The organism is Citrobacter sp. Cu096 (genome assembly GCF_030332285.1).
GTDB lineage: Bacteria > Pseudomonadota > Gammaproteobacteria > Enterobacterales > Enterobacteriaceae > Citrobacter > Citrobacter meridianamericanus.
In genome coordinates, this window is the sequence record NZ_JAOWID010000030.1 from 979,316 (window position 1) to 1,094,658 (window position 115,343).

Sequence of the window (115,343 nt, forward strand, 5' to 3'; positions counted from 1 at the left end):
CGCTGCGCGCTTCGCCCTTCGGGTCGTTGCCTGCGGCAACGCTTTCTCGCTACGCTCGAATCGAACCTTAGTCGAAGCTTCTCATCCTTCCCTATTGGGCGGTTCATGGGGCACTACAGATGAATTCGGTGTTGGTGCTATATGAAATGATGGTGGTGGGGGAAGGATTCGAACCTTCGAAGTCGATGACGGCAGATTTACAGTCTGCTCCCTTTGGCCGCTCGGGAACCCCACCTGAGGTATACTGATTTTGTGAACTAGCTGAATAATGGTGGTGGGGGAAGGATTCGAACCTTCGAAGTCGATGACGGCAGATTTACAGTCTGCTCCCTTTGGCCGCTCGGGAACCCCACCACGGGGTAATGCTTTTACTGGCCTGCTTCCGTTGGAAGCGGGGCGCATCATATCAAATGATGCGCCGCTGTAAAGCATTCCTTTGCTTAACATGAACTGTTTGCGTACTTTTCATCCGTAACGCAGTAAAGCTAATCAATTCATATTATTGGTGATTACAGAATAATCGTTCGGTTACCGTAAACAAAGACGCGTTGAGCCAGAACCTGATACAGCGCGCGGCTTAATACATTTTTCTCAACGTCACGACCTGCGCGCATCATATCTTCTGCACTGTAGGTGTGATCCACATGAATCACGTCCTGCATAATAATTGGACCTTCATCGAGATTATCATTCACATAATGCGCCGTCGCACCGATGATCTTCACGCCGCGCTCATAGGCTTGATGGTAAGGGCGAGCACCAATAAACGCTGGCAGGAATGAATGGTGGATATTGATAATCTTATTCGGGAAGCGGGAAACAAATGTAGGTGTCAGAACGCGCATGTATTTTGCCAGCACGACATAGTCCGGTTGGTGCGCGTCGATAGCGTCGGCCATTTTCTGGTCATGCTCGTCACGCGTTAAACCTTCATGGCTGACCAGCTCAAACGGAATATCGAATCGCTCAACCAAGGAGCGCAGCGTCTCGTGGTTGCCGATCACCGCAGCGATTTCAACATCCAGTCCGCCATAATTGGCCTTCATTAACAGATCGCCCAAACAATGAGCTTCTTTAGTGACCAAAATGACGATGCGACGGCGGCCTGCTGGCGTTAATTCACGAATGGAGCCTTCGGGTAAGGCGCTATCCAGATCGGCAAGCAGCGTGACGTCGTTAAAAATACCCTCCAGTTCGGTACGCATAAAAAAGCGCCCGGTACGGTGGTCCACGAACTCATTGTTTTGCACGATATTCAGCTCGTGTTTGTAACAGATATTCGTAATGCGTGCGATCAGACCTTTTTGGTCCGGGCAAATAGTACGCAGTACTTTTCGTTGTAATGAATGCATTTGCAGCGGTGATCCTGTTGAGAATGTTTGCAAAATTGATACTGTCGGGCGTTGACTAGCCGCAGCACTTTTTAAATTTTTTACCGGAGCCACAAGGGCAGGTATCGTTTCGTCCAATTTGAGGGCGTGTACCGTCTATATAGTACCACTGACCGTTTTCTTTTAGAAAACGAGAGCGCTCGATAATTACGCCTGTTTTACCTTGTTCTGTAAACCGTGCGACAAAGCTGACATAGCCGGTATTTTCTGCGTCTGTCGTCTCTTGTTCAAAAACGGTCAGTCCGAGCCATTCGGTATGGCTAAATCCTGCGATAATGTCGTCGCGAAACGCGGTTGCATGACAGTCTGGATGCCAGGTTTTGATCAGGTAATCTGCGTCCTTCATCACAAAAGCGCAGTAGCGAGAACGCATGAGGTGTGACGGCGTAGGTGCTACTTGTTCGCCAGACACATAACGGTAGCAACATAGGCTATACTCGACAGCGCTACCACAGGGACAAACCTGAGACACAAAATACTCCCTGGAATAAAAAAACGGCGTAAAAACGCCACGGTGGCACTATGTTAACTGAGCCGTAGTGATGTTGCTACGTCTGCAAGCCAGGGGAAGTCTGTAGGTACAATGAGAAAAATAAAAATTGGGCTGGCGCTAGGTTCCGGCGCAGCGCGAGGCTGGTCGCATATTGGTGTGATTAAAGCCCTGAAACACATGGGCATTGATATTGATATCGTTGCGGGTTGTTCTATCGGCTCGTTGGTGGGCGCCGCTTATGCCTGCAATAAATTACCTGCCCTTGAGCAGTGGGTTTGCTCATTCAGCTATTGGGATGTTTTACGCCTGATGGATCTCTCGTGGCGTAGAGGTGGATTGCTGCGCGGTGAACGTGTATTCAATCAGTATCGTAATGTCATGCCGGTAGAAGCTATTGAACAATGCACACGTCGTTTCGCAACGGTTGCCACAAACCTGAGCACGGGTCGGGAGCTATGGTTCACCGAAGGTGATTTGCATCTCGCTGTCCGAGCCTCCTGCAGTATTCCCGGTCTGATGTCTCCCGTGGCGCATAATGGTTACTGGTTGGTCGATGGTGCAGTGGTGAATCCCGTACCTGTGTCCCTGACCCGCGCGCTGGGTGCTGACATCGTTATTGCCGTCGATCTGCAACACGATGCGCATCTTATGCAGCAAGATTTACTCTCCTTCAACGTCAGCAGTGATAGCGAATTGAGTGGTGACACTGACGAGCTTTCCTGGCGTGCCCGCCTGAAAGAGCGTTTGAGCAACATTACGGCCAGGCGTGCGGTCACCGCACCGACGGCGATGGAAATCATGACGACTTCTATTCAGGTTCTGGAAAACCGTCTGAAACGTAACCGCATGGCTGGCGACCCGCCGGATATTCTGATTCAGCCGTTTTGTCCGCAAATATCCACGTTGGATTTCCACCGCGCTAGCGCAGCAATTGCTGCCGGACAACTGGCGGTCGAGAAGAAAATGGATGAACTTCTACCCTTGGTGAAAACCAACGTCTAACGCATTTTTTATCAACACTTAAGCAAATTCTGACAGGCGTGAGTAGCAATAGCATGCCACTATTTACTAAAGCCAGTCAGGGGGGAGAATATGACGCAGCCATTGGTCGGAAAACAGATTCTTATCGTTGAGGATGAGCCGGTATTTCGCTCACTCATGGACTCATGGTTTTCCTCTTTGGGGGCGACAACAGCGGTAGCTGGCGATGGGCTTGAAGCTCTGGAATTACTCGGACACTTTAACCCAGATTTGATGATCTGCGATCTGGCTATGCCAAGAATGAACGGCCTCAAACTGGTGGAGTATCTGCGTAATCGTGGCGATCAGACCCCGATACTGGTGATCTCCGCAACGGAAAACATGTCCGACATCGCTAAGGCGCTGCGCTTGGGTGTGGATGATGTGCTACTGAAACCAGTAAAGGACCTTAACCGCCTACGTGAAACCGTCTTTGCGTGCTTGTATCCCAATATGTTTAATTCACGTGTGGAAGAAGAAGAACGGCTGTTTCGCGACTGGGATGCGATGGTCGGCGATCCGGCTGCTGCGGCAAAGCTGTTACAAGAATTACAGCCTCCGGTGTCACAAGTGATTTCACACTGTCGAATCAATTATCGCCAGTTAGTGGCCGCCGATCAGCCGGGGCTGGTACTGGATATTGCGCCGCTCTCGGACCATGACCTTGCGTTTTATTGCCTTGATGTGACAAGGGCAGGGGATAACGGTGTCCTGGCAGCATTATTACTGCGCGCGCTATTTAACGGTTTGTTGCAGGAACAGTTGGCACATCAAAATCAACGGTTACCGGAGCTCGGTGCGTTATTGAAGCAGGTAAACCATTTACTGCGCCAGGCTAATTTGCCTGGACAGTTTCCCTTGCTGGTGGGCTATTACCACAGCGAATTAAAAAACCTGATTTTGGTATCTGCAGGGCTGAATGCGACATTAAATACGGGTTCCCACAACGTACAAATCAGTAATGGCGTTCCGCTGGGCACTTTAGGTAATGCGTATCTTAATCAACTAAGTCAACGCTGCGAGTCCTGGCAATGCCAAATTTGGGGGGCTGGTGGTCGTTTGCGCCTGATGTTGTCTGCGGAATGAACAATTGACAGGTGTGGGAATCAAATTGGTTCACCTCTCTCATGCTGCGGGTGCTACTATCAGCGCCAGATTTATTCGTATTTATCTTAATTATACCGACGCGCGTCCTTTTCAGACCAGAAGCTTGTCGCTGTACTGATATACTGGGATGCGATACAGATTGATGAACACGTTCAATACATGAACAGTCCAGGAGAGTTTTAAATGGCTGCCCTTAATTCGAAAGTCAAAAAGGCCGTTATCCCGGTAGCGGGATTAGGAACCAGGATGTTACCGGCTACGAAAGCTATCCCGAAAGAGATGCTACCGTTGGTTGATAAGCCATTAATTCAGTACGTCGTAAACGAATGTATTGCTGCGGGCATCACTGAAATTGTGCTTGTTACTCACTCGTCTAAAAATTCGATTGAGAACCACTTTGATACCAGCTTTGAACTTGAAGCTATGCTGGAAAAACGTGTAAAACGTCAGCTTCTGGAAGAAGTGCAGTCTATTTGTCCGCCGCATGTCACTATTATGCAGGTGCGTCAGGGGCTGGCCAAAGGTCTGGGTCACGCGGTATTGTGCGCACATCCGGTAGTGGGTGATGAACCAGTTGCGGTTATCCTGCCGGACGTAATTCTTGATGAATACGAATCTGATTTATCACGCGACAACCTTGCCGAAATGATTCATCGTTTTGATGAAACAGGCAGTAGCCAGATTATGGTTGAGCCGGTAGAAGATGTTACCGCTTATGGTGTTGTTGATTGTAAGGGCGTTGAATTAGCTCCTGGCGAAAGCGTACCGATGGTTGGCGTTGTTGAAAAGCCGAAGGCCGATGTAGCGCCATCTAATTTGGCCGTTGTGGGGCGTTACGTGCTGAGCGCAGATATTTGGCCTCTGCTGGCTAAAACCCCTCCGGGAGCGGGTGATGAAATTCAGCTGACTGATGCTATTGATATGCTGATTGAAAAAGAAACGGTTGAAGCTTATCACATGAAGGGCAAAAGCCATGACTGTGGTAATAAGCTGGGTTATATGCAAGCGTTCGTAGAATATGGTATTCGCCATAATACACTGGGTGCTGAATTTAAAGCCTGGCTGGAAGAAGAGATGGGTATTAAGAAGTAACCTCCAGGTATTACCAGGTAAGAACGGCGCTGTTAACCCAGCGCCGTTTTTTTATACCTAATCCAGGTATGGATAGAGCGAAGTAGCGGCAAAAAAAATCCCGCCATTGGCGGGATTTTGAACAGCGTAATTCTGAATTATTCCTTGATCAGGAAGTCATCCAGTTGTTTACCTTGTTCTTCCATCGCTTTTTTGATCACAGCCGGTGTACGACCCTGGCCAGTCCAGGTTTTAGTTTCACCGTTTTCGTCAACATAGCTATATTTAGCCGGACGCGCAGCACGTTTAGCTTTGGTGCCAGATTTAACAGCAGCCATGCTATTCAGCAGTTCGTTCGGATCAATGCCGTCAGCGATCAGCATTTCACGATATTGTTGCAGTTTACGAGTACGTTCTTCAACTTCAGCAGCGGCAGCGCTTTCTTCTTCACGGCGCTCGCTAACTACAACTTCTAATTTTTCCAGCATTTCTTCAAGCGTTTCCAGAGTACATTCTCTTGCCTGCGCACGAAGAGTACGGATGTTGTTCAGAATTTTAAGTGCTTCGCTCATTGTAGTAATCTCAAACTTATATTGGGGGTGGTTTGTTGAGCTAATAATAGAGCGATAAATTCAGTTGTGCAATAGCCAGGAATGTAAGGAATTCAAAATTGCGCTTTATTTAGTATCAGAATTAATTCTTCTGTCATAAATTCCACGTGCTGTTGGGCATAAAAAAGGCTTATTGGTGAGGGGGCTTCTCAGCAGTTGAGAGTAAAAATTCAAGATTCAGGTCACATTTTATGGTGTACAAATAGTATCTCTTTGCAGTGATTTCAACCTTTTGTATTAGTTTTGCTTACGTGAATTCACTAATACATGGCGACTGTGGGTAGATTCAATAACAATAAGGAAAGGGTTTCTTTATTGCCACAGGATGAAAAACCGCATGGATAAATTTCATGAGCACTATTTGTGAAAGAGTATGTATATACACATCCAGTTTCAGGTTATCTGGGCTATGGCAGAGTGTACTCATGCTCTCATGTAACTTAAAAAACTGGTTATTAAGGCGACACTGAGCGAGCCTGTATGCGCATTTATACGCCTTTGGGAGCAACGCTACGCCGACACTTTCGTGAAATATGATACAATCCCGCCCATATTTATTTCCCCAGGTGAGGGCCTTCGGTCAATGGCACAGCTATATTTTTACTATTCTGCAATGAATGCCGGTAAGTCGACTGCATTGCTGCAATCTTCGTACAATTATCAGGAACGTGGGATGCGTGCTGTTGTATATACAGCGGAAATTGATGACCGTTTTGGCGCTGGAAAAGTAAGTTCACGTATAGGTCTGTCGTCACCTGCAAAATTGTTTAACCAAAATTCATCATTGTTCGAAGAGATTCGTGCTGAAAACGAGCTGCAAAGAATTCACTGTGTACTGGTTGATGAGTCGCAGTTTCTGACTCGGCAACAGGTTTATGAATTATCTGAAGTAGTCGATCGGCTGGATATTCCCGTGTTGTGCTATGGTTTACGCACAGATTTCCGTGGTGAATTATTTGGCGGCAGCGAATACCTGCTTGCATGGTCTGATAAGCTGGTTGAATTAAAAACAATTTGTTTCTGTGGGCGTAAGGCCAGTATGGTTTTACGTCTTGATCAGGCTGGAAGACCCTATAACGAGGGCGAGCAGGTCGTTATTGGCGGGAATGAACGTTATGTCTCGGTTTGTCGTAAACATTATAAACAAGCGCAGTCTGAGGGCTCTCTGACGGCGATACAAGAGCGACACAGCCACGATTAACCCTTAGCGCTTACGCGCGCTTAGTCACGCAGGGTAGGCCGCGACATTCGACAATGTTCTCTACCCTGTCAGGTTCTCTCTGACGCAATTCTTACACCGTACTGGCCCCACTCCAACAGAACCATCCTCTATACGCCTCTGAATTACGTATATGCCTGTTCCGATAGAGTAGGACATAAAAAAACGGCCCCAATGTGGGGCCGTTTAGAGTGAAACTAAAACTTATCTGGTCGAATTAAGCGGATTTCTTCGCTTTCTTCTCAGCTTTCGGTGCTGCTACTGTTTCAGCCTTAGCTGCGGCCTGGCCTTCGCTGTACTCACGACCGTAGTAGGTATCCAGCAGGATCTGTTTCAGTTCAGAAATCAGCGGGTAACGCGGGTTAGCACCAGTACACTGGTCATCAAACGCATCTTCAGACAGTTTGTCCACGTGTGCCAGGAAGTCAGCTTCCTGAACGCCAGCTTCACGGATAGACTTAGGAATACCCAGTTCAGCTTTGATTTCTTCAAGCCAGCCCAGCAGTTTCTGGATTTTCGCAGCAGTGCGGTCGCCCGGTGCGCTCAGACCCAGATGATCTGCGATTTCAGCATAGCGACGACGAGCTTGTGGGCGGTCATACTGGCTGAATGCAGTCTGTTTAGTCGGGTTGTCGTTGGCGTTATAACGAATAACGTTGCTGATCAGCAGGGCGTTCGCCAGACCGTGAGGAATGTGGAACTGAGAACCCAGCTTGTGCGCCATTGAGTGACATACACCCAGGAAGGCGTTAGCAAACGCGATACCGGCGATGGTTGCTGCACTGTGTACACGTTCACGAGCTACCGGGTTCTTAGAACCTTCATGGTAGGACGCCGGCAGGTTTTCTTTCAGCAGTTTCAGCGCCTGCAGAGCCTGACCGTCAGAGAACTCAGAAGCCAGTACGGAAACGTAAGCTTCCAAAGCGTGAGTTACGGCATCAAGACCACCGAACGCACACAGGGACTTCGGCATATCCATGACCAGGTTAGCATCAACAATCGCCATATCCGGAGTCAGCGCATAGTCTGCCAGCGGGTATTTCTGCCCGGTTGCATCGTCAGTAACAACAGCAAACGGAGTCACTTCAGAACCGGTACCGGAAGTGGTAGTAACGGCAACCATCTTCGCTTTGACGCCCATTTTCGGGAACTTGTAGATACGTTTACGGATGTCCATAAAACGCAGCGCCAGTTCTTCAAAGTGAGTTTCCGGATGCTCGTACATAACCCACATAATTTTCGCGGCGTCCATCGGGGAACCACCACCCAGCGCAATGATCACGTCTGGTTTGAAAGAGTTAGCCAGCTCAGCACCTTTGCGTACAACGGTCAGAGTTGGGTCAGCTTCGACTTCAAAGAACACTTCAGTTTCAACGCCAGCAGCTTTCAGCACGGAAGTGATTTGATCAGCATAACCGTTGTTAAACAGGAAGCGGTCGGTCACGATCAGCGCACGTTTGTGACCATCGGTAATCACTTCATCCAGTGCGATTGGCAGAGAGCCACGACGGAAGTAGATAGATTTCGGAAGTTTGTGCCACAACATGTTTTCAGCTCGCTTAGCAACGGTTTTCTTGTTGATCAGGTGCTTAGGACCAACGTTTTCAGAGATGGAGTTACCACCCCATGAACCACAACCCAGAGTCAGGGAAGGTGCGAGTTTGAAGTTGTACAGGTCACCGATACCACCCTGAGATGCAGGGGTGTTAATCAGGATACGTGCGGTTTTCATCATCTGGCCGAAGTAAGCAACGCGTTCTGGCTGGTTGTCCTGGTCGGTGTACAGGCATGAGGTATGACCGATACCGCCCATCGCAACCAGTTTTTCAGCTTTATTAACGGCGTCTTCAAAGTCTTTCGCACGGTACATCGCCAGCGTCGGAGACAGTTTTTCGTGAGCAAACGGTTCGCTTTCGTCAACAACCTTCACTTCGCCGATCAGAATCTTGGTGGTTTCTGGTACGGAGAAGCCTGCCAGTTCAGCAATTTTGTATGCCGGCTGACCAACGATGGCCGCGTTCAGCGCGCCATTTTTCAGGATAACGTCCTGAACAGCTTTCAGCTCTTTACCCTGCAGCATGTAGCCACCGTGAGTCGCGAAACGCTCACGTACTGCGTCATATACAGAGTCAACAACAACAACAGACTGTTCAGAAGCACAGATTACGCCGTTATCGAAGGTTTTAGACATCAGAACGGAGGCAACAGCACGCTTGATATCTGCGGTTTCATCGATGACAACCGGGGTGTTACCTGCGCCTACGCCGATAGCTGGTTTACCGGAGCTGTATGCAGCTTTCACCATGCCTGGACCACCAGTCGCAAGGATCAGGTTGATGTCCGGGTGGTGCATCAGCGCGTTAGACAGTTCTACGGAAGGTTGATCGATCCAGCCGATCAGATCTTTCGGCGCGCCAGCAGCGATGGCTGCCTGCAGAACGATATCAGCGGCTTTATTGGTCGCATCTTTAGCACGCGGATGCGGAGAGAAGATGATGGCGTTACGCGTCTTCAGGCTGATCAGCGATTTGAAGATGGCAGTAGAAGTTGGGTTAGTGGTTGGAACGATACCGCAGATAATACCAATCGGTTCAGCGATGGTAATGGTACCGAAAGTGTCGTCTTCAGACAGCACACCACAGGTCTTTTCATCTTTATATGCGTTATAGATGTATTCGGAAGCGAAGTGGTTTTTAATCACTTTATCTTCGACGATGCCCATGCCGGATTCGGCAACGGCCATTTTCGCGAGAGGGATTCGAGCGTCTGCGGCAGCCAGAGCGGCGGCACGGAAGATTTTGTCAACCTGTTCTTGAGTGAAACTGGCATATTCACGCTGGGCTTTTTTTACGCGCTCTACAAGTGCGTTAAGTTCAGCGACATTAGTAACAGCCATAATGCTCTCCTGATAATGTTAAACTTTTTTAGTAAATCATCTGCTCGATACGAGAGTATAGACAGATCGACGAAAATTTGTGTAACGTTTTGAAAATCAAACGGTTAATTAACGTCCGTTTTACCTTGATTTACTAAAAGAGCTTATGCGTTAGCGTCAGTTAACTCTAACGCGTTACCTCCAGGTGGCGTAAGCAAGATTACTCACTTCTGAGTAGTAATTGCGTGATCTGGATCAAGATTTCGCAAAGCTGACACCTTTCAGCAGGCCCTTTTAGCGTTTATCGGTAAGTGTTAATGAATTGATGTGATGAATTCCAATGACATTAGCATATTCAATACATATTAATAACACTCACTATTGGTAGCGTATTTACGTAGATAAACGCAGATAGAAGGTGAAGTATGCTGACAAAAAGCGTATCTTCAGCGCGGATTTTATCAATTTTTTTATGACTCATTTTATCCGGCTAACGCTTCGGAGCTAACCGTGATCCAAACGCTATTTGATTTTCCTGTCTATTTTAAATTTTTCATTGGGTTATTTGCGTTGGTCAACCCGGTGGGGATTATCCCTGTCTTTATCAGCATGACCAGCTACCAAACGGCTGCAGCGCGCAACAAAACCAACCTTACGGCAAACCTTTCGGTTGCCATCATCCTGTGGACTTCGCTGTTCCTTGGTGACGGTATTCTGCAACTTTTCGGTATCTCGATAGACTCGTTCAGGATCGCCGGCGGCATCCTGGTGGTGACTATTGCGATGTCGATGATTAGCGGAAAACTTGGCGAAGATAAGCAAAATAAACAGGAAAAATCAGAAACCGCTATTCGCGAAAGCATCGGTGTTGTGCCACTGGCCTTGCCTCTGATGGCGGGGCCGGGGGCGATAAGCTCAACTATCGTTTGGGGCACGCGGTATCATAGTGCGATTAACCTGTTTGGTTTTTTTGTGGCAATTGTGCTGTTTGCCCTGTGCTGTTGGGGGCTGTTCCGTATGGCGCCATGGTTAGTTCGCCTGCTGGGCCAAACGGGCATCAACGTCATTACGCGTATTATGGGATTGCTGTTAATGGCTCTGGGGATTGAGTTCATTGTTACTGGAATCAAGTCTATTTTCCCCGGTTTGCTTGCCTGATATCCCTCTTTTGCATCAACGGAGCCACTATAGGCTCCGTTTCCTTTCATTATCAGTAAAACTTCTCACTAAAGTTGAAAAGTAGCACAACAAAAATAATAAAAACTTATGTTTAGCTCTTTTGTTATTCATTGAATTTATAGATATAACTCTCAACAGTCCGCCTGTGGTGGCTAAGTGTCGCTGTTATTTTAGTAACATCATACTCTGGGGCTTGCTGTAGGATTATCGAAATGTTATTAGTTATTTCAGCGTTTTTTTTAGATGAATGTGCTAATTAATAACCAATTGTTAAATTAATGTGTATTTGAGTGCGGTGTTGATACCGGACAGGGTAGTTAACAATGCTTGATGTTCAACATTATGATTTTTAATAGTTTTTTGTGATAAATCTTCATTCGAAAGACTTTTCTACTGAGATTTATTTTCAATAAAAGAGAATTGGTTAACAAATTTGTAAAATGTATTGGCGGTTAAGAAACGCATTTGATACTTTCCGGCCAGGTATTTTGCAGAAGATTTCACGTTGATGAGAATCATTTTCAATTGATTTCTCTCAACAGAGTAACAGCGTGTTTCCGGCAGGGGAAACACGATCGATAATCGACGCAAGGCGGTCGTACGAATCGCCAGAATAAATAGAGTCGGTGATAGCAAGCAGTAAAACAATAAACCACCTGACGGCAGAAAATCTCCGATGCCGTACAGGGATCCTGACAGGATTAACAGTCTGGTTAAAAAGCCAGCCATAATAATGAGGGAGTACAAACACAATGACTAACATCACTAAAAAAAGTTTAGTAGCTGCGGGGATCCTAACTGCGCTAGTCGCTGGAAATGCTGCCACAGCAGCAGTTGTGCCAGCCGGTGTGCAGCTTGCTGAAAAGCAGACTCTGGTGCGTAATAACGGTTCGGAAGTTCAGTCGCTCGATCCACATAAAATCGAAGGTGTGCCTGAATCCAACATCAACCGTGACCTGTTTGAAGGTTTATTAATCAGTGATGTTGATGGCAAACCATCACCAGGCGTAGCTGAAAAATGGGAAAATAAAGACTTTAAAGTCTGGACATTCCATCTGCGTAAAGATGCAAAGTGGTCTGACGGTACGCCAGTCACCGCGCAAGATTTCGTGTATAGCTGGCAGCGCCTGGCTAACCCAAATACCGCGTCACCGTACGCCAGCTATTTGCAGTACGGCCACATCGTCAATATTGATGATATTATCGCCGGTAAAAAGCCGGTCACCGATCTCGGCGTTAAAGCTCTCGACGATCATACATTTGAAGTCACCCTGAGCGAGCCGGTTCCTTATTTCTACAAACTGCTTGTGCACTCATCCGTTTCACCGGTTCCTAAAGCCGCAGTTGAAAAATACGGTGAGAAGTGGACTCAGCCAGCTAACATCGTCACTAACGGTGCTTATAAACTGAAAGACTGGGTTGTCAACGAGCGCATTGTGCTTGAGCGTAATACTAACTACTGGGACAACGCGAAAACCGTTATAAACCAGGTTACCTATTTGCCAATTGCTTCTGAAGTGACTGACGTGAACCGCTATCGCAGCGGTGAAATCGACATGACCTATAACAACATGCCGATCGAGTTATTCCAGAAACTGAAAAAAGAGATCCCGAACGAAGTTCACGTTGACCCGTACCTGTGCACCTATTATTACGAAATCAACAATCAGAAAGCACCGTTCAACGATGTTCGCGTTCGTACTGCCCTGAAACTGGCGTTGGATCGTGACATTATCGTCAATAAAGTGAAAAACCAGGGCGACCTGCCTGCATATAGCTTTACTCCTCCTTACACCGATGGGGCAAAATTGGTTGAACCAGAGTGGTTCAAATGGTCTCAGGAAAAACGTAATGAAGAAGCGAAAAAACTGCTGGCTGAAGCAGGCTTCACCGCTGAAAAGCCGTTGACCTTTGACCTGCTGTATAACACCTCAGACCTGCATAAGAAGCTGGCCATCGCAGCGGCATCCATCTGGAAGAAAAATCTGGGTGCTAACGTGAAGCTGGAAAATCAGGAGTGGAAAACATTCCTCGATACGCGCCATCAGGGTAACTATGATGTTTCGCGTGCGGGTTGGTGTGCGGATTACAACGAACCAACATCCTTCCTGAACATGGTGCTGTCCGACAGCTCCAACAACACTGTGCACTATAAGAGCCCAGCGTTTGATAAGCTGATTGCCGATACCCTGAAAGTGACTGATGAAGCGCAGCGCAGCGAACTGTATTCAAAAGCGGAACAGCAATTGGATAAAGATTCTGCGATTGTACCGGTTTATTACTATGTTAACGCCCGTCTGGTGAAACCGTGGGTTGGCGGATACTCTGGTAAAGACCCGATGGATAATATCCACGTCAAAGACTTGTATATTATCAAGCATTAATGGCAAGACGTGGGGCATTTTTATTGCCCCACAGTGTCTTTTTTCTTCGAACTATTAATACCGCTTTACCTGAAGGTCGGGGTAGAAGGGGTATAAAGGCACACGCCAGAAGGTACGGGCAATGTTAAAATTCATACTACGTCGCTGTCTGGAAGCGATTCCGACGCTATTTATCCTTATTACGATTTCATTCTTTATGATGCGCCTTGCGCCGGGAAGCCCATTTACCGGGGAACGCGCGTTACCGCCAGAAGTACTGGCAAATATTGAAGCGAAATATCATCTTAACGATCCTATCTCAACGCAGTACTTCAGCTATCTGAAGCAGCTGGCACATGGCGATTTTGGGCCCTCCTTCAAATACAAAGACTACACGGTCAACGATCTCGTTGCCTCGAGCTTTCCGGTTTCAGCGAAGCTGGGTGCGGCAGCCTTTATTCTGGCGGTACTCGTCGGTGTAAGCGCTGGGGTGATAGCCGCGCTGAAGCAAAATACGCGCTGGGACTACACGGTGATGGGAGTAGCAATGACCGGGGTCGTTATCCCCAGCTTTGTAGTCGCTCCGTTGTTGGTCATGATATTTGCCATAACCTTGAAATGGTTGCCTGGCGGGGGCTGGAACGGCGGGGCGCTGAAATTTATGATCCTGCCGATGGTGGCGTTGTCACTGGCCTATATAGCCAGTATCGCCCGTATTACCCGTGGTTCGATGATTGAAGTGCTGCACTCTAACTTTATTCGCACTGCGCGCGCAAAAGGGCTGCCGATGCGGCGGATTATTTTCCGCCATGCGTTAAAGCCGGCGCTGTTGCCCGTCCTGTCCTATATGGGACCGGCATTTGTCGGCATTATCACCGGTTCAATGGTTATTGAGACCATTTACGGCTTGCCGGGCATTGGCCAGCTATTCGTCAATGGTGCCTTAAACCGCGACTATTCGCTGGTTCTGAGTCTGACCATTCTGGTGGGTACGCTGACCATCGTGTTTAACGCGATTGTCGACGTGCTGTATGCCGTTATCGACCCAAAAATTCGTTACTGATACTGGAGCTCGCTATGATGTTAAGTAAGAAAAACAGCGAAGCGCTGGAGAATTTCAGTGAAAAGCTGGAGGTCGAAGGCCGCAGTCTGTGGCAGGATGCGCGTCGACGCTTCATGCATAACCGCGCTGCGGTCGCAAGCCTGGTGGTGTTAGTGATTATTGCGCTGTTCGTGACGCTGGCACCAATGCTGTCGCAGTTTACCTACTTCGATACCGACTGGGGCATGATGTCCAGCGCGCCGGACACGGAATCAGGACACTATTTCGGCACCGATTCGTCGGGTCGCGACTTGTTGGTTCGCGTGGCGATTGGCGGACGTATCTCGCTGATGGTCGGTATTGCCGCAGCGCTGGTGGCGGTAGTCGTCGGTACACTATACGGCTCTTTGTCGGGCTATCTCGGCGGCAAAGTCGACTCGGTAATGATGCGTCTGCTGGAAATCCTCAACTCCTTCCCGTTCATGTTCTTCGTGATCCTGCTGGTTACCTTCTTTGGGCAAAACATCCTGCTGATTTTTGTTGCTATTGGGATGGTCTCCTGGCTGGATATGGCGCGTATCGTGCGTGGACAAACGCTGAGTCTCAAGCGCAAAGAGTTTATTGAAGCGGCGCAAGTGGGAGGGGTATCTACCGTGCGCATCGTTATCCGCCATATCGTGCCGAACGTACTGGGCGTGGTGGTGGTCTACGCTTCATTGCTGGTGCCCAGCATGATCCTGTTTGAATCCTTCCTGAGCTTCCTGGGATTAGGTACACAGGAGCCATTAAGTAGCTGGGGTGCACTGCTGAGTGATGGTGCCAACTCGATGGAAGTCTCGCCATGGCTGCTGCTGTTCCCGGCAGGTTTCCTGGTGGTAACTTTATTCTGTTTTAACTTTATTGGCGATGGCCTGCGTGACGCCCTCGACCCGAAAGACCGTTAAGGAGTGCAGCCATGAGCGTAATTGAAACCTCAACCGCACCGCTCGCGCAACAACAGGCTAACGCACTGCTGAATGTAAAAGATCTGCGCGTGACGTTTGCTACCCCCGATGGCGATGTGACCGCGGTTAACGATTTAAACTTTTCGCTTCGAGCAGGAGAAACGCTGGGTATTGTTGGGGAATCCGGTTCCGGTAAATCGCAAACAGCCTTTGCCCTGATGGGCCTGCTGGCGGCGAATGGCCGTATCGGGGGCTCTGCAACCTTCAACGGGCGTGAAATTCTGAATTTACCGGAACGCGAACTGAACAAACTACGTGCCGAGCAAATTTCGATGATTTTCCAGGATCCGATGACGTCTCTTAATCCGTACATGCGGGTCGGCGAGCAGTTGATGGAAGTTCTGATGCTGCATAAAGGCATGAGCAAAGCGGAAGCTTTTGAAGAATCGGTCAGAATGCTGGATGCGGTGAAGATGCCGGAAGCGCGTAAGCGTATGAAAATGTACCCGCATGAATTCTCAGGCGGGATGCGCCAGCGCGTCATGATCGCCATGGCGCTGCTGTGCAGGCCAAAACTACTGATAGCCGATGAGCCGACTACCGCGCTCGATGTGACGGTACAGGCGCAAATTATGACGCTACTGAATGAACTGAAAAGCGAATTCAACACGGCGATTATCATGATCACCCACGACCTTGGCGTTGTGGCTGGTATTTGCGATAAAGTTCTGGTGATGTACGCCGGACGTACCATGGAATATGGTAGTGCGCGGGATGTGTTTTATAAGCCCGTTCATCCGTATTCGATTGGGTTGCTGAACGCTGTACCTCGTCTGGATGCCGAAGGGGAAGAGATGCTGACTATCCCGGGCAACCCGCCGAACCTTCTGCGTTTGCCAAAAGGTTGTCCATTCCAGCCGCGTTGCCCGCATGCGATGGAAATCTGTAGCAATGCTCCGCCACTGGAGGAGTTTAGTCCGGGCCGCCTGCGCGCCTGTTTTAAACCGGTGGAGGAACTGGTATGACTGCGGTGACCGAACAACGAAAAGTGCTCCTTGAAATTGCCGATCTTAAAGTCCATTTCGACATTAAAGACGGCAAGCAGTGGTTCTGGCAGCCGGCTAAAACCCTGAAAGCAGTTGATGGCGTGACCCTACGGCTGTATGAAGGCGAAACCCTGGGCGTGGTCGGCGAATCAGGTTGTGGTAAATCGACCTTTGCCCGTGCGATTATCGGCCTGGTGAAAGCCACCGATGGAAAGGTTGCCTGGTTGGGTAAAGATTTGCTGGGCATGAAACCCGATGAATGGCGGGAAGTGCGTAGTGATATCCAGATGATTTTCCAGGATCCGCTGGCATCATTAAACCCGCGCATGACCATTGGTGAAATTATTGCCGAACCGCTGCGGACTTATCATCCGAATCTGCCTGGTCAGGAGGTCCGTGACCGTGTGAAGGCGATGATGATGAAAGTTGGCTTGCTACCGAATCTGATTAACCGCTACCCCCATGAGTTTTCCGGTGGTCAGTGTCAGCGTATTGGTATTGCCCGCGCGCTGATCCTTGAGCCTAAATTGATTATTTGCGATGAACCGGTTTCCGCGTTGGACGTATCAATTCAGGCTCAGGTGGTGAACCTGCTGCAACAGTTACAGCGTGAAATGGGATTATCGCTCATCTTCATTGCTCACGACCTGGCGGTGGTTAAACACATCTCCGACCGCGTGCTGGTCATGTATCTTGGACACGCGGTGGAATTAGGGACCTATGATGAGGTGTACCATAACCCGCTGCACCCTTATACCAAAGCCCTGATGTCTGCGGTACCCATTCCCGACCCTGACCAGGAAAGGAACAAGGTTATCCAACTACTGGAAGGCGAATTGCCGTCGCCTATTAATCCTCCTTCCGGCTGCGTGTTTCGTACGCGCTGTCCGATTGCCGGGCCGGAATGTGCAAAAACGCGCCCGGTTCTTGAAGGAAGTTTCCGACACGCTGTTTCCTGCCTGAAAGTAGACCCGCTATAATCCTGAGGGCTGACAAAGGTCAGCCCTTCTTTTTGGTGAGGTATTTGTGCCAGGTCTAGTCTCTTCTGTCCGCCGTGGGCTCTATCGCAAATTATTCGATTTAAACACCCGTTCGGGGCGTCGCTTTGAAGGTATGTGCGCGCTGTTCGCATTGCTTAGCGTTATTGTTATCTTCATTGAGTCCGGAGTAGGGACGCAATACCATTTAACGTATGATGAATGGCATATTTTTATCTGGCTGGAGGTCTTTATTACTCTGGTCTTTACCCTCGAATACTTTCTACGTTTATGCTGCTGGGCCAATCCCGCAAAGTATGTGTTTAGCTTCTGGGGAATAATCGATCTTGCCACCATTTTGCCGCTGTATGTAATGTGGTTGTGGCCTGAAATCAGTCTGAGTTATGTCTTCGCCTGGCGCGCGATGCGCGTTCTACGTGTGCTGCGTATTCTGAAGTTGCTGCGCTTTATGCCTTCCCTGCGAGTGTTCTGGAACGCCATCAAAAGCGCCCGCCATCAGCTCATACTGTTCTATTCCTTTATTGCCATTCTGATGATTGTTTTCGGTGCGTTGATGTACCTGATCGAAGGACCAAAATATGGTTTTACCACGCTAAATGCGTCGGTGTATTGGGCCATTGTCACGGTCACTACTGTTGGCTATGGCGATATCACACCACACACGCCATTGGGGCGCATGGTCGCGTCTTTGCTTATCCTGATTGGTTACTCTGTGATTGCGATACCGACTGGATTGATTACCACACATATGAGCAGCGCGTTTCAGAATCGCCAGAATTTACGTAAATGTCCGCAGTGTCAGCAAGGCCAGCATGAACATAGTGCGCAGTTTTGTAACCGCTGTGGAAGTAAACTGCCGGGTTAAAAATGAAAAAAGCTGCGAGAGCAGCTTTTTTGTTTGATTATTCGCGCCAGAGAATATGGCACAGCTTGTGATCTTTTTCGCGACACAATAAAACGCGCGCAAAAATATCGTTAATCTCGCCGTCTTCAGTATCTGCAAGACCAATCACCACTTCGGCAAAGAAATCAGGGTTCAGATCAAAATCAACGTGATCCTGCCAGTCTTCTGCCGGGTCGAATAACTCCGCACCGCCGCGTTCTTCAAACTGCAAATTGAACAGAATGATGTCGGCTGGATCCAGGTTGTCCGCAGCCAGTTCGAGAAAAATGTCGTAAGCCTGCTCAAGCGTTTCGTCTTCAGTCAGGCGATTGTTCAAATCCATATCCATAATGACTACCTGTTTACTGTCTGATGGGCACGTTTTACAGCAACGGACTAAAGAAGTAAAACAGTCGCTCTGCAATCCGCTGCCAGAGTGGTCGTTTTAACCACAAACGGGCATCAAGCAGGCGAGAACGCGAAATATAATCATCCTGCACTGCGGCGAGATCGCCGCCGAATCCTGCATCGTCAATCACCAGCGTAATTTCAAAATTCAGCCAAAGGCTACGCATATCCAGATTAACGGTACCGACGAGGCTCAGTTCGCCATCGACCAGTACGCTTTTGGTATGCAACAAACCGCCTTCGAACTGATAAATTTTAACGCCTGCCGCCAGCAACTCAGTGAAAAAGGCCCGGCTTGCCCAGCCAACCAGCAGGGAGTCATTCTTACGCGGAAGAATGATACTGACGTCGACCCCGCGCTGCGCCGCCGTACAGATCGCATGCAACAAATCGTCGCTGGGAACGAAGTAGGGCGTGGTCATAATTAAATATTCACGTGCGGAATAAGCTGCAGTTAACAGCGCCTGATGAATCAAATCTTCAGGGAAACCAGGACCCGAGGCGATAGTGTGAATGGTATGACCGCTGGCTTGCTCAAACGGCATGATATTAACGTCCGGCGGCGGGGGCAAAATGCGCTTGCCGGTCTCAATTTCCCAGTCGCAGGAATAGACAATACCCATCGCGGTAGCTACAGGGCCTTCCATTCTCGCCATTAAGTCAACCCATTGCCCGACGCCAGCATCTTGTTTGAAAAAGCGCGGATCGACCATATTCATGCTGCCGGTATATGCAATGTAGTTATCGATCATGATCATTTTGCGATGCTGGCGCAAATCCATACGGCGTAAAAACACACGCATCAGGTTCACTTTCAGCGCTTCAACAACCTCAATACCTGCGTTACGCATCATTGCCGCCCATGGACTGCGGAAGAACGCCACACTGCCCGCGGAGTCCAGCATCAGTCGGCAGTGAATCCCGCGTCTGGCGGCAGCCATTAATGACTCCGCGACCTGATCGGCCATACCACCCGGCTGCCAGATGTAGAACACCATCTCAATGTTGTGGCGCGCCAGTTGAATATCGCTGATTAATGCCTGCATTACGTCATCTGAGCTAGTGAGCAGTTGCAGTTGATTTCCCTTAACGCCAGCGATTCCCTGGCGACGCTCGCACAGCTTAAATAAGGATGAGGCGACGCTGCTGTTTTCTTGCGCAAAAATATGCTTACAGGCTTTAAGATCGTTCAGCCATTTGGCCGTTGACGGCCACATTGCCCGGGCGCGTTCGGCGCGACGTTTACCCAGATGGAGCTCACCGAAGGACAGATAAGCAATGATCCCTACTAATGGCAGAATATAGATGATCAAAAGCCAGGCCATTGCGGAGGGCACTGCGCGTCGTTTCATTAGAATGCGTAATGTTACGCCAGCAATGAGTACCCAGTAACCCAGAATGACCAGCCAACTCACCACGGTGTAGAAGGTTGTCATAAATTTAAAAATCCTTTTGAAAGCGTATTGTTAAGAGTTTACGCATCAGGATTCATCTGGCAAATAAAAACACGGGAAAACCACTGGTCTGCATGCGGTGTGGCGTTATAATGGCCGCTCAGTGACTGAAAGAGTAGTAAACATGAAGCGTAGTAGAACGGAAGTGGGACGCTGGCGGATGCTGCGTCAGGCGAGCCGTCGTAAAGCACGTTGGCTTGAAGGGCAATCGCGTCGTAATATGCGCATCCACACCATCAGAAAGTGCATCCTCAACCATCAACGTAACTCGTTGCTGTTTGCGATCCACAATATCTGATCTAAAAGGGCACCGCTGGCGGTGCCCAAAGTCTCAGCTTTTTGTTCTGTTTTTAAAATACTTTCTTATACGGTTTTACTGAAACCTGTGCATAAACGCCTGCCGCCACATACGGATCGGCTTCTGCCCACGCCTGTGCGGCTTCTAAAGATTCAAATTCAGCAATCACCGTCGAGCCGGTAAAGCCCGCAGCGCCTGGCTCATTACTGTCAACCGCTGGCATAGGACCTGCCGTGAGCAAACGGCCTTCATCATGAAGAAGTTGCAGACGGGCCAGATGAGCAGGGCGTACGGAAAGACGTTTTTCGAGAGAATCTGCGATATCTTGAGCGTAAATAACGTACAGCACGGGTAGAGCTCCTTGAACGGTAAAAGTCATATTTACGTTATTGGAAAGGCCCGGTAACTGCAACGGAAAGATTGCTGATATGTTAAGGCCACACTCCGAAAATGGTTATTTTTCATAAAATCGCGTTTTAAATCTGAGTTACCTTCACGGTCTTATTGAATATGATTGCTATTTGCATTTAAAATCGAGGCCTGGTTTTTTTACTGAAACGATTATGACTTCAATGACCCTTGATTTACCTCGTCGCTTTCCCTGGCCAACGTTACTTTCTGTCGGCATTCACGGTGCTGTAGTGGCAGGTTTGCTGTATACCTCGGTACATCAGGTTATTGAACTGCCTGCACCAGCGCAGCCTATTTCCGTTACGATGGTCGCGCCTGCCGATCTTGAACCGCCTCAGGCGGTTCAGCCACCGCCTGAACCCGTCGTCGAGCCAGAGCCGGAACCAGAGCCGATCCCGGAGCAGCCAAAAGAAGCACCGGTAGTGATTGAGAAACCGAAGCCCAAACCTAAGCCGAAGCCAAAACCGGTGAAAAAGGTTGAAGAGCAACCGAAACGCGATGTGAAGCCCGCAGAACCGCGTCCGTCGTCTCCGTTTGAAAATACGGCACCTGCGCGTCCAATGACCAGTGCTGCTCCGGCAACCACTAAGCCAGCGGTAAGCGCGCCTTCCGGGCCGCGCGCCTTAAGTCGTAATCAGCCACAGTATCCTGCGCGTGCCCAGGCGCTGCGTATTGAAGGTCGTGTTAAGGTCAAATTTGACGTGACCCCAGATGGTCGGGTCGAAAATGTGGAAGTTCTGTCCGCGCAGCCTGCAAATATGTTTGAACGTGAAGTGAAAAATGCGATGCGCAGATGGCGCTATGAGGCCGGTAAGCCAGGTTCTGGCCTGGTGGTGAATATCGTTTTCCGCCTGAACGGCACAACGCAGATCGAGTAAGCATCATGCCGGATTTGGTGGTACGCCGCCATCCGGCAGTGAGCGAAAGATTGAAATGCTACTGGATGGCGCTGCTAATGCGTACTGTCAGGACAAGGTTGGGATCGGACGCGGTTTACCGTCTTTATCAACAGCTACGTAGATAAACAGGGCTTCGGTAGCTTTATAGCGCTGGCCGATAGGTTCAGAAGCAACTTTCTTCACCCAGACTTCAATATTAATGCTGATCGAGGTCGTCCCGCGTTTTACGCAGCGCGCATAGCAACACACTACGTCGCCTACGGCAACCGGGCGCAAAAAGCTCATTCCTTCAACCCGCACTGTTACGACACGACCGTGTGCGATCTCTTTGGCCTGAATAGCGCCACCTATATCCATTTGTGACATCAGCCAGCCACCAAAAATATCGCCGTTCGCGTTGGTATCGGCAGGCATAGCCAGAGTGCGTAAAACCAGTTCGCCCTGGGGAGTGTTATTCGTTGTTGTCATTGTAGAACCGACTATAGAGAAAGATTACAGGCGCGATGCTACTAGAATTTACGTGCTGAGAACAGAGGGGATACGGCGTGCGCAGCGGATGTGAGCCGGGTTTATAGCAACAAGGAACGCGAGGGGATAAAAATTCGCCAGATCCGTAGATCTGGCGAACATTAATTACGATTTATCTTCCTGTGGAAGGTGGCGGTAAATATAAACTCCGCTCAGCAACGTAAAGAGTAAGGTCAGGGCGGTCAGGCCGAATACCTTGAAGTTGACCCAAATGTTCTGCGGCAGCCAAAACGCGATATAGATGTTTGCCAGACCGCACAGGATGAAGAAAACGGCCCAGGCTAAATTAAGCTTTGACCATACCGGCTGCGGCAGGGAAAGCTCTTTACCTAACATGCGCTGAATGAGCGGCTTTTTCATCACCCACTGGCTAACCAGCAGCGCACCGGCAAATAGCCCGTAAATCACCGTCACTTTCCATTTAATGAATTCATCATTGTGGAAGAAGATAGTCAGGCCACCGAACACGGCTACCAGAATAAAGGTGATTAATGCCATCTTCTCGACCTTACGATAGCGAACCCAACTGTAAATCAAAACCACAGCCGTCGCGACAATCAGTGCCGAGGTTGCCGCATAGATGTCGTAAAGCTTATAAAAAGCAAAAAAGACAACCAGCGGTAAAAAATCAAGAAACTGCTTCATTCTTCGATTCCGTCATCAAAAGCACCGGGTACAAGCCCGGTATGCGTTCAGGGTTTATTGGCGAATCAGCATATACAGGCGAAACAAATAGATCAGCAACACGGCGGAGATCATGTTGCTCAGCGTATTCGCCAAGACCGCGCCTACATTCGGCGTAAGTACCGCAAAACTTGGCGCAAAAAGCAACAGCAACGTTTTTGCCAGCAGCCAGCCAATCACCGCGGGCGCAACCAGACGCATATTTGACCACGCCAGACGCATACTGTTGCGCATAGCAGCAAAGACACCCATTTTGTCCTGTACCATCATCACCGGCGCGAGTGCCAGCAGGATGGCCAGCAAAATACCGGGTACAACGACCAGCATAATACCGATTTGCACCAGCAGAGTAGTCAGAAAAATCAGAATAAACAACTTAGGCAAAACTGGCGCGCTGGCACCAATGGCACGTAATGCGCTGACCCGATGCCCTGCTGAAATGAGCTGAATCATCAGGATGATACCTCCCGCGAGGATGGCATTACCAATCAGACCGGAAAACGTCGACGCAGCAGAAGCGCGTAGCAAAATTTGCTGTTGCTCCGGGGTCATGTTTTGCACCAGATCGAACAATCCCACACTGCTGGTTAACTGATCGCCTTCACTGAGTTGCGCAATTTGAGCGTCAGTGGGAGAAAAGGCATGCCCTAACACCACTGTGATAAACGCGCACAACAACGATACCAGCAAGATGGTAATGAATTGATTACGGAAAAAGTTTCCCGCGTCACGGTAAACGGATTTCGCCGTGATAGACATGCACTCTCCTTGAGTTTTGCAGGTGTTCATTTGCGGGCAATTGTACCCTGGATAACTCTACAGTGGCAGCATCACGCGATGTATGGAAAAGCATATCTTTGTAAAGCCCTGGTAATTTTCGACTATCCGTTCAGCATCATGCCAGAGCGCTGTGTGTTATTTGCGCATCGCGACCAAAAAACATCGTCTGAAAGGCAAAAATGCGAGGGGTATTTGCGAGGTGAAAATATATCAAAATTGATCTGAATTAATTTAACCAGGATTTTGAATGCAAGTTCTAACTTAATCTGGATCAATAAATGTTAAATTATCAAAGTCAATGTGATCCAGGTTTGATCACTTATTACTCCAATGTGGGTATATTCGTTCCGCTTTTATAACCATAACGATGGAGCGGACATGAAAAAATTAACAGTTGCAGCATTGGCTTTAACAACTCTTCTCTCTGGTAACGCATTTGCGCATGAAGCCGGAGAGTTCTTTATTCGTGCGGGTTCTGCCACCGTCAGACCGACGGAAGGCGCAGGTGGCACGCTGGGTAGTCTGGGTGGCTTCAATGTCAGCAATAACACCCAGTTGGGGCTGACATTTACCTATATGGCAACCGACAATATCGGTGTAGAACTCCTGGCCGCTACGCCGTTCCGCCATAAGATTGGCACTGCCGCAACAGGTGATATTGCGACCGTTCACCACTTACCGCCAACCTTAATGGCACAGTGGTATTTCGGTGATTCCAGCAGCAAACTGCGTCCTTACGTTGGTGTCGGGGTGAACTACACCACTTTCTTCGATGAAGGTTTTAACAATAACGGTAAAGAAATCGGTTTATCGGATCTGAGCCTGAAAGATTCCTGGGGTGCAGCAGGGCAAGTTGGTATGGATTATCTGATCAACCGCGACTGGTTGATTAATATGTCAGTCTGGTACATGGATATCGATACTACTGCGAAGTACAAATCTAATGGTGCTGTTCTGCCGCAAGCCCGTTATAGCGACAGTGTACGCCTCGATCCGTGGGTGTTTATGTTCTCTGCGGGTTATCGTTTTTAAGTTCCTCTGCAAAACTGGTCATCAAATGACCAGTTTTTTTTCCATTTTTTTACACGCGTGTCGTTGTAGCGATCGGTCATAACTTTACTGCTATGGCCCAACAAAATTTGTGTGTCGACATCTTGCTCCCTGAAGATACTCTGGATACCTTTCGCAAATCATTATAAAAAAAAAGGGGCTGCGATAAGACGCCCCAATGCTTGCATGTTATTCAACTTTTTATTGTTATTCAGGGAATTTACGGGTAGGTAAACTCCACAAATAACACTAAAAAAATGGGCCACACACAGCCCGAATATGAGTCAAAGCAATTATGATCCAATCAAGAAAGGCGTGTTTCACCAGGCTTAGCACCACTACTGTTCCTGATGCCCATTCTTTATGTCATGAGCAGGAGGGAACATATATGATAAATATCAATAATTCAGCCATGTATGACGGGGCTGCCTGCACTTTCAGATAATGCTAAAAGGCGGTGTAACCCGAACATCAGCATCGGGGAAGATCCGGTGAATCCTCTCAGTCAACTCGCCCAGAATGATATCTTTTGCATCTGGCAGACCATCAAAATTCTTTTTGTCATAAACCCGTTCCACGAACATTGCTTGTCGGGGAATTCAGGATCAAGCGATACCGAAATCGCCCTCAGCCCCACCTGTTATTTTAGTTAAAAATATTAGATATCAATCACAAAGATTTAATGACAACCGGCTTCGAAATGACTATAAATCTACCCACTCGCTACGGATATAGCGTATCCAATATGCACTGCTGTGTGATTACGGGTGTCTGTGGATGTCAGCAGGCACCCGGTTTTTCATCATCGACTACACACAGCAGCTACCATGTCTGGCAAATTCTGTATTTGGGCGGTGTTTCTCCCCATTATTTCCCCAGAGCTTCCCCACTTATAAAGATGCAACGCTGTCCTTAATCAAGGGAGACATTTGCAATGAAACGAAAAACTCACAGCCCAAAGCGGAGGTTTATGTTCTCTGCGGGTTATCGTTTCTAAGTTAGTGATTCAAAAGCTGAAAGGCTGATCGCTTCCTGGTAAGCTTTTTTATTGTCCGTTTTCACTCCCTGCCTTTCCTCAATTCGATGAGATGCTACTCTTTAAGCAAACTGGCTTTAAGGGGATTGACGATGAGGTTGACCCGTCACCAGCTGCAACACAAAATTTCCCTTCTGGAAGCATCCATAAACGATGATACGGCAGAGTTTGCCGTGTATGCTGCGCGCGAGTTATTGAAATACATGAACAAGGTTGAAATTCTAGAGAAGAGCCTTGCCGTAACGATCACGCTGCCTTACTGCAGCGCCAGTCCGGTTTGCGAGATTGAGGCGGGCTATGCCGCAGGCGTGAGCGACTGTCGTGAGGCCATTCGTCGTGCAGGGTATCCGATTGAAGGTGATGATTAGTTTGCATTTATGTTAACAAAAATGTTCTTTTATTGTATAAGCCTGTAACTTTCGTGCACGAGTGCGCTTACTATTTCAACTCATTAGTCTCTGGATAGTTAACATTTTTATCCAAGTACAACGCTGTTATGCAACAACATAAACGGGTAACCGGTTTGGTGATACTGTTAACTATCGGGGGGACTCGTGAAGATTGTGCAGGATAAGCTCCGAAACAGGCAGGCTCTGCTGGTATCTGGGCTCATTACGTTGGTTTTTACCTCGTTGTTTCTGTTTATCATTTATGAACAGCGTATGGCGGCCGCCAGTGAAGGCGTTAGCCGCCTGCAAGCTCACATGTTGGATATTTTTAACGATAATGAACTGATTGCCGATGCGATTGGCGAGCGTTACTACCACATCAAAACCGGCGAACAGTGTGGTGTTATGGCACAGTTTGTTCCACGAAATAAAGATGAATGGGGAATTAACGCCGACCCAAAGCGGGTTCATTCTGCAACAGGGACGATTATTGCTCAGCAACCCAGCCATAATGCGCTGTGTATGTATGCTGCAGCGGAGTTCATTCGTGGAATGGTTAATGAGCTAAATCCAGGCAGTTTCGATGCGCACCGTTACATTATCGCCAGCAATTCAGATTATTTTTACTGGTTTATGGCTTCCGACTCGCGCAATTTTAGTTTTTCTGACTCCGAAATGGCGATGGATATTACTCATTTTTTCTATCCTCCCGTCGATTTCTATACCCGGTTGTTGCAAAAAAACGTCAAAAATAAAGCCCTAAGTTCAACAAACTTCTATACCGATAAAATTACTGGTGAAAAAGCCTACAGCGTGGTGAGCTATATTTACGATCTTTCTGGTAAAGAGATATCAGATCAAATCGTGGCCTATCTGGTCTATGATCATTCGAAACCCGAGCTGGAGGAAGCGTTGGCAGAGGCGTTTGATAATCAAATTCTTCCCGGATTGAACGTTGAGTTGGTGAATCTGACCAACAAAGAGAGCCTCTGCTTATCCGGCAAATGTGCGGGACAATCCAGCTATTTGGTGCGCAATTTTTCAGAAAAATATGCGCTGCACTATTCGATATCATTAGGCCGTTTCATGGCGCGCGATACGCAAGCCGGTATTGTTATTCTGCTGGCGCCGTTCTTTTTCATCATCATTACTTTCTCGCTAAAATCATGGCTGAATGAAAGCGACCTGAAAGTTTATATTGATACGCTGACCGGCTGTTTTAATCGCCGAATTCTCGACATTATCAAACGCCGGGATTTATCACATTGCTCGGTAGTGTTACTGGATTGCAATAAGTTTAAGGCCGTCAATGATACCTGGGGGCACGCAGCAGGGGATCGTGCGCTGCAAATTATCGCCAACAGAATGTTGTCTAACACCCGTACCAGCCACGATCTTGTGATTCGCACCGGCGGAGATGAATTTATGATCCTGCTGTTTCGCTCTCAGGCCAGTGATGCGGTCGCAATTGCGGAGCGTATAAGTGGACAGGTGACCAGCCATGTATTTGTGGTGGAAGGCAATACTATACCCTTGTCAGTGTCGTGGGGGATTGCAGAGGTGAAGGGTGATCTGGATGCGGCAATCCAGAATGCGGATACGGCCATGTACAAAATGAAGCAGGCCAGGGAGTAAAACCGCCAGAAGCCTCTGGCGGTTTAATTAACTTACTGTAGGGTAGCGGCTTTCATCGCGCTGACAAACGCTTTCAGCTCAGCCAGCATCTGTTCTGGTGCCGCAACATTCTTCTCAATGATTTTCACAATCGCCGAGCCGGAAATCGCGCCAGCAGCGCCAGCTTCAATTGCACCGGCTACCTGTTCAGGCGCAGAAATACCGAAGCCTTGTAAAGAAGGCGGAGCATTATATTCTTTCAGCTTTTCGACTAAATGATGCAGGGGTAGTGCCGCACGGTTTTCTGCACCGGTCACTCCTGCTCGTGAAAGCAGGTAGGTATAACCTCGGCCATAAGAGGCAATCTGACGCAGTAGCTCTTCATCGGCATTCGGTGGGCAAATGAAAATGGGTGCGATGCTATGACGTAGTGCCGCCGTTCTGAATGGCGCGGACTCCTCAACCGGAACATCGGCCACTAATACAGAATCTACACCCACTTTTTCACACTGAGCGTAAAACTCGTCAATGCCCTTGCTAAACACCAGGTTGGCATACATCAGCAAGCCAATGGGAATCGTCGGGTGCTTCTGGCGAATCAGGGCCAGCATTTCAAAGCATTGTGACGGCGTAACGCCTGCGGCAAACGCACGCAGTGTAGCCTCCTGAATGGTTGGACCATCAGCCAGCGGATCGGAGAATGGAATGCCGAGCTCAAGTGCGTCGGCACCGGCTTCAATCAGCGTATCTATGATTTTCAGTGACTTTTCAACAGACGGATCGCCCAGGGTGACGAAGGGGACAAAAGCACCTTCCTTGCGGTCCTTCAGCTGTGCAAACAGGTTTTCGTAACGTTCCATCAGATTTCCCCTCGCGCTTTCAGAATATCGTGTACGGTGAAAATGTCTTTGTCGCCGCGACCGGAGAGATTAACCACCAGTAGCTGCTCTTTTTCAGGGGTTTCACGCATCATTTTCAACGCGTGCGCCAGGGCGTGAGAGGACTCTAGTGCCGGAATTATCCCCTCGTGCAGACACAGTGTTTTGAAGGCTTCCAGCGCTTCATCGTCGGTGATCGAAACATAATCGGCGCGACCAATGCTGTTCAGATACGCATGCTGTGGCCCGACCGATGGGAAGTCCAGCCCGGCGGAAATAGAGTAAGACTCTTCAATTTGTCCTTCTTCGGTTTGCATCATCGGGGACTTCATGCCGAAGTAAATCCCAACACGACCATGTTTCAACGGCGCGCCATGTTCCCCAGACTCAATCCCGTGACCGCCAGGCTCTACGCCGATCAGCCCGACGCTGGTTTCATTAATAAAGTCGGCGAACATACCGATAGCGTTAGAACCGCCGCCCACGCAGGCGATAACGGCATCCGGCAGGCGCCCCTCTTTTTCAAGGATTTGTGCTTTGGTTTCTTCACCGATCATGCGCTGGAATTCACGCACAATGGTCGGGAAGGGGTGCGGACCTGCCGCCGTCCCGAGCATATAGTGCGCAGTATCGTAGCTGCCAGACCAGTCGCGCAGCGCTTCATTACAGGCATCTTTCAGCGTTGCGGAACCGCTGTGAACCGGGATCACTTCAGCGCCCATCAGACGCATACGGAAAACGTTAGGCGACTGACGTTCAACGTCTTTCGCACCCATATAAATACGGCATTTCAGTCCCAACAGGGCGCTGGCAAGGGCAGACGCCACGCCGTGCTGACCCGCACCGGTTTCGGCGATGATCTCGGTTTTACCCATACGCTTCGCCAGCAACGCCTGACCCAGAACCTGGTTGGTTTTGTGCGCGCCGCCGTGCAGTAAATCTTCACGTTTAAGGTACAACGTGGTGTTGGTGCCTTGAGTAATGTTCTGGCATTTGGTCAGCGCCGTTGGGCGGCCGGCATAGTTTTTTAGCAGGTCTGTAAACTGCGCCTGAAATTCAGGATCCTTTTGTGCGCTAACAAAAGCTTCTTCCAGTTGGCGCAGGGCAGGCATCAGAATCTGTGGCACATACATACCGCCAAATTCACCAAAGTACGGATTGAGTAATGTTGTCATGTCCTTTTCCTTAATATGCGCGCAGCGTCTGAAATACCGAAGCCAAAAGACGTGCATCCTTGATGCCCGGCTGTGACTCTACGCCAGAATTGAAATCGAGACCGGCACAGCCGGCTTTTGCCGCGTCAACGCAGTTATCTGCGCCAAGTCCGCCAGCCAGTAATACGTTATCCAGCGATTGTCCGCCTAAGAGAGACCAGTCGAAGCGTTGTCCGCTGCCGCCCTGACCGTTGTCGAATACGTATTTATCGACATGCTGATAATCACGGGCTGGCAACGTCTCGCTGACGCTCAGCGCCTTCCAGATTTGTACCTGTGCGGGTAGCGCATTGTGTAGCGCGTCTACGTAGGCCTGGTCTTCACTACCATGCAGTTGCACTGCAGTGAGTCCCAGAGCAGCCGCTGTATCACGCACGTCGCTAATTTCTGTGTTGCGAAACACCCCGACGTATTGCAGCGGCGCGCCGGTCATGACCTCTCGCGCCTGATCAACGCTGACCGCGCGTGGCGATGTGGGTACAAAAATCAGTCCGCCATAAATCGCGCCGGATTTATACGCCGCGTTGGCATCCTGAGCCCGGGTTAAACCGCAGACTTTATTCTCGCCGAGCAGTACGCGACGCACGGCGGCATGCAGATCATCATGCGACATCAGCGCGGAGCCAATCAGAAAACCGTTAGCGAAGTGGCTGAGTTCGCGCACCTGTCCATAGGTATTGATGCCTGACTCGCTGATGACGGTAACGCCGTGGCCCAGGCGCGGCGCCAACTGGCGGGTACGATTCAGATCAATCGACAAGTCGCGTAAATCACGGTTATTGATGCCGACGACTTTGGCGCCCAGTGCGATAGCGCGCTCCAACTCTTCTTCGTTACTGACTTCGGTCAGTACGCCCATTTTCAGACTGTGGGCGACGGCGGCAAGTTGACGGTATTGCTCATCATCAAGTACCGACAACATCAGCAGACAGGCGTCCGCCTGGTTGAAACGCGCCAGGTAAATCTGGTAAGGATCGATAATAAAGTCCTTACACAGAATAGGTTGTGGCGCGATGCGGCTGACGATAGGCAGGAAATCAAAGCTGCCCTGGAAATATTTCTCATCGGTCAGCACGGAAATCGCGGAAGCATAATGTTTATATACGCCCGCAATCTGTGCCGGATCGAAGTCATCACGGATCACGCCTTTTGATGGCGATGCTTTTTTGCATTCCAGAATAAAGGCGGTGCGCGCACCTTGCAGCGCATCGTAGAAATCACGAGAGCTGGGTTGAACATCATTTTGAAAGCTGGCCAGCGGTTGTTGCTGTTTGCGGGCTTCTACCCAAATCGCCTTGTCTGCGACAATTTTCGCTAAAACGGTTTGCATCATTTACCCTCTTGCTGCCAGTGCAGTGACACGGTCATAGGCCGCACCGCTACGCAGTACATTAATCACGGTTTGCGCATTGGCTTTTAAATCTTCTTCACCGTGCAAGCGCATTAACATGGCGACATTCGCGGCCACAGCAGCTTCATGAGCGGCTTCACCTTTACCTTGTAACAAGCGACTAAGAATGTCACGGTTTTCTTCCGGCGTGCCGCCAGCCAGCTGTTCCTGGTGGTAAGGCGTCAGGCCAAAGTCTTCCGCCGTCAGTTGATAGCTCTTAATTTCGCCATCATGCAGCTCTGCCACAATGGTCGGCGCATGCAATGAAACTTCATCCATTCCACCGCTGTGCACCACGGCTGCTCGCTGATATCCGAGCACGCGTAGCGTTTCGGCAATCGGCAGCACCAGTTCCGGACTGTAAACGCCAATCAGCGCCAGCGGCGGATGCGCCGGGTTAATCAACGGGCCGAGTACGTTAAACAGCGTGCGGGTTTTCAACTGTTGGCGTACCGGCATGGCATGGCGAAAACCGGTGTGGTATTTCGGTGCAAACAGGAAACACACGCCGAGATCGTCAAGCGCCTGGCGGGATTTATCGGCGTTCATATCCAGATTGATGCCAAATGCCGCTAACAGATCCGAAGATCCCGATTTGCTGGAGACACTGCGGTTACCGTGTTTGGCCACTTTCAGCCCGCAAGCCGCTGCAACAAAGGCGCTGGCGGTGGAAATATTGATACTGTTGCTGCCGTCGCCGCCGGTACCGACAATATCGGCAAACAGATAATCAGGTCGTGGGAACGGGGCAGCATTTTCCAGCAGCGCGGTTGCCGCACCGGCAATTTCATGCGGATGCTCGCCACGAATTTTCATGCTCACCAGCGCCGCTGCCAGTTGTTCGGGTTTCAGTTCACCGCGGACCACGGCGGAGAACAGCTGGTGGCTTTCCTGCTGAGACAGCGTCTGCGCCTGATACAGTTTCTCCAGAATAGGTTGCAGCGTATTGGTCTGTTCAAGCTTCTGTTGCGCCCAGGCCAGCGTTTGCTCCAGCAGACGCGCACCCTGGGTGGTCAGAATGGACTCCGGATGGAACTGGAAGCCGCACACGCGATCGGTATCGTGACGCACCGCCATCACCATGCCGTTAAAATGGGCGTTGATGGTCAAACCGGCCGGAACGTTGCTACCAACCAGAGAGTGATAGCGTGCTACCGGTAGCGGATTTGCCAGACCGGCGAACATCGCCTGGCCGTCGTGTTCAATGCTGGACGCTTTGCCATGCAGAATTTCCCCAGCCTGGCCCACATAGCCGCCATAGGCCTCAACAATGGCCTGATGCCCCAGACAAATACCGATGATTGGCAGCTTGCCGCGCAGGCGGGTTAACAGCTCCGGCATGCAGCCCGCTTCGCTTGGCGCACCAGGACCTGGAGAGAGCATCAGCACCGGATTTTTCATAGTCGCTAAGCGGTCAATTAACGTCTGTGCCGGAATATGGTTACGATAAATCACCACGTTGTGACCGTTAGTCCGCAACTGATCTGCCAGGTTATAGGTAAAAGAGTCGATATTATCGAGCAGCAGAATGTCAGCCATCAGAAAGTCTCCTGTGCGTGGTGTGCGGTGGCGATAGCACGCAGAACCGCACGCGCTTTATTACGGGTTTCATCGGCTTCAGACTGCGGAACAGAATCCAGAACAATCCCGGCACCGGCTTGTACGGTGGCAATACCGTCTTCCACGAGGGCGGAACGAATCACAATGCAGGTATCCAGATCGCCATGGGCGGTGAAGTAACCTACGGCGCCGCCATAGCTGCCACGGCGTCGACCTTCTGCCTCGGCGATAAGTTGCATGGCGCGAACTTTCGGCGCGCCGCTTAGCGTGCCCATATTCATACAGGCGCGGTACGCATGCAGCACATCCAGATCGCTACGCAGTTCGCCGACAACGCGAGAAACCAGGTGCATCACGAAGGAGTACCGATCCACTTTGGTCAGATCAGCAACGTAGCGGCTGCCCGGCGTACAGATGCGCGCCAGATCGTTACGCGCCAGGTCAACCAACATCAGATGCTCTGAAAGCTCTTTATGATCGGTACGCATCTCCAGCTCAATACGACTGTCGAGATCGCGGTCAAGCGAACCGTCCGCCCGACGGCCGCGTGGGCGAGTCCCGGCAATGGGATAGATTTCAATCTGGCGGCTGGAGGCATCGTATTTCAACGAGCTTTCTGGTGAAGCACCAAACAGCGTGAACTCGTCGTCCTGCATGAAAAACATATACGGGCTGGGGTTACTTTTCTTCAGTACATAGTAGGCAGCCAGCGGCGAAGGGCAGGGTAGCGAGAAACGGCGGGATGGTACCACCTGGAAAATTTCACCCGCGCGAATGGCCTTTTGCATCCCACGGACCACTGCACCAAACTCTTCATCACTCTGATTGCATTCGCAGCGCATCTGCGGGACTTCAGTGACGGGCAGCGGCGGCGCAGGTTCGGTAAGCTGTTGGCTCAGTTGCGCCAGACGGGAATTAAGACGCTGTCTTTCTGCATCGTTGGGGGTAAAAACGCTGGCCTGAATGTGGGTGCTTTTTTTCTGGTGGTCGATGACCATCAGCGTTTCTGCCAGATAGAAGCAGTAGTCAGGGCAACGGTTGCCCGCTTCAAGCTGAGGTAAATCTTCGAAACCGGCAACCAGATCGTAGGAAAACAGACCGCCGAAGAACATCGCTTCACGTTCTTGCGCAGGAACATTAACCAGCCCTTGCAATAAACGGAACGCATCAAATACAGAAAGGGAACATAAACGGGCGTCTTCATCCAGCAGCGGGCTGACGGCAGGGAATCGCAGATGACGTCCATTCGGCTGTTGTTCGTTGTCAACGCCAGCTGGCAGGGCCGCATCCAGCAGGGGCAGCAGCGATGCGCCGTTTGCGGATAATGCCTGAATAGTGACAGTGTCACCGATGGCAGTAATACGCAATGCGCTGTCGACCAGCAGCAGACTCTTCAGATCGTCTTTGCTGTCGATATCTGCAGATTCCAACAACAGCGTTGCCGGACGTGCGCCGCAAACCTGATGAAACAGTGCTGTTGGATTCTCACGGTAGGCGGCATCGCAGGCAAGCAATTCGAGCGTCGGTTTTTGTGTTTGCATCGTTATTCTCATTAATTTTGTTCAAAAAAAAGCCCGCTCATTTGGCGGGCCGGGTATCTGGTTGCATATTGCAGACGTAAGACACTGCCCGAAATCAGGAAGTGCGCCACCAACCGTGCAGGATAAATGTTGCTTTCATCTCAGATACCTTCTTCATGTGAACTTGCGTACTAGTTAACTAGTTCGATGGAGTAAAGTCAACACCTGATTTCAGTATATTTGTCGAAACCGTTATGATGGGCGTGTTAAGACATTTATTGAAACGGGAGCCGCCTTGAGCGACACGAATTACGCAGTGATTTATGACCTGCACAGCCATACTACAGCTTCTGATGGGCGGTTAACGCCAGAAGCCTTAGTACACCGTGCGGTAGAGATGCGAGTCGGTACACTGGCGATCACCGATCATGACACCACAGCGGGCATTGCGGCGGCAAGAGAAGAAATTTCACGTTCAGGTTTAGCGTTAAATTTGATTTCTGGCGTTGAGATATCAACGGTCTGGGAAAACCATGAGATCCATATAGTGGGTCTGAACATTGATATCGCTCATCCGATGATGCGCGAGTTTCTGGCGCAACAGACGGAACGTCGCCAGCAGCGCGCGCGCCTGATTGCTGAGCGGCTCGGCAAAGCGAACATTCCCGGTGCATGGGAAGGGGCGCTGCGACTGGCTGATGGCGGGGCGGTTACACGGGGGCATTTTGCGCGTTACCTGGTGGAATGTGGCAAAGCCGCAACCATGGCGGATGTCTTTAAAAAATATCTTGCCCGTGGGAAAACCGGTTACGTTCCGCCACAGTGGTGTACAATAGAACAAGCTATTGATGTCATTCATCATTCTGGCGGTAAGGCAGTTCTGGCTCATCCAGGTCGGTACGATCTTAGCGCTAAGTGGCTGAAAAGACTGGTTGCGCATTTTGCTGAACACCGCGGCGACGCGATGGAGGTGGCACAGTGCCAGCAGTCTCCCAATGAACGAACCCATCTGGCAACGCTTGCGCGTCAGCATCAACTGTGGGCATCGCAAGGGTCGGATTTTCATCTACCCTGCCCGTGGATTGAACTGGGGCGTAAACTCTGGTTGCCCGCAGGCGTAGAAGGCGTCTGGGAACTTTGGGAGCAGCCCGAGACCACAGAGAGGAAAGTATGAGCCAGTTTTTTTATATTCATCCTGATAACCCGCAGCAGCGACTGATCAATCAGGCCGTTGATATCGTGCGGAAAGGTGGGGTGATCGTCTATCCAACTGATTCCGGCTACGCGTTGGGTTGTAAAATTGAAGATAAAGGTGCAATGGAGCGCATTTGCCGTATCCGCCACCTGCCGGACGGGCACAACTTTACGCTGATGTGCCGTGACCTGTCTGAATTGTCGACCTATTCCTTTGTCGACAACGTGGCCTTTCGTTTGATCAAAAACAACACGCCGGGCAACTACACCTTCATTCTGAAAGGGACGAAAGAGGTTCCGCGCCGTTTGTTGCAGGAAAAGCGTAAAACTATTGGCCTGCGTGTGCCCTCGAACCCGATAGCACTGGCGCTGCTTGAAGCGCTGGGCGAGCCGATGCTCTCCACGTCACTGATGCTGCCGGGCAGTGAATTTACCGAGTCAGATCCGGAAGAAATAAAAGACCGTCTGGAGAAACAGGTGGATTTGATTATCCACGGTGGTTATCTTGGCCAGCAGCCGACCACGGTCATCGATTTAACCGACGATTCTCCGGTGGTGCTGCGGGAAGGTGTCGGCGATGTTAAACCTTTCTTATAAGGGCGCGAACCGCTATACTACGCGGCCTTAAAATGGCGCTGACTGGCGCCGTTGATTCTCCTGTTCGACGCCTGTGAAGGCGACATCTAAAGGAAGCTCTATGAGCGAAAAGTTACAAAAAGTGCTGGCGCGCGCTGGCCACGGTTCTCGCCGTGAAATTGAATCTATTATTGCCGCGGGTCGCGTGAGCGTTGATGGCAAAATTGCCACGCTCGGCGATCGCGTTGAAGTCACGCCGGGTCTGAAAATCCGTATCGACGGTCATCTGATTTCGGTTAAAGAGCCTGCGGAGCAAATCTGCCGCGTTCTGGCCTACTACAAGCCAGAAGGTGAACTGTGTACCCGTAACGATCCGGAAGGTCGTCCGACCGTATTTGATCGTCTGCCAAAACTGCGCGACGCGCGCTGGATTGCAGTGGGGCGCCTGGACGTGAATACCTGTGGTTTACTGTTGTTCACCACCGACGGTGAGCTCGCGAACCGTTTGATGCACCCAAGCCGCGAAGTTGAACGTGAATATGCGGTGCGTGTGTTTGGCCAGGTTGATGACGCGAAACTGCGCGATCTGAGTCGTGGCGTGCAGCTGGAAGATGGTCCGGCTGCGTTTAAAACGATCAAGTTCAGCGGCGGTGAAGGGATCAACCAGTGGTATAACGTCACGCTGACCGAAGGGCGTAACCGTGAAGTCCGTCGCCTGTGGGAAGCCGTAGGTGTGCAGGTAAGCCGTTTGATCCGTGTCCGTTACGGTGATATCCCGCTGCCGAAAGGCCTGCCGCGTGGTGGCTGGACAGAGCTTGATCTTGCTCAGACCAACTATCTGCGTGAACTGGTGGAGCTGAAACCAGAAACGACCTCCAAAGTGGCCGTCGAGAAAGATCGTCGCCGCATGAAGGCAAACCAGATCCGTCGTGCGGTAAAGCGTCACTCTCAGGTCGGCAGCAGCCGTCGTCCGGGCGGTCGCAGCAACAACGGTTAATTTTGCTGTCGTAGAGATCAAAAGGGCCCAGTGGGCCCTTTTTTAGTAATCGATCCCTGGCTGGGCTTTCACGCCCGCTTCAAACGCATGCTTGACCGGGCGCAGCTCGCTGACCGTGTCAGCTAACTCCAGAATATCGCGATGACATCCACGCCCAGTGATAATGACCGTTTGATGGGCTGGGCGCGCGTTCAGGGCATTGATGACCTCTTCAAGCGGCAGGTAGTCGTAAGCCACCATGTAGGTCAGTTCGTCCAGTATCACCATATCCAGCTCAGCATCGGCCAGCATCCGCTTACCGTGTTCCCACACGGCCATACAGGCAGCGGTGTCGGACTCGCGGTTCTGCGTTTCCCAGGTAAACCCTGTTGCCATGACCTGAAACTCTACGCCGTGAGGTTCGAGTAAGTTACGTTCCCCGTTTGGCCATGTGCCCTTAATAAATTGCACCACGCCGACTTTTTTACCGTGACCTACTGCGCGGGTGGCGGTACCGAACGCGGCGGTGGTTTTTCCCTTACCATTACCGGTGAACACGATGATAATCCCGCGCTCATCTTTCGCTGCGGCAACACGGGCATCAACCCGGTCTTTTACGCGCTGCTGGCGCTGTTGATAGCGTTCTTCACTCATTGGGCTATTCCTGGTTTACGGCCCGGCTGGGCATCGAAAGTCATACCGGTTTTACGGCGGCTGTCATCGCCCATCAGCCACAGATAGAGCGGCATGATATCGGCGGGCGTTTTCAATTTTTGCGGATCTTCGGTCGGGAATGCGCTGGCTCGCATGTCGGTACGTGTACCGCCAGGATTGATACAGTTTACGCGCAGGTGGCGGTTCTGATATTCATCTGCCAGAACCTGCATCATTCCTTCGGTAGCAAATTTGGAGACGGCATATGCCCCCCAGTTGGCGCGCCCCTGGCGACCGACGCTGGAGGAGGTGAAGACCAGCGAGCCGGCATCAGATTTGAGCAACAACGGCAGCAATGCCTGTGTCAGCATAAAGGTCGCATTGACGTTTACTTGCATCACGTCCTGCCAGACCTGCGGGTTTTGTTCGCTCATCGGGCAAATATCGCCGAGCAACCCGGCATTATGCAGTACACCATCCAGACGCGGGAAATGCGCGGCAATGCGTTGTGCGAGCTGGTGGCATTCAGCGGATGTGCAGTTGAGCAGATCCAGCGTAAACCAGTGTGGTTGCGTACCGTTTTCATCGGCGATGGTGCGGGCAACCCGGCGCAGTTTCTCTTCGTTGCGTCCAAGCAGAATAACGGTCGCGCCGTAACGCGCATAGGTCTGAGCGGCCTCACGCCCGATGCCGTCGCTGGCTCCGGTGACCAGAATAATGCGGTCCTGTAGAAGGTCTTGTTTAGGTTGATAATGCACGGCTACTCCTCGGCGACGTCTGGCCATCTCGTTCGCGATAACTTTTGGGCTTTATGCCTTAAACCCTGTTCTTTTTCAATCAGCCAAAGGCAATAACACCGCAAAATGAACGCGTTGTCATGCTTTTTGCTGGTTCCTCACTGGATGGAGAAGCAAGACGGGTTAACAAGGCTGTTGTACACTGAGCAAAAGTAGCGTTGTTTAACCAAGGTGGGTCTTGTGGAATTGTTGTCTGAATATGGGCTGTTTTTGGCAAAAATTGTCACTGTCGTAGTGGCTATCGCGGTGGTGGTGATGCTGATTGTAAATGCGACACAACGCAAACGTCAGCGTGGAGAATTACGGGTTATTAATCTCAGCGATCAATATAAAGAGATGAAGGAAGACCTGTCGCTGGCCCTGTTAGATGGGCATCAGCAAAAACTTTGGCACAAGGCGCAGAAAAAGAAACATAAGTTGGAGGCGAAAGCGGCTAAGGCTAAAGCGAAACAGGGAGACAGCACGTTATCTGATAAGCCTCGGGTATGGGTTCTCGATTTTAAAGGCAGTATGGATGCCCATGAGGTCAGCGCATTACGCGAAGAGGTTACAGCGGTGCTGGCGGTCGTTAAACCTCAGGACCAGGTGGTGGTTCGTCTTGAAAGTCCGGGCGGCGTGGTACATGGCTATGGTCTGGCCGCCTCGCAGTTACAACGCTTGCGCGATAAGCAGATCCCGCTAACCGTCACGGTAGATAAAGTCGCTGCCAGCGGCGGATATATGATGGCCTGCGTGGCGGATAAAATTGTCTCGGCGCCGTTTGCTATCGTCGGCTCTATTGGCGTCGTCGCGCAGATCCCGAACTTTAACCGTTTCCTGAAAGGGAAAGATATTGATATCGAGCTGCATACCGCCGGACAGTATAAACGTACGCTGACTTTACTCGGTGAAAACACGGAAGAAGGGCGGCAGAAATTCCGCGAAGATCTGAACGAAACGCATCATCTGTTTAAAGATTTTGTGCAGCGCATGCGTCCGACTCTGGACATTGAGCAGGTTGCCACAGGGGAACATTGGTTTGGTCAACAAGCACTGGCAAATGGGTTAGTGGATGAGATCAATACCAGCGATGAGGTGATCCTCGGGTTGATGGAAGGCCGCGAGGTATTAAACGTACGTTACCTGCAGCGTAAAAAACTGATGGATCGTTTCACCGGTAGTGCGGCAGAGAGCGCTGACCGTTTGCTGATGCGCTGGTGGCAGCGGGGACAGAAACCTCTGATGTAAATCTTCATTGCCGGGTGGCGATGCAAACGCGTCTTACCCGACCTACAGATATGCACTAACGTAGGCAGGATTAAGCTCAGTCGCCATCCGGCAAATGATTTCTCGCGTTAATCGATCAAGTGATACTTTTCAGAAAGTACGTGCGCCAGGTGTTTAAACATATTAAACACAGCCGTGCTTTTGGGCGTCGGTAGCCCTTGCTCGTCTAAAAAGTAATCTCCGCTGAAAACCAGTACACCATTTCGCTGTGTAACTCCGGTGGCGACAATCCCCGCCAGCGTGTCCTCATGCTCACGAATGATTTTGTTGGCTTCAATCAGCAGTGTTTCGCGATCGATGGGTTGAGTGTCTTTATGCATGATTTACTCCTTAAACAAGGACATTAGTCTACGCTGAGCCCAGCTTATGGGCAAATATTCCCTGACATAAATGAAGGTTTTACGGCGGTGTTACAACTGGCGATATTTGTTTTTGCATGCTAATAAAGTTGCGTAACGCATTTTATCAGGTACAGTGTGACGCTTTCGTCAATCTGGCAACAGATTTGCTTGACATTCGACCAATACTTCGTCGTGCTATAGCGTTTGTGAGCAAAAAAGCCTGTTAACTCAGTTATATGAGAGTTACATTGCAAGCGCGAATCAGTTTAAGGGGTTGATATCCGCCGACGCAGAGACCATATCGATGTCTCGTCGCCAGTGGAAGGTGAATCAACGTGCGACGCATTCTGGAAGAATCAAATTAGGTAAAGGTGAATATGGGTAAAGCTCTTGTCATCGTTGAGTCCCCGGCAAAAGCCAAAACGATCAACAAGTATCTGGGTAATGACTACGTGGTGAAATCCAGCGTCGGTCATATCCGTGATTTGCCGACCAGTGGCTCAGCAACTAAAAAGAGCGCCGACTCAACCTCCACCAAAACGGCTAAAAAGCCCAAAAAGGATGAACGTGGCGCTCTCGTCAACCGTATGGGTGTTGACCCGTGGCACAACTGGGATGCGCGCTATGAAGTGCTGCCCGGTAAAGAGAAAGTGGTTTCTGAACTGAAGCAACTGGCTGAAAAAGCCGACCACATCTATCTCGCAACCGACCTTGACCGCGAAGGGGAAGCCATTGCGTGGCACCTGCGGGAAGTGATCGGTGGCGATGACACCCGCTACAGCCGCGTGGTGTTTAACGAAATTACCAAAAACGCTATTCGTCAGGCATTTGAAAAACCTGGCGAACTGAACATCGACCGTGTAAATGCGCAACAGGCGCGCCGCTTTATGGACCGTGTTGTGGGCTATATGGTGTCGCCGCTGCTGTGGAAAAAAATTGCGCGTGGTCTGTCAGCTGGTCGCGTACAGTCAGTTGCTGTGCGTCTGGTGGTTGAGCGTGAACGCGAAATCAAAGCATTTGTTCCAGAAGAGTTCTGGGAGATTGATGCCAACACAACCACGCCAGGCGGTGACGCGTTACCGCTCGAGGTGACGCATCAGAATGATAAACCGTTCCGTCCGGTCAACCGGGAACAAACGCTTGCCGCCGTTAGTCTGTTGGAAAAAGCGCGCTACAGCGTTCTGGAACGTGAAGATAAGCCGACCAGCAGCAAGCCGGGCGCGCCGTTTATCACCTCTACGCTACAGCAGGCCGCCAGCACGCGTCTGGGTTTCGGTGTGAAGAAAACCATGATGATGGCGCAACGCTTGTATGAAGCGGGCTATATCACTTACATGCGTACTGACTCAACTAACCTGAGCCAGGACGCGGTGAACATGGTCCGCGATTACATCAGCGATAATTTTGGCAAAAAATATTTGCCGGATAGCGCGAACCAGTACGCCAGCAAAGAGAACTCGCAAGAAGCGCATGAAGCTATTCGTCCTTCCGATGTCGCCGTACAGGCGGAATCGCTGAAAGACATGGAAGCCGATGCGCAAAAACTGTATCAACTGGTTTGGCGCCAGTTTGTTGCCTGTCAGATGACGCCAGCTAAATACGACTCAACCACGTTGACCGTAGACGCGGGTGATTTCCGTCTAAAGGCGCGCGGTCGTATTCTGCGCTTCGATGGCTGGACAAAGGTAATGCCAGCGCTGCGTAAGGGCGATGAAGACCGCATTTTACCGGCGGTAGAAAAAGGCGATACGCTGACGCTTATCGAACTGACGCCAGCACAGCACTTTACTAAACCGCCTGCACGTTTCAGTGAAGCCTCGCTGGTTAAAGAGCTTGAAAAGCGTGGCATTGGTCGTCCATCAACGTATGCGTCGATCATTTCTACGATTCAGGATCGCGGTTATGTTCGCGTGGAAAACCGTCGTTTCTACGCAGAAAAAATGGGTGAAATCGTCACCGATCGTCTGGAAGAAAACTTCCGTGAACTGATGAACTACGATTTTACCGCGCAGATGGAAGACAGCCTCGATCAGGTCGCGAATCACGAAGCCGAATGGAAGGGCGTGCTCGACAACTTCTTCACTGATTTTACTCAGCAACTGGATAAAGCCGAGAAAGATCCTGAAGAGGGCGGTATGCGTCCGAACCAGATGGTGCTGACCAGCATTGATTGTCCGACCTGCGGACGCAAGATGGGGATTCGTACCGCCAGTACCGGCGTTTTCCTTGGTTGTTCCGGTTACGCGCTTTCCCCGAAAGAGCGTTGCAAAACTACCATTAATCTGGTGCCGGAAAACGAAGTACTGAACGTGCTGGAAGGCGACGATGCGGAAACGAATGCTCTGCGCGCCAAACGTCGCTGCCAGAAATGCGGCACGGCGATGGACAGCTACCTTATCGATCCTAAGCGCAAGCTGCATGTATGTGGTAATAACCCTACCTGCGATGGCTATGAGATTGAAGAGGGCGAATTCCGCATCAAGGGTTATGACGGTCCTATCGTTGAGTGTGAGAAATGTGGCTCTGAGATGCACCTGAAAATGGGGCGTTTTGGCAAGTACATGGCGTGTACCAACGACGAGTGCAAAAATACCCGTAAGATCCTGCGCAACGGTGAAGTCGCTCCGCCGAAAGAAGATCCGGTTCCGTTGCCGGAACTGCCGTGTGAAAAATCTGACGCGTATTTCGTGTTACGTGATGGTGCTGCAGGTATCTTCCTCGCGGCAAATACGTTCCCGAAATCACGTGAGACCCGTGCGCCGCTGGTGGAAGAGTTGTACCGTTTCCGCGATCGTCTACCGGAAAAACTGCGCTATTTGGCAGATGCACCGCAGACAGATCCGGACGGCAACAAGTCCATGGTTCGCTTCAGCCGTAAAACCAAGCAGCAGTACGTCGCCGCTGAGAAAGACGGTAAGGCGACCGGCTGGTCCGCGTTCTTCGTTGACGGTAAATGGGTAGAAGGGAAGAAATAACAGTATTTTGGCTGAATTTCTCCTTAAAGGGTCGCATAAGCGGCCCTTTTTGTTTAGGCCCTATTATTTTTTATCATGCCTATACAGATCACAAAGAAATGATATAGTGGTTATAGTTAACAGACTTTTTATTATTAAATCGTATTAGCAGCGCTTAGCAGCTTGCTTTGAAACGATGATTTGATGGCGCAAATCGGGATGGCTTAATATGAAATTACAGCAGCTTCGCTACATTGTTGAGGTGGTGAATCACAACCTTAATGTCTCCTCAACGGCGGAAGGGCTTTATACCTCCCAGCCCGGTATCAGTAAGCAAGTTCGTATGCTGGAAGATGAACTGGGTATCCAGATTTTTGCTCGTAGCGGTAAGCACCTGACGCAGGTTACGCCAGCGGGGCAAGAAGTCATTCGTATTGCGCGAGAAGTTCTGTCGAAGGTGGATGCCATTAAGTCCGTTGCGGGCGAACATACCTGGCCGGACAAAGGCTCGTTATATATCGCCACCACGCACACCCAGGCGCGTTACGCTTTACCGAACGTGATTAAAGGTTTTATCGAGCGCTATCCTCGCGTCTCATTACATATGCATCAGGGATCGCCGACGCAAATCGCCGAAGCCGTCTCGAAAGGAAATGCAGATTTTGCTATTGCGACGGAAGCTCTGCATCTGTACGACGATCTGGTGATGCTACCTTGCTACCACTGGAATCGTTCGATCGTTGTCACACCTGAGCATCCGTTGGCGGGCAAATCCTCGGTATCCATTGAGGAACTGGCGCAGTATCCGCTGGTGACTTACACGTTTGGGTTTACAGGACGCTCGGAGCTGGATACCGCGTTTAACCGTGCGGGTCTGGAGCCGCGTATTGTCTTTACCGCGACTGATGCCGATGTTATTAAGACCTATGTCCGCCTGGGGCTCGGCGTCGGTGTGATTGCCAGTATGGCAGTAGATCCCGTCTCAGACCCAGACCTTGTGCGCGTGGATGCGCACGATATCTTTAGCCATAGCACCACTAAAATTGGTTTTCGTCGCAGCACATTTTTACGCAGTTATATGTATGATTTTATTCAACGTTTCGCGCCGCATCTGACACGCGATGTGGTGGATACGGCGGTGGCGCTGCGTTCCAACGATGATATTGAAGCCATGTTTAAAGATATTAAATTGCCTGAGAAATAATAACTGCTGTTACCCCGTCGGTATCCTTAAGCATAAAGCGATACCGACGGGACACTCTGAATTTATTCATTATTTCCGCTCCCTATATTAACCATAATTTATTTATGGAAAATATTTCCTAAAGTAGTTTCAAATTACTCAGCGTGCCAAAAATACCTGTCAAATATTTATAACCGATCAAACAATTGATTTATTTATCAGGTCGAGTACGAAAATTAACTGGCTTTTTTTTACCTTTTTTATTAGGATTCCTCTTATCTAATGATTAATTGTACCGATTGTTTGGTGCCTAAATGATAAGTGATTTCGATAGTATGAGGTTAGCGATGCCTTCAGGAAACCAGCCGGCACGCCGGGATCCCGCGATGAAACGTAAAGCCTGGTTCGCTGTGTTTCTTGGCTCTACCGTGTTTTGGATTATTGTCGCGCTCGTGGCGTGGAACGTGTGGGGGTAGGTCATGTCCGCAGCGGAACAGCATTCTATCGTGACGCCATCTCCTGATGACCATGAGCAGGAGAGCCATCGCGGCGCAGAGAATAAACCGAATATTCCTGCGTCCTGGGAACTCACTCCTGAACAACGGGCGTTTATCGACCTGTTTACGGAAGATGATGAACAGGAACAATAATTGATATCTGTTTTATAACTATTATTATTTTGTCGTTTGTATATCTAATAATTTATTCCTAGAACATGCGTGAGCCACGCTAATCAGCGTATTATCGATTGGCCATTACCTGCTACACAATCACTGTATTAACTTTCATCGTTTAAACTCTTCTTCTCGCCATTTACTTCACTTGCCACTTTAGATTGTTTCCGCTTTTTATCAATTTGAGTTGTTATCAAAACGTTACATTTTGTTTGTGTTATCTTTAATACTAACCCTGAGGAAAATCAGGGGATCCAACCCTGTCATTTAAGGAGGAGCTATGTCGTCGACCCTACGAGAAGCCAGTAAGGACACATTGCAGGTTAAAGATAAAACCTACCGCTACTACAGTCTGCCGCTGGCCGCGAAATCACTGGGTGATATCACCCGTCTCCCCAAATCGCTAAAAGTTTTGCTGGAAAACCTGCTGCGCTGGCAGGACGAAAATTCAGTTACTGAAGACGATATTCATGCGCTTGCGCATTGGCTGAAAACTGCCCATGCGGATCGCGAAATTGCCTATCGACCTGCTCGCGTTCTGATGCAGGATTTTACCGGCGTGCCGGCAGTGGTCGATCTGGCCGCCATGCGCGAAGCGGTGAAACGTCTGGGCGGGGATACGGCAAAAGTGAATCCGCTTTCGCCAGTGGACCTTGTTATTGACCACTCGGTAACGGTGGATCGTTTTGGTGATGACGACGCTTTCGAAGAAAACGTTCGTCTGGAAATGGAACGAAACCATGAGCGTTATGTGTTCCTGAAATGGGGACAACAGGCATTTAGTCGCTTCAGCGTTGTGCCACCGGGGACGGGGATTTGCCACCAGGTTAACCTTGAATACCTCGGTAAAGCCGTCTGGAGCGAATTACAGGACGGTGAATGGGTGGCTTACCCCGATACGCTGGTCGGTACTGACTCCCATACGACAATGATTAATGGTCTCGGTGTGCTGGGCTGGGGGGTGGGAGGCATTGAAGCGGAAGCGGCAATGCTGGGTCAACCTGTCTCAATGCTTATCCCGGATGTTGTGGGCTTCAAGCTGGTGGGCAAACTGCGGGAAGGCATCACCGCGACCGACCTGGTTCTGACCGTCACCCAGATGCTGCGTAAGCACGGCGTGGTCGGAAAATTTGTTGAGTTTTACGGTGATGGTCTGGACACCTTACCGCTGGCCGATCGAGCGACCATTGCGAACATGTCACCCGAATACGGTGCAACCTGCGGCTTCTTCCCGATCGATGACATCACCCTTGAATATATGCGTCTGAGTGGACGCAGTGAGGAGCAGGTTGATCTGGTTAGTGCCTATGCTAAAGCGCAGGGCATGTGGCGAAACCCTGGCGATGAACCCGTATTTACCAGCTCGCTGGAACTGGATATGGGCAGCGTAGAAGCAAGCCTTGCCGGACCGAAGCGTCCGCAGGATCGTGTTGCGCTGGCGGATGTACCGAAAGCATTTTCGGCGAGTAATGAACTTGAGGTAAATAGCTCGCTGAAAGACCGTCAGCCGGTGGAGTACACCATGAGCGGTCAGCAGTATAAACTGCCTGATGGCGCAGTGGTGATAGCGGCAATCACCTCCTGTACGAACACCTCTAACCCCAGTGTATTGATGGCGGCGGGGCTACTGGCGAAAAAAGCAGTGACGCTTGGTCTGAAACGTCAGCCGTGGGTGAAAGCCTCGCTGGCACCAGGATCAAAGGTGGTTTCTGACTATCTGGCACAGGCCGGATTTACACCGTACCTTGATGAGCTGGGATTTAACCTTGTGGGTTATGGTTGCACCACCTGCATTGGTAACTCAGGGCCGTTACCCGACCCTATTGAGACAGCCATCAAAAAAGGCGATCTTACCGTTGGGGCGGTGCTTTCCGGCAACCGTAACTTTGAAGGCCGTATTCATCCGCTCGTGAAGACCAACTGGTTGGCGTCTCCGCCACTGGTGGTGGCCTACGCCCTGGCGGGGAATATGAACATCAATCTGACGAAAGATCCGCTGGGTCATGACCGAAAAGGTGACCCCGTGTATCTGAAAGATATCTGGCCGACTGCCCAGGAAATCGCCCGTGCCGTTGAGCAGGTCTCTACCGCCATGTTCCATAAAGAATATGCTGAAGTTTTTGAGGGCACACCGGAATGGAAAGCTATTGATGTTGATAGAGCTGATACCTATGGCTGGCAGTCCGATTCAACTTACATTCGCTTGTCGCCGTTCTTTGATGGTATGCAGGCTACGCCGGATCCGGTTCAGGACATCCATGGCGCACGTATTCTGGCTATGCTCGGCGATTCCGTCACCACCGACCATATTTCACCAGCCGGTAGTATTAAGCCGGACAGCCCGGCGGGTCGCTATCTGCAAAGCCACGGCGTTGAGCGTAAAGATTTTAACTCCTACGGTTCACGACGTGGGAACCATGAAGTGATGATGCGCGGTACGTTTGCTAATATTCGCATTCGCAATGAGATGGTACCCGGTGTAGAAGGCGGCATGACGCGTCATTTACCTGGAACAGAGGTGGTGGCTATCTATGATGCGGCGATGCAATATCAGCAGGAGAACATTCCGCTGGCGGTCATTGCCGGTAAAGAGTACGGCTCCGGCTCCAGTCGCGACTGGGCGGCGAAAGGCCCGCGCTTGCTGGGGGTCCGCGTGGTTATCGCTGAGTCTTTTGAGCGAATTCACCGTTCTAACCTGATTGGCATGGGGATATTGCCGCTGGAATTTCCGCAGGGCGTCACGCGTAAGACGCTGGGATTAACCGGTGAGGAAGCGATTGATATCACGGAGCTACAAAATATTAAACCAGGCGCGGCAGTTCCAGTGAATATAGTACGCGCAGATGGGCGCAAAGAGGTGATTCAGTGCCGCTGTCGTATTGATACCGCGACGGAGCTAACGTATTACCAGAACGATGGTATTTTGCACTATGTGATTCGTAACATGTTAAATTAAAAGATAAAAAGCCTGCGAAAGCAGGCTTTTTTACAGGCGGTGACAACGCTTACTTGCCCAGCAAATGTCCCATCTTGGCGGCTTTAGTGTCCAGATAATGTTCATTGTTTGGGTTACGGCCTACAATCAGCGGTACGCGTTCAACGATATTGATTCCCGCTTCGGTCAGAATCTCCACTTTCTTCGGGTTATTGGTCAGTAAACGTACTTCGTCCACACCCAGCAGTTTGAACATATCTGCACACAGCGTGAAATCGCGCTCGTCTGCTGCAAATCCCAACTGATGATTTGCTTCAACGGTATCATAACCTTGGTCCTGCAACGCGTAAGCGCGAATTTTGTTGAGCAGGCCAATGTTGCGCCCTTCCTGACGGTGATAAAGCAGAATACCACGCCCTTCTTCAGCAATGTGGGTGAGTGCTGCTTCAAGCTGGAAACCACAATCGCAACGCAGACTAAACAACGCATCGCCGGTCAGGCATTCGGAGTGGACGCGAGCCAGGACAGGCGTTTGGCCTGTAATATCGCCAAAAACCAGGGCGACATGATCGTGTCCGGTTGCCAGTTCTTCAAATCCCACCATCAGGAAATCACCCCAGGGGGTTGGCAGTTTGGCTTCTGCCACACGTTTAAGCTGCATGTAATTCTCCAGATTATGCTGGCACTCGTCGTGCCGTCGCCTGTCGGCTTCTGTTCTGTATTGCACTATTTTGCCATAAGGCAGCGACGTTCACCTAATCGTGGCAACGGATTCATTTTTGGAATGGCACAAAATTGTCAATTTTCCCAGCATACGTATTTTTCAGTTATGATTGTGAGACTTATCGACAAAAGGAGAGGCAATGCTTTCAATTGCAAAGCGTACGGCAGTTGGCGCCGGACTGCTACTGATCATGCCGGTTACCGTATGGGTATCAGGCTGGAACTGGCAGCCGGGACACAATGTCTGGTGGTTAAAAACCCTGTACTGGATAACAGAAACGGTGACGCAGCCGTGGGGAATTATCACTCACGTTGCGCTCTGTGTATGGTTTCTCTGGTGCCTGCGTTTTCGTCTTAAAGCCGCGATAATGCTGTTTGCTATCCTGGCGGCGGCAATTTTAGTGGGGCAGGGCGTGAAGTCCTGGGTAAAAGACAGAGTGCAAGAGCCAAGACCCTTTGTTGTGTGGCTGGAAAAAACGCACCATATTCCGGTTGATGAGTTCTACACTTTAAATCGTAAAGATCGCGGGCACTTAGTTAAAGAACAATTGGCTGAACAACAGGATATTCCAACGTTTTTACGCAAGCACTGGCAGAAAGAAACGGGCTTTGCCTTTCCGTCCGGGCATACGATGTTTGCCGCCAGTTGGGCTTTACTGGCCGTAGGACTGTTATGGCCGCGCAGACGTACGCTGACGATTGTGTTTTTGCTTATCTGGGCGACGGGTGTTATGGGTAGCCGTTTGCTGTTGGGCATGCACTGGCCGCGTGATTTGGTCGTTGCAACGCTGATTTCGTGGCTGCTGGTGACGCTGGCAACATGGCTCGCGCAGCGAGTATGCGGACCATTAACGCCGCCTGTGCAGGAGGCAAAAGAAATCGCGCAACGTGAGCAAGAAAGCTAGCTATGATTGATTTTTCAAATTTTGCCCTTAAATCAGAATGCGGAAAGCGCTTTTCCATTTCGCACTCGTTGTGAAAATGGTAATTTAAAGGGCTCAACGCGGTAAGTTGTACACGATTTATTCGCTTAAACCACATAACGGGAAGTAATGTGAAATATTTACTCATTTTCTTACTGGTGTTGGCGATTTTTGTTATCTCGGTGACATTAGGTGCGCAAAACGATCAACAGGTTACGTTTAATTACCTGTTGGCTCAGGGTGAGTATCGTATCTCTACGCTGCTTGCTGTATTGTTTGCCGCAGGTTTTGCCATTGGTTGGTTAATTTGCGGCCTGTTCTGGCTGAAGGTTCGTGTATCTCTTGCACGCGCCGAACGTAAAATCAAACGACTGGAAAACCAGCTTGCGCCTGCGACCGACGTTGCGGTATCTGCCGATTCGTCGGTTGTGAAGGAATAATTATTTATGTTGGAGTTGTTGTTTCTGCTTTTACCTGTAGCCGCTGCCTATGGGTGGTATATGGGTCGCAGAAGTGCGCAACAAACCCGGCAGGATGAAGCTAACCGTCTCTCCCGCGACTATGTCGCTGGGGTTAACTTCCTTCTGAGCAACCAACAAGATAAAGCGGTGGATTTGTTCCTCGATATGCTAAAAGAGGATACAGGCACCGTTGAGGCTCATCTCACCCTCGGAAACCTGTTCCGCTCTCGCGGTGAAGTCGATCGTGCAATCCGCATCCATCAAACGCTGATGGAAAGTGCCTCACTGACCTACGAGCAGCGTTTGCTGGCCGTACAGCAGTTGGGGCGCGACTACATGGCCGCGGGTCTGTACGACCGAGCTGAAGACATGTTCAATCAGCTTACCGATGAAACAGACTTTCGCGTTGGCGCATTGCAGCAACTACTGCAAATTTATCAGGCAACCAGCGAATGGCAAAAAGCCATTGATGTGGCGGAACGTCTGGTGAAGCTTGGTAAAGATAAGCAGCGCATTGAGATAGCGCATTTTTACTGCGAACTGGCCTTACAGCAAATGGGTAACGACGATATGGATCGTGCCATGACGTTGTTGAAAAAAGGGGCCGCGGCAGACAAAAACAGTGCACGGGTATCCATCATGATGGGCCGCGTGTATATGGTGAAAGGCGATTACGCCAAGGCGGTTGAAAGCCTGCAGCGGGTGATTTCCCAGGATAAAGAGCTGGTCAGCGAAACGCTGGAAATGCTACAAAGCTGCTACCAGCATCTGGGGAAAAACGATGAGTGGGCAGAGTTCTTACGTCGGGCCGTTGAGGAGAATACTGGCGCCGCTGCTGAGTTAATGTTGGCCGATATCCTTGAAGCACGTGAAGGGACTGATACCGCACAGGTTTACATCACGCGTCAGCTTCAACGCCATCCTACAATGCGCGTGTTCCACAAGCTGATGGATTATCATCTCAACGAAGCAGAAGAAGGGCGTGCCAAAGAGAGCCTGATGGTTTTGCGTGATATGGTTGGGGAGCAGGTGCGCAGCAAACCACGCTACCGCTGTCAGAAATGCGGATTTACTGCATATACGCTGTACTGGCACTGCCCGTCTTGCCGTTCATGGTCAACCATTAAGCCTATTCGCGGACTTGATGGGCTGTAGTTTTTAAAAAAACCTCACTTTAGTTACAACATACTAATTGAGGTATGATCGAGCCATCCTCAACCTCCGCTGCCTATTCGCCTGGCAGAAATGTAATCGCGCCTGTTAATTTTCTATTACCGCAGGTAGAATGCACGCCGTTTACCCATTTTGCGCCACTGCCGGCGCCCATCTTCAAGAAGGTCTGGTCATGACGTTTACTGCTTCATCTTCTTCTCGTGCTGTTACTGATTCTCCTGTCGTTGTCGCTCTCGATTATGCTAATCGTGATAAAGCATTAGCTTTTGTCGACAGAATTGATCCTCGTGATTGCCGTTTGAAAGTGGGCAAAGAGATGTTCACGCTTTTTGGACCTCAGCTGGTCCGCGATCTTCAGCAGCGTGGTTTTGACGTCTTTCTTGATTTGAAATTCCATGATATTCCCAATACCACCGCCCATGCGGTTGCAGCTGCGGCCGATCTTGGTGTGTGGATGGTTAACGTTCATGCCTCTGGTGGGGCGCGTATGATGACTGCAGCCCGTGAAGCTTTAGCGCCGTTTGGTAAGGATGCGCCGCTGCTAATTGCGGTGACGGTTCTGACCAGTATGGAAGCCAGCGATCTTGCCGACCTTGGCGTGACGTTGTCACCTGCCGAGCATGCTGAAAGACTGGCTCGTCTCACTCAAAACTGTGGCCTGGATGGGGTCGTATGCTCAGCGCAAGAAGCGGTGCGATTCAAGCAGGCCTTTGGTCAGGCATTTAAGCTGGTGACGCCGGGAATTCGTCCTGAAGGTAGCGAGGCGGGCGATCAGCGCCGTATTATGACGCCAGAACAGGCGCAGTTAGCCGGTGTGGATTACATGGTGATTGGTCGTCCGGTCACGCAGTCGGTCGACCCAGCTCAGACGCTGAAGACGATCAATGCCTCCCTGAAACGAGGTGTATAAATGAATGATTCAAACTCTCGCCTGGTCTACTCAACCGATTCCGGGCGTATTGATGAACCGAAAACGGCGCCTGAGCGTCCAAAAGGCGATGGCATTGTGCGTATCCAACGTCAGACCAGTGGGCGCAAAGGCAAGGGGGTGTGTTTGATCACCGGTGTTGATCAAGATGATGCCGAACTGGCCAAATTAGCGGCGGAACTGAAGAAAAAGTGTGGTTGCGGCGGAGCAGTAAAGGATGGCGTGATTGAGATACAGGGTGATAAACGCGACCTGATTAAATCGCTGCTGGAAGCCAAAGGAATGAAAGTTAAGCTGGCAGGCGGTTAATAAAAAAAGCCACGGTATTGATCCGTGGCTTTTTAAGAATAACGATTTTAATCGTAATGACCTGAAAAAAGTAAACGTATTATTATACCGAGCCAGTCAACCGTAGATTATTTACCCACCTGGTGGCCAATAATACCACCTACTGCAGCACCACCCAGCGTACCAAGCGTGCTACCGTCAGTCAGGACTGCACCACCTATTGCACCTGCACCAGCACCGATTGCGGTGTTACGATCGCGTTTGGACCAGTTAGAGCAGGCGCTCAGCGACATTGCCAGAGTAATCGCCAGAATGGCAGCGGTCATTTTTTTGCTCGTTACTAACATAATACTTTCTCCTGAATTATTGATTCACGGAATCCTGTGTTCTTTAAGAATAGCGCTAAATTAAGACTATCGAAGATATTTCCGTGAAACCGTTTAGCGAAGGCATACAAACACTATCCTGAAGTTGGATGTTCGTTCCTGTTATATCGCTAACATTAATTTTACGACTTTATCCTGTTAACGACAGGTAAAAAGTCTTAATTGGACTGTCAGATAACTCTCAGAGAGCAGATGATTTGCCTGTCAACAAACCATCTGCTGAAGATATTATGAGTGGGTATCAATGATATTGACGGTTAACCCTGAATGCTCGAGCTGCATTTGTACGCTGGCACTAAGTCCAGAGTCCGTCACTACGCGACTGAATCGCTCTAACGGACCCAGCGTGTAAGGGTGAATGGCTTCGAATTTTGAGCTGTCGGTAAGTACAATAACTTCTGCTCCTTTTTCCAGCACCGCGTTAACCACGTCAGAACGCATCATGTCGCGTCCGGTAAAACCGGTATCAGCTTGCCAGCCATCGATGCCGATAAAGGCCTTGCTGAAGTGTACCTGCTGGATAAACTGGCGTGTTAAGGGACCGACCATACTCTCGCTTTTTTTCTGATAAATGCCACCGAGAAGAATCACTTCGCAAGGCGTTTCTTTGAGCAAATGAGCAATGTAGCTGCTCACAGTAATGATGGTGACATCTTTTTGCTCTGCCAACGTTCTGGCCAGAAGGGCATTGCTGCTGCCGTTCTCAATAAATACGGATTCACCAGGGCTGACCAGCGATGCGGCGAATTCAGCCAGTTCACGCTTCAGGGTGAAATTGGTCATCATGCGCGTTTCAACGTCATCGCTGTTCAGTGAAACAGCAAAACCATGCGCTCGGCGTAAATAACTCTGTTTTTCCAGCGTGTTCAGATCCTGTCGAATCGTCACTTCTGAAACTCCGGTGATTTTTGCCAGATCGGCGACGCTCATCTGACCTTTATCTGTCACCATCTGCAAAATAGATTGTTGTCGGGAATTCATAGTATTAATTTTATTGCGATATCGTATAGGAATTTAAACGGAAACTGCATTACCTGCAGTTCGCTGATAGCAGCGACATCAAAAGAACAATGTCATCAGATCTCCCACGGAGCCTTATGCTTTTTCGCCAAAGATTCGGCATCTTCTTTGATCGTGTTTAACAGCTCAGTCTTAAGAATTTCAAGATTGTGGATGGCTGAGTGGTAATCACCTGCAACGAGGATATCCAGCACGGTATCAATACGTTCGGCCAGACGCTGAGCGTCGATATCAGACATGGTTGTCATCCTAATGGCAATAGAGTTTGAATTTCATGATGCAGAATTTCATGGCAAAAGAGAAGGGAAAAATAGTATTAAGCAGAACGATTGAAGAATATTATATATTCTGTGATTACATGCAGATAGGTTCCTCATCTCATATCCACTTATGATTATTCACTACGTGTAACCTCTCTGCATTAGCGCATTTTTTTATTCAGATGTCGTCGATACCAACGCTCAAATGCGGCGGCCGGCATTGGTTTGGCGAATAAAAAACCCTGACGCTCATTGACGCCATTTTTGGTCAGAAACGCATCCTCTTTCGCGCTTTCCACACCTTCAGCAATCACCTGTAGGTTGAGCGCCTGTGCGACCGCAACAATGGCCCGTACCAGCGATTGTGAAATCGATTGTTTGTGTACATCTCTGACAAAGGTTTGATCCAGTTTTATTGCATCAAGCGGGAAGCGAGCCAGTTGGGACAGCGACGAATAACCGGTACCAAAATCATCTAAATGGATTTGCGCACCTAACTGGCTAAACTGCTGAATCACGGACAGCGCCAGTTGCTCATTTTCAATCAAACTGCTTTCTGTTAACTCAACATCGATAGGGCAATACTCAAAATCAAGTTCGTGAAGTACTTGCTTAAGCGCGGTAAAAAGCGTCTGGTCGGCGAGCTGTCTGGCAGAAACGTTTACCGCCACACGTAGGTTTATGCCCTTGGCGCGCCATTTCGCGACCTGGCGCACAACATCGAGAATAACCCAACGACCCAGCGGGACGATAAGCCCCGATTCTTCGGCATAGGAGATAAATTCCAGCGGTGGAATGAGGCCGCGTTCCGGAGATTGCCAGCGAACCAGAGCCTCAAGGCTACGTACTTCGCCGCGCCAGGTTATCTTTGGCTGATAGTGGATAACCAGTTGATCGTTTTCCAGTGCCTTACGCAGATTGGTATCCAGCCACAGATATTCAAATACCCGCTGATTCATTTCCGGGGAGAAGACACAAAACTGCCCGCGACCGCCTTCTTTCGCAGTGTACATGGCAGTATCCGCGTTACGAATAACGCTCTCGCAGTCCTGACCATGCTGTGGTGCGAGGGAAATACCAATAGAGCATCCGGTATAGATTTCAATCAGGCCGATGCGAAAGGGTTGACGCAGGCGTGTCAGAATACGCGACGCGGTGGCTTCCAGTGAACCCTGGGATGTTTCGGTGGCAAGGACAATGAACTCATCACCGCCAAATCGTGCCAGTAACTGGTTTTCGCCAAGGCAACTGAGGATTGCCAGCGATACGCTTTGCAATAGCTGATCGCCAAACATATGCCCGTAGGCATCGTTTACCTTTTTGAAGTTATCCAGATCGAGGTACACAATCCCGACCTGCATTTCGCCCGCGTTCTCAATCGCATTGCTGATCAGATCATGAATAGCGTTGCGATTGGGTAATCCAGTGATCGAGTCAGTATTCGCCAACAACCGCAAACGCTCCTGGGCGCGGCGTTCTTCAGTGATATCGGTCCCGGAACAGATCAGAAATATTTCGTTCTTTCCGCTACCGTTATGCACAAATTTATTACGAAATAAAAACAGACGCTGTCCTTTACAGGTCTTCACCCAGCGTTCAACTTCATACGAGTTACCTTCGCGAAAAAAGACCTCGATATTGCGTCGTGACGCGGCCGCTTCACGTCGACTCATAAATAATGTGAATACACTTTGGCCAATGACTTCACGTTCTTTGAGTCCGGTATACTCTTCGCAGAGTCGATTAAACCGCTGAATGTTGCCCATGCGATCAAGAATGACAATGACTGAATTGGCTTCAGAAACCACCTGTTCGGCAAAAGAGAGGCCGTGAGCCAGATCACGGGCGACGGAAGGGGTGTCATCCCAGGCGGATGCGCTACCGGCCCATTCACGCTTATTGATTTTTCGGCCGACCAGATGCACGGGAATGTTGTCATCTTCAATTGGTAACGTCATTAATAAACTTGATGTAATTACCGTCATCTCGCGAATGCGATCGGCTTGTTCCGGGGATAATTCGATGGTCTGATCGGCCTCTGACGTTTCTTCGACAGAGAAATGCAGGATGTTGCAATCCTCTGACAAACGCCAGTAAGGGTTATTAGTGCCCACATAGCTATACAACGTAATCAGCTCCCGGACGTCTTTCATGATGTGTACTATCCCGTTTAAAGCGCATAGAGCCTCAAAAGTATGGGTAGCCATGATTCATTCAGGGTGATTATGGCTGAACGTATTGTTTTTTTTATATATTTATGTGTAATCCAGAATCCGTAAAAAGCAAAGCCAACGGAACTGAAAATAGTAAAAAAATTAAAATTAGCCGAATGAAAGAAGTGTAGTGCGTGGTGGAAATTTGGGCGAAAAAAAGAAAACGACCTTTCACACAATGAGAAAGGTCGATGGTTTGATGTGTGTTATACCGCTGGGCGCGCAATAACGCTGCGGGTTTCCATCCGTACTTCAGCGATAGTTACGTCAATCACATCCGTGACTTTGTAAACAACTTCACCTTTAATTTGCACGGTGCCGCTTTCCTGGCTGCATACCAGTTCGTCACGAACGGCGTGCAGGAACGGGGCTGGAATAAATGCAACAGCGCCATTATCAACTAAGCGCACGCGCATGCCACCGCGGCTGACGTCAATGATCTCAGCCGCAAAGTGGGTGTCGGTACCGGCTTTGTCACTCAGGAAACGGGCGTATAACCAGTCTCCCACATCACGCTCAGCCATTCGGTTCAGGCGACGACGTTCCGCCATTTGCACGGTGGTATCATCCTGAGGGCGGGCGATGGATTCGCCTTTGATGACGGCCTTGAGCAGACGGTGGTTGATCATGTCGCCATACTTACGAATCGGAGAGGTCCAGGTGGCGTAAGCCTCCAGACCCAGTCCAAAGTGCGGACCTGGCTCGATACTTATTTCAGCGTAAGACTGGAAGCGGCGAATGCGGCTGTCGAGGAAACCGGAAGGCTGTGCATCAAGTTCGCGACGCAGTTTGCAGAAACCTTCCAGCGTCAGAACTTCCTCAGCATCCACGTGCATACCATGGGTTTTCAGCAGCGCAGCCAGCGCGTCGGCGTTCGCAGGATCGAATCCCATATGGACGTTATAAATCCCGAAGCCCAACTTGTCGCGAAGTACTCGGGCGGCGCAAATGTTTGCCGCAATCATGGACTCTTCCACAATACGGTTAGCGATGCGGCGCGGCTCAGCGACGATGTCCAGCACTTCGCCTTTTTCACCCAGAACGAAACGATAATCCGGGCGATCTTTAAATACCAGCGCATGGTTATGACGCCATTCACCGCGGCTGAGGCAAATACGATGCAGCAGGCGAATTTGCTCAGCAATCGCCTCATTTTCAGGCTGCCAGTTACCCGCGCCCTCCAGCCAGTCGGAGACGTTGTCGTAGACCAGCTTCGCTTTCGATTCAATCATTGCGGCGAAGAAGATGATGTTGTCTTCAATCGCGCCATCTTCGGCGATGGTCATACGACAGGCCAGAACCGGACGCACTTCATTTGCACGCAGAGAACACAAATCGTCAGACAGTTCACGCGGCAGCATTGGGATATTGAACCCTGGCAGATAGTTAGTAAACGCGCGAACTTTTGCCGTTTTGTCCAGCTTGCTGTCTTCAGCAATCCATGCTGTAGGGTCAGCAATGGCGACGGTTAACTGCAGTTTGCCGTCGGCCAGTTCTTCAGCATATAGCGCATCATCCATATCTTCGGTGCTGGCGCTGTCGATGGTAACAAAGTTGAGGGCGGTTAAGTCCTGGCGTACCAAACCCTCATCCAGCATCTCAGTTGCCACACCGTCAGGTGCTTCTTTTTCAAGATTATGACGTGCCAGCGTCACCCACCACGGAACAAAGTGGTCATCAGCAAACGTGATAAATTGGGTTAGCTCGGCATAGAAGGTGCGATCGCCTTTCAGCGGGTGGCGGCGCATTTCAGCGACGGCCCAGTCACCTTCTTTAAATTCATGCTCAACACCGCGGGCGGCACGGCAAGGGATAGCATCTTTCAGTAACGGATGATCCGGCACGATGGCGAGACGGTCATTTTTGCCCTGAACTTTACCCACGAAGCGCGTCAGGAAGGGTTCAATCAGTTCTTCCGGCTCGGCAGATTCACGATCTTTTTCGGTATGGATAACGGCAACAATGCGGTCGCCATGCATCACTTTTTTCATCTGCGGCGGCGGAATGAAATAGCTTTTTTGTGCATCGACTTCGAGGAAGCCAAAGCCTTTTTCCGTGGCTTTTACCACCCCTTCAGCACGTGGCGTCTGGGAATGCAGTTGCTGTTTAAGCTGCGCTAGCAGCGGGTTGTCCTGAAGCATAATTGTCTATTTTCGTGGCTAAAAGAGCGGCTGACAGTTTTACGCGATTCTATCAGTTGCGGCAAGCGCTCTTTCAGTAAGTGGATCGGTTAACAAGTCTCGCCCAGCGCGATTTTCAAGCGATTCAACCATCCGCACAATCCGCTCCAGGTGAGCAGGTTAATAGCCTGCTCCGAAGAGAGCCCCTGATCGAACAAAGGCGTTAACAATGCGGCGCTAAAGCGGTCGGGCGCTCGTGTCAACCATTGTACAGCTTGCAGGGTGGCGCGCTCAACCGGATGTCGTTGTTCCCAACGCTGTAATTCACGTTCATCCAGGCGAAGCAGGGCGATAACGTCGACTAATTCATTTGCTGTATGCGCCTGCTCGTTAAAGCAGGCCACGCTGCCGTTAATTCGTGACGTCATCAGCGCCGCCAGTGAAAATGCCTGTACTGATACAGCGCTGCGCCGGGCACTGGAAATCAACGTCGTGAGTAAATCCAAAATGACCGGTGCATGTATCAGTAATGGCACCAAGGCTTGCAGCTCATCCGGATACGCTCTGGCAGTGTTCTCATCATGGGGGAGGTATTTTTCGATCGGGAATGGTGCAGCATGCCAGGTTGTGTTTGTGGCGCTGAAGGATGAAGCCTGAGCGAACTGCTGTATATCCAGCCCTGGTATTCGCCGTAGCGGATGACCAGACCAGGCCTGAAACAGGGCCACGGTTCGGGCCTGAAAACCGACGAAGCCGATGATTTGATTCATCAGAATATTATCGCTGGTGGTCAGTCCGACCGCCTCCAGATGCTGACGGTCGCGTTCGTCTATCACGGCAGGAGAGCTGGCAAGTTGGCGAGCATATTGGGTGATTTGCGCCAGTCGATGGTTACTTTCCCGCGAGGAGTCCGGACCAGGAAGCGGTGTTAAACGCGCAGCATAGTGATTACATAATCGCTGGACGCCATACACCTGAGCGACGGTCAGGGCTGTACTCATCCGTTCATAGGCGCTGAACGTATGCATCTGATTCAGGTTTTCATGAGCCGGGAAGAGCGTCAGGGCAAGTTTACGGGCAGGGGTTAACCAGGATTCAAAGGGCGAAAGAGCGTCATCAGGTAATGCCAGATCCAGTAAAAAGCTGTCGTCGACATGAGCGGCTTCCGGCACCAGCGGCAGAACTTTTTGCGGATACGTGCTGGATTGCGTCTCATGATACCAGTGGCTTTTACCTTCAATTCGGCGTTGTTCCATGGGCGTTCCTTGGTCTAAAAGTGGCGACCCGGACTCGTCGTCATACTACTACGCCGGATCGTTTGCGCTGCAATATCCTGACGTAAGCGGATGAGGGGATAAAAGATTGTTACGTGATAATAAATATCAGAAAGGCATATGTGGTGGCTGACAGAGGAGAGTCATGGGCGGCACAAAACCGCCCATCGAGATCTTAGGCTTATTTAAGTTCCAGCTCGTTCATTGCGGCGATACTGAAGCCACCGTCAACGTGAACTACTTCACCAGAGATACCGGCAGCGAGATCGGAGCACAGAAATGCTGCGGAGTTGCCCACATCTTCAATGGTAACGGTGCGGCGAATCGGCGTAACCGCTTCACAGTGCGCCAGCATTTTACGAAAATCTTTAATGCCAGAAGCGGCGAGTGTACGGATTGGACCTGCGGAAATGGCGTTCACTCGCACGCCTTCAGGCCCCATCGCGTTGGCCATATAACGCACGTTCGCTTCCAGAGAGGCTTTCGCCAGACCCATCACGTTGTAGTTAGGGATGGCACGCTCTGCGCCCAGATAGGATAGGGTCAGCAGCGCAGAACCCGGATTCAGCATGGAACGGCAGGCTTTTGCCATCGCCACAAAGCTGTAAGCGCTGATGTCATGAGCAATTTTAAAACCCTCTCGGGTGACTGCATTCACATAGTCGCCATCCAGTTGGTCAGCAGGCGCGAAGCCAATGGAATGAACGAAACCGTCGAATTTAGGCCAGGCTTTGCTCAGCTCAGCAAACATTGCGTCAATACTGGCGTCTTCCGCCACATCACACTGCAGTGTGATACTGGAACCCAGTTGAGCTGCAAATTCTTCCACGCGGCCTTTCAGTTTGTCGTTCTGCCAGGTGAAAGCGAGTTCTGCGCCTTCGCGATGCATTGCCTGGGCGATTCCCCAGGCAATGGACAATTTGCTGGCAAGACCTGTTATCAGAATGCGCTTACCGGAAAGAAAACCCATAGTTTAATCCTTATGGCGATTGTTTATCTTTTATTAATCAATAAGTCATCATTGGAATTGCGTGAACGTCCTGCATTGGTCTGAAGTTATCTCCACCCCTGTCTCTTATTGAATGGTAATCAGTCCTGAGTGACCTTCCGCTCTCCAATACAGGCGTGGAGTATACCACTCTGGCCGGGGTCTGCCTCATCCAACCCACGATCCAACGGAGTAGTTGAGAAAGAATAAAATGCATCGATACACAGGTATTAAAAGACAATCTGTCTTCACTAGCTTATGATTTTACTTATGGCAATACTGGAACATTCTTAAAATACATAAACGTATAATATTCAGTAAGTTATTATATATTGCTTTTATCGATCAATATTGATTCATTGATCGATATTATTGATTGATTGTGATTAAAAGTGCATTATCAGGACGTTATGATCAATTGGAGTGGTCTTATGCACTATCATTTCATCGCGGAACCAATGAGAGACACCACTGATACGTTACTGGGTGTAGAGATGAGCGCCCGGTTTGTTTCAGATACGGTTCTACCGTTATATCCAGAGCTCATCATTTCAGCGTGGAATAGCGAACAAAAGCGTAATTTCATGCTCGAGCAAATTCGATTAATTGCTGAAAAGCGTGATTGGTTTGAGAACCACAACCTTTTCTGTACCCTAAACCTCATTGAAGAAATGGCGCTGCTGGCGATTGGCGACCCGATCATCAAATCAGCACTACGTGCAATGCCTTTTATTGCACTCGAACTTTCAGAACGTTTCCTGACGAATACCCTGTGCCTGAATGATCTGCTGATTAATTCGCTTTGCGGTGGCCCAAACGCCTTATGGCTGGGCGATCTTGGATCCGGCAGCGTTGGAGCCAGTCCACTGGTTTGCGGCCAGTTTGACGTTGTGAAACTGGATCGTGGGTTTTTCCTGGAACAGGTTGAAAAACCGATGTTCCCGGTGTTGATTAAAAACATCCGTGAATACTGCAACCGTATTGCGGTAGAGGGTGTGGAAACAGCACGTCTTATCGACGAGGCAGGCGCTGCGGGCGTATGGGTGATGCAGGGAACCCTTTTCCCTTCGGTTGCGTTTACTGACGTTGATACACTGCTCTTACCCAGTCTTTACCACTGATTGCAAATTGGCCCTCCGGTTGAGGAGGGCTGCAATTTTGCTAGCGATCTTTTCGCCAGGCATCAGCGGTAAGCGCTTCGCCGAAATGACCGGCAATCAGGCGGCGGGTAAGTTCGTGCAGCGGGGAGGCCAGAACATCCGCTGTACTGCCGCGTTCAACCACTTCGCCCTGGTGCATGACCAATACCTGATCGCTGATATGTTTCATCATGCCGATGTGTTGGGTTACATAGATATACGATATTCCCTGTTTTTCCTGTAATTCCAGCATCAGGTTGATGAGCTGTGAACGCATCGACATGTCCAGAGAGGCCAGGGCTTCGTCAGCGATAATGACTTTTGGACGCAAAATGAGCGCACGAGCAAGGCCCAGACGCTGTTTTTGCCCTGGGGCTAGCATATGCGGGTAGTAGCTTACGTGATCGGGCAGTAGCCCAACCATGCGCATGGTTTCAACGATCTGCTTACGGCGCTGTTCAGGTTCAAGGTCGGTATTCAGACGTAGCGGGAAATCGAGGATTTGCGAGATACGCTGCCGTGGATTGAGCGACGTTGACGGATCCTGGAAAATCATACGGATACGCTGGCTGCGGAATGAATAATCGCCATATTTTAACGGGTGATCGTCAATCAGTAGCTCACCGCTGGTGGGCTCAATCATACCTGCCAGCATCTTTGCCAGCGTGGACTTGCCGGAACCATTTTCACCAATGATGGCAAGCGTCTGGCGCTCGCGTAGAGTGAAGCTTAGTGGCTTAACGGCCTCAACGGTCTGGCGGCGGAATAAGCCCGTCCGGTAGCGAAAGGTTTTGCTCAGATTACGCACTTCGAGCAGGGTTTCTACCATCTCACTCTCTCTCCATATTCAGCGGGAAATGACAGGCGTAGAGATGATTCTTTGCTCCGGTCAGTCTTGGGGTTTCAATGCATTCGCGCTGAGCATAAGGGCAGCGTGGGCCCAGACGACAACCTATGGGTAATTGTTCTAACAATGGAATGGCTCCTGGCATGGTATTCAGGCGGCTTTTATGCGGCATTGCGCTACCAAAATCAGGAATGGCGCGAATTAACGCCTGGGTATAAGGATGGTGCGGAATGGTGACCAGATCTTTACTGGGCGCTGTTTCCACCGTTTGTCCGCAGTACATCACGTTGATTTTGTCTGCCCACTGGCTGAGCATTTGCAGGTCATGGCTTATCAACAAAATGGTGGTATTGCTATTTTGGTTTAGCCGCGTCAGCAGGCGGAAAATTTGCGCCTGGGTGGTGGGTTCCATCGCATTCGTCGGCTCATCGGCAATCAGCAAGCGCGGCTGGTTAGCCAATGCGATTGCGATCATCACTTTCTGGCATTCGCCGTCGGTAAGCTCATATGGGAAGCTGCGCATAGCATCTTTATGATCTTTTATTCCGACGCGGTGCAGGAGCTCAATTGCGCGGCGTTTGCGCCAGCCGATGCGCTGCCACCAGCGGCCTTTGTAAGTCCATGCCGGAATATTTTGCATTAGCTGTCGTCCGATACGCTCGGACGGATCGAGACACGACTGCGGTTCCTGAAAGATCATGGAAACGTTGTGGCCAACCAGCTTGCGTCGTTCACGGGCGGAAAGACGCAGCAGATCGATATCATCAAAGCGCATGCGGTCTGCGGTTACGCGCCAGTTATCTTTAGCAACGCCACAAATGGCTTTGGCGATCAGACTTTTGCCGGATCCAGACTCGCCGACCAGGCCGCGAATTTCACCTTCATTGAGGGTCATGCTGACGCGGTCAACCGCCTTCACCCAGTCGTCGCCGGTCCTGAATTCAATGGTCAGGTTGCGGATATCCAGTAATGGCATTATTCCACCCCCGCAATAATTGCGCGGCGTACGCCGTCACCCAGCAGGTTAACCAGCAGCACGCTTATCATAATCGCCGCGCCTGGCAGCATGACTGTCCACGGTGCGACATAAATCAACTCCAGCGCGTCGCCAAGCATGGCGCCCCATTCTGGTGATGGCAACTGCGCGCCAAGGTCGAGAAAACCCAGCGCGGCGATGTCCAGAATCGCCATCGACAGCGCACGGGTGATTTCAGTAATAAGCCCGGCGGTAATGTTGGGCAGAACGGCAAACCACAGGATATTGAGCGTAGTTGCGCCGTCCAGACGCGCGGCAATAACGTACTCTTTTTCCAGCTCGTCATGCACCATGCTGTAGACGGAGCGGACCATGCGCGGCAGTAATGCCAACCAGACGGCAAACATTGCATGCGTCAGATGCGGCCCGGCAAAGGCCACCACGATGATCGCCAGCAGCAGCGAAGGGATCGAGAGCAAGGTGTCCAGAATATGGTTTAGCACCGCTGAGCGCAAACCGTGCGTCGCACCGGCAACCACGCCCAGCAGCAGACCACACAGCGTGGCGGCGAGGGTGACGACAAACGCGCCACCAACGGTTGGGGCTGCTCCGCTGAGCAGGCGGCTTAGTACGTCACGCCCCAGATCGTCAGTTCCGAGGAAAAATGAGACTTCACCATAGCGCGACCATGAAGGCGGTAAAAGCTGATAACCGAGAAACTGCTGGTCGATGCCATAAGGCGCAAACCAACCACCAAAAATACACAGAATCGCCAATCCCGCGCAGCCATACAGGCCGATCATCGCCGTCGCATCGCCGTAGAAATTGCGCCAGGCGGTGCGCAGCGTACCCGGCGGGCGCTTTTCGCTGTAGACGCTATCGTAAGGCATACCATTCCTTATGTTTCAGAGGGTTAGCCATAGCACCCAAAATATCAGAGATGACGTTGACGATGATAACCAGTGAACCAATCACCATGACGCCCGCTGAAATCGCTGCGTAATCCTGCTGGCGAATCGCGTTAATCAGCCAACGGCCAAGGCCTGGCCAGCTAAAGACCATCTCGGTGATCATCGCCAGCGTCAGCATGGTCGAAAACTGTAATCCCAGGCGTGGGATCACCGGCGGAAGGGCATTGTGCAACACGTGGCGACGTAAAATCGTGAACCGCGACAGACCGCGCGTGGCAGCCGCTTTAACGTAGTTTTGATCAAAGACCTCAATGGTGCTGATACGCATCAGGCGAATCACTTCCGTGGTAGGGGCGACGGAAAGCGTTAACACCGGAAGCACCATGTGACGGATTGCGCTGATCAGCATTTCATCACGCCAGGGAGAGGTGGAGATCCACGCATCGATGATGGCAAATCCGGTAACGGGTTTCACTTCGTAGAGCAGATCAAACCGCCCTGAAACGGGAAGCCAGCCCAGGGTCAGTGAGAAGAGCAACGTCAGTAACAATGCCAGCCAAAAAACTGGAATGGAAAATCCCATCAACGCTAATGCACTGATACAACGGTCCTGCCATTTGTTGCGCGTGATACCAGCCAGCATGCCAACGGGGATGCCGACCATTAGCGCAAAACCAAAGGCCAGAATGCACAATTCCATCGTCGCCGGGAACACCTCCTTCAACTGTTCCGAGATCAACTGGCCGTTAATACTGGACACTCCAAAATCCCAGTGAATGAGGCCATTGAACCAGAACACCCAGGCATTCCACAGCGATGCGCCCTGTAACGGCGCATGAGGTGTGAAGTAGCTCAGGCTGAATCCAATAAAGGTCAGAAAGAACAAGGTGACCAGCAGCAACAAAAATCGACGCAGGGTGAAGATAATCATGGTTTTTTCACCTCATCCTTCTTTTCCCTGGAAACCCCGGCAAAAGAGGCATTGCCGAACGGGCTGAGCACCAGCCCTTTGATATCGTAGCGGTAAGCCTGTAGACGCAGTGAAGAGGCCAGCGGCAGGATCGGTAGTTCTTTCGCAAGAATATTTTGCGCTTCGTCATAGGCATCGATTCGCGATGATAGCTGCTGTGAAGAGAGGGCTTTGCGCAGAATGCGGTCAAACTCCGGATTACACCAGTGGGCGAAGTTGGTCTGCGAGTTGATGGCGGCGCAACTTAGCAACGGTCGGAAAAAACTGTCAGGATCGTTACTGTCCGTCGCCCAACCGGATAACGTCAGATCATGGTTCATATCCATTAATCGCGCCTCCTGAAAACGACCTTCTACCGGAATAATCTTCACTTTCACACCTACCTGAGCCATGTCTGCCTGAATCAGCTCGGCGGTTTTCAGTGGACTTGGGTTCCAGGCCTGAGAGCTGGTGGGAACCCAAAGCTCTAACGTCAGGTTCTCCAGCCCCAGCGCTTTTAACTGTTCGCGCGATTTTGCCGGGTTGTACTCTGTAATTTTAGCCTCGTTGTCATAAGCCCACGAGGCGCGAGGCAAAATAGATGCTGCAGTTTCTGCCGTTCCATAGTAGATGGACTGCATCAACCGTTGGTTGTTAATGGCCAGCGCCAGCGCATGCCGCACATCAGGGTTATTCAACGGCGGTTTATTGGTGTTGAATGCCAGATAGGCAATGTTCATGCCTGGGCGCAGCGTCAGGCGCAGGCGTGGGTCATCACGCAAAATGCTGAGCTGGCTGGCGGCAGGCCAAGCCAGAACGTCGCATTCTCCGGTCAGAAGTTTCGATAGACGTCCGGTGCCGCCGGAGCCAAGGTCCACAACCACCTGCGGCATCAGCGGAGTACCACGCCAGAATTTTTCATGGCGTTGCAGTCGAATATATTGCCCAGCGCGATTCTCAGAAAGCAGGTATGGGCCCGTGCCGACAGGTTGTCTGTCAAGCAGTTCCTGACGATCCTGTTTTGCCAGCTTAGCCGCATATTCTGCCGACATCACGGAGGCATAATGTGTGGCGAGATGCCATAAGAAGGAGGCATCAGGTTGTGTTAAGCGGAATTCGACGGTGTTGTTGTCCAGTTTGCGTACGCTTTGGACGTTATCGGCAAACTGTAGACTGTCAAAATAGGGGAAACTGCTACCGTTCACATTGTGCCACGGATGCTGGCGATCAAAGATTCGCTCGAAGGTAAATACCACGTCGTCCGCATTCAGTTTGCGGGTGGGGGTAAACCATGCGGTCTTCTGAAACTGTACGTCGCGACGCAGATGGAAGCGGTAAGTTGCGCCGTTATCCAGTACCTCCCAGCTTTCAGCCAGTTCAGGCACGAGTCGATATGTGTACGGGTCGACATCAAGCAGTCGGTCATACAATTGAGCCGCCAGCGTGTCGACGATCAGGCCGCTGCTCGCTTTTTGTGGATTGAAGGTATTGACCTGTCCGCTGACGCAATAGACGAAGCCGCTGTCACGAATATCAGCTTGCGAGGCCTGCTCAGGCGCAGCAACAGCCTGACCACTCAAAAATCCAGCCATCACGATCAGAGATGATAAAACCAGGCGCATAATTTTAAAGGGTTATTTTAAAAGAGGCTATCTTACTAATACTTAATGACATTTGCCATTACCGTTTGTGTTTGGGGACGTCAGGGGTGATAACCGCGAATTCAACCTCGCAACATGGTCAAAATTCATACCCACTATCCACTTTGAATATACTCTATTAACTATCTTAGCATTTTCATGACCCATCTGACTCGCTTAAACGTGGGATTCGCTGGCAGACAGAAAAATGTGAGGGGAGAGAGGGGGAGAAATGACCATGACGGGCAGAAGAGAGCATTAGCAAAACCGTGAGAATAATGAAAATCTACCGGGAAGAGTGGCTTCTTTCCCGGTTATTGCGTTACTTCTGGAGTTTATTTACTCGTATTACTGGTGGTTGCATTTTCGCGTCGAGACTACCGTTAATACTGATCATTTGATCGGGTTTAACCGTTCGACCATCGAAAACCGCGAGTGGAATTAAAGTATGGATACTGCCGGTTTTATCACGAAAGATAAATTTGTCTCCGCCTTGATCCTCGATGAGATTACCTCGCAGAGAAATGGTCGCACCATCATGCATAGTTTTGGCCTGTTCGACAGTCATGATTCTTGCATCTTCAGTCCCACGATAACCATCATCCAGAGCGTGGGATGGCGGTGGAGCAGTATCCTTTTTCAACCCGCCGATATCATCAGCAAGCGCTGGCGACAATAAAAAACAACACAATAATGGCGCTATGGATAATTTCATACGTTCTCCATTGTGAGAGGGTTAAGATATTAATTATGGTTGCTATTTATTAATAAAGCGAACTGGATAAGTCTCAAATGATAACGTGCAAATTAAATCTAACGCTGATGGGCGTGCTGAGATTAAAATGGTGATTTTTTATATAAATTTATGATTTATATCGATTTATTATTTTTGATATTAAACCTGGATTAATCTCATTGTGTACATTGAAGTCGTGATGCGGCTATAAATGCAGCGGTGTGTGGGAGCGAGAATTAATATTATGAGGAATTAGGTTTAGGTGAGTGATATAGGTCATGTCACTCATTTTGGTCTACGCTTATTAGTCTTTGTGATAATTAATGAGAGGTAATTGAATGGCTGACTTAAATAAGGAAAAAAAGACCATCAATAAAACTAATTCTGCGCGATTTCCGACGCCGCCTTTTCCACGGCAGCAACAACCCTTTCCTGGGCTGGCGGGGAAAATGCAACCGCGTCCCGACCATGGAGAAGACAGCTATCAGGGAAGCGGTCGCTTGAATGGGCGCAAGGTATTAATTACCGGTGGGGATTCGGGAATTGGTCGTGCTGTTGCTATTGCCTATGCTCGTGAAGGTGCTGATGTTGCGATCAACTATTTACCTGAAGAAGAAGACGATGCGCGTGAAGTAGTCGACCTGATAAAAAAAGCAGGCAGAAATGTTTTGGCTATCCCCGGAGATATCCGTGATGAAACTTTTTGCGGCAATCTGGTAAAACAGGCGGTAAAAGGACTGGGAGGGTTGGATATCCTCGTCAATAATGCGGGGCGTCAGCAATTTTGCGAGTCAATTGAGGAACTCACCACAGAAGATTTTGATGCAACATTCAAGACCAATGTCTACGCTATGTTTTGGATAACCAAAGCGGCTATACCCCATCTTTCACCAGACAGCGTGATAATTAATACCTCCTCGGTACAGGCTTATGAACCAAGTGAAATCCTGCTTGATTATGCTCAGACCAAGGCAGCGATCGTGGCATTTACTAAATCGCTGGCGAAACAACTGGCCCCGAAAGGGATACGGGTAAATGCTGTAGCGCCGGGACCATACTGGACTGTGCTGCAGTGCTGTGGTGGTCAACCCCAGGAAAAAGTGGAGAAATTTGGTGCAAATGCGCCGCTGGGTCGCCCTGGTCAACCGGTGGAGATTGCGCCGCTTTATGTCACTTTGGCCGCTGAAGAGAACAGCTATACATCCGGCCAGGTCTGGTGCTCTGATGGGGGGACAGGAACTCTTTGACGCTCATGCGCTCTGCGTTGAAAGTCACTTTTAAGGTGAGTGCGTACACCCTCGTATAAGGGCGGGAGCGGTACTTACCGCTACCTGAATGTTAACCAATCACAGCGATACCAAGCCGCTCCATCAGCAACGCGGCCTGGTAGCTGTCCAATTTGACACCTTGTAAATCGACGCCCCGAATATCTAAATTACCCAGTTCGGAATTGGTCAAATCACAATGCGTAAAATTTGCAGTCCGCCAGTCGAACGACGAAAACTCGCCGCCGGAGAGATCTGAACCACTGAAGGTCGCACCCAGCACCTGAGTTCCCATCCATCGGTTTTCCCACAATTCGCACTTTTCAAGCACGGCCTTCGAAAAGTTGGCGTAGCTTAGATTGGTATTAGTGATATATGCGCTGCAAAACCAGGTGCGCGTGGTGATCATATTCATAAAGCTTGCACTGCGAAAATCTGCACCCTGTGCGCGGCAGTGACGAATTTCAATGCCCAGCGCACTGGCGTTGCGAAAATCCGCCATTGATAAATCACAGCTTTTAAAAATGGCATCTTTCAGCATTGCGCGACTGAAATTGCACCCATTCTGGTTTTCTCGATCATAGAACTGACAGCCGATAAATTCAGTACCGCTAAGGTCGACGCCCGAAAAATCACAGTTTAAAAAAGTGCTATTTTCAACTTTTTCACCGGTGAAGCGATTTCTGTCAATTTTTTCGCCAATTAATGACAACGTCATAATCTGGTGCCTGTCTTTTTATACAGTGGAATGGCATGTTAAGCTGTTTTAACGTTATGCGTCAAACCATCCAATATCACGTAGAAAAAAGTAGATTAAATCTGGTGTTTCTTCAGCAAAGCGCGTAGCTGATGATAAGTCAAACCTAATAATTCAGCGGCTTTTTTCTGATTAAATTTTGCCTGCTGTAAGCTGGTCTGTAACAAGTCTTTTTCCTGCAGCCGCTGGAACTCACGCAGATCCAGCGGTAATGCAACAGATGCCGGTGTTGTTTCCGCTACCTGCGGCTGCGAAACGTGACGGCAGAAGGGGTCAATGATTATCTCATCCAATGGGAAATCGCTGGTACCGTGCCGGTATACGGAGCGCTCCACAACGTTTTTCAGTTCACGAATATTGCCCGGCCAGCGATAGTGGAGGAGGGTTTCTCTGGCCTCAGCGCTAAACCCAGGAAACAGGGGTAACCCGATCTCGCGGCACATCTGAATAGCGAAATGCTCGGCCATTAACATGATGTCGCTTTGACGCTCGCGTAACGGGGGCAGTTGCACCACGTCAAAGGCCAGACGATCCAGCAGATCTGCGCGGAAAGTGCCTTCGCTGACCATACGTGGCAGGTCTTCATTGGTCGCACAAACAAGGCGAACGTTAACCTGCAAGGGCTGGCTGCCGCCGACACGCTCCAGCTCGCCATATTCAATTACGCGCAGCAGTTTTTCCTGCACCAGCATTGGTGCGGTCGCCAGTTCATCAAGAAACAGCGTACCGCCATCAGCACGTTCGAAACGCCCTGGATGGCGTTTTTGCGCCCCGGTAAAAGCCCCTGCTTCGTGACCAAACAGTTCTGAATCCAGCAAGTTCTCGTTGAGGGCCGCGCAGTTAAGCGAGATAAACGGGCCTTGCCAACGGGTGGAGAGATAGTGCAGGCGGTTGGCGATAAGCTCTTTCCCAGTACCTCGCTCACCAATAACCAGTACAGGTTTATCCAGCGGTGCCAGATGAGAAACCTGCTCCAGTACTTCAATAAAGCTGTTTGCTTCGCCCAGTAGATTGTCTTTGTATCCTGCCATGATGAAATTCACCATTTGTTAGTGTTATTCACCAATTTACCCTAATTATCTCGTCAGGTAAAATTAGATATAATTATTAAAATCAATGCCTTAAAAAATTGGCACGCCAAGTGCATTACGTAAACAGCAGGGCATCGCCCGATATCAGAACAGTAAGTGAGGATTACATTATGGGTATTTTTTCTCGTTTTGCCGACATCGTGAACGCCAACATTAATGCGTTGCTGGAAAAGGCTGAAGATCCGCAGAAGCTGGTGCGGTTAATGATCCAGGAAATGGAAGATACCCTGGTTGAGGTGCGGTCAAACTCCGCCCGCGCACTGGCAGAAAAGAAACAATTATCTCGCCGTATCGAACAGGCGAGTGCACAACAGGCAGAGTGGCAGGAAAAAGCCGAGCTGGCGCTGCGCAAAGAGAAAGAAGATTTGGCGCGTTCTGCGTTAATCGAAAAGCAGAAACTGACCGACCTGATTGCTTCTCTCGAGCATGAGGTGACGCTGGTTGACGATACGCTGACGCGTATGAAAAAAGAGATCGGTGAGCTGGAAAATAAACTCAGTGAAACCCGGGCTCGTCAGCAGGCGTTAATGTTGCGCCATCAGGCGGCGAGTTCTTCCCGCGATGTTCGTCGTCAACTGGACAGCGGCAAGCTGGATGAAGCGATGGCGCGCTTTGAATCTTTCGAGCGACGTATCGATCATATGGAGGCTGAGGCTGAAAGTCATAACTTCGGCAAACAGAAGTCTCTGGATCAGCAATTTGCTGACCTGAAAGCAGATGATGAAATCAGCGAGCAGCTGGCGCAACTTAAAGCCAAAATGCAGCAAGACAAGCAATAATAACATCTGGCGGCGCCCGAACGCGCCGCCGCTCATCACCTGTAAGGAGTACTCATGAGCGCGCTATTTCTGGCTATCCCGTTAACCATCTTTGTGTTGTTTGTTTTACCGATTTGGCTCTGGCTGCATTACAGCAACCGTTCCAGTCGTGGCGAACTGTCGCAAAGTGAACAGCAACGTCTGGTCGAACTCAACGATGACGCACTGCGGATGCGCGAGCGCATTCAGGCGCTGGAAGACATCCTTGATGCTGAACATCCAAACTGGAGGGACCGCTAATGGGAGGCGTTAACCTGAACAAAAAACTGTGGCGTATTCCGCAGCGGGGCATGGTGAAGGGGGTTTGTGCTGGGATTGCGCATTATCTCGATGTGCCTGTGAAGCTGGTACGGATCCTGGTGGTGTTGTCAGTCTTTTTTGGTCTGGCTTTTTTTACCTTCGTCGCCTACATCGTGCTGACGTTTGTGTTGGACCCGATGCCGGACAATGTGGTTTCCGGCGAGCAGCAGCCTTCAAACGGTGAACTATTGGACGCTGTCGATCGTGAGCTGGCCGCAAGTGAAAAGCGTTTGCGTGAAATGGAGCGTTATGTGACGTCTGATACCTTTTCATTACGCAGCCGCTTCCGCCAACTGTGAGGTTAGAAATGAACAATCGCTGGCAACGTGCCGGGCAAAGGGTTAAGCCGGGCTTCAAAATAGCAGGTAAGCTGGTGCTTCTGACTGCGCTGCGCTACGGCCCGGCGGGGGTAGCAGGGTGGGCGGTGAAATCCGTCGCCCGACGCCCGCTAAAAATGCTGCTGGCGCTGATTCTGGAGCCGGTATTGAGTCGGGCTGCGGCAAAATTGTCGAAACGCTATTCAGGTAATCAAACCTGATATCTGAATCAGCAAAAGCAAGCAACAACTAATCAACATCCCCTCAGTTAATTTGCGGCAGCTCACAAATACGATTTTTTGGCTGCCAAATTTCTTTTATACCCCCCTCAGGAGTACCTCGGCTGATTGACAGCTTATTTTCGTCAGAGTAGTCTCTTGAATCATGGGACCGCTACCACGGAAATCAAAAGTGAATCAAAAGATCCAAAAGTGCCTGACTGAAGTTTATGGTGATGCATTGACTTCATGTCACTATCAAGCGCTGGTTGCACGTTTAGAAAAATCACAGAAATTAATTAAAAAAAAGCGTAAAACGCATTGGGACGAGGGTGATGTTGTTCTTATTACCTATGCCGATCAATTCCACGGGGCTGATCAGAAACCGCTGCCGACGTTTAATCAGTTTTATAATAAATGGCTTAAGTCGACATTTTCTCATGTGCATTTGTTGCCATTCTATCCGTGGTCTTCGGACGATGGCTTTTCGGTGATTAATTATCATCAGGTTGCTGAAGAGACCGGTGACTGGAATGATATTAAGCAACTGGATGAATCCAGTCGACTGATGTTTGATTTTGTTTGTAACCATATGTCAGCCAAAAGTGAATGGTTTAATAACTATTTGCAACAGCTTGACGGTTATGAGGATTTCTTTATTGCAATGGATCCTGAAATGGACCTGAGCAACGTAACGCGTCCACGCGCATTACCGTTACTGACACCTTTTACGCTGAAAGATAATACCGTGCGCCATTTATGGACGACGTTCAGCGACGACCAGATCGATCTCAACTATGCCAATCCGTTGGTGTTATTGGCGATGGTCGATGTGCTGCTGAGTTATCTTGAGCAGGGCGCGGATTATGTCCGCCTGGATGCGGTTGGTTTTATGTGGAAAGAGCCGGGGACGACCTGTATTCATCTGGATAAAACGCATCAGCTTATTAAACTGTTCCGCGCGATTGCAGAAGTCGCTGCACCGGGTACGGCGATCATTACTGAAACGAACGTTCCGCATAAGGATAACGTGTCTTACTACGGTAACGGTCATGATGAGGCGCACATGGTGTACCAATTCTCGCTGCCTCCGCTGGTGCTGCATGCGGTACAACGCCAGGATACGACAACTTTATGTCAGTGGGCACAATCACTGGAACTCCCCTCCAGGGAGACGACCTGGTTTAATTTCCTTGCATCACATGATGGTATTGGTCTCAACCCATTACGGGGTCTGTTACCTGAAGATGAAATCACGCAACTGGTGACAAAATTACAGCAGGAAGGCGCGCTGGTTAACTGGAAAAATAATCCTGATGGTAGCCGCAGTCCGTATGAAATTAACGTGACATATCTGGATGCGCTAACGCCTGGTAATTGCAGTGATGCCGAACGGTTCTCCCGATTTATTCTCGCACATGCCATTTTGCTGAGTTTTCCGGGCATACCTGCGGTTTATATTCAAAGCATTCTTGGATCACGAAATGACTATGAAGGGGTGGAAATATTAGGGTACAACCGTGCGATTAATCGTAAAAAATATTCGGTAAGACAAATAGAAGCAGAGTTGAAAGATGAAACCAGTTTGCGCCATGCTGTTTATTATGAATTATCCAGATTAATCGTCATTCGCCGTAATAATAAAGCCTTTCATCCTGATAGTGATTTTCAAATTATTAGTGTTACACCGGCAGTAATGCTAATTAAACGTACGGCAGATACAGGCGAAAAAATTACCGGGGTATTTAATGTCAGCGATCATACTCAAACCATTAGTATTGATATTGAAAATGGATTTGATTTGATTAGCGATAAAGCTATTTCGGGTAAGGAATTAACGTTGCACGCCTGGCAGGTCATGTGGGTTAAGTAATAAAAAGGAACATTTCATGTTTAAAGCTAAAATTGTGCTGATTTCAGCACTGGTTTCCTGCGCCCTGGTTTCCGGGTGCAAGGATGATAAAAAGTCCTCTGTCGCGATTGAATTTATGCACTCCTCTGTAGAGCAGGAGCGTCAGGCGGTTATTGCGAAACTGATTGAGCGTTTTGAAAAAGAGAACCCGGGCATCAGTGTCAAACAGGTTCCAGTGGAAGAAGATGCTTACAACACCAAAGTCATTACCCTGGCGCGCAGCGGTTCATTGCCTGAAGTGATTGAAACCAGCCATGACTACGCGAAAGTTATGGATAAAGAATCCCTTATCGATCGTAAAGCGGTGGCGCAAGTCATCAACGGCGTAGGTGAAGATGCTTTTTATGATGGCGTTCTGCGTATAGTGCGCACTGAAGACGGAACTGCATGGACCGGAGTTCCGGTCAGCGCCTGGATTGGCGGGATCTGGTATCGCAAAGATGTGCTGGCTAAAGCCGGACTTCAGGAACCCAAAGACTGGCAGCAACTACTGGAAGCGGCGCAGAAGCTCAATAATCCTGGCAGTAAGAAATACGGTATTGCGCTGCCTACGGCGGAAAGCGTTTTGACCGAACAGTCATTCTCCCAGTTCGCGCTTTCTAACCAGGCCAACGTTTTTGATGGGCAGGGAAAGATAACGCTCGACACGCCTGAGATGACCCAGGCGCTGCAGTATTACCGCCAACTTGCCATGAACACTATGCCGGGCTCTAACGACATCATGGAAGTTAAAGACGCTTTCATGAACGGCACGGCGCCGATGGCGATTTACTCTACCTATATCCTTCCGGCGGTGATTAAAGAGGGCGATCCTAAAAATGTCGGCTTTATGGTCCCGACAGAAAAAACTTCCGCTGTTTACGGCATGTTGACGTCGCTAACCATTACCGCGGGCCAAAAATCTGAAGAAACAGAAGCAGCAGAGAAATTTGTCATCTTTATGGAACAGGCCGACAACATTGCGGACTGGGTCATGATGTCGCCAGGGGCCGCGCTGCCGGTCAACAAAGCGGTGGTGAATACCCCGACATGGAAAGATAACACTGTCATCAAAGCGCTGGGTGAATTACCCGATCAACTGATTGCCGAACTGCCATATATTCAGGTCTTTGGCGCCGTGGGTGATAAGAACTTTACCCGCATGGGCGACGTAACCGGCTCGGGTGTCGTGAGTACCATGGTGCACAACGTGACGGTAGGAAAAGCTGACCTTTCATCGACTATCAAGGCAAGCCAGACAAAACTGGATGACCTTATTGAACAGCGCTAATGGGGAAATGGAAAGCCGTGATGAATAAGTTCTTTTCAGGCCGATCCGATATGCCATTCGCCATGCTGCTGCTGGCCCCTAGCTTGCTGTTGCTGGGCGGTTTAGTGGCGTGGCCGATGATATCTAACATCGAAATCAGCTTTATGCGTCTGCCGCTGAATCCGCAAATCGAGTCAACGTTTGTCGGCCTGAGCAACTATATCCGTATCTTATCCGATCCTGGATTCTGGCATTCACTGTGGATGACGGTCTGGTATACCGCGCTGGTCGTGGCAGGGAGCACGATACTGGGACTGGGCGTGGCGATGTTCTTTAACCGTGAGTTTCGTCTGCGGAAAACGGCGCGCTCACTGGTCATCCTCTCTTACGTAACGCCATCAATATCGCTGGTGTTTGCCTGGAAATACATGTTCAACAACGGCTACGGCATTGTGAACTACCTCGGCGTGGATCTGTTGCATCTTTACGATCAGGCGCCGCTGTGGTTCGACAATCCCGGTAGCAGCTTTGCGCTGGTCGTACTGTTCGCTATCTGGCGCTATTTTCCGTATGCCTTTATTTCGTTTCTGGCGATTTTGCAGACTATAGATAAATCGTTATATGAGGCAGCGGAAATGGATGGCGCGAACGCCTGGCAACGGTTTCGTATCGTCACGTTACCAGCGATTATGCCCGTGCTGGCGACCGTGGTGACGCTGCGCACGATCTGGATGTTCTACATGTTCGCCGATGTTTATCTGCTGACCACGAAAGTCGATATTCTCGGGGTCTATCTCTATAAAACAGCGTTTGCATTTAATGACTTAGGTAAAGCGGCCGCGATCTCTGTTGTCCTATTCGTCATCATTTTCGCTGTTATCCTGCTGACCAGAAAACGGGTGAACCTCAATGGCAACAAATAAGCGCACGCTTGGCCGCATTGGCTTTTACTGTGGATTAATTGTCTTCCTGGGCATCACGTTATTTCCATTTTTTGTGATGCTGATGACTTCATTTAAAAGCGCAAAAGAGGCGATCTCGCTGCATCCAACGCTGTTACCGCAGCAATGGACGCTGGAACATTACATCGACATCTTCAACCCGATGATTTTCCCGTTTGTTGACTACTTCCGTAATAGCCTGGTGGTATCGGTGACTTCTTCTGTGGTGGCGGTGTTTCTCGGTGTGCTTGGCGCGTATGCGCTTTCCCGCCTGCGTTTTAAGGGACGGATGACCATCAATGCCAGCTTTTACACGGTGTACATGTTTTCAGGGATCCTGCTGGTAGTGCCGCTATTCAAAATCATTACGGCTCTTGGCATCTATGACACTGAAATGGCGCTAATTATCACTATGGTTACCCAGACGTTGCCGACAGCGGTATTCATGCTGAAAAGCTACTTCGACACCATTCCGGATGAGATAGAAGAGGCCGCGATGATGGATGGGTTGAACCGTCTGCAGATCATCTTTCGTATTACCGTGCCGTTGGCAATGTCTGGTCTGGTTTCGGTCTTTGTGTACTGCTTTATGGTGGCGTGGAATGACTACCTGTTTGCTTCGATTTTCCTTTCCAGCGCCAGCAATTTTACCTTACCGGTCGGTCTGAACGCGCTGTTCAGTACACCTGACTATATCTGGGGACGCATGATGGCTGCATCGTTAGTCACCGCATTGCCGGTGGTCATTATGTATGCGCTTTCCGAACGTTTTATTAAAAGTGGTTTGACCGCTGGCGGCGTGAAAGGTTAAGCGGCCAGTTTAATTAAGGAGTTGTAAATGAAGAAGTTAGTTGCCACAGAACCGCGCGTTGCAGCGCTGGTGGAATATGAAGACAGAGCGGTATCCGCCAATGAAGTTAAAGTTCGCGTTAAATTTGGCGCGCCGAAACATGGCACGGAAGTGGTCGATTTTCGCGCAGCCAGCCCGTTTATTGACGAAGATTTTAACGGTGAATGGCAAATGTTTATGCCGCGTCCGGAAGGGGCACCGCGCGGGATCGAATTCGGTAAATTCCAGCTTGGCAATATGGTGGTGGGCGATGTTATTGAGTGTGGCAGCGATGTGACCGAATACGCCGTTGGCGATTCAGTTTGCGGCTACGGTCCGCTGTCGGAAACAGTCATCATCAACGCGGTGAATAACTATAAGCTGCGTAAAATGCCGCAGGGCAGCTCGTGGAAAAACGCCGTCTGCTATGACCCGGCCCAGTTCGCCATGAGCGGCGTGCGCGACGCCAATGTGCGCGTTGGTGACTTTGTGGTCATCGTGGGCTTAGGGGCAATTGGTCAAATAGCCGTGCAACTGGCCAAAAAAGCGGGCGCGTCGGTAGTGATCGGCGTAGATCCTATTGAACATCGCTGTGATATCGCTCGCCGTCATGGCGCGGACTTCTGCCTGAACCCGATCGGTACCGACGTAGGTAAAGAGATTAAAACGCTGACCGGCAAGCAGGGCGCGGATGTGATCATCGAAACCAGCGGCTATGCGGATGCGTTGCAGTCGGCGTTACGCGGTCTGGCCTATGGTGGCACCATTTCTTATGTCGCTTTTGCCAAGCCTTTTGCAGAAGGCTTCAACCTTGGCCGTGAAGCGCACTTTAACAACGCCAAAATTGTCTTCTCCCGCGCCTGCAGTGAACCGAATCCAGATTATCCGCGCTGGAGCCGCAAGCGCATCGAGGAAACCTGTTGGGAACTGTTGATGAACGGTTACCTGAACTGTGAAGAACTGATCGACCCGGTTGTGACTTTTGCCAGCAGCCCGGAAAGCTATATGCAGTATGTCGATCGCCATCCGGAAAAGAGCATCAAAATGGGTGTGACGTTTTAATTAAGGAATGCAGAAAATGAAAATTGGAACACAGAATCAGGCTTTTTTTCCGGAAAATATTCTCGAGAAATTCCGTTACATCAAAGAGATGGGGTTTGACGGTTTTGAAATTGACGGCAAATTGCTGGTTAATAACCTTGCGGAAGTAAAAGCGGCGATCAAAGAAACGGGTCTTCCCGTCACCACAGCCTGTGGAGGTTATGACGGCTGGATTGGTGATTTTATCGAAGAGCGTCGCTTGAACGGTTTACAGCAGATCACTCACATTCTCGAAGCACTGGCCGAAGTCGGTGGGCAAGGCATTATTGTCCCGGCTGCATGGGGCATGTTTACCTTCCGCTTACCGCCGATGACCTCACCGCGTAGCCTTGCGGGCGATCGTAAAGCCGTCAGTGATTCATTGATTTACCTCGATAACGTTGCCGGGCGTACGGGGACGGTGGTGTATCTGGAGCCGCTCAACCGCTATCAGGATCATATGATCAACACTCTGGCGGATGCCCGTCGCTATATCGTGGAAAATAATCTGAAGCATGTGCAAATCATTGGTGATTTTTACCATATGAATATCGAAGAAGACGATATGGCACAGGCGCTACATGACAATCGCGATCTGCTGGGTCACGTCCATATTGCGGATAACCATCGTTATCAGCCGGGAAGCGGTACGCTGGATTTCACTGCACTGTTTGACCAGTTACGTGAAGATAATTATCAGGGCTACGTTGTGTACGAAGGGCGCGTACGAGCAGAGAATCTGCCGGAAGCGTATCGTCAGTCACTGGCCTGGCTGCGTACCTGCTAAGAGGATTTCCGTGAAAAGTGCACTGACAAGCTCTCCGCTTCGTGTCGCCATTATCGGCACCGGGCAGGTGGCGGATAAAGTTCATGCTTCGTACTACTGCACCCGCAACGATCTGGAACTGGTGGCTGTCTGTGACAGCCGCCTGGCACAGGCGCGGCTGTTTGCAGAGAAATACGGGAATCCGCAGGTTTGGGACGATCCCCAGACGATGTTACGCGAGGCAAGACCAGATATCGTCAGTATCTGTTCGCCCAATCGTTTTCATTATGAACACACCATGTTGGCATTGAACGCTGGATGCCATGTGATGTGCGAGAAACCTCCGGCAATGACGCCAGACGAGGCGTTGGAAATGTGTAAAACGGCGCGTCGGGTAGGGAAAGTGCTGGCTTATGATTTTCATCATCGTTTTGCGCTGGATACGCAACTACTTCGTGAGCAGGTGATGGCCGGTATTCTGGGTGAAATCTATGTCACCAATGTCCGCGCTTTGCGCCGCTGCGGCGTGCCCGGCTGGGGAGTGTTTACCAATAAAGAACTGCAGGGCGGTGGACCGCTGATTGATCTCGGTATTCATATGTTGGATGCCGCCATGTATGTGCTGGGGTTCCCGGCGGTAAAGCGTGTTAACGCGCACAGCTTTCAACGTATTGGAACGCGTAAAAACAGTGGGCAGTTTGGGAAATGGGATCCCACGGCGTATACCGTGGAGGATTCTTTGTTCGGCACGATTGAATTTCATAACGGCGGTATCCTGCGCCTGGAAACCTCTTTCGCGCTGAATATTCCTGAACAATCGATTATGAACGTTAATTTCTGCGGCGATTTGGCGGGGGCGACGTTATTCCCGGCCCAGGTTTACACCGACCGTGATGGTACGCTTGACGTGCTGCTTGCGCGCGAAATGGCCGACGACAACCGTCATTATCGCAGCATGGAAGCCTTCGTTAACCATGTCCAGGGCGAGCCTGTCACTATTGCTGACGCAGAGCAGGGCGTCGTTATTCAACAACTGGTTGCCGCACTGTATCAATCGGCTGAAACAGGGACCTACGTAGACTTATGACGAAGCCAGTAAAGTTAACTGAACCAGTTTTTTGCCCACACAATCTGAATAAATATGCGTCACTTATGACGATCGGTAATGGCTATATGGGGATCCGCGCCAGCCACGAGGAAGCTTACACTTTACAGACGCGCGGTATGTACCTTGCAGGTCTTTATCACCGGGCAGGTAAAGGCGAAATTAATGAACTGGTTAATCTTCCGGATGTGGTGGGGGTAGAGATTTCACTCAATGGTGAGATTTTCTCGCTAACCAGCGGCGTGATTGAAAGCTGGCATCGTGAACTGGATTTTTCCTGCGGGGAAGTTCGCCGTGAGCTTATCTGGTGTGCATCTGATGGGGCGCGTTTTGCCATTGAGAGCCGGCGTTTTGCCTCGGCCCAGAAACTGCCATTGTTGGCGATGGAAATCGTCATTACGCCTCTGGATGCCGATGCCTGCATTGGTATCTCGACCGGTATTGATGCCACGATCACCAATCATGGTCGCCAGCATCTGGATGAAACGCAGGTCCGGGTCTTTGGACAGCATCTTATGCAAGGGATTTACACCACCCAGGATAATCGTAATGACATCGCTATCACCACATATTGCGATGTAGATGGCGCAGCGCAGCGTTGCTTCACTGCGAAAGAACGTCGCTTATTACAACACAACACCGTGCAGGCGCAAGCCGGGCAGCACGTCACGCTGACGAAAATGAGTTGGGTTGACTGGACGAGCGAACGCAACCTGTCGCTTGAGACCTGGGGACGCCAGTCGTTGCGTAACATTGAAGAATGCGCGCAACAGGGATATGACGCTCTGTTGGCTGAGTCGAGCACCAACTGGCATGCCTGGTGGCAAAGCCGTCGTGTTCAGATTACCAGTACTGATATCAGCGATCAGCAGGCACTGGACTATGCGCTCTATCATCTGCGTGTGATGACCCCAGACCACGATGAGCGCAGCAGTATCGCGGCCAAAGGTCTGACGGGCGAAGGGTATAAAGGGCATATCTTCTGGGATACTGAGGTCTTTTTGTTACCATTTCACCTGTTTACCGAACCGAAAACCGCGAGAAGTCTATTGCGTTACCGCTGGCATAATCTGCCGGGGGCGCGTGAGAAAGCCCGTCGCAACGGTTGGCAGGGCGCGCTGTTCCCGTGGGAGAGCGCTCGCAGCGGTGATGAGGAAACGCCTGAATTCGCGGCGATCAACATCCGTACCGGGTTGCGGCAAAAAGTGGCCTCCGCACAGGCTGAACATCACCTCGTGGCGGATGTGGCCTGGGCGGTAATCCATTACTGGCATGCCACCGGGGATCTAAACTTCATGACACGTGAGGGCATGACGCTGCTGCTGGAAACGGCGAAGTTCTGGATTAGCAGGGCTGTCATGATTAATGGTCGTTTAGAGATCCACGATGTGATTGGCCCGGATGAATACACTGAGCATGTGAACAACAATGCGTTCACCAACTACATGGCCTGGTACAACGTAGAGCAGGCGCTGGGTTTTGCCCGTAGATTCGGGTATAGCGATGAAACGTTTATTTATCGTGCAGAACATTTTTTACAGCATCTGTGGCGACCGGAAGTGCAGCCCGATGGCGTGCTGCCTCAGGATGATACGTTCCTGCGCAAACCGGCTATCGATCTGACGCAGTACAAAGCCCTGGCGGGCAAGCAGACGATTTTGCTCGATTACTCCCGCGCGGAAGTCAATGAGATGCAAATTCTCAAACAGGCCGATGTCGTGATGCTGACCTACATGTTGCCAGAGCAATTTAGTCTGCAAACGTGTCTGGCAAATCTGCGTTTTTACGAGCCGCGCACAATTCATGACTCCTCTTTGAGTAAGGCGATCCATGGGATTGTGGCTGCGCGTTGTGGTGATTCGGCTCAGGGGTATCGGTTCTGGCGAGAAGGATCGCTGATCGATCTCGGAGAGGCACCACATAGCTGCGATGACGGTATTCATGCAGCAGCGACGGGGGCCATCTGGCTGGGGGCAATCCAGGGATTTGCTGGTGTGAACGTGCGTTACGGGGAGTTACATCTTGCGCCAGTATTACCTGCTCACTGGCAGAGGCTCTCTTTTCCGCTGCGTTGGCAGGGCTCCACTCTGCAGATAACTATCAATGATGCCGAAATCCGTATTCACAGCACTGAGCAGATTACCCTTTGGGTCAATGGCGAAAAAGTCTCGTTGCAAGGAGAGACCGTATTCAGCAATAGCGGCATCATTTCGCCTACGCATGGGACCGCTACCACGGAAGGGGGCGATGAATGATCTTCAAACCACAGGCCATCATTTTTGATTTAGATGGCGTGATTACCGACACTGCACATCTGCATTTTCTCGCCTGGCGACAGGTAGCTGATGAAATAGGAATTGAGATCGACGAAGCATTTAATGCCAGCCTGAAAGGGATTAGTCGCGGCGAATCGCTACAGCGTATTTTGCAATATGGCGGGAAAGCGGGGGCGTTTTCTCCTGAAGCCTGCGCACAATTGGCCGAGAGAAAAAACAGACTCTACGTCCATTCTTTGCGCCAGCTAACGGTTAACTCAGTATTACCGGGAATTCGTGAGCTGTTGATGACGTTGCGTGAACAGCAGATTCCGGTGGGACTAGCTTCTGTATCGCTTAATGCTCCCGCTATTTTACACGCGCTTGATCTTAGCTCTTATTTTGATTTTTGTGCGGATGCGGCGCTGATCACCCGCTCAAAACCGGATCCGGAAATTTTCCTGGCAGCCTGTGCGGGGCTTGGCGTTGACCCGCGGCAGTGTATTGGCATAGAAGATGCTCAAGCGGGAATTGAGGCGATCAATGCTTGCGGCATGCTTTCTGTTGGCATCGGTACAGGGCTGAACGAGGCAGGCTTGCAGCTTCCTGCAACCGAATTTCTGACGTGGCCGTGCTTATCGGCTTTCTGGCAACACGACAAGTAAAGGATTCAACATGGCACAGCTTTCGTTGCAACACATCCAAAAAATATACGGTAACCAGGTGCATGTCGTTAAAGACTTTAATCTGGAAATTGAAGATAAAGAATTCATTGTTTTTGTTGGCCCTTCCGGATGTGGGAAGTCAACAACGCTGCGTATGATCGCCGGTCTGGAGGAGATCAGCGGTGGCGATCTGCTGATTGACGGTAAGCGGATGAACGATGTGCCGGCCAAATCACGCAACATAGCAATGGTTTTTCAGAACTACGCGTTGTACCCGCACATGACCGTGTATGACAACATGGCGTTTGGCCTTAAAATGCAGAAAATTTCGCCTGCCGTAATTGAGGAACGCGTCAATTGGGCGGCGCAAATCCTTGGTCTTCGCGATTATCTGCAGCGTAAACCCGGTGCATTATCTGGTGGCCAGCGTCAGCGCGTGGCGCTGGGGCGTGCAATTGTTCGCGAGGCGGGGGTTTTCCTGATGGATGAACCCTTATCGAATCTCGATGCCAAACTTCGCGTTCAGATGCGGGCAGAAATTAGCAAACTGCATCAGAAACTCAATACCACCATGATATATGTTACCCACGATCAAACCGAAGCCATGACCATGGCGACGCGTATTGTGATTATGAAGGATGGCATAGTTCAACAGGTTGGTGCACCAAAAACGGTTTATAACCACCCAGCAAATATGTTTGTTGCCGGTTTTATTGGTTCACCTGCAATGAACTTTATTCGTGGTGCGATTGACGGAAATAAGTTTGTTACTGAAACACTGAAGTTAACGATTCCAGAAATTAAATTGGCAAAATTAAAAGCACAGGGCTATGAGCATCAGGCGGTCACGCTGGGTATTCGCCCTGAGGATATACATCCGCAGATTGAAAATGAAAATAGTGTATTGGCAAAAATTAGCGTTGCAGAACTCACCGGCGCTGAATTTATGCTTTATACCGTTGTTGGGGGGCATGAGTTGGTGGTCCGTGCCGGTGCAGTTAATGATTATCACGCAGGAGAAAACATCACAATTCATTTTGATATGGCGAAATGCCATTTCTTTGATGCTGAAACTGAAGTGGCTATTCAATAAAATTCCGGGGGGATAAAAATCCCCCAACCCTTGGGGCATTTTTGCGAGTATTTTAACAAGGAATAATAATGAAAACCCTACTGTCCGCGACTGCGCTGATAATCAGCGCAGGAATGGCCTGCGCGCAGGCTGCTGAAAAGAATGACTGGCACTTTAATATCGGTGCTATGTACGAAATAGAAAACGTTGAAGGTCAGGGCGAAGATATGGATGGACTTGCTGAGCCGTCCGTCTATTTCAATGCGTCCAATGGACCGTGGAAAATATCGCTGGCCTATTATCAGGAAGGACCGGTTGATTACAGCGAGGGCAAACGTGGGACCTGGTTTGATCGCCCGGAACTCGAAGTCCGTTATCAGTTCCTCGAAAGCGACGATGTTAATTTCGGTTTGACCGGTGGTTTCCGTAATTACGGTTATCACTATGTCAATGAACCGGGAAAAGATACCGCCAATATGCAGCGTTGGAAAGTTCAGCCGGACTGGGATGTTAAATTGACCGACGATCTGCGTTTTAGTGGCTGGCTGGCGATGTATCAATTCGTCAATGATTTGAGCACTACGGGTTACGCCGATAGTCGTGCCGAGAGTGAGACTGGGCTGAATTATACGTTTAACGAAACGGTGGGCTTAACGGTTAACTATTATCTTGAACGCGGTTTCAATCTGGCTGATTCACGTAATAATGGTGAGTTCTCAACCCAGGAAATTCGTGCTTATTTGCCGCTGTCTTTCGGCAATAAGACTCTGACACCGTATACTCGTATAGGGCTTGATCGCTGGTCAAACTGGGACTGGCAGGACGATCCGGAACGCGAAGGTCATGATTTTAATCGTCTTGGTTTATTGTATGCCTATGATTTCCAGAACGGTTTATCCATGTCACTGGAATATGCTTATGAGTGGGAAGATCATGACGAAGGTGAAAGTGACAGATTCCATTATGCTGGTGTAGGTGTGAATTACGCATTCTAAAATGTACTGGGGCATTTAATGCCCCAGTTTTTACACCAGTGAATCGGCCAATGATATTTGCGTGCTTACCGTGATATTCTGTAATCCTTTCTCACCGGCAATCAGCTTAAATAACAAATTGCAGCTTTGCTCACCCAGTTGTTGGGTGGGTACATCAATTCCGCCAGGAACTGGGGTCAGCATAAAAGACAGCAGTTCATTACTGTAACCGACAACGGCAAGTTGTTGCGGGATAGTAATGTTTTGCTCGGCCGCTACGCGATATAAACTCATTAACTTTAAGCTGTCGGTGGCAAATACAGCGTCGGGTAACGGCTGTTGGCTTAGTAATTTTCGTGATGCGAGCAGGGCGGTTTCATGGGTATATCCCCCGTCAATAATCCACTCGTCATGCATTTTGATATTATGCGCTTCAAGACTGGCTTTATAACCATTAACGCGATCAATAGAAACATGAACGTCAAGCGGTGCATGTAAACAGGCTATATTGCGGTGTCCACTCTCAATTAGCGCATTGGTTAACGTAATACTGTCGCGATAGTTATCGGTATCTACAGAATAAACATTGGAATAGTCACCTTCGACTTTACCAATAACTACGACCGGAACATTGTATTTATCCAGCCTTGCAAAAAATGATTCATCGGCGGGAGAACTCAGCATAATGATCCCTTTGATCAATTTCTGCTTAATTTTGCTCTCGCATTTTTGCAGGTCATCTTCAGTGCTTCGCGACGTCTGTAATATGACATCAAAACCGACCTCTTCAGCCTTAGCAGTAATTGCATGCAGCACTTCAGAGAAAAACGGATTCCCGGCGGTTGTTTTTGCAGAACGGGTAGATATCACCATTATTGCATCAAACCCGGAAGAGGTGAGGGCGCGAGCAAGTTTATTGGGCTGATACTGTAACTCATCAATAGCGCGCTGCACTTTTTCAAGCGCTTCTGGCGAGATGTTGGTTTGCTTATTAAGCACGCGCGATACCGTGGATTTTGATACGCCAGCGGCTCGTGCAATATCATAAATGGTAGGAGACATAGTTCCCAGGCTCCGTCCGAGAGTCAATGGCGGACATATTATGGAGTTAATTGGCGAATGACAACAATCTCGGAATACGGTTAGAAAAATCAAAAGGCTAACCGCACTATGTGTGTGCTGATGAACAATCGTCCACGGACGCAGACGGTGATAATACGATCGCAATATTTTCTTAAGAACTGGCGTATAGTGTAGGGGTTAAATCCAACTATCAGCCAGGAAGATATTATGTTGAAGAAAAGCGTATTCGCGTTGGCACTGGTCATCGGCATGCCGGTTTATGCTGCCGAGCACTGGATTGATGTTCGCGTTCCTGAACAGTATCAACAGCAGCATATTCAGGGGGCTGTCAACATCCCGTTAAAAGAGATCAAGGCGCGTATCGTAACTGAAGTTCCTGATAAGAACGATACCGTGAAGCTCTACTGCAACTCCGGGCGTCAATCAGGGCAGGCGAAGGACATGCTGACTGAAATGGGCTACACGCAGGTGACTAACGAAGGTGGCATCAATCAGATTGCGCTGCCAAAAGTAGAAAATAAGTAAACCGCTCGCATTTCTTCTGCTACAGGCGGTAAGAATTATACCGCCTGATATCGCTCAGGTAGTTGATAAGTAAGAATTGACCCCTATCTTTACTTCCTGTTTGTTATAATTTATTCGGTTCCTTCAGCAAAACGGGATGGCGATGAAGCGACTTAAAAATGAACTCAATTCGCTGGTTAATCGCGGCGTAGACCGGCATTTGCGGCTGGCTGTCACCGGACTTAGCCGTAGCGGTAAGACAGCATTTATCACCGCGATGGTAAACCAGCTACTCAATATTCATGCTGGTGCGCGTCTGCCGTTGCTCAGTTGCGTACGCGAAGAGCGTCTGCTCGGCGTTAAGCGGGTTCCACAACGCGACTTTGGCATTCCGCGCTTTACCTATGATGAAGGATTGGCTCAGCTGTATGGCTCTCCGCCGACCTGGCCAACACCGACACGTGGTGTGAGTGAAATACGTCTGGCGCTGCGCTACAAGTCCAATGACTCGTTACTGCGCCACTTTAAAGACACCTCCACGCTGTATCTGGAAATCGTCGATTATCCGGGAGAGTGGCTGCTTGATTTACCGATGCTGGCACAGGACTATTTGAGCTGGTCGCGTCAAATGACCGGATTATTACAAGGGCAGCGTGGTGAATGGTCGGCAAAATGGCGGCAGTTAAGCCACGGGCTTGATCCACTGGCACCTGCTGATGAAAACCGCCTCGCAGAAATCGCTGCTGCCTGGACGGAGTATCTGCATCAATGCAAGCAGCAGGGGCTGCACTTTATTCAGCCGGGCCGTTTTGTCCTGCCAGGTGATATGGCGGGCGCGCCTGCGTTGCAGTTTTTCCCGTGGCCGGACGTTGATGCCTGGGGAGAATCGAAGCTGGCGCAGGCAGATAAGCACACCAATGCGGGTATGCTGCGCGACAGATTTAATTACTACTGTGAAAAAGTCGTGAAGGGATTTTATAAGAATCACTTCCTGCGCTTTGACCGTCAGATTGTGCTAGTTGATTGCCTGCAACCGCTCAACAGTGGGCCACAGGCGTTTAACGACATGCGTCTGGCGCTGACCCAACTGATGCAAAGCTTCCATTACGGACAGCGCACGCTGTTTCGTCGGCTGTTTTCACCGGTGATCGACAAACTGCTGTTTGCCGCCACCAAAGCGGACCATGTCACCGTCGATCAGCACGCTAATATGGTGTCGCTATTGCAGCAGTTGATCCAGGATGCCTGGCAAAACGCCGCATTCGAAGGCATCAGCATGGATTGTCTGGGTCTGGCATCGGTGCAGGCAACCACCAGCGGCCTGATCGATGTGAAGGGTGAGAAGATCCCCGCGCTGCGTGGTAATCGCCTGAGCGATGGCGAACCGCTGACGGTCTATCCTGGTGAAGTACCCGCACGTTTACCTGGACAAGCGTTTTGGGACAGCCAGGGTTTCCAGTTTGAGGCATTTCGCCCGCAGGTGATGGATGTCGATAAGCCCTTACCGCATATCCGTCTTGATGCCGCGCTGGAGTTTTTAATAGGAGATAAATTGCGATGAGCGAGCCATTAAAACCGCGTATCGATTTCTCAGGTCCGCTGGATGTGGAACAAAATGCGGCGTTTAAAGCACAGCAGATGTTTAACGAAACGGAAGCGCAGACTTTTTCTCCGGCGACAGTGGATGAACCACTGGAAGATGAAGGTCAGGCAGAAGCCGTCATTGATGCGGCCCTTCGCCCTAAACGCAGTCTGTGGCGCAAGATGGTGATGGGTGGGCTGGCACTGTTTGGCGTGAGCGTTGTCGCTCAGGGAGTGCAGTGGACCATGAATGCCTGGCAGACTCAGGACTGGGTTGCGCTGGGAGGATGTGCTGCTGGCGCATTGATTATTGGCGCGGGTGTGGGGTCGGTTGCGACAGAGTGGCGTCGGTTATGGCGTTTGCGCCAGCGCGCGCACGAGCGCGATGAAGCGCGAGATCTGCTCCATAGCCACGGAACCGGGAAAGGACGCGCATTTTGTGAAAAGCTGGCGCAGCAGGCGGGTATCGATCAGTCCCACCCGGCGCTTCAGCGCTGGTATGCCTCAATTCATGAAACGCAGAACGATCGTGAAGTAGTTAGCCTGTATGCGCATCTTGTGCAGCCGGTTCTGGATGCGCAAGCCCGGCGTGAGATTAGCCGTTCAGCGGCGGAGTCCACGCTGATGATTGCCGTCAGCCCGCTGGCGCTAGTGGATATGGCGTTTATCGCCTGGCGCAATCTGCGGCTGATTAATCGCATCGCATCGCTGTATGGTATTGAACTTGGTTATTACAGCCGCCTGCGCTTGTTCCGTCTGGTGCTGCTGAATATTGCTTTTGCCGGAGCCAGTGAACTGGTGCGGGAAGTGGGAATGGACTGGATGTCGCAGGATTTAGCCGCCCGCTTATCGACACGTGCCGCTCAGGGCATTGGCGCGGGCTTATTAACGGCGCGTCTGGGTATCAAAGCCATGGAACTATGCCGACCGCTACCGTGGATCGATGACGATAAGCCTCGACTGGGCGATTTTCGCCGCCAACTGATTGGTCAGGTGAAAGAGACCTTACAAAAGAATAAATCTCCGCGCGAAAGCTAGCCAATAATCGGGCGCCGATCGTACAGCTTTACGTCCAGGTGCCCGTTTTTCCAACGAGCTGTCAATATTTGTTGACAGAGTTCTTCCTGCAAACCCAATACTGTCTTATCATTTAATACATAATCCCTTGTCCAGGTGAAGGTTCCTATGCGTTTGGAAGTCTTTTGTGAAGACCGACTTGGTCTGACCCGCGAATTGCTCGATTTACTGGTGCTGAGAAGCATTGATTTGCGCGGTATCGAGATTGACCCCATCGGGCGAATTTACCTCAATTTTGCGGAACTGGAGTTCACCAATTTCAGTAGCCTGATGGCTGAAATCCGCCGTATTTCTGGTGTTACGGATGTACGTACCGTACCCTGGATGCCTTCAGAGCGTGAACATCTTGCGCTGAGTGCGCTGCTTGAGGCGCTACCAGAACCGGTCCTTTCTCTGGATATGAAAAGCAAAATCGAGATGGCGAATCCTGCGAGCTGTCAGCTTTTCACTCACACGCAGGATCGTATGCGCAATCATACCGCGGCCCAGTTAATCAACGGGTTCAATTTCCAGCGCTGGCTCGAAAGCAATCCGCAGGATTCGCATAGCGAGCATGTGGTGATTAACGGACAGAACTTCCTGATGGAAATTACGCCAGTCCATTTGCAGGGAGAAAATCAGGAACAGATGCTGACCGGTGCCGTTGTTATGCTACGTTCCACCCTCCGGATGGGACGTCAGTTGCAAAATATGACCACGCAAGATCTAAGCGCGTTCAGCCAGATTATTGCCGTCAGCGCCAAAATGAAACACGTTGTGGAACAGGCGCGTAAGCTGGCAACGCTGAGTGCGCCGCTGCTGATTACCGGTAATACCGGCACTGGCAAAGATCTCTTTGCCCATGCCTGCCATCTGGCGAGTCCACGTGCGTCGAAGCCGTATCTGGCGCTCAATTGCGCATCGATTCCTGAAGATGCGGTCGAAAGCGAACTATTTGGTCATGCGCCGGAAGGCAAAAAAGGCTTCTTTGAGCAGGCGAATGGCGGTTCGGTTCTGTTGGATGAAATTGGCGAAATGTCGCCGCGTATGCAGACCAAACTGCTGCGTTTTCTCAATGACGGCACGTTCCGTCGCGTGGGAGAAGATCATGAAGTTCATGTTGATGTTCGCGTGATTTGCGCGACGCAAAAGAACCTTGTGGAGCTGGTGCAAAAAGGGCTTTTCCGTGAAGATCTCTATTATCGTCTGAATGTACTGACGCTAAACCTGCCGCCGCTGCGCGATTGCCCGCAAGATATTATGCCGCTTACCGAACTGTTTGTGGCACGTTTTGCCGACGAGCAGGGCGTACCGCGTCCGAAGTTGTCCGCCGATCTTAGCACGGTGTTAACCCGCTATGGTTGGCCGGGTAACGTGCGCCAGCTTAAAAATGCTATCTATCGGGCGCTGACCCAGCTTGAAGGCTATGAGTTGCGTCCGCAGGATATTTTACTGCCGGATTATGATGCGGCTACGGTAGCGGTCGGAGAAGAAGTGATGGAAGGATCGCTGGATGAAATTACCAGCCGCTTTGAACGCTCAGTGCTGACGCAGCTTTATATGAATTATCCCAGCACGCGCAAACTCGCCAAACGCCTCGGTGTTTCGCATACCGCGATTGCTAACAAATTGCGAGAGTATGGACTGAGTCAGCAGAAAAAAAGCGAAGAGTAATGCCATAAATGAAAATGCCTCCATCCGGAGGCATTTTTGTATGTAGGCTGGCTTAAGCTTTCAGAACGTCCAGCGCAGCGGTGTAGTCTGGCTCGTTGGTGATTTCATTGACCAGTTGGCTGAAAACGACGTTGTCATTTTCATCGATAACAACCACGGCGCGTGCGGCCAGGCCTTTCAGCGGACCTTCAGCGATTTCAACGCCGTAGTTTTTCAGGAATTCTGCATTCCGCAGGGTGGACAGCGTGATAACGTTGCTCAGACCTTCCGCGCCGCAAAAGCGAGAATGGGCGAATGGCAGGTCGGCTGAGATGCACAGTACGACGGTATTGTCGATTTCTGTCGCCAGTTGGTTAAACTTACGTACCGATGCCGCGCAAACGCCGGTATCGATGCTTGGGAAAATATTCAGCACTTTGCGCTTGCCTGCGAACTGGCCCAGCGTAACGTCAGACAGGTCTTTAGCCACAAGGGTAAAAGCCTGAGCTTTGCTTCCAGTCTGAGGAATAGAGCCGGCAACTGCAACCGGGTTGCCCTGGAAATGAACGGTTTGTGACATGGTTATCTTCCTGTTTACATATAGTTAACGTCGAGGCTAGTTTATGCCATCAACAGTTAACACGGCAAACGCTATTTGCGGATATCCGCTTCAGGGACTGTATTAAGGAAAACAAATGAGAACAGTTAAGGTATATGAGGAAGCCTGGCCGCTGCACACTCCCTTTGTCATTGCCCGTGGGAGTCGAACTGAAGCGCATGTGGTGGTGGTCGAAGTGGCAGAAAACGGCGTCACAGGTATTGGCGAGTGTACGCCGTACCCACGCTACGGCGAAAGCGATGCCTCTGTGCTGGCGCAAATTATGAGCATTGCGCCACAACTGGAAAACGGACTGACGCGTGAAGATCTGCAAAAACTGCTGCCAGCGGGAGCGGCGCGTAATGCCGTGGACTGCGCGTTGTGGGATTTGAGTGCGCGTCAACAGCAGCAGTCGCTGGCAGAATTAGCAGGAAGTAAACTGGCTGAGATAGTGACGACGGCGCAAACCGTGGTGATTGGCACGCCGGAGCAAATGGCGGCGAGCGCGGCTGCGCTATGGGGTAATGGCGCAAAACTGCTGAAAGTGAAACTGGATGAGCGCTTAATTAGCGAGCGGATGGTTGCCATTCGTGCCGCTGTACCCGATGCCACAATTATTGTCGACGCTAATGAGTCCTGGCGGGCAGAAGGCCTGGCGGCTCGCTGTCAACTGCTGGCTGATTTAGGGGTTGCGATGCTTGAGCAGCCGCTGCCAGCGCAGGATGATGCCGCGCTGGAAAATTTTGTGCATCCGCTGCCCATCTGCGCAGATGAAAGCTGCCACACCCGTAGCAGTCTGAAAGCGTTGCATGGACGCTATGAAATGGTCAATATCAAACTGGATAAAACAGGCGGCCTGACGGAAGCGCTTGCGCTGGCAACCGAAGCACGCGAGCAGGGATTTACGCTCATGCTGGGCTGCATGCTGTGTACCTCCCGAGCGATTGGCGCTGCGTTACCCCTTACGCCACTGGTTAGCTTTGCCGACCTTGACGGCCCAACGTGGCTTGCCACCGATGCGGAGCCAGCCTTGCATTTTACGACCGGACAGCTTCATCTCTAGGGTGCCAGCGCAGGAGATTGGACATGGCCAGCAGATATTTCTCGCTCGCTTCATCTGATGAAATGGGGGGAAATTCGGCGGTGATACAGTGTAAGTTCAGATCTGCGCACCAGCTTCCAAAAGAGCCGGGCGTTTCATAACCTACGCTGGTTACAAGCGGCAATTCAAACGACTGCGCCAGCCACGCGCCTAATTCGCTGCGTCTGGGATCTTCAATACAGGCCAGCGGATCGTGAAAAGAGACCACCCACGCAGGGTGAATTCGGTGAATGAGCTGACACAGTGCCTGGGTTTCTGGTTCTGAACCTGGGTTTTCGCCGGTCAACAACACCACATCGCGCTCCTCTGCGCTGCTGTTCCAACGATACACCGTTTCACCCGCTTTCCAGTTTGCGGCGGGAAAGTTACGGTTAAGGTCCACGCCGTTCGCATTGGCACGCAGTCCGAGCTGACAACCGTCAGGGTTAACCGCCAGCACGACATGGTGACGACGCAAGGAAGGGTTAAGCGTACGCAATGCACAGGAAAGGGTGACGACCGATGAGTTCTCGTCGCCGTGCGTTCCTGCCAGTATCAGACCGCTTTCACGATCGGCAGCCATTGCGGGAAACCAGATCAGCGGTGCGCCGAGCAATGAACGTCCGTAATGTTCGGTACCTGGCGGAAATGCGCCGCGCTCGGCACGGGGGCGGGTAACAGTCATAGTCATCTCTGAATGATTGGATAGTTACTCGCAGTGTTGTGCAAAATTTATGGATAATCAAATCGTTTTCACACACTTAACTTTTCAGGTGTAATATCACTTTCTTGTCGGAAGTTAATTGCATTTCCTGCTGGCGATACAAATAATTACACATTCACCTAGTAGCCGGAATTGAGGGTATCTTATGCAGTATTCTGTTTCAGTAACCTGTTGTGCGCTGTTGGTTAGCAGCATTTCATTATCCTGGGCTGCTGATGTTCCCAGCGGAACGGTGCTGGCAGAAAAACAAGAACTGGTGCGTCATATAAAAGATGAACCGGCGTCACTGGATCCGGCAAAGGCCGTCGGGCTTCCTGAAATCCAGGTTATCCGTGATTTATTCGAAGGACTGGTCAACCAGAATGAGAAGGGCGAGATTGTGCCTGGCGTTGCCACTCAATGGAAAAGCAACGATAACCGTATCTGGACGTTTACGCTACGCGACAATGCGCAATGGGCTGATGGTACGCCGGTAACGGCACAGGATTTTGTCTATAGCTGGCAGCGTCTGGTTGATCCGAAAACGCTGTCGCCGTTTGCCTGGTTTGCTGCGCTGGCAGGCATTAACAATGCACAGGCCATCATCGATGGAAAAGCCACGCCGGATAAGCTTGGCGTTAGCGCGATTGATGCGCGTACGTTGAAGGTTCAACTGGATAAACCACTGCCCTGGTTTGCCAATCTGACGGCGAGTTTTGCGTTTTATCCGGTACAGAAAGCCAATGTTGAGAGCGGCAAAGAGTGGACCAAACCCGGCAATCTGATTGGTAACGGCGCTTATGTGCTCAAAGATCGCGTCGTGAACGAAAAACTGGAAGTTGTGCCGAACACGCATTATTGGGACAACGCCAAAACGGTGCTGCAGAAAGTTACTTTCCTGCCAATTAACCAGGAGTCGGCAGCGACCAAGCGCTATCTTGCAGGTGATATCGATATTACCGAGTCCTTCCCGAAAAACATGTATCAAAAACTGTTGAAGGATATTCCTGGACAGGTTTACACCCCGCCTCAGCTTGGCACCTACTATTATGCCTTCAATACCCAGAAGGGACCGACTGCCGACTCACGCGTGCGTCTGGCGCTCAGCATGACGATCGATCGTCGCCTGATGGCGGAAAAAGTCTTGGGGACTGGTGAAAAACCCGCCTGGCATTTTACGCCGGATGTCACAGCAGGATTTATGCCAGAACCGTCACCCTTTGAACAAATGAGTCAGGAAGAGCTTAATGCCCAGGCGAAAACGCTGCTGCGTGCAGCGGGCTATGGTCCACAGAAACCGCTTAAACTTACACTGCTGTACAACACCTCTGAAAACCATCAGAAGATTGCTATCGCAGTCGCGTCTATGTGGAAGAAAAACCTCGGCGTTGACGTAAAACTGCAGAATCAGGAGTGGAAAACCTATATTGACAGCCGTAATACCGGCAATTTTGATGTGATCCGCGCTTCCTGGGTGGGGGACTACAATGAGCCTTCGACGTTCCTGTCGCTATTAACATCGACCCATACGGGCAATATCTCCCGCTTTAATAATCCGGCATACGATAAAGTGTTGACCCAGGCTACTCTGGAGAATACAGAAAAAGCGCGGAATGCCGATTATAACGCAGCAGAGAAAATTCTGATGGAACAAGCACCTATTGCGCCTATCTATCATTATACCAACGGGCGTTTAATCAAACCGTGGCTGAAAGGGTATCCGATTACTAACCCTGAAGATGTGGCATACAGTCGCACAATGTATATTTTGAAACACTAATATTGCAGGCACGTTCGGGACGTGGTGTTAGCCATTTCCCGAACAGACAAGGCAAGGTGGAGTGATGAAAGCGACGGAAAAATATTATCCGATAGATTGCGATCTTCATGATTATCTGGAAATCGCTTGCCTGTACCACTATTGGTTACGCATTGAGCTAACGGATAGCAGATGTTTTGATGCCAAAGCGTTGACGACGTGTACCACAACGGATAAAGAAGAATTTCTGCTGGTGGAGCACGATGAAGACCAGCAAACAATACGTCTGGATCACCTGTCAACGATCACTGCGCTGACGCCCGGGGCGCTATTTAGCACGGTGAGTTTTCAGCGAGCCATAAAGAAAGAACTGTAGTACAGATGTTATACGGTATAAATACGAATATCGTGCGCCTGGAAAGCCGTGGCATACTCTTTGCTAATATTATCCTCGACAACAATCACATCGATATTGCTGCTTTCGGTGACGACATAACGGGCGACAGCCGGGATCTTCTCCGCTGTCAGCGCGACGATAGTTTCATTGCACTGCTTGATCACTGCTTTTTTGAACTCACAATCCGCGTAATCAAATCCCGTTAAGCCGGGTTCAGGCGACATTGCACAACCGCCAATAAATCCCTGATCGAATAAAATACCCTGCACCTGTGCAATAGCGGCGGCCCCCACACATCCTCCTGAAGATCGCTGTACTGCACCGCCCAGTATAATGACGTCAAATAGCGGTTTTTTTAGTAAAACGGCGGCAATCTCCGGTGAATTTGTCACCACGGTTAGCGCCAGCTCGGCGGGCAGGGCTTCAGCCATTGCCATATTGGTACTGCCCGTATCGATAAAAATGCAGCTTCCTGATTTAACCAGCCGGGCGCATCTCTGCGCGATATTGCTCTTTTTCGCCACATTAATACGCTTACGCACGCTGATGTCTTCGGATTCAGGGAGGGCAATGACTGCGCCGCCATAGACTTTTTTACATACGCCATCTTTACTCAGCTCATGCAGGTCGCGGCGGATTGTGTGTTCTGAAACGCCCAACCTGCTGGCGAGTTCGGAACAGATGACCCTGCCGTTTTCCTGCAGGATCTGATAAATGAGCGCCTGGCGCTGTTCCGGAAATGCGGCGTAATCGAGCATGTGTACTCCAGAAAAAATAAACATCGAGCAATAACAAGCATAATCGTGCATTATGGTTCACGATGTCAACACCCCTTAAAGGGGCGTCCTGTAGTAGATATTATGAGAGAGGTTCGCTATGAAAGTTGCGCATATGGCGTTATGGACACGGGATCTTGAACAGCAAGCGCAGTTCTGGGTTACGTTTTTTGACGCAAAGATCAACGAAAAATACTGCAGTAAAACCAATCCTGGATTTGAATCTTATTTTGTCACTATTGGTGAGGATATTGCGATTGAGTTAATGACGAAGCCTGGATTGACACAACGAACTCCTGACAATAACACTTCAGGATGGGTGCATCTCGCCATGTCAGTGGGGGGGAGAGAAAATGTTGATGCTATGGCAACACTGGCAAAAGAACAGGGGATATTAGTCTCTGACCCACGTACTACTGGTGACGGATATTACGAAGCAGTGATACAGGATCCTGATGGAAATTTAATTGAGATAGTAGCCTAATCCCTTAAAAAATTTGGTGCAGGATCCGTATCATCATTTTAATTGGCAGACGCTTGTGTGGTGGAGTTCTCCATATAGAGCGTCTGGCTTGGGAACGCAAAGTCGGCGCCGTTTGCCTGGACTATCGAAATTATCTTCAAATAAACGTCTTGTTGTACTGCGAGCCACTCCTGCCAGACGGTGGTTTTCGTGAAGCAATACACCATGATATTCAATGATGAATCAGCAAATTCATTAAAATAAACCAACAGAGTTTGTTTCTGGTCTATTCCAGGATGGTTTTGCAACATTTGTCTGACTGATTCAACAACGTTACCGACTTTATCAGCATCCTCATATCGTAACCCGATCACCGTTTTGATGCGTCGGTTAGTCATCCTCCCCGGGTTCTCTACGCTGATGGAAGAGAAAACCGAGTTTGGTACATATAGCGGGCGATGATCGAAGGTTTTTATTTTGGTCATTCGCCAGCCGATTTCTGTTACCGTGCCTTCAATATTACGGTCCGGGGAGCGGATCCAGTCGCCGATGCTAAACGGTCTGTCGAAATAGAGCATAATGCCAGAGAAAAAATTGCTCAGAACGTCTTTACCCGCCATACCTACAGCGATGCCGCCAATACCGCCGAAGGTTAACAGGCCGGATAAGCTCATGCCGAAATGCTCGCCGTACAGCAAAATGATAGCGACCACGATGGTAATCTTAATGATACGCGACAGGATCCTCGCACTGGTGATATCTCTGCCTTTATTAATCTGCGTTTTTTCAAACTGATTAATCATCAAAAAGAGTTTGGTGGTCAGGATCAGCGCAATCAACGAGGTGCAGATAAAATCGACCACGCTGGAGGAGATAAATTTCAGGCTGTAACTTTCGATAATGTTATTGGCAATACTGCCAAACGTCCCAATGATAACGGCATAGATAAAAAATTGCGCGGCATGAAATATGAATCCTTTGCAGCGTCGCTCTCCTCGATGATACCAGACACTCATCAGGATCAGTGCGGCACAGCAGCTGAGAATTACTGTCAAATTAAACGCGTTATTTATAAACAGTTCAGCGATCATGATTCTTCCAGGCAGCTCCGTGTTAGCGAAATATCATCTGATATCCTAATCCTTGAATATTTTACTCAGTTCAGGCGATCAGAGCATTATTCTCCAGGATAGAAAAATAATGCAATTAGCGCTATTTTCGGCGAAATCGCGCTGGCGTCAACCCTGTGTATGGTTTATGTAGCAGACAGTCAGTTGATGTCATGGTATTGTTAGCGCAAAGTAACAAGGTTTTCATCTGCAAAAGGACAGTACTATGATCATGGCTAAGCTGAAGACAGCAAAGGGGCGGAAGTTTCTGTTGTGCCTGCTTGGGGTGTTTATTATCGCAGCGTCGGTCGTGACGCGAGCGACGATCGGTGGCGTTATTGAACAGTATGACATTCCGCTATCCGACTGGACCGCCTCAATGTACGCCATTCAATCTGCAATGATTTGTGTCTACAGTATGGTGTTTACGATTTTGTTGGCTATCCCGCTTGGTATTTATTTCCTCGGCGGTGAGGAGCAGCACTAGGTGTTGAAATGCCGGATGATATCGTCATCCGGCATGTGTTACGCGGTTAATCGTCTTCTTCGTCGTCCAGTTCAACAGGTGTTTGATACTCATCCGGCTTGATAACCAACAGGTCGCAGCGTAAGTGATCGATAACCTGTTCCGCGGTGTTACCAAGGAACGCGGCCGAAATACCGGTACGACCGACGGTACCCAGCACGACAATACCTGCCTGCAAGTGCTCGGCTAAATCAGGAATAACTTCTTCAGGTAAACCTTTTTCAACATGCGTCATTTTCTCATCGATACTGAATTTCTGACGTAACGCCTTCATCGCCAGCAGGTGCTGTCCGCGGATCGCATCGTTGTAAACACTGGGGTCAAACTCAGGCAGTTCAATCGCGATGTTGATTGGCGTCACGGGATAGGCCCCCACCAGATGTACTTCGGTATGGTTAACCTGTTCTGCCAGTTGCAGCGTCTCTTTGACCAGTTTTTCATTGAGCGCGTTGTGATAAGCCTCTTCACTGGCGAGGTTGACCGCAACCAGAGCTTTACCCCCTTCAGGCCATGGCTGGTCTTTGACCATCCATACCGGGCTTGGACATTTACGCAATAAATGCCAGTCTGTGGGGGTGAAAATTACGGCTTCGAGGCGGTCGTGTTGGTGCGCCATTTTGAGGACCAGGTCATGCTGAGCACTGATAACTTCCTGGATGATGGCTTCAAAGGGACGGTTGTGCCAGACCACTTTTATCTCAAGAGGGATCCCTGCTTCGATATAGTATTTCGCTTGTTCACGTATCCATGCCGTTCGTTGGCTTATAACTCCCTGACGCATTGCCGTACGTTCATCGGGCGACAGCAGCGTAGTCATCTCATAGGAAAAGTCATAGATCGGCAAAAAGGCCTTAATTTTGCCACCAATCCGTTGATGCAGATAAACAGCTCGCCTTAATGCTGGTTGATCGTCCTGGTTTGGATCGATGACGACCAGCATATTTTTGTACATAGCCATACAGGGTCTCCTTACAACTGTCATCGCAGTTTGTAACTAAAAGAGTAACCCAATAATGTGGATTGAAACAGGGGATAACCTCCTGCCAGATCAATAAATTGGGAAAATTTATATATTTTATTCACATCTTGCTAAAACTAAACGACTTTCCTCCGAATTTGTGTCCGTTTTAGGCATCCTGGTGTAGCGCTGTCGGCATACGGTTATTTAGCATAATGATCTGATCCTTCTGTTGTAGCGTAGTCCGCCGGAGGATATAGAAGGCAAGGGTTTGTATATTTACTGAATACTTTCCAGGTCTTTTGCTATATCACGATGGCGTCCCTGGTCGGCAATCTCACGCCCCTGGCGAGGCGGTGCTTTAAGCGCTTTTTCCAGATAGCGTTTTCCTTCGTCAGTCTTTTTCTCTTTTAGCAAAAAGTCGCCATAAAAATAGTTTGGATCGATGCCATCAGGATTGATCGCCAGTGCTTTTTTCAGCATTTCGTCGGCTTTGTTTTTATCACCAAACCCAATCGGCCAGCCGGGAACTTGATAATACAGCGCCCCAAGGCTGGTCCAGGCAGATCCCTGTAAAGCATTGGGGTCGATGCTGATCGCTTTTTCCAAATCGCTACGTGCCTGTTTGACCAGACTCAATGCACCCAGCCCTCCTTTAGCCCCCGCCCAGCTACTGTCGATAATCGCCGACCAGATAAGCAATGATGCATCAGCATTATTTTTCGCCTGACTCGCACTATGGGCCCGCTGACTCAGTGCGGTAAAGCAGCTCTCTTTTTTCGCTTCAAGGGTTTGATATTGGCAAACTGACCAGTCGTGCTGGAGATTTTCCAGTGTGGTAGTCGCCATGGCAGAGACGGGAAAAGCTGCCGTCAGCAGCAACGTTTTCAAAATTTTCATTTGTCTTCACCTTTGAATAAGCCCTGGGTATAGGATTGGATCACGGGTAATTTTTTACCCAACGCGTTGTCTACTATACCGGGAAACCAGGCATTGATTTTTACGAACAGACGCTCCATCACGCCGAAGCGGTAGAGTTTCTGCTCTGTCTCAAGGAGATGCACCAGACGTATGGCGACAAATTGCGGGGAATCACTGCCATTACCCAGTTTGCGGTTAAGCGCGTAAACCTCGTCACTGTTGAGCGTAGTTTCGGTGGTGCGCGGCGCGGCATACAGTACGCAGATACCATTCCCCTTTAATTCGCGCCCCAGCGCCTCCGAGAAACGATGCGTGGCTGCCTTGGTGGCGCTATACACGCTCCAGGCAGGGTGACCAATTTCACCAAATATCGAACCAATGTTCAGGACGATGCCCTGCGGATTAAACTTATCCAGCATGGCGCGGGTTAACAGGGTGGGGATTTCGATATTGGTTCTAATCTGTTCCCGAATATCCTCAAAAGACTGTTGTTCAAACAGTGCAAAACGACTGGTTCCGGCATTGTTGATCAGGATATCCAGTTTGTTCTCATCTTTGAATCTGCTGGCCAGCGCGACGATTTCCTCATCAGTATAACTGTTCATCAGCGCAATATGATGCCGTTCCGGATTGGGAAGCGTTTCTTTCAGAAGCATCATTGCCTGCGCATTTCGTCCTACCAGGTACAGTCTGGCTCCTTTGTGCGCCAGCCTTTGCGCCAGCGCTTGTCCGATACCACCGCTGGCGCCAGTCAGCAGAACGGTTTTATCATGCAGGTTCATGCGTGGTCTGCCCCAGTTGATTAAGCATCTCTGTGTACAGGCGATAGACACGACGAGCAGCATAGATAATGGCTGCCTGATCGGCTTCGTCAGTCACGGTATCCATAAGTGAGGCGAAAAACTTAAGATGCCCCTGATCAAGTTCACCGTGTGAACGCAGGTAGGTTGTCGCCTGTTCTGGCAGCCCCAGTGTCCGTTCCACCTGGGCTGCAATCGCGGTAGCAATAGATACGCTGGTTCCCTCCAGTACCTGTACCATGCCAAAAATACTCATAGGATTGATCCGTTCAATGCGGTAGTAGAGCCAGGCAACCATCATTTCTATCGGTATCCCTGGAGTGCCATTGCGAACGCTTTGCGCATCACCGCCGCAAGCCTGAATATCGTTCAGGATCCATTCCTGATGCCCGTACTCTTCGTCAATATATTCAGCAATCGCGCCCCGAACAGCTTCATGTGAGGCTGGCAAGCGGCTGCCAGCACTCATCAACAGGGGGACGGTATGGCTGACGTGATAGTAAGCCTGTGTCAGAAAAGCGATATACAGCTCGCGCGAGATATCACCAGTCTGGCAGCGCGCGATGACAGGCGAGGAGAGTAAACTGCGGCGTTCGGCCTCAGTCTGTTGTTGTAATATGTTATAAAAGCTCATGATGACTCCTCTTCACTACAGGTGAGAATATGTTGCCAGAGGGATTGCCGGATGAGTTCCCGGCGTGGGCGGCCATTTGCAGTGAGCATGCCAGGCTCTGAAATAGCTGAAGTGAATAACAAACGATGGAACTGCGCATAATCAGGCAGTCGAGCAGAAACGGCCAGTAGTTGCTCGCGGGCCTGCGTCTGTTGCCCGTCGACGGCATCGACGAGTGCAACGTTATGCCTTAAGCCTTCGCCAAAAATCACGATTCGGCGTACAGCCGGGCAGGCCATGGCCTCTGCCTCAGGCCATTCAGGTGAAAAATTACGACCAAAGGCGTTTATCTGCACGTTCTTCAGGCGTCCCTGAATACTAACAAACCCGTGGTCATCAACACTGCCAAGATCGCCGGTAGCAACTGTGGGGGAGGCGGGCGCGGCTCCCAGATACCCCAACGCGTTGGCCGGGCTGGTGACACACAATTGTTGCTGGTCATCAACATGGATCTGGATACCAGGCAATGGCCGACCGACGCTGTTCTCTTTTATGGCGTCGGGAAGATTGAGGGCAACGACAGAGCCACATTCGGAGAGGCCATACCCTTCATATACTGGTAAGCCACTCGATATCGCCATTGTCAGCAATGAAGCCGGAACCTTGCCGCCGCCTGCGGCGACAAAACGTAAAGATTGCGTACTGCCCGGTACCTGCTTGTGCAGATGCAGTAACACCCGTAGCAACTCCGGTACCAGCACCAGGCTTTGTGGGTTCCAGGTGGTCAGCGCCTGAAGAAACTGGGCTGGATTAAAGCGGCTGGAACCTTCAAACCCAATCCGGGAGGGCGGGATAATCACCGTCTCAACGCCAAGTAGCAGAGGGATGTAAACGCCGCACAGATTCTCCAGCAGGATACTGAGGGGCAGTGTCACCAGGTGTTTTTCCAGATTCAGGGGTTGCAGTGCGGCTGCTAACGTTTGAGCCATCCATACCATACCATCCAGACTCAGACAGACGCCTTTTGGCTCTCCGGTTGTACCGGAGGTATACGTTATCTTTGCCGTTCCTGCCGGCAGAGTCACGGGGTCCTTTACTGCACGGATTTGCAGTCTTCCGAGTACAAAATCGTGTTCCTGCCAATCCGCCAGGATTTCCCCACCGATTTGTGCATCCACAGAGGCTGATGATCGTACCCAGGCTTTCTGTTGCCCGCTGAAAAAGGAGGGGACAGGGATGATTACCACTCCACTTACCAGGCATGCGAGATCGATGATCGCCCATTCAGGGCTGTTATCCATTTCAAGTGCCAGCCGTTTTACCTTGAGGGAAGATAATTGTTCGGCCACTGCCTTAACGGCTTCATGGTATTGCTGCCAGCTCCACGAGCGAGAGTCTCCCTGCAGGGCGAGGGCATTTGGCTGAAGCGTAACCTGTTTCTCAAGCATGTTCAGAAACATAAGATCCTCCGGAAGGGGTTATCCAGGGAGCAGCAGGCGGATCAGCAAACATTCCCAGCAACAGGCTGGTCTGACTCAGTGTGGTTTGCCCACCATGTAACTCTCCCGCCATAATTTGTGGGTCATGTTCGTAATAGCTCCCCCATTCACGCGCAGCTTCGCCAAGCCTTGTCGGGTCAGCAGGCATCAATGTGACTGGCTGAAGATTCAGACGGAAAAAGGTATTGCGTATTTTTTTAGTTCCGGTAAAGACAATCCACGAATAGCAGTATTGATTGAGAAGCAGGCATAGCGCCGCATACATTATTCGGGCGCTAGCCCCGTCGCTCGCGGCAAAATTACCAATTTCAACCATTGAGTCACGTGAAACGGGATGTAACAATCGTGCAGACAGCACGGCTTCAACCGGGACATCAAGATAATGTTCGAGGTATAGCGTACCCATTGAGGCTGGCTGGACGCCACATGCTGCTTTTAATTCTCCGTTGGCATCGAACATTCCAAGTAACCATGGCATGCAACGCGGAAGAGATGCATGATAAAACTGAGAATAACTTTCACGAATAAACACTGAAATATCATTCTGCTCACGTTCACCAGGAAGCCAGCGCAACGTATAAGGAGATAAGATTCGCATAGGAAGACCTCTTTTAGCGTCTTATCAGTATGGCGAGTCAACATTATGTTAACATTAAGTTGAGCATGAACCTGGTAATTGAATCCAATACCGCGACAATAATGTGTAGAACCCGAATAAACAGAATGTATTTATGCGGAAGTACATTCTGTAAATGGGTAGTCATGATTTCGGTGCTTTAACTGCAAGATATTACGTCAAGCTGACAGGAAATAATTAACGGTACTTTTGGGTGCATTTTGAGACGTAGGGGCGGGTTTTGGGCGAAACAATAGCACTATTGTCTGAGCCCATCGAAATTTATGTGTATCAAATAATCGGTAAATCATTGAAAGAGGGGAGAACCTTCTGCCAGATCGGTAAATCAGGAAATTTAGCGATTTGACAGAAGGATAATTACGATGCTTGCGGAAAGATTATGCAACGTTACGTGTGTGGCCAGCAAGAACGGCCAGTGCGTCGCTATTCTCAATAGTGATGTATTTACCTTTCACTGCGAGCATGCCACTTTTCTGGAAACGTCCTAGTAGTCGGCTGATGGTTTCAACCGTCAGACCGAGGTAGTTACCAATATCGCCACGGGTCATCGTCAGACGGAATTCGCGAGGGGAGAATCCGCGTTGGGCGAAACGACGGGACAAGTTATAGATGAAGGCCGCTAAACGTTCTTCTGCGTTCTTCTTTGACAACAGCAGGATCATATCCTGGTCACCTTTGATCTCGCCGCTCATCAGACGCATCATTTGCTGACGCAGGTTCGGCATTTTACCGGACAGGTCATCAAGGGTTTCGAAAGGAATTTCGCATACCATTGAGGTTTCCAGCGCCTGGGCAAAGCTCGGGTGATGGCCGCTGCCAATCGCATCAAAGCCAACCAGGTCGCCTGCCAGATGAAAACCGGTAATTTGCTCATCACCTTGCTCGGTAATGGTATAGCTTTTAATCGTTCCGGAGCGGATAGCATAGAGTGATTTTAGCTCATCACCTGCTTTAAAGAGCGTCTGCCCCTTTTGGATAGGCTTTTTGCGCTCGATGATGTTATCGAGCTGGTCAAGCTCATGCTCGTTAAGTGTGAACGGGATGCAAAGCTGGCTGATGCTGCAATCCTGGCAATGGATAGCACAACCGCCAGACTGAATGCGCCGTATAATTCGCTTTTCCGGGATCATAGGTCTGCTCAAGCCGTAATTGATATTTGTCAATTTTAACATCTTTTTGGTGAGCGCGTAAGTCTGAGCTACTCCCAAGAGAGAATAATTCAGGCATAACTGAGGTAAATGATTGTATCTTATTGATTAAAAACACTTAATTTAGGATCGCATTGTACGGAAGTGTGATGAATAAGGCATTAATTGCCTGGGATCTAGAGTAACAAATAGCCTTCGTGACGTAATAACCACTCTTTTCGTTGCACGCCGCCGGCATATCCGGTCATGGTGCCGTTACGTCCAATGACGCGATGGCAGGGGACCACAATGCTCACCGGGTTTGAACCATTAGCCGCTCCGACAGCTCTGGCGGCGCCTGGACGTCCCAGTTGTTCGGCAAGTTGACCGTAGTGCATGACCTGTCCACAGGGGATAGTGCGCAATGCTTGCCAGACTTCGCGTTGGAAAAGCGTGCCAGCGGTTGCTGTTTCCAACGAATCAATAATGCTGAGGTTCCCGGCAAAATACTCCGACAGCTTATCGCTTAGTCCGCCAGGATTTTTGACGGCCATACGCTGATAGCCTTCTGTGCGGTAATGAATATCCAGCAATTGTTCCATGCGATCGCTGTGTTGGTCCCATTCCACCGCGCGCAGGCGAAATTGCTCATCACAAATAACCCATAGCGGGCCAAGCGGTGTGTCGATGATGTCTTCCAGTAAGTTAAGCATCCGTATCTCTCATTACAGCGTTCAGGCGAGGTGACACATTATCACGCTATTGACCGTTGCAGCTATACCCCTAAAAACGGATATCTGCATGTTATGAGTAGATCTTTTCAGTGGAGTCAAGCGGGTGAATTACTGGAAATAATCGTAAACCGTTGTCGGTATAATAGTGCGCGGTTATGATAACGTTCGTCGTAATTCGCTGGAGGATGAAACATGAACCTGGATGATAATTCGCTGTTTCTTGATGCGATGGGGGATGTTCAACCGCTGAAGGGCTCCGCCGATGTACATTGGCAGCCAACGCGTAATATTCGCACCCCGGCGCGTATCGACACGCTTCAACTGGATAACTTTCTCTCTACGGGGTTTCTCGATATTGTTCCGTTGAGCGAGCCGCTGGCTTTTCGGCGCGAAGGTTTGCAGCACGGTGTGACAGATAAACTGCGAACCGGAAAATATCCGCAGCAGGCGAGCCTTAATCTCATCCGCCAACCCGTTGAAACATGCCGTCAGATGCTCTTCAGTTTTATTTTGCAGGCACGGCAGGATGGGTTACGTAACGTGTTAGTGATACATGGCAAGGGGCGTGACGATAACGCTCATGCCAATATTATTCGCAGTTATGTGGCGCGCTGGCTGACAGAATTTGACGATGTGCAGGCCTACTGCACCGCATTGCCGCATCACGGCGGCAGCGGGGCATGCTATGTGGCATTACGTAAAACAGCGCAGGCAAAACAGGAAAACTGGGAGCGTCACGCGAAGCGCAGTCGCTAATCAACGTATACATCAGGCGGCCAAGACTCTGTTTCTGCCTTCGTGCTTGGCCTTGTATAGCGCGTCGTCAACGCGTTTGAATAATTCATCAATACTTTCGTTCGTTTCATGTCGGGCAACGCCAATGCTGACGGTAAAGCGGGGAAGGCCAGGGAGAGTCACCTTTGCGACCGTCGCGCGGATCACTTCTGCAAGGTTGAGAGCAACATCCAGCGACGTTCGCGGCAGAAGCAGCACAAATTCTTCACCACCCCAGCGAAAAATAAGATCGTCTTTTCGTGCACAGGATTCCAGTGTGCGTGCCAGCGCGCAAAGTACTTCATCGCCTTTCAAATGGCCAAACAGATCGTTAATGCTTTTAAAGCGATCAGTATCGATCAACAGCAGGCTGTAGTCCTGCGTCAATGATATCGCATGCGTTTGCTCCGGCTCGGTTACCTGATAAAAATGTCGGCGGTTAAATAATCCCGTTAAAACATCTCGCATGGCCGCACGCTCAAGCTCCTGTTCCAGCCGCTTTTGCTCGGTAATGTCATGAATAATGCACAACATGAGTTTATTACCGTATATTTCGATCGGTCCGGCGTAAGTTTGTACATGACGGGAAGTCCCATCAGCCAGTTTATGGACAAAATGCAAAGGCTTATGACCACCGGGTAGATGGGCGATCTCATGCATCACCGGAAGTATACGGCGGCCCAGCATATTGATTTCCCATGTATGTTTCTGACACATCACATCATGAGTGTATCCATAAAAATTGAGCGCACTGAGATTCGCATCAACGATCAACCCATCGCGGGACGGATCAATAAGTAACATTGGCGCGGAGTTGGTCTGGAAAAAACGTGCATAAAATCCCTGTTTTTTCCGCTGGTAGGTTGCTGAACGACTCGCCTTCAGACCCTGCGCAGTAGGTGTTTCAATACCTTCGAAAAGGATGACTTCACCCATACCCGGCAGGGCTTTAATGGAGAGGCGACTTGCCATCGCGGCCTCCTCACCCTCGCGATAAACCGTGAGAATTTCCACAATATGGTGAAGATTTCGCAAGTCGCTGAGATACATGGTTAAATCATTTTGAACATGCGCTGAAAATGTTCCCATGCGGAGCGGGGAAAAACAGAGATCATGCATTAGCTCCCGTGCAACGTTATTAGCGAATACCAGCTCTTCGGTATGTGGCAAAACAATCCATACCGGAAAGGTTAATAAATCCAGTGAATGCAGCTCGGTTGTGCTCATCGATAATCCCGTTATCTTTATCTGCTGTGTTGCCCGTTAAAAGGCGAATATTTTAGATATTGCGTCTCACAATGTTATTGATTGTCGGTGAGACAAGGGTTGTACGACTGGCATTTGTTTGATGCTGGTTTCTGGTTGTATCAGTTCATGAATCTTATGTGCTGGTAGCGGTTTTGCAAACAAGAAACCTTGCAGCATGCAACAACCCATCTGTGTAAGGAGTATTTCCTGTTCCTGGGTTTCTATTCCTTCTGCCACCACACGCATATTCATGGAGTGAGCTATGTCAATAATGGTAGACACAATTTTTGTGTTTTTGCTGTTCTCACTAATATCTTTGACAAATATCCTGTCAATTTTTAATTCGCGCGCTGGAAGAGACTTCAGCATCAATATATTTGAATAACCCGTACCGAAATCATCAATAGAAACGGTGATCCCCAAAGTAGAGAAAGCATTCAGGACTTCAACGCTGCGTTTTAAATTTTTAAGGGCGGTGCTTTCAGTGAGTTCCAGCGTGAGACAGGCTGGTGGTAGCTGATATTGTGCCAGTGCATTACAAACAACATCAATAATATCATGCTGTTCAAATTGGGCGGGTGAGAGGTTAACGGCGAGCGTCCATTCTGTATTCCCTTGTAATTTCCATTGATACAACTGCAAGCATGCCTGCTGGATAACCCATTTCCCGACGGGAATAATCAGGCCCGTATCTTCCAACGCAGGAAGAAATTCGGCTGGCAGCAGCATGCCGCGTTCCGGATGATGCCAGCGTAATAATGCTTCAAAACCGGTCAGGGAATGATCTCCAGCGGTATATTTGGGCTGATACCATAGCTCAAACTGGTTGCGTTCAAGCGCTTGTGACAGTTCCTGTAAAAATGTCGGCGGCGTATCCGCGATAGCTTCCATTTCAGGATGATAAATAGCCCAGCCGTTTCTGCCCGTCTGTTTGACATGATACATCGCCATATCAGCCTTCACTTTTAGCTCATGCAGCGTTGAGCCATGTTCAGGATAAATGCTGCTCCCCGCACTTAGCGAAACCCGAATGGTATGCCCGAACAAGCTAAAGGGCTCACCGATCACATCGGCAATCCGCGTCAGCAGGGTGGAGATAACCTGCTGGTTGCAGTCAGGGACCAGCAAGATAAATTCATCTCCCCCCAGTCTTGCCAGTGTCATTGAGTCATCAAGGCAGCTGAAGATTCGCTGTGTACTGGCAATCAGTAGCTGATCGCCAATGTGATGTCCCCAGGTATCGTTAACGACTTTAAAACGATCGAGGTCGATAAATACCAACGCGAAATGCTGTTGATGCAGCTTAGAATGCCGAAGGCAGGCCACTAAACAGGTGTCTATTTGCGTACGATTAGCGAGACCGGTCAGCGCGTCGAAGTGAACCTGATGCTCAAGCTGGCAGTTCAACTGATGCAGGTTGTCAGCCAGTCGGGAGGTACGGAGTTGCGAATCCACCATCGAAACCACCAGCATGATCCCCAATATAACAAGCGTGACGGCGCAGACCCAGATAGAAAGCTCTAGCGTGCTGAGACCATCGTGCGCAGTGTGTCCAAAGTGGGTGAACGTAGCAGCTCCCATACCGGTGTAATGCATAGAGGCTATTGCCACCGCCATAATAAAAGCAGCAATAAGCCGATTTATTAGCGCTCGACGGTTATTTTGGCGTAAATGAAAGGCCAGCCACAAACCGACGCCAGATGCAGCGACGGCAATAATCACGGAGAGCAGGATTAGTGAGCGATCCCAGGTTATAGCCACATGTTCGATAATGGCATACATGCCAACATAGTGCATTGTGACAACACCAGCGCTTAATATACTGGTAGCAATGATCAGGCGTTTTGTTGATAGTGTATTACCAGAAATAGCGATATTGATGGCGACTGTCGCAGAAATGAGCGCAATAAAGAACGAAAACGCTGTGAGGGATAAATGATAATTTATTGGCATACTCATTTTCATGGCCAGCATACCAATAAAATGCATCGACCAGATCCCCATACCCAGCGTAGCGCCGCCAGAGAGTCGCCAGAAGGTAGATTCACGTCTGCTGGAAATTGCCACTTTGCCCGCACTGTCGAGAGCAATAAAGGAGGCAATAAACGCGACCACAAAGGAAATCCCAATCAATACAGGGTCCCACGACACGTGCAACATCTTACTACCTATCGAAAAAAAGACGTGATGATAAATTTAGCAGGTTTTGTCCAGTTAACCTGATAAAACCGGGAATGTCCTTGTGTTTTTACAATGACTATTAGAGGGAAGGGGCGAACATTGAAAATGACAGTCCTTTACTTATACAAATATTCATCGGGTTTATGATTCTGTGCATTTTGTGCGCACGGCGTGCTTGCCATCACAATAATCTAACGACAAGCTTCAGCCTCATTTTTTGTAGGGTAAAATACTTAATTAATAAAAACTACCAGTATAATTGCCTGCCTTAAGTGAAAGGATTACAAACTCTCATTGAAAGTTCGTCTTTCGTCTCAGCGCTATGGAAATCTTGATTGCAGATGCTATAAAAAATAATATCCATGTTATTTCTTGGCACACAGGACTAAAATGTTAAATGATATTAGTGTCAGAACCTTTATTATTTTATTTCTGCTCATTACGGCGTTTTTTCTAAATGTCGTTGAAATATTTCTTTCGGCCCCCCCAGAGATTATCATTGGGACTAACTCAGTAAGCTTAATTTCTATATTATGTCTATGGTGGTACATGACGAAATATTTGGTCATGCCAATTAATACGGTTAAAAGAAGCATTGAGGAAGTGACGTCCGGGAATCTGGCGATCAGTATTCCAGAGTTTGGCAATAACTGTGCGGGGAGATTAATACCCGGCATTAATAGTTTATCAAGTAATATTTCAACACTGGTTAATGAGATCAGAACATCCTCGCAAACGGCTATGGCGCTTTCTGAACAGCTCGCGGAACGCAGCGCTGAGTTATCAGTAAAGACAGAGCAGCAATCCGGTGCATTAATGCAAACGGCTGCTAACATGGATGAAATAGCGGTCAGCACGCGTAACAATGCAGAGAATACGCAAATGGCGAGTGCTAAGGCCAATATTGCAACGCTATCTGCCCAGCAGGGGGGGGATTTAATGGTGCAGGTCGCAACCAATATGCAGTCGATCACCGAATGTGCGCAGCAGATGACAGAAATTATTACCATGATAGATGGTATTGCATTCCAGACAAATATTCTGGCATTGAATGCCGCTGTAGAAGCGGCGAGAGCGGGAGAGCATGGCAAAGGTTTTTCCGTGGTAGCCGCAGAGGTGCGAATGCTCGCGCATCGTAGCGCGGATGCCGCGAAGAATATTAAACATCTGATTGCCCAAACTCATGAAAACGTTCAGCAAGGTGCGGCTATTGTGCGTGAAGCTGAAAAAAATATGCAGGATATTGTTGGTGGTGCCGGGCAATTAAACCAACTGATGAGCGAGATATTAACCACTACGCAGGAGCAGGAGAAAGGGATCATCAGTATTACTCATGCTCTCGCGGAACTGGAAAACGTGACTCAGAGTAACGCCATTATGGTGGATGAACTGTCAGACTCTTCGGATATTCTGAAAAATCAAGTGACAGACCTCCAGTCTCGAACGCACAAGTTTCGCTTAAGTCACGCTTTTGATTCTGAGAGACGCCAACGGGCTTAACAGAATCGCCTCGCAACAAGCGCCGCATTTGTCGGCGCTTTACTTATTATCAGATACTTTTATGAGTCATTTCAGCACAATGGGACAATGAGATATTGCTTAACATATTCTGACGGCTAGACTAACGAAAAAAGCTGAATGTTTGTGGAGGCGCTGTGGAAGCCATTAAGGGAACGGATGTTAATGTGCCGGATGCCGTATTTGCATGGCTGTTGGATGGCCGTGGTGGGGTGAAACCACTGGAAGATAACGATGTTATCGACACTCAGCATGCCTGCTGGCTGCATCTTAATTATACTCATCCTGAAAGTGCGCAATGGCTGGCGACAACGCCTTTACTTCCCAATAACGTGCGTGATGCGCTGGCGGGTGAAAGCACGCGTCCGCGCGTCAGCAGAGTAGGAGAAGGTACGTTAATCACGCTGCGGTGTATCAATGGCAGTACAGACGAGCGGCCTGACCAACTGGTAGCGATGCGTTTATATATGGATGAACGTCTGATTGTCTCAACGCGTCAGCGCAAAGTGCTGGCACTGGATGACGTAGTCAGCGACCTCCAGGAAGGTACAGGGCCAGCTGATTGTGGCGGTTGGCTGGTGGATGTCTGTGATGCACTGACCGATCATGCCAGCGAATTTATCGAACAGTTGCACGACAAAATTATCGATCTGGAAGATAACCTGCTCGATCAGCAGATCCCGCCGCGTGGCTTTCTGGCATTACTGCGTAAGCAGTTAATTGTGATGCGCCGTTATATGGCACCACAGCGTGATGTCTATGCCCGTCTGGCGAGCGAACGGTTGCCCTGGATGACTGACGACCATCGGCGACGGATGCAGGATATTGCTGACAGGCTGGGGAGAGGGCTGGATGAAATCGATGCCTGTATTGCCAGGACCGGTATTATGGCAGATGAAATTGCGCAGGTGATGCAGGAGTCTCTGGCTCGCCGAACTTATACAATGTCATTGATGGCAATGGTTTTTCTTCCCAGCACTTTTTTAACCGGGTTGTTTGGCGTTAACCTCGGCGGTATCCCTGGTGGTGGTTGGCAATTTGGCTTCTCACTTTTTTGTATTCTGTTAGTGGTCCTGATTGGTGGTGTTACTTTATGGTTGCATCGTAGTAAATGGTTGTAACAACAACGTTTTTTAGTGACTTTTGCGCATGAAAACGTGCTGGTTTTTGAGCGAAGTCAATAAACCATCTACCTATTCGGGGCAATATCTCTCTCGCAGGTGAATGCAACGTCAAGCGATGGGCGTTGCGCTCCATATTGTCTTACTTCCTTTTTTGAATTACTGCATAGCACAATTGATTCGTACGACGCCGACTTAGATTAGTCGGCTTTTTTTTGCCTGCATGAAATCAACGTCTACCCTAAAAGAGTCAGTCTCAATAACTGGAGGGGTATATGAGTTGTCTGATTGTATCGCCACACACTGATTCACTACCGACCGATCCGATTCCCATTCCCGATCCCATTCCTCGTCCGCAGCCAATGCCGGATCCGCCACCGGACGAAGAGCCGATTAAATTGTCGCATCGTGGGCGCAGATCTGCGAGGATACGCGCCTGCTGAATGTAAGTTTTTATCGCGAGATTAAATTGTGACTGCTTTTTCAACCCTGAATGTTCTACCTGCTACCCAACTCGAGAATCTTAACGAGCTGGGTTATCTTGAAATGACGCCTGTTCAGGCTGCTGCATTACCGGCAATCCTGGCAGGTAAAGATGTTCGCGTGCAGGCTAAAACCGGCAGTGGCAAAACGGCGGCTTTTGGTCTCGGATTATTACAGCATATTGATGCCATGCTGTTTCAGACACAATCGCTGGTGCTGTGTCCGACGCGTGAGCTTGCCGACCAGGTGGCGGGTGAGCTGCGTCGCTTAGCCCGCTTTCTGCCAAACACCAAGATCTTAACGTTGTGCGGTGGGCAGCCTTTTGGTGCACAGCGTGATTCTCTGCAGCATGCGCCTCATATTATTGTCGCCACGCCGGGGCGTTTACTCGACCACCTGCAAAAAGGCACCGTTTCTCTGGATGCTTTGAATACACTGGTCATGGATGAAGCCGACCGTATGTTGGATATGGGTTTTAGCGATGCGATTGATGATGTTATCCGCTTTGCGCCTGCTTCTCGCCAGACCTTGCTGTTTTCTGCGACCTGGCCGGAGGCCATTGCCGCCATCAGTGGCCGGGTGCAACAAAATCCATTAACCATTGAAATTGATACCGTTGATTCGCTACCGGCGATTGAGCAGCAGTTTTTCGAAACCTCCAGCCACGGCAAAATTCCGCTGCTGCAAAAATTGCTCAGCCAGCATCAGCCTGCTTCATGTGTCGTTTTTTGCAACACCAAAAAAGACTGTCAGGCCGTGTGTGACGCACTGAATGCGGCGGGGCAAAGTGCTCTTTCACTGCATGGCGATCTGGAACAGCGCGATCGCGACCAGACGCTGGTGCGTTTTGCCAACGGCAGCGCACGCGTTCTGGTTGCCACCGATGTCGCTGCGCGTGGCCTGGATATTAAATCACTCGAGCTGGTGGTTAACTTCGAACTGGCGTGGGATCCGGAAGTTCATGTCCATCGTATCGGACGTACCGCGCGTGCCGGCAACAGCGGTCTGGCGATTAGCTTCTGTGCGCCAGAAGAAGCCCAGCGAGCCAATATTCTTTCAGAAATGCTGCAACTGAAGCTGAACTGGCTGCCTGCGCCCGCTAACGTCTCGGTTCTGCCTCTTGAAGCAGAGATGGCGACGTTATGCATTGATGGCGGTAAAAAAGCTAAAATGCGTCCCGGTGATGTTCTGGGTGCACTGACGGGTGATATTGGACTGGATGGTGCCGATATCGGTAAGATTGCCGTTCATCCGGCGCATGTTTATGTCGCTGTTCGTCAGACTGTAGCGCATAAGGCATGGAAGCAATTGCAAAATGGTAAAATTAAAGGCAAAACCTGCCGGGTTCGTTTATTGAAATAAACGTCCACTGAAATGTCTGGTGGCGCTTTGCTCATCAGGCCTACAGGCGCGTATGCACATTGTAGGCCGGATGAGACGTTTATGCCGCCATCCGGCATTCTCGACTTACTTCACTTCCACCACGTTCAGACGCAACTCATCCAGTTGAGCATCATCTTCTTCTGGTTGCCAGCCCGCAGGCTGCAGCGGGATCTCTTCACGATCGAACGCTAAATCACCACCGTCCACAACCTCTGAACCGTGCCTGATGCCTTTAAAATCGAACAGATTGATATCGCTTAGATGTGAAGGTACAACGTTCTGCATCGCGCTGAACATGGTTTCAATGCGCCCTGGATAGCGTTTGTCCCAGTCGCGCAGCATGTCGGCAATGACCTGACGCTGAAGGTTCGGCTGTGAGCCGCACAGGTTGCACGGAATAATCGGGAAACCCTTCGCTTCGGAGAAGCGCTCGATATCTTTCTCGCGGCAGTAAGCCAGTGGACGAATAACGATATGCTTACCGTCATCGCTCATCAGCTTCGGCGGCATGCCTTTCATTTTCCCGCCGTAGAACATGTTTAAAAACAGCGTTTGCAGGATGTCGTCACGATGGTGCCCGAGC

At 50.0% G+C, this 115,343-nt stretch carries 112 protein-coding genes, 2 tRNA genes, 1 other RNA gene, 2 pseudogenes and 1 other annotated feature (2 of these 118 running past the window's edge); of the genes and pseudogenes, 61 read left to right on the top strand and 56 right to left on the bottom strand.

The window, feature by feature from the left end:
• The 5 genes from OGX99_RS19030 to OGX99_RS19050 all read right to left on the bottom strand — a co-directional run.
• Positions 1–106: non-coding RNA, RtT sRNA (locus tag OGX99_RS19030), on the bottom strand; it reaches 25 nt to the left of the window's first position.
• Between the two features lie 44 nt (positions 107–150).
• A tRNA-Tyr gene (locus OGX99_RS19035) sits at positions 151–235 on the bottom strand.
• A gap of 34 nt (positions 236–269) precedes the next feature.
• A tRNA-Tyr gene (locus OGX99_RS19040) sits at positions 270–354 on the bottom strand.
• A gap of 155 nt (positions 355–509) precedes the next feature.
• Complete coding sequence (purU, locus tag OGX99_RS19045; RefSeq protein WP_151219390.1) at positions 510–1,352, bottom strand: formyltetrahydrofolate deformylase; 843 nt, start codon at positions 1,350–1,352, stop codon at positions 510–512.
• A 55-nt stretch (positions 1,353–1,407) separates the two neighbouring features.
• Positions 1,408–1,863 carry a YchJ family protein gene (locus tag OGX99_RS19050; protein ID WP_151219389.1) on the bottom strand — a complete coding sequence of 152 codons (456 nt, stop codon included), beginning with the start codon at positions 1,861–1,863 and terminating at the stop codon, positions 1,408–1,410.
• A gap of 111 nt (positions 1,864–1,974) precedes the next feature.
• Between OGX99_RS19050 and rssA the strand changes: the two genes are divergently transcribed.
• From rssA to galU, 3 genes are all read left to right on the top strand, one after another.
• Positions 1,975–2,886: a patatin-like phospholipase RssA gene (rssA, locus tag OGX99_RS19055; RefSeq protein WP_151219388.1), complete on the top strand. Its 912-nt coding sequence runs from the start codon at positions 1,975–1,977 to the stop codon at positions 2,884–2,886.
• Positions 2,887–2,976: 90 nt separating this feature from the next.
• The gene (gene rssB / locus OGX99_RS19060) at positions 2,977–3,990 is read left to right on the top strand and encodes a two-component system response regulator RssB (RefSeq protein WP_151219387.1); all 1,014 of its coding nucleotides are present in this window, start codon (positions 2,977–2,979) and stop codon (positions 3,988–3,990) included.
• Between the two features lie 204 nt (positions 3,991–4,194).
• Positions 4,195–5,103, top strand: a complete 909-nt coding sequence (gene galU, locus OGX99_RS19065; protein WP_187252329.1) for a UTP--glucose-1-phosphate uridylyltransferase GalU — start codon at positions 4,195–4,197, stop codon at positions 5,101–5,103.
• A gap of 137 nt (positions 5,104–5,240) precedes the next feature.
• Here the strand turns inward: galU and hns are convergent, their stop codons facing one another.
• A complete protein-coding gene (hns, locus tag OGX99_RS19070) occupies positions 5,241–5,654 on the bottom strand; it encodes a histone-like nucleoid-structuring protein H-NS (RefSeq protein WP_003020723.1) in 414 nt (137 codons plus the stop codon).
• 622 nt (positions 5,655–6,276) lie between these two features.
• Here hns and tdk point away from each other — a divergent pair.
• Positions 6,277–6,894 (top strand): thymidine kinase, encoded by a 618-nt coding sequence (tdk, locus tag OGX99_RS19075; RefSeq protein WP_151219510.1) that lies wholly within the window; start codon positions 6,277–6,279, stop codon positions 6,892–6,894.
• Positions 6,895–7,129: 235 nt separating this feature from the next.
• On the opposite strand, the gene adhE is transcribed toward tdk, so the two are convergent.
• Positions 7,130–9,808: a bifunctional acetaldehyde-CoA/alcohol dehydrogenase gene (gene adhE / locus OGX99_RS19080; RefSeq protein WP_187259585.1), complete on the bottom strand. Its 2,679-nt coding sequence runs from the start codon at positions 9,806–9,808 to the stop codon at positions 7,130–7,132.
• 489 nt (positions 9,809–10,297) lie between these two features.
• Here adhE and ychE point away from each other — a divergent pair, with 489 nt between their 5' ends.
• The 7 genes from ychE (at position 10,298) to OGX99_RS19115 (ending at position 18,224) form a co-directional block, all read left to right on the top strand.
• On the top strand, positions 10,298–10,945 hold the full coding sequence (gene ychE / locus OGX99_RS19085) for an NAAT family transporter YchE (RefSeq protein WP_286544699.1): 648 nt from the start codon (positions 10,298–10,300) through the stop codon (positions 10,943–10,945).
• A 773-nt stretch (positions 10,946–11,718) separates the two neighbouring features.
• Positions 11,719–13,350: an oligopeptide ABC transporter substrate-binding protein OppA gene (gene oppA / locus OGX99_RS19090; protein ID WP_151219384.1), complete on the top strand. Its 1,632-nt coding sequence runs from the start codon at positions 11,719–11,721 to the stop codon at positions 13,348–13,350.
• Between the two features lie 121 nt (positions 13,351–13,471).
• Complete coding sequence (oppB, locus tag OGX99_RS19095) at positions 13,472–14,392, top strand: oligopeptide ABC transporter permease OppB (protein ID WP_003020708.1); 921 nt, start codon at positions 13,472–13,474, stop codon at positions 14,390–14,392.
• Between the two features lie 14 nt (positions 14,393–14,406).
• Positions 14,407–15,315: an oligopeptide ABC transporter permease OppC gene (gene oppC, locus OGX99_RS19100; RefSeq protein ID WP_151219382.1), complete on the top strand. Its 909-nt coding sequence runs from the start codon at positions 14,407–14,409 to the stop codon at positions 15,313–15,315.
• Positions 15,316–15,326: 11 nt separating this feature from the next.
• On the top strand, positions 15,327–16,340 hold the full coding sequence (oppD, locus tag OGX99_RS19105; protein ID WP_278238007.1) for a murein tripeptide/oligopeptide ABC transporter ATP-binding protein OppD: 1,014 nt from the start codon (positions 15,327–15,329) through the stop codon (positions 16,338–16,340).
• The gene (oppF, locus tag OGX99_RS19110) at positions 16,337–17,341 is read left to right on the top strand and encodes a murein tripeptide/oligopeptide ABC transporter ATP-binding protein OppF (RefSeq protein WP_151219381.1); all 1,005 of its coding nucleotides are present in this window, start codon (positions 16,337–16,339) and stop codon (positions 17,339–17,341) included. Before oppD ends, oppF begins: the two co-directional genes overlap by 4 nt.
• 46 nt (positions 17,342–17,387) lie before the next feature.
• Positions 17,388–18,224, top strand: coding sequence for an ion transporter (locus OGX99_RS19115; RefSeq protein WP_151219380.1), 837 nt, complete (start codon positions 17,388–17,390; stop codon positions 18,222–18,224).
• Between the two features lie 37 nt (positions 18,225–18,261).
• Here the strand turns inward: OGX99_RS19115 and OGX99_RS19120 are convergent, their stop codons facing one another.
• Positions 18,262–18,591, bottom strand: a complete 330-nt coding sequence (locus OGX99_RS19120; protein ID WP_151219379.1) for an HI1450 family dsDNA-mimic protein — start codon at positions 18,589–18,591, stop codon at positions 18,262–18,264.
• Between the two features lie 34 nt (positions 18,592–18,625).
• A complete protein-coding gene (gene cls / locus OGX99_RS19125; RefSeq protein WP_286544701.1) occupies positions 18,626–20,086 on the bottom strand; it encodes a cardiolipin synthase in 1,461 nt (486 codons plus the stop codon).
• A 142-nt stretch (positions 20,087–20,228) separates the two neighbouring features.
• Here cls and OGX99_RS19130 point away from each other — a divergent pair, with 142 nt between their 5' ends.
• Complete coding sequence (locus OGX99_RS19130; RefSeq protein ID WP_016153268.1) at positions 20,229–20,402, top strand: YciY family protein; 174 nt, start codon at positions 20,229–20,231, stop codon at positions 20,400–20,402.
• Positions 20,403–20,454: 52 nt separating this feature from the next.
• Here OGX99_RS19130 and OGX99_RS19135 read toward each other — a convergent pair whose 3' ends face one another.
• Positions 20,455–20,751 carry a YciI family protein gene (locus tag OGX99_RS19135; protein WP_151225523.1) on the bottom strand — a complete coding sequence of 99 codons (297 nt, stop codon included), beginning with the start codon at positions 20,749–20,751 and terminating at the stop codon, positions 20,455–20,457.
• Positions 20,752–20,974: 223 nt separating this feature from the next.
• On the opposite strand from OGX99_RS19135, the gene tonB reads away from it, so the two are divergent.
• Complete coding sequence (gene tonB, locus OGX99_RS19140) at positions 20,975–21,691, top strand: TonB system transport protein TonB (RefSeq protein WP_151219509.1); 717 nt, start codon at positions 20,975–20,977, stop codon at positions 21,689–21,691.
• A gap of 87 nt (positions 21,692–21,778) precedes the next feature.
• Here tonB and yciA read toward each other — a convergent pair whose 3' ends face one another.
• The 4 genes and pseudogenes from yciA to OGX99_RS19160 all read right to left on the bottom strand — a co-directional run.
• Positions 21,779–22,180 carry an acyl-CoA thioester hydrolase YciA gene (gene yciA, locus OGX99_RS19145; protein WP_151219378.1) on the bottom strand — a complete coding sequence of 134 codons (402 nt, stop codon included), beginning with the start codon at positions 22,178–22,180 and terminating at the stop codon, positions 21,779–21,781.
• 165 nt (positions 22,181–22,345) lie between these two features.
• The gene (locus OGX99_RS19150; protein WP_151219377.1) at positions 22,346–22,885 is read right to left on the bottom strand and encodes a septation protein A; all 540 of its coding nucleotides are present in this window, start codon (positions 22,883–22,885) and stop codon (positions 22,346–22,348) included.
• 54 nt (positions 22,886–22,939) lie between these two features.
• Entirely contained in the window at positions 22,940–23,683 is a 744-nt protein-coding gene (locus tag OGX99_RS19155) for a YciC family protein (RefSeq protein WP_151219376.1), read from the bottom strand.
• A 28-nt stretch (positions 23,684–23,711) separates the two neighbouring features.
• Positions 23,712–23,798 (bottom strand): annotated as a pseudogene (locus OGX99_RS19160) (YkgJ family cysteine cluster protein); the annotation flags it as partial.
• A gap of 284 nt (positions 23,799–24,082) precedes the next feature.
• On the opposite strand from OGX99_RS19160, the gene ompW reads away from it, so the two are divergent.
• On the top strand, positions 24,083–24,736 hold the full coding sequence (gene ompW, locus OGX99_RS19165; protein WP_210905162.1) for an outer membrane protein OmpW: 654 nt from the start codon (positions 24,083–24,085) through the stop codon (positions 24,734–24,736).
• Between the two features lie 461 nt (positions 24,737–25,197).
• On the opposite strand, the pseudogene OGX99_RS19170 reads toward ompW, so the two are convergent.
• Positions 25,198–25,338 (bottom strand): annotated as a pseudogene (locus OGX99_RS19170) (DinI family protein); the annotation flags it as partial.
• Positions 25,339–25,882: 544 nt separating this feature from the next.
• Here OGX99_RS19170 and OGX99_RS19175 point away from each other — a divergent pair.
• Positions 25,883–26,158, top strand: coding sequence for a hypothetical protein (locus OGX99_RS19175; protein ID WP_151225522.1), 276 nt, complete (start codon positions 25,883–25,885; stop codon positions 26,156–26,158).
• A 186-nt stretch (positions 26,159–26,344) separates the two neighbouring features.
• Positions 26,345–27,814: a GGDEF domain-containing protein gene (locus tag OGX99_RS19180; protein ID WP_187252331.1), complete on the top strand. Its 1,470-nt coding sequence runs from the start codon at positions 26,345–26,347 to the stop codon at positions 27,812–27,814.
• Between the two features lie 32 nt (positions 27,815–27,846).
• On the opposite strand, the gene trpA is transcribed toward OGX99_RS19180, so the two are convergent.
• The 6 genes from trpA to trpL form a co-directional block, all read right to left on the bottom strand.
• Positions 27,847–28,653, bottom strand: a complete 807-nt coding sequence (gene trpA, locus OGX99_RS19185) for a tryptophan synthase subunit alpha (RefSeq protein ID WP_286544706.1) — start codon at positions 28,651–28,653, stop codon at positions 27,847–27,849.
• Positions 28,653–29,846, bottom strand: a complete 1,194-nt coding sequence (gene trpB / locus OGX99_RS19190) for a tryptophan synthase subunit beta (protein WP_149281027.1) — start codon at positions 29,844–29,846, stop codon at positions 28,653–28,655. Before trpB ends, trpA begins: the two co-directional genes overlap by 1 nt.
• A 10-nt stretch (positions 29,847–29,856) precedes the next feature.
• Positions 29,857–31,215, bottom strand: a complete 1,359-nt coding sequence (trpCF, locus tag OGX99_RS19195; protein WP_286545327.1) for a bifunctional indole-3-glycerol-phosphate synthase TrpC/phosphoribosylanthranilate isomerase TrpF — start codon at positions 31,213–31,215, stop codon at positions 29,857–29,859.
• A gap of 3 nt (positions 31,216–31,218) precedes the next feature.
• Complete coding sequence (trpD, locus tag OGX99_RS19200) at positions 31,219–32,814, bottom strand: bifunctional anthranilate synthase glutamate amidotransferase component TrpG/anthranilate phosphoribosyltransferase TrpD (RefSeq protein WP_151219371.1); 1,596 nt, start codon at positions 32,812–32,814, stop codon at positions 31,219–31,221.
• A complete protein-coding gene (locus OGX99_RS19205; RefSeq protein ID WP_286544714.1) occupies positions 32,814–34,376 on the bottom strand; it encodes an anthranilate synthase component 1 in 1,563 nt (520 codons plus the stop codon). The genes trpD and OGX99_RS19205 overlap by 1 nt, the downstream gene beginning before the upstream one ends.
• A 23-nt stretch (positions 34,377–34,399) precedes the next feature.
• Positions 34,400–34,494 (bottom strand) — a sequence feature (Trp leader region).
• Positions 34,471–34,515 (bottom strand): trp operon leader peptide, encoded by a 45-nt coding sequence (trpL, locus tag OGX99_RS19210; RefSeq protein WP_133087228.1) that lies wholly within the window; start codon positions 34,513–34,515, stop codon positions 34,471–34,473. Its footprint overlaps the feature before it by 24 nt.
• A gap of 135 nt (positions 34,516–34,650) precedes the next feature.
• Here trpL and rnm point away from each other — a divergent pair, with 135 nt between their 5' ends.
• From rnm to rluB, 3 genes are all read left to right on the top strand, one after another.
• The gene (gene rnm, locus OGX99_RS19215) at positions 34,651–35,529 is read left to right on the top strand and encodes an RNase RNM (RefSeq protein WP_187252334.1); all 879 of its coding nucleotides are present in this window, start codon (positions 34,651–34,653) and stop codon (positions 35,527–35,529) included.
• On the top strand, positions 35,526–36,146 hold the full coding sequence (locus OGX99_RS19220) for an L-threonylcarbamoyladenylate synthase (RefSeq protein WP_187252335.1): 621 nt from the start codon (positions 35,526–35,528) through the stop codon (positions 36,144–36,146). Before rnm ends, OGX99_RS19220 begins: the two co-directional genes overlap by 4 nt.
• Before the next feature lie 100 nt (positions 36,147–36,246).
• Entirely contained in the window at positions 36,247–37,122 is an 876-nt protein-coding gene (gene rluB / locus OGX99_RS19225; protein WP_187252336.1) for a 23S rRNA pseudouridine(2605) synthase RluB, read from the top strand.
• Between the two features lie 42 nt (positions 37,123–37,164).
• Here rluB and cobO read toward each other — a convergent pair whose 3' ends face one another.
• Positions 37,165–37,755 carry a cob(I)yrinic acid a,c-diamide adenosyltransferase gene (gene cobO / locus OGX99_RS19230; protein ID WP_187252337.1) on the bottom strand — a complete coding sequence of 197 codons (591 nt, stop codon included), beginning with the start codon at positions 37,753–37,755 and terminating at the stop codon, positions 37,165–37,167.
• On the bottom strand, positions 37,752–38,513 hold the full coding sequence (locus OGX99_RS19235) for a YciK family oxidoreductase (protein WP_187252338.1): 762 nt from the start codon (positions 38,511–38,513) through the stop codon (positions 37,752–37,754). The genes cobO and OGX99_RS19235 overlap by 4 nt, the downstream gene beginning before the upstream one ends.
• 219 nt (positions 38,514–38,732) lie before the next feature.
• On the opposite strand from OGX99_RS19235, the gene sohB reads away from it, so the two are divergent.
• On the top strand, positions 38,733–39,779 hold the full coding sequence (sohB, locus tag OGX99_RS19240; RefSeq protein ID WP_151219367.1) for a protease SohB: 1,047 nt from the start codon (positions 38,733–38,735) through the stop codon (positions 39,777–39,779).
• A gap of 107 nt (positions 39,780–39,886) precedes the next feature.
• Here sohB and OGX99_RS19245 read toward each other — a convergent pair whose 3' ends face one another.
• Complete coding sequence (locus tag OGX99_RS19245) at positions 39,887–40,138, bottom strand: YciN family protein (protein WP_003020616.1); 252 nt, start codon at positions 40,136–40,138, stop codon at positions 39,887–39,889.
• Between the two features lie 398 nt (positions 40,139–40,536).
• Here OGX99_RS19245 and topA point away from each other — a divergent pair, with 398 nt between their 5' ends.
• From topA to acnA, 5 genes are all read left to right on the top strand, one after another.
• Positions 40,537–43,134, top strand: coding sequence for a type I DNA topoisomerase (gene topA / locus OGX99_RS19250; RefSeq protein WP_252838830.1), 2,598 nt, complete (start codon positions 40,537–40,539; stop codon positions 43,132–43,134).
• Positions 43,135–43,342: 208 nt separating this feature from the next.
• Positions 43,343–44,317, top strand: a complete 975-nt coding sequence (cysB, locus tag OGX99_RS19255; RefSeq protein ID WP_151219365.1) for an HTH-type transcriptional regulator CysB — start codon at positions 43,343–43,345, stop codon at positions 44,315–44,317.
• A 293-nt stretch (positions 44,318–44,610) separates the two neighbouring features.
• Positions 44,611–44,772 (top strand): YmiA family putative membrane protein, encoded by a 162-nt coding sequence (locus OGX99_RS19260; protein ID WP_247605000.1) that lies wholly within the window; start codon positions 44,611–44,613, stop codon positions 44,770–44,772.
• A gap of 3 nt (positions 44,773–44,775) precedes the next feature.
• Positions 44,776–44,946, top strand: a complete 171-nt coding sequence (locus OGX99_RS19265; protein WP_187252339.1) for a YciX family protein — start codon at positions 44,776–44,778, stop codon at positions 44,944–44,946.
• Between the two features lie 304 nt (positions 44,947–45,250).
• A complete protein-coding gene (gene acnA / locus OGX99_RS19270) occupies positions 45,251–47,926 on the top strand; it encodes an aconitate hydratase AcnA (RefSeq protein WP_252838829.1) in 2,676 nt (891 codons plus the stop codon).
• Positions 47,927–47,975: 49 nt separating this feature from the next.
• On the opposite strand, the gene ribA is transcribed toward acnA, so the two are convergent.
• Positions 47,976–48,566: a GTP cyclohydrolase II gene (ribA, locus tag OGX99_RS19275; protein WP_003020601.1), complete on the bottom strand. Its 591-nt coding sequence runs from the start codon at positions 48,564–48,566 to the stop codon at positions 47,976–47,978.
• 202 nt (positions 48,567–48,768) lie between these two features.
• On the opposite strand from ribA, the gene pgpB reads away from it, so the two are divergent.
• The 5 genes from pgpB (at position 48,769) to yciH (ending at position 52,422) form a co-directional block, all read left to right on the top strand.
• Complete coding sequence (gene pgpB / locus OGX99_RS19280) at positions 48,769–49,533, top strand: phosphatidylglycerophosphatase B (RefSeq protein ID WP_151219363.1); 765 nt, start codon at positions 48,769–48,771, stop codon at positions 49,531–49,533.
• A 149-nt stretch (positions 49,534–49,682) separates the two neighbouring features.
• Positions 49,683–49,991, top strand: coding sequence for a LapA family protein (locus OGX99_RS19285; protein ID WP_006684318.1), 309 nt, complete (start codon positions 49,683–49,685; stop codon positions 49,989–49,991).
• Between the two features lie 6 nt (positions 49,992–49,997).
• Positions 49,998–51,167 carry a lipopolysaccharide assembly protein LapB gene (gene lapB / locus OGX99_RS19290; RefSeq protein ID WP_151219362.1) on the top strand — a complete coding sequence of 390 codons (1,170 nt, stop codon included), beginning with the start codon at positions 49,998–50,000 and terminating at the stop codon, positions 51,165–51,167.
• Between the two features lie 190 nt (positions 51,168–51,357).
• On the top strand, positions 51,358–52,095 hold the full coding sequence (gene pyrF, locus OGX99_RS19295) for an orotidine-5'-phosphate decarboxylase (RefSeq protein ID WP_151219361.1): 738 nt from the start codon (positions 51,358–51,360) through the stop codon (positions 52,093–52,095).
• Positions 52,096–52,422 (top strand): stress response translation initiation inhibitor YciH, encoded by a 327-nt coding sequence (yciH, locus tag OGX99_RS19300; RefSeq protein ID WP_151219360.1) that lies wholly within the window; start codon positions 52,096–52,098, stop codon positions 52,420–52,422. It abuts the gene before it with no gap.
• A 107-nt stretch (positions 52,423–52,529) separates the two neighbouring features.
• On the opposite strand, the gene osmB is transcribed toward yciH, so the two are convergent.
• From osmB to fabI, 7 genes are all read right to left on the bottom strand, one after another.
• Positions 52,530–52,748: an osmotically-inducible lipoprotein OsmB gene (osmB, locus tag OGX99_RS19305; protein WP_003020583.1), complete on the bottom strand. Its 219-nt coding sequence runs from the start codon at positions 52,746–52,748 to the stop codon at positions 52,530–52,532.
• Between the two features lie 267 nt (positions 52,749–53,015).
• Complete coding sequence (yciT, locus tag OGX99_RS19310; protein ID WP_151219359.1) at positions 53,016–53,768, bottom strand: DNA-binding transcriptional regulator YciT; 753 nt, start codon at positions 53,766–53,768, stop codon at positions 53,016–53,018.
• A gap of 95 nt (positions 53,769–53,863) precedes the next feature.
• Positions 53,864–54,046 (bottom strand): YciZ family protein, encoded by a 183-nt coding sequence (locus OGX99_RS19315; RefSeq protein WP_151219358.1) that lies wholly within the window; start codon positions 54,044–54,046, stop codon positions 53,864–53,866.
• Between the two features lie 182 nt (positions 54,047–54,228).
• On the bottom strand, positions 54,229–56,220 hold the full coding sequence (gene pdeR, locus OGX99_RS19320) for a cyclic di-GMP phosphodiesterase (protein WP_187252344.1): 1,992 nt from the start codon (positions 56,218–56,220) through the stop codon (positions 54,229–54,231).
• A 266-nt stretch (positions 56,221–56,486) separates the two neighbouring features.
• On the bottom strand, positions 56,487–58,421 hold the full coding sequence (locus OGX99_RS19325) for an exoribonuclease II (protein ID WP_252838827.1): 1,935 nt from the start codon (positions 58,419–58,421) through the stop codon (positions 56,487–56,489).
• Between the two features lie 89 nt (positions 58,422–58,510).
• Positions 58,511–59,656, bottom strand: a complete 1,146-nt coding sequence (locus OGX99_RS19330; RefSeq protein WP_151219356.1) for a carboxymuconolactone decarboxylase family protein — start codon at positions 59,654–59,656, stop codon at positions 58,511–58,513.
• A gap of 199 nt (positions 59,657–59,855) precedes the next feature.
• Entirely contained in the window at positions 59,856–60,644 is a 789-nt protein-coding gene (gene fabI, locus OGX99_RS19335; RefSeq protein ID WP_187252345.1) for an enoyl-ACP reductase FabI, read from the bottom strand.
• A 449-nt stretch (positions 60,645–61,093) separates the two neighbouring features.
• On the opposite strand from fabI, the gene OGX99_RS19340 reads away from it, so the two are divergent.
• Positions 61,094–61,783, top strand: coding sequence for an EAL domain-containing protein (locus OGX99_RS19340; protein ID WP_286544724.1), 690 nt, complete (start codon positions 61,094–61,096; stop codon positions 61,781–61,783).
• Positions 61,784–61,823: 40 nt separating this feature from the next.
• Here the strand turns inward: OGX99_RS19340 and sapF are convergent, their stop codons facing one another.
• The 6 genes from sapF to OGX99_RS19370 all read right to left on the bottom strand — a co-directional run bounded on the left by sapF (position 61,824) and on the right by OGX99_RS19370 (position 67,839).
• Positions 61,824–62,630, bottom strand: coding sequence for a peptide ABC transporter ATP-binding protein SapF (gene sapF, locus OGX99_RS19345; protein WP_151219354.1), 807 nt, complete (start codon positions 62,628–62,630; stop codon positions 61,824–61,826).
• A gap of 1 nt (position 62,631) precedes the next feature.
• On the bottom strand, positions 62,632–63,624 hold the full coding sequence (gene sapD / locus OGX99_RS19350; RefSeq protein ID WP_003020556.1) for a peptide ABC transporter ATP-binding protein SapD: 993 nt from the start codon (positions 63,622–63,624) through the stop codon (positions 62,632–62,634).
• The gene (gene sapC, locus OGX99_RS19355) at positions 63,624–64,514 is read right to left on the bottom strand and encodes a peptide ABC transporter permease SapC (protein WP_016156640.1); all 891 of its coding nucleotides are present in this window, start codon (positions 64,512–64,514) and stop codon (positions 63,624–63,626) included. The genes sapD and sapC overlap by 1 nt, the downstream gene beginning before the upstream one ends.
• Complete coding sequence (gene sapB, locus OGX99_RS19360) at positions 64,501–65,466, bottom strand: peptide ABC transporter permease SapB (protein ID WP_151219352.1); 966 nt, start codon at positions 65,464–65,466, stop codon at positions 64,501–64,503. Before sapB ends, sapC begins: the two co-directional genes overlap by 14 nt.
• Positions 65,463–67,106 carry an ABC transporter substrate-binding protein SapA gene (sapA, locus tag OGX99_RS19365; RefSeq protein ID WP_151219351.1) on the bottom strand — a complete coding sequence of 548 codons (1,644 nt, stop codon included), beginning with the start codon at positions 67,104–67,106 and terminating at the stop codon, positions 65,463–65,465. The genes sapB and sapA overlap by 4 nt, the downstream gene beginning before the upstream one ends.
• Before the next feature lie 340 nt (positions 67,107–67,446).
• On the bottom strand, positions 67,447–67,839 hold the full coding sequence (locus tag OGX99_RS19370; protein WP_286544726.1) for a YdeI family stress tolerance OB fold protein: 393 nt from the start codon (positions 67,837–67,839) through the stop codon (positions 67,447–67,449).
• A 359-nt stretch (positions 67,840–68,198) separates the two neighbouring features.
• On the opposite strand from OGX99_RS19370, the gene OGX99_RS19375 reads away from it, so the two are divergent.
• Positions 68,199–69,107 (top strand): SDR family oxidoreductase, encoded by a 909-nt coding sequence (locus tag OGX99_RS19375; protein WP_187252347.1) that lies wholly within the window; start codon positions 68,199–68,201, stop codon positions 69,105–69,107.
• A 91-nt stretch (positions 69,108–69,198) separates the two neighbouring features.
• Here OGX99_RS19375 and OGX99_RS19380 read toward each other — a convergent pair whose 3' ends face one another.
• Positions 69,199–69,843, bottom strand: coding sequence for a QnrB family quinolone resistance pentapeptide repeat protein (locus OGX99_RS19380; protein WP_286544729.1), 645 nt, complete (start codon positions 69,841–69,843; stop codon positions 69,199–69,201).
• Between the two features lie 95 nt (positions 69,844–69,938).
• Complete coding sequence (pspF, locus tag OGX99_RS19385) at positions 69,939–70,928, bottom strand: phage shock protein operon transcriptional activator (RefSeq protein ID WP_187252349.1); 990 nt, start codon at positions 70,926–70,928, stop codon at positions 69,939–69,941.
• 155 nt (positions 70,929–71,083) lie between these two features.
• On the opposite strand from pspF, the gene pspA reads away from it, so the two are divergent.
• The 15 genes from pspA to OGX99_RS19460 all read left to right on the top strand — a co-directional run bounded on the left by pspA (position 71,084) and on the right by OGX99_RS19460 (position 85,495).
• Positions 71,084–71,752, top strand: coding sequence for a phage shock protein PspA (gene pspA / locus OGX99_RS19390; RefSeq protein WP_151219347.1), 669 nt, complete (start codon positions 71,084–71,086; stop codon positions 71,750–71,752).
• Between the two features lie 54 nt (positions 71,753–71,806).
• Entirely contained in the window at positions 71,807–72,031 is a 225-nt protein-coding gene (gene pspB, locus OGX99_RS19395; RefSeq protein WP_151219346.1) for an envelope stress response membrane protein PspB, read from the top strand.
• On the top strand, positions 72,031–72,390 hold the full coding sequence (pspC, locus tag OGX99_RS19400; RefSeq protein WP_286544734.1) for an envelope stress response membrane protein PspC: 360 nt from the start codon (positions 72,031–72,033) through the stop codon (positions 72,388–72,390). The genes pspB and pspC overlap by 1 nt, the downstream gene beginning before the upstream one ends.
• Before the next feature lie 8 nt (positions 72,391–72,398).
• Positions 72,399–72,629, top strand: coding sequence for a phage shock protein PspD (gene pspD, locus OGX99_RS19405; RefSeq protein ID WP_151219344.1), 231 nt, complete (start codon positions 72,399–72,401; stop codon positions 72,627–72,629).
• Positions 72,630–72,792: 163 nt separating this feature from the next.
• Positions 72,793–74,499 carry a sugar phosphorylase gene (locus OGX99_RS19410; protein ID WP_286544737.1) on the top strand — a complete coding sequence of 569 codons (1,707 nt, stop codon included), beginning with the start codon at positions 72,793–72,795 and terminating at the stop codon, positions 74,497–74,499.
• 16 nt (positions 74,500–74,515) lie between these two features.
• Positions 74,516–75,808 carry an ABC transporter substrate-binding protein gene (locus tag OGX99_RS19415; RefSeq protein WP_286544739.1) on the top strand — a complete coding sequence of 431 codons (1,293 nt, stop codon included), beginning with the start codon at positions 74,516–74,518 and terminating at the stop codon, positions 75,806–75,808.
• 20 nt (positions 75,809–75,828) lie between these two features.
• Positions 75,829–76,710, top strand: coding sequence for a carbohydrate ABC transporter permease (locus OGX99_RS19420; RefSeq protein ID WP_151219342.1), 882 nt, complete (start codon positions 75,829–75,831; stop codon positions 76,708–76,710).
• On the top strand, positions 76,697–77,539 hold the full coding sequence (locus OGX99_RS19425) for a carbohydrate ABC transporter permease (RefSeq protein WP_003020474.1): 843 nt from the start codon (positions 76,697–76,699) through the stop codon (positions 77,537–77,539). The genes OGX99_RS19420 and OGX99_RS19425 overlap by 14 nt, the downstream gene beginning before the upstream one ends.
• A gap of 27 nt (positions 77,540–77,566) precedes the next feature.
• Entirely contained in the window at positions 77,567–78,619 is a 1,053-nt protein-coding gene (ycjQ, locus tag OGX99_RS19430) for a D-guloside 3-dehydrogenase (protein ID WP_151219341.1), read from the top strand.
• A 16-nt stretch (positions 78,620–78,635) separates the two neighbouring features.
• Positions 78,636–79,424, top strand: a complete 789-nt coding sequence (gene ycjR, locus OGX99_RS19435; protein WP_151225507.1) for a 3-dehydro-D-guloside 4-epimerase — start codon at positions 78,636–78,638, stop codon at positions 79,422–79,424.
• Between the two features lie 10 nt (positions 79,425–79,434).
• A complete protein-coding gene (gene ycjS / locus OGX99_RS19440; protein WP_187259602.1) occupies positions 79,435–80,490 on the top strand; it encodes a D-glucoside 3-dehydrogenase in 1,056 nt (351 codons plus the stop codon).
• Complete coding sequence (locus OGX99_RS19445) at positions 80,487–82,763, top strand: glycoside hydrolase family 65 protein (protein ID WP_286544744.1); 2,277 nt, start codon at positions 80,487–80,489, stop codon at positions 82,761–82,763. Before ycjS ends, OGX99_RS19445 begins: the two co-directional genes overlap by 4 nt.
• Positions 82,760–83,428 carry a beta-phosphoglucomutase gene (gene pgmB / locus OGX99_RS19450; RefSeq protein WP_151219338.1) on the top strand — a complete coding sequence of 223 codons (669 nt, stop codon included), beginning with the start codon at positions 82,760–82,762 and terminating at the stop codon, positions 83,426–83,428. The genes OGX99_RS19445 and pgmB overlap by 4 nt, the downstream gene beginning before the upstream one ends.
• A 10-nt stretch (positions 83,429–83,438) precedes the next feature.
• A complete protein-coding gene (locus tag OGX99_RS19455) occupies positions 83,439–84,521 on the top strand; it encodes an ABC transporter ATP-binding protein (RefSeq protein WP_286544747.1) in 1,083 nt (360 codons plus the stop codon).
• 68 nt (positions 84,522–84,589) lie between these two features.
• On the top strand, positions 84,590–85,495 hold the full coding sequence (locus tag OGX99_RS19460) for an OmpG family monomeric porin (protein WP_286544749.1): 906 nt from the start codon (positions 84,590–84,592) through the stop codon (positions 85,493–85,495).
• Positions 85,496–85,525: 30 nt separating this feature from the next.
• On the opposite strand, the gene OGX99_RS19465 is transcribed toward OGX99_RS19460, so the two are convergent.
• On the bottom strand, positions 85,526–86,536 hold the full coding sequence (locus OGX99_RS19465; protein WP_286544753.1) for a LacI family DNA-binding transcriptional regulator: 1,011 nt from the start codon (positions 86,534–86,536) through the stop codon (positions 85,526–85,528).
• A gap of 228 nt (positions 86,537–86,764) precedes the next feature.
• Here OGX99_RS19465 and pspE point away from each other — a divergent pair, with 228 nt between their 5' ends.
• From pspE to tyrR, 4 genes are all read left to right on the top strand, one after another.
• Positions 86,765–87,082 carry a thiosulfate sulfurtransferase PspE gene (pspE, locus tag OGX99_RS19470; RefSeq protein ID WP_210905147.1) on the top strand — a complete coding sequence of 106 codons (318 nt, stop codon included), beginning with the start codon at positions 86,765–86,767 and terminating at the stop codon, positions 87,080–87,082.
• A gap of 142 nt (positions 87,083–87,224) precedes the next feature.
• Positions 87,225–88,622 carry a YcjX family GTP-binding protein gene (locus tag OGX99_RS19475; RefSeq protein WP_151219333.1) on the top strand — a complete coding sequence of 466 codons (1,398 nt, stop codon included), beginning with the start codon at positions 87,225–87,227 and terminating at the stop codon, positions 88,620–88,622.
• Positions 88,619–89,680: a YcjF family protein gene (locus OGX99_RS19480; RefSeq protein ID WP_008322369.1), complete on the top strand. Its 1,062-nt coding sequence runs from the start codon at positions 88,619–88,621 to the stop codon at positions 89,678–89,680. The genes OGX99_RS19475 and OGX99_RS19480 overlap by 4 nt, the downstream gene beginning before the upstream one ends.
• Positions 89,681–89,827: 147 nt before the next feature.
• Entirely contained in the window at positions 89,828–91,372 is a 1,545-nt protein-coding gene (tyrR, locus tag OGX99_RS19485; RefSeq protein WP_187252357.1) for a transcriptional regulator TyrR, read from the top strand.
• Between the two features lie 52 nt (positions 91,373–91,424).
• On the opposite strand, the gene tpx is transcribed toward tyrR, so the two are convergent.
• The gene (gene tpx / locus OGX99_RS19490) at positions 91,425–91,931 is read right to left on the bottom strand and encodes a thiol peroxidase (RefSeq protein WP_151219330.1); all 507 of its coding nucleotides are present in this window, start codon (positions 91,929–91,931) and stop codon (positions 91,425–91,427) included.
• 115 nt (positions 91,932–92,046) lie between these two features.
• On the opposite strand from tpx, the gene ycjG reads away from it, so the two are divergent.
• Positions 92,047–93,012: an L-Ala-D/L-Glu epimerase gene (gene ycjG, locus OGX99_RS19495; RefSeq protein WP_286544757.1), complete on the top strand. Its 966-nt coding sequence runs from the start codon at positions 92,047–92,049 to the stop codon at positions 93,010–93,012.
• On the opposite strand, the gene mpaA is transcribed toward ycjG, so the two are convergent.
• Entirely contained in the window at positions 92,987–93,715 is a 729-nt protein-coding gene (mpaA, locus tag OGX99_RS19500) for a murein tripeptide amidase MpaA (RefSeq protein WP_151219328.1), read from the bottom strand. The two genes, ycjG and mpaA, sit on opposite strands and share 26 nt — an antisense overlap.
• Before the next feature lie 184 nt (positions 93,716–93,899).
• Between mpaA and mppA the strand changes: the two genes are divergently transcribed.
• Positions 93,900–95,513, top strand: a complete 1,614-nt coding sequence (gene mppA, locus OGX99_RS19505) for a murein tripeptide ABC transporter substrate-binding protein MppA (protein WP_286544760.1) — start codon at positions 93,900–93,902, stop codon at positions 95,511–95,513.
• Positions 95,514–95,577: 64 nt separating this feature from the next.
• Positions 95,578–95,868, top strand: coding sequence for a Rho-binding antiterminator (locus OGX99_RS19510; protein ID WP_187252359.1), 291 nt, complete (start codon positions 95,578–95,580; stop codon positions 95,866–95,868).
• Positions 95,869–95,876: 8 nt separating this feature from the next.
• Here OGX99_RS19510 and OGX99_RS19515 read toward each other — a convergent pair whose 3' ends face one another.
• The gene (locus tag OGX99_RS19515; protein WP_151219327.1) at positions 95,877–96,647 is read right to left on the bottom strand and encodes a DeoR/GlpR family DNA-binding transcription regulator; all 771 of its coding nucleotides are present in this window, start codon (positions 96,645–96,647) and stop codon (positions 95,877–95,879) included.
• A gap of 118 nt (positions 96,648–96,765) precedes the next feature.
• Between OGX99_RS19515 and OGX99_RS19520 the strand changes: the two genes are divergently transcribed.
• A complete protein-coding gene (locus tag OGX99_RS19520) occupies positions 96,766–97,149 on the top strand; it encodes a VOC family protein (protein ID WP_151219326.1) in 384 nt (127 codons plus the stop codon).
• Positions 97,150–97,187: 38 nt separating this feature from the next.
• On the opposite strand, the gene OGX99_RS19525 is transcribed toward OGX99_RS19520, so the two are convergent.
• On the bottom strand, positions 97,188–98,219 hold the full coding sequence (locus tag OGX99_RS19525) for a mechanosensitive ion channel family protein (protein ID WP_187252360.1): 1,032 nt from the start codon (positions 98,217–98,219) through the stop codon (positions 97,188–97,190).
• A 244-nt stretch (positions 98,220–98,463) separates the two neighbouring features.
• On the opposite strand from OGX99_RS19525, the gene OGX99_RS19530 reads away from it, so the two are divergent.
• Complete coding sequence (locus tag OGX99_RS19530) at positions 98,464–98,724, top strand: DUF2534 family protein (protein WP_003020403.1); 261 nt, start codon at positions 98,464–98,466, stop codon at positions 98,722–98,724.
• Positions 98,725–98,770: 46 nt separating this feature from the next.
• Here OGX99_RS19530 and uspE read toward each other — a convergent pair whose 3' ends face one another.
• From uspE to ogt, 8 genes are all read right to left on the bottom strand, one after another.
• A complete protein-coding gene (gene uspE / locus OGX99_RS19535) occupies positions 98,771–99,721 on the bottom strand; it encodes a universal stress protein UspE (RefSeq protein ID WP_151219325.1) in 951 nt (316 codons plus the stop codon).
• A gap of 279 nt (positions 99,722–100,000) precedes the next feature.
• On the bottom strand, positions 100,001–100,621 hold the full coding sequence (locus OGX99_RS19540) for a tetratricopeptide repeat protein (RefSeq protein ID WP_151219324.1): 621 nt from the start codon (positions 100,619–100,621) through the stop codon (positions 100,001–100,003).
• Positions 100,618–101,424, bottom strand: a complete 807-nt coding sequence (locus OGX99_RS19545) for an SDR family oxidoreductase (protein ID WP_151225499.1) — start codon at positions 101,422–101,424, stop codon at positions 100,618–100,620. The genes OGX99_RS19540 and OGX99_RS19545 overlap by 4 nt, the downstream gene beginning before the upstream one ends.
• Positions 101,411–102,076 (bottom strand): iron-containing redox enzyme family protein, encoded by a 666-nt coding sequence (locus OGX99_RS19550; protein ID WP_286544764.1) that lies wholly within the window; start codon positions 102,074–102,076, stop codon positions 101,411–101,413. The genes OGX99_RS19545 and OGX99_RS19550 overlap by 14 nt, the downstream gene beginning before the upstream one ends.
• Positions 102,073–103,515, bottom strand: coding sequence for an AMP-dependent synthetase/ligase (locus tag OGX99_RS19555; protein ID WP_286544767.1), 1,443 nt, complete (start codon positions 103,513–103,515; stop codon positions 102,073–102,075). The genes OGX99_RS19550 and OGX99_RS19555 overlap by 4 nt, the downstream gene beginning before the upstream one ends.
• Positions 103,496–104,152 carry a thermostable hemolysin gene (locus tag OGX99_RS19560; protein ID WP_151219320.1) on the bottom strand — a complete coding sequence of 219 codons (657 nt, stop codon included), beginning with the start codon at positions 104,150–104,152 and terminating at the stop codon, positions 103,496–103,498. Before OGX99_RS19560 ends, OGX99_RS19555 begins: the two co-directional genes overlap by 20 nt.
• A gap of 416 nt (positions 104,153–104,568) precedes the next feature.
• Complete coding sequence (fnr, locus tag OGX99_RS19565) at positions 104,569–105,321, bottom strand: fumarate/nitrate reduction transcriptional regulator Fnr (protein ID WP_003020397.1); 753 nt, start codon at positions 105,319–105,321, stop codon at positions 104,569–104,571.
• 194 nt (positions 105,322–105,515) lie between these two features.
• Positions 105,516–106,031 carry a methylated-DNA--[protein]-cysteine S-methyltransferase gene (ogt, locus tag OGX99_RS19570; RefSeq protein WP_151219319.1) on the bottom strand — a complete coding sequence of 172 codons (516 nt, stop codon included), beginning with the start codon at positions 106,029–106,031 and terminating at the stop codon, positions 105,516–105,518.
• Positions 106,032–106,244: 213 nt separating this feature from the next.
• Between ogt and smrA the strand changes: the two genes are divergently transcribed.
• Positions 106,245–106,808 carry a DNA endonuclease SmrA gene (gene smrA / locus OGX99_RS19575; RefSeq protein WP_151219318.1) on the top strand — a complete coding sequence of 188 codons (564 nt, stop codon included), beginning with the start codon at positions 106,245–106,247 and terminating at the stop codon, positions 106,806–106,808.
• 12 nt (positions 106,809–106,820) lie between these two features.
• Here smrA and OGX99_RS19580 read toward each other — a convergent pair whose 3' ends face one another.
• Both OGX99_RS19580 and OGX99_RS19585 read right to left on the bottom strand, forming a co-directional pair.
• Positions 106,821–108,053 carry a GGDEF domain-containing protein gene (locus tag OGX99_RS19580; protein ID WP_187252364.1) on the bottom strand — a complete coding sequence of 411 codons (1,233 nt, stop codon included), beginning with the start codon at positions 108,051–108,053 and terminating at the stop codon, positions 106,821–106,823.
• A gap of 66 nt (positions 108,054–108,119) precedes the next feature.
• Positions 108,120–110,234, bottom strand: a complete 2,115-nt coding sequence (locus tag OGX99_RS19585) for a putative bifunctional diguanylate cyclase/phosphodiesterase (protein ID WP_210905137.1) — start codon at positions 110,232–110,234, stop codon at positions 108,120–108,122.
• Positions 110,235–110,645: 411 nt separating this feature from the next.
• Here OGX99_RS19585 and OGX99_RS19590 point away from each other — a divergent pair, with 411 nt between their 5' ends.
• The 4 genes from OGX99_RS19590 (at position 110,646) to dbpA (ending at position 114,739) form a co-directional block, all read left to right on the top strand.
• Positions 110,646–111,755 carry a methyl-accepting chemotaxis protein gene (locus OGX99_RS19590; protein ID WP_187252366.1) on the top strand — a complete coding sequence of 370 codons (1,110 nt, stop codon included), beginning with the start codon at positions 110,646–110,648 and terminating at the stop codon, positions 111,753–111,755.
• Positions 111,756–111,910: 155 nt separating this feature from the next.
• Complete coding sequence (gene zntB, locus OGX99_RS19595) at positions 111,911–112,894, top strand: zinc transporter ZntB (protein ID WP_286544797.1); 984 nt, start codon at positions 111,911–111,913, stop codon at positions 112,892–112,894.
• Positions 112,895–113,169: 275 nt separating this feature from the next.
• The gene (gene ynaL, locus OGX99_RS19600; RefSeq protein WP_286544800.1) at positions 113,170–113,337 is read left to right on the top strand and encodes a proline-rich small protein YnaL; all 168 of its coding nucleotides are present in this window, start codon (positions 113,170–113,172) and stop codon (positions 113,335–113,337) included.
• Between the two features lie 28 nt (positions 113,338–113,365).
• The gene (gene dbpA, locus OGX99_RS19605; RefSeq protein ID WP_187252368.1) at positions 113,366–114,739 is read left to right on the top strand and encodes an ATP-dependent RNA helicase DbpA; all 1,374 of its coding nucleotides are present in this window, start codon (positions 113,366–113,368) and stop codon (positions 114,737–114,739) included.
• A gap of 105 nt (positions 114,740–114,844) precedes the next feature.
• Here the strand turns inward: dbpA and ttcA are convergent, their stop codons facing one another.
• Positions 114,845–115,343: the 3' portion of a tRNA 2-thiocytidine(32) synthetase TtcA gene (gene ttcA / locus OGX99_RS19610; protein WP_016156617.1), read on the bottom strand. The gene runs 437 nt beyond the window's last position; the window shows 499 of its 936 coding nt (coding positions 438–936); its start codon lies beyond the right edge, outside the window; the stop codon is at positions 114,845–114,847.

Bases quoted from the DNA above. Each gene is read 5' to 3' on its own strand.
- purU (WP_151219390.1), bottom strand. From the start codon at position 1,352: ATGCATTCATTACAACGAAAAGTACTGCGTACTATTTGCCCGGACCAA.
- rssA (WP_151219388.1), top strand. From the start codon at position 1,975: ATGAGAAAAATAAAAATTGGGCTGGCGCTAGGTTCCGGCGCAGCGCGA.
- rssB (WP_151219387.1), top strand. From the start codon at position 2,977: ATGACGCAGCCATTGGTCGGAAAACAGATTCTTATCGTTGAGGATGAG.
- galU (WP_187252329.1), top strand. From the start codon at position 4,195: ATGGCTGCCCTTAATTCGAAAGTCAAAAAGGCCGTTATCCCGGTAGCG.
- hns (WP_003020723.1), bottom strand. From the start codon at position 5,654: ATGAGCGAAGCACTTAAAATTCTGAACAACATCCGTACTCTTCGTGCG.
- tdk (WP_151219510.1), top strand. From the start codon at position 6,277: ATGGCACAGCTATATTTTTACTATTCTGCAATGAATGCCGGTAAGTCG.
- adhE (WP_187259585.1), bottom strand. From the start codon at position 9,808: ATGGCTGTTACTAATGTCGCTGAACTTAACGCACTTGTAGAGCGCGTA.
- oppA (WP_151219384.1), top strand. From the start codon at position 11,719: ATGACTAACATCACTAAAAAAAGTTTAGTAGCTGCGGGGATCCTAACT.
- oppB (WP_003020708.1), top strand. From the start codon at position 13,472: ATGTTAAAATTCATACTACGTCGCTGTCTGGAAGCGATTCCGACGCTA.
- oppC (WP_151219382.1), top strand. From the start codon at position 14,407: ATGATGTTAAGTAAGAAAAACAGCGAAGCGCTGGAGAATTTCAGTGAA.
- oppD (WP_278238007.1), top strand. From the start codon at position 15,327: ATGAGCGTAATTGAAACCTCAACCGCACCGCTCGCGCAACAACAGGCT.
- oppF (WP_151219381.1), top strand. From the start codon at position 16,337: ATGACTGCGGTGACCGAACAACGAAAAGTGCTCCTTGAAATTGCCGAT.
- OGX99_RS19120 (WP_151219379.1), bottom strand. From the start codon at position 18,591: ATGGATATGGATTTGAACAATCGCCTGACTGAAGACGAAACGCTTGAG.
- cls (WP_286544701.1), bottom strand. From the start codon at position 20,086: ATGACAACCTTCTACACCGTGGTGAGTTGGCTGGTCATTCTGGGTTAC.
- OGX99_RS19130 (WP_016153268.1), top strand. From the start codon at position 20,229: ATGAAGCGTAGTAGAACGGAAGTGGGACGCTGGCGGATGCTGCGTCAG.
- tonB (WP_151219509.1), top strand. From the start codon at position 20,975: ATGACCCTTGATTTACCTCGTCGCTTTCCCTGGCCAACGTTACTTTCT.
- yciA (WP_151219378.1), bottom strand. From the start codon at position 22,180: ATGACAACAACGAATAACACTCCCCAGGGCGAACTGGTTTTACGCACT.
- OGX99_RS19150 (WP_151219377.1), bottom strand. From the start codon at position 22,885: ATGAAGCAGTTTCTTGATTTTTTACCGCTGGTTGTCTTTTTTGCTTTT.
- OGX99_RS19155 (WP_151219376.1), bottom strand. From the start codon at position 23,683: ATGTCTATCACGGCGAAATCCGTTTACCGTGACGCGGGAAACTTTTTC.
- ompW (WP_210905162.1), top strand. From the start codon at position 24,083: ATGAAAAAATTAACAGTTGCAGCATTGGCTTTAACAACTCTTCTCTCT.
- OGX99_RS19175 (WP_151225522.1), top strand. From the start codon at position 25,883: ATGAGGTTGACCCGTCACCAGCTGCAACACAAAATTTCCCTTCTGGAA.
- trpA (WP_286544706.1), bottom strand. From the start codon at position 28,653: ATGGAACGTTACGAAAACCTGTTTGCACAGCTGAAGGACCGCAAGGAA.
- trpB (WP_149281027.1), bottom strand. From the start codon at position 29,846: ATGACAACATTACTCAATCCGTACTTTGGTGAATTTGGCGGTATGTAT.
- trpCF (WP_286545327.1), bottom strand. From the start codon at position 31,215: ATGCAAACCGTTTTAGCGAAAATTGTCGCAGACAAGGCGATTTGGGTA.
- trpD (WP_151219371.1), bottom strand. From the start codon at position 32,814: ATGGCTGACATTCTGCTGCTCGATAATATCGACTCTTTTACCTATAAC.
- OGX99_RS19205 (WP_286544714.1), bottom strand. From the start codon at position 34,376: ATGCAAACACAAAAACCGACGCTCGAATTGCTTGCCTGCGATGCCGCC.
- OGX99_RS19220 (WP_187252335.1), top strand. From the start codon at position 35,526: ATGAGCCAGTTTTTTTATATTCATCCTGATAACCCGCAGCAGCGACTG.
- rluB (WP_187252336.1), top strand. From the start codon at position 36,247: ATGAGCGAAAAGTTACAAAAAGTGCTGGCGCGCGCTGGCCACGGTTCT.
- cobO (WP_187252337.1), bottom strand. From the start codon at position 37,755: ATGAGTGAAGAACGCTATCAACAGCGCCAGCAGCGCGTAAAAGACCGG.
- OGX99_RS19245 (WP_003020616.1), bottom strand. From the start codon at position 40,138: ATGCATAAAGACACTCAACCCATCGATCGCGAAACACTGCTGATTGAA.
- topA (WP_252838830.1), top strand. From the start codon at position 40,537: ATGGGTAAAGCTCTTGTCATCGTTGAGTCCCCGGCAAAAGCCAAAACG.
- cysB (WP_151219365.1), top strand. From the start codon at position 43,343: ATGAAATTACAGCAGCTTCGCTACATTGTTGAGGTGGTGAATCACAAC.
- OGX99_RS19260 (WP_247605000.1), top strand. From the start codon at position 44,611: ATGATAAGTGATTTCGATAGTATGAGGTTAGCGATGCCTTCAGGAAAC.
- OGX99_RS19265 (WP_187252339.1), top strand. From the start codon at position 44,776: ATGTCCGCAGCGGAACAGCATTCTATCGTGACGCCATCTCCTGATGAC.
- acnA (WP_252838829.1), top strand. From the start codon at position 45,251: ATGTCGTCGACCCTACGAGAAGCCAGTAAGGACACATTGCAGGTTAAA.
- ribA (WP_003020601.1), bottom strand. From the start codon at position 48,566: ATGCAGCTTAAACGTGTGGCAGAAGCCAAACTGCCAACCCCCTGGGGT.
- pgpB (WP_151219363.1), top strand. From the start codon at position 48,769: ATGCTTTCAATTGCAAAGCGTACGGCAGTTGGCGCCGGACTGCTACTG.
- lapB (WP_151219362.1), top strand. From the start codon at position 49,998: ATGTTGGAGTTGTTGTTTCTGCTTTTACCTGTAGCCGCTGCCTATGGG.
- pyrF (WP_151219361.1), top strand. From the start codon at position 51,358: ATGACGTTTACTGCTTCATCTTCTTCTCGTGCTGTTACTGATTCTCCT.
- yciH (WP_151219360.1), top strand. From the start codon at position 52,096: ATGAATGATTCAAACTCTCGCCTGGTCTACTCAACCGATTCCGGGCGT.
- osmB (WP_003020583.1), bottom strand. From the start codon at position 52,748: ATGTTAGTAACGAGCAAAAAAATGACCGCTGCCATTCTGGCGATTACT.
- yciT (WP_151219359.1), bottom strand. From the start codon at position 53,768: ATGAATTCCCGACAACAATCTATTTTGCAGATGGTGACAGATAAAGGT.
- OGX99_RS19315 (WP_151219358.1), bottom strand. From the start codon at position 54,046: ATGTCTGATATCGACGCTCAGCGTCTGGCCGAACGTATTGATACCGTG.
- pdeR (WP_187252344.1), bottom strand. From the start codon at position 56,220: ATGAAAGACGTCCGGGAGCTGATTACGTTGTATAGCTATGTGGGCACT.
- OGX99_RS19325 (WP_252838827.1), bottom strand. From the start codon at position 58,421: ATGCTTCAGGACAACCCGCTGCTAGCGCAGCTTAAACAGCAACTGCAT.
- OGX99_RS19330 (WP_151219356.1), bottom strand. From the start codon at position 59,656: ATGGAACAACGCCGAATTGAAGGTAAAAGCCACTGGTATCATGAGACG.
- fabI (WP_187252345.1), bottom strand. From the start codon at position 60,644: ATGGGTTTTCTTTCCGGTAAGCGCATTCTGATAACAGGTCTTGCCAGC.
- OGX99_RS19340 (WP_286544724.1), top strand. From the start codon at position 61,094: ATGCACTATCATTTCATCGCGGAACCAATGAGAGACACCACTGATACG.
- sapF (WP_151219354.1), bottom strand. From the start codon at position 62,630: ATGGTAGAAACCCTGCTCGAAGTGCGTAATCTGAGCAAAACCTTTCGC.
- sapD (WP_003020556.1), bottom strand. From the start codon at position 63,624: ATGCCATTACTGGATATCCGCAACCTGACCATTGAATTCAGGACCGGC.
- sapC (WP_016156640.1), bottom strand. From the start codon at position 64,514: ATGCCTTACGATAGCGTCTACAGCGAAAAGCGCCCGCCGGGTACGCTG.
- sapB (WP_151219352.1), bottom strand. From the start codon at position 65,466: ATGATTATCTTCACCCTGCGTCGATTTTTGTTGCTGCTGGTCACCTTG.
- sapA (WP_151219351.1), bottom strand. From the start codon at position 67,106: ATGCGCCTGGTTTTATCATCTCTGATCGTGATGGCTGGATTTTTGAGT.
- OGX99_RS19370 (WP_286544726.1), bottom strand. From the start codon at position 67,839: ATGAAATTATCCATAGCGCCATTATTGTGTTGTTTTTTATTGTCGCCA.
- OGX99_RS19375 (WP_187252347.1), top strand. From the start codon at position 68,199: ATGGCTGACTTAAATAAGGAAAAAAAGACCATCAATAAAACTAATTCT.
- OGX99_RS19380 (WP_286544729.1), bottom strand. From the start codon at position 69,843: ATGACGTTGTCATTAATTGGCGAAAAAATTGACAGAAATCGCTTCACC.
- pspF (WP_187252349.1), bottom strand. From the start codon at position 70,928: ATGGTGAATTTCATCATGGCAGGATACAAAGACAATCTACTGGGCGAA.
- pspA (WP_151219347.1), top strand. From the start codon at position 71,084: ATGGGTATTTTTTCTCGTTTTGCCGACATCGTGAACGCCAACATTAAT.
- pspB (WP_151219346.1), top strand. From the start codon at position 71,807: ATGAGCGCGCTATTTCTGGCTATCCCGTTAACCATCTTTGTGTTGTTT.
- pspC (WP_286544734.1), top strand. From the start codon at position 72,031: ATGGGAGGCGTTAACCTGAACAAAAAACTGTGGCGTATTCCGCAGCGG.
- pspD (WP_151219344.1), top strand. From the start codon at position 72,399: ATGAACAATCGCTGGCAACGTGCCGGGCAAAGGGTTAAGCCGGGCTTC.
- OGX99_RS19410 (WP_286544737.1), top strand. From the start codon at position 72,793: ATGGGACCGCTACCACGGAAATCAAAAGTGAATCAAAAGATCCAAAAG.
- OGX99_RS19415 (WP_286544739.1), top strand. From the start codon at position 74,516: ATGTTTAAAGCTAAAATTGTGCTGATTTCAGCACTGGTTTCCTGCGCC.
- OGX99_RS19420 (WP_151219342.1), top strand. From the start codon at position 75,829: ATGAATAAGTTCTTTTCAGGCCGATCCGATATGCCATTCGCCATGCTG.
- OGX99_RS19425 (WP_003020474.1), top strand. From the start codon at position 76,697: ATGGCAACAAATAAGCGCACGCTTGGCCGCATTGGCTTTTACTGTGGA.
- ycjQ (WP_151219341.1), top strand. From the start codon at position 77,567: ATGAAGAAGTTAGTTGCCACAGAACCGCGCGTTGCAGCGCTGGTGGAA.
- ycjR (WP_151225507.1), top strand. From the start codon at position 78,636: ATGAAAATTGGAACACAGAATCAGGCTTTTTTTCCGGAAAATATTCTC.
- OGX99_RS19445 (WP_286544744.1), top strand. From the start codon at position 80,487: ATGACGAAGCCAGTAAAGTTAACTGAACCAGTTTTTTGCCCACACAAT.
- pgmB (WP_151219338.1), top strand. From the start codon at position 82,760: ATGATCTTCAAACCACAGGCCATCATTTTTGATTTAGATGGCGTGATT.
- OGX99_RS19455 (WP_286544747.1), top strand. From the start codon at position 83,439: ATGGCACAGCTTTCGTTGCAACACATCCAAAAAATATACGGTAACCAG.
- OGX99_RS19460 (WP_286544749.1), top strand. From the start codon at position 84,590: ATGAAAACCCTACTGTCCGCGACTGCGCTGATAATCAGCGCAGGAATG.
- OGX99_RS19465 (WP_286544753.1), bottom strand. From the start codon at position 86,536: ATGTCTCCTACCATTTATGATATTGCACGAGCCGCTGGCGTATCAAAA.
- pspE (WP_210905147.1), top strand. From the start codon at position 86,765: ATGTTGAAGAAAAGCGTATTCGCGTTGGCACTGGTCATCGGCATGCCG.
- OGX99_RS19475 (WP_151219333.1), top strand. From the start codon at position 87,225: ATGAAGCGACTTAAAAATGAACTCAATTCGCTGGTTAATCGCGGCGTA.
- OGX99_RS19480 (WP_008322369.1), top strand. From the start codon at position 88,619: ATGAGCGAGCCATTAAAACCGCGTATCGATTTCTCAGGTCCGCTGGAT.
- tyrR (WP_187252357.1), top strand. From the start codon at position 89,828: ATGCGTTTGGAAGTCTTTTGTGAAGACCGACTTGGTCTGACCCGCGAA.
- tpx (WP_151219330.1), bottom strand. From the start codon at position 91,931: ATGTCACAAACCGTTCATTTCCAGGGCAACCCGGTTGCAGTTGCCGGC.
- ycjG (WP_286544757.1), top strand. From the start codon at position 92,047: ATGAGAACAGTTAAGGTATATGAGGAAGCCTGGCCGCTGCACACTCCC.
- mpaA (WP_151219328.1), bottom strand. From the start codon at position 93,715: ATGACTGTTACCCGCCCCCGTGCCGAGCGCGGCGCATTTCCGCCAGGT.
- mppA (WP_286544760.1), top strand. From the start codon at position 93,900: ATGCAGTATTCTGTTTCAGTAACCTGTTGTGCGCTGTTGGTTAGCAGC.
- OGX99_RS19510 (WP_187252359.1), top strand. From the start codon at position 95,578: ATGAAAGCGACGGAAAAATATTATCCGATAGATTGCGATCTTCATGAT.
- OGX99_RS19515 (WP_151219327.1), bottom strand. From the start codon at position 96,647: ATGCTCGATTACGCCGCATTTCCGGAACAGCGCCAGGCGCTCATTTAT.
- OGX99_RS19520 (WP_151219326.1), top strand. From the start codon at position 96,766: ATGAAAGTTGCGCATATGGCGTTATGGACACGGGATCTTGAACAGCAA.
- OGX99_RS19525 (WP_187252360.1), bottom strand. From the start codon at position 98,219: ATGATCGCTGAACTGTTTATAAATAACGCGTTTAATTTGACAGTAATT.
- OGX99_RS19530 (WP_003020403.1), top strand. From the start codon at position 98,464: ATGATCATGGCTAAGCTGAAGACAGCAAAGGGGCGGAAGTTTCTGTTG.
- uspE (WP_151219325.1), bottom strand. From the start codon at position 99,721: ATGGCTATGTACAAAAATATGCTGGTCGTCATCGATCCAAACCAGGAC.
- OGX99_RS19540 (WP_151219324.1), bottom strand. From the start codon at position 100,621: ATGAAAATTTTGAAAACGTTGCTGCTGACGGCAGCTTTTCCCGTCTCT.
- OGX99_RS19545 (WP_151225499.1), bottom strand. From the start codon at position 101,424: ATGAACCTGCATGATAAAACCGTTCTGCTGACTGGCGCCAGCGGTGGT.
- OGX99_RS19550 (WP_286544764.1), bottom strand. From the start codon at position 102,076: ATGAGCTTTTATAACATATTACAACAACAGACTGAGGCCGAACGCCGC.
- OGX99_RS19555 (WP_286544767.1), bottom strand. From the start codon at position 103,515: ATGTTTCTGAACATGCTTGAGAAACAGGTTACGCTTCAGCCAAATGCC.
- OGX99_RS19560 (WP_151219320.1), bottom strand. From the start codon at position 104,152: ATGCGAATCTTATCTCCTTATACGTTGCGCTGGCTTCCTGGTGAACGT.
- fnr (WP_003020397.1), bottom strand. From the start codon at position 105,321: ATGATCCCGGAAAAGCGAATTATACGGCGCATTCAGTCTGGCGGTTGT.
- ogt (WP_151219319.1), bottom strand. From the start codon at position 106,031: ATGCTTAACTTACTGGAAGACATCATCGACACACCGCTTGGCCCGCTA.
- smrA (WP_151219318.1), top strand. From the start codon at position 106,245: ATGAACCTGGATGATAATTCGCTGTTTCTTGATGCGATGGGGGATGTT.
- OGX99_RS19580 (WP_187252364.1), bottom strand. From the start codon at position 108,053: ATGAGCACAACCGAGCTGCATTCACTGGATTTATTAACCTTTCCGGTA.
- OGX99_RS19585 (WP_210905137.1), bottom strand. From the start codon at position 110,234: ATGTTGCACGTGTCGTGGGACCCTGTATTGATTGGGATTTCCTTTGTG.
- OGX99_RS19590 (WP_187252366.1), top strand. From the start codon at position 110,646: ATGTTAAATGATATTAGTGTCAGAACCTTTATTATTTTATTTCTGCTC.
- ynaL (WP_286544800.1), top strand. From the start codon at position 113,170: ATGAGTTGTCTGATTGTATCGCCACACACTGATTCACTACCGACCGAT.